This is a genomic window from Humibacillus sp. DSM 29435 (assembly GCF_001758225.1).
Taxonomy (GTDB): domain Bacteria; phylum Actinomycetota; class Actinomycetes; order Actinomycetales; family Dermatophilaceae; genus DSM-29435.
On sequence record NZ_MAST01000023.1, the window covers coordinates 1 to 115,343 of the forward strand.

The 115,343-nt window shown below is 69.3% G+C and carries 103 protein-coding genes, 1 tRNA gene and 1 riboswitch (1 of these 105 running past the window's edge); of the genes, 37 read left to right on the plus strand and 67 right to left on the minus strand.

The genetic code is table 11. The features are described from left to right. Positions 1–398 precede the first annotated feature (398 nt). The 6 genes from BA895_RS13890 (at position 399) to BA895_RS13915 (ending at position 8,751) form a co-directional block, all read left to right on the plus strand. Positions 399–1,235 (plus strand): hypothetical protein, encoded by an 837-nt coding sequence (locus tag BA895_RS13890; protein ID WP_254666472.1) that lies wholly within the window; start codon positions 399–401, stop codon positions 1,233–1,235. A gap of 800 nt (positions 1,236–2,035) precedes the next feature. Next, positions 2,036–4,648, plus strand: coding sequence for an ATP-dependent Clp protease ATP-binding subunit (locus BA895_RS13895; protein WP_070192503.1), 2,613 nt, complete (start codon positions 2,036–2,038; stop codon positions 4,646–4,648). Between the two features lie 180 nt (positions 4,649–4,828). Next, on the plus strand, positions 4,829–5,695 hold the full coding sequence (locus tag BA895_RS13900) for an ABC transporter ATP-binding protein (RefSeq protein WP_083283355.1): 867 nt from the start codon (positions 4,829–4,831) through the stop codon (positions 5,693–5,695). Next, positions 5,695–7,026 (plus strand): FtsX-like permease family protein, encoded by a 1,332-nt coding sequence (locus BA895_RS13905; protein WP_070192504.1) that lies wholly within the window; start codon positions 5,695–5,697, stop codon positions 7,024–7,026. The genes BA895_RS13900 and BA895_RS13905 overlap by 1 nt, the downstream gene beginning before the upstream one ends. A gap of 22 nt (positions 7,027–7,048) precedes the next feature. Then, a complete protein-coding gene (locus BA895_RS13910; protein WP_070192505.1) occupies positions 7,049–8,248 on the plus strand; it encodes an LCP family protein in 1,200 nt (399 codons plus the stop codon). Further along, entirely contained in the window at positions 8,245–8,751 is a 507-nt protein-coding gene (locus tag BA895_RS13915) for an amino-acid N-acetyltransferase (protein WP_070192506.1), read from the plus strand. The genes BA895_RS13910 and BA895_RS13915 overlap by 4 nt, the downstream gene beginning before the upstream one ends. A gap of 12 nt (positions 8,752–8,763) precedes the next feature. Here BA895_RS13915 and BA895_RS13920 read toward each other — a convergent pair whose 3' ends face one another. Further along, positions 8,764–9,651, minus strand: coding sequence for a LysR family transcriptional regulator (locus tag BA895_RS13920; protein WP_070192507.1), 888 nt, complete (start codon positions 9,649–9,651; stop codon positions 8,764–8,766). An 85-nt stretch (positions 9,652–9,736) separates the two neighbouring features. Here BA895_RS13920 and BA895_RS13925 point away from each other — a divergent pair, with 85 nt between their 5' ends. After that, positions 9,737–10,996, plus strand: coding sequence for an MFS transporter (locus BA895_RS13925; protein WP_070192508.1), 1,260 nt, complete (start codon positions 9,737–9,739; stop codon positions 10,994–10,996). Positions 10,997–10,998: 2 nt separating this feature from the next. Here the strand turns inward: BA895_RS13925 and BA895_RS13930 are convergent, their stop codons facing one another. Further along, positions 10,999–11,961: a GNAT family N-acetyltransferase gene (locus BA895_RS13930; protein WP_070192509.1), complete on the minus strand. Its 963-nt coding sequence runs from the start codon at positions 11,959–11,961 to the stop codon at positions 10,999–11,001. Between the two features lie 199 nt (positions 11,962–12,160). On the opposite strand from BA895_RS13930, the gene BA895_RS13935 reads away from it, so the two are divergent. After that, complete coding sequence (locus tag BA895_RS13935) at positions 12,161–13,138, plus strand: epimerase (protein WP_070192510.1); 978 nt, start codon at positions 12,161–12,163, stop codon at positions 13,136–13,138. A 401-nt stretch (positions 13,139–13,539) separates the two neighbouring features. Here BA895_RS13935 and BA895_RS13940 read toward each other — a convergent pair whose 3' ends face one another. The 5 genes from BA895_RS13940 to BA895_RS13960 form a co-directional block, all read right to left on the minus strand. Then, the gene (locus BA895_RS13940; protein WP_070192511.1) at positions 13,540–14,568 is read right to left on the minus strand and encodes a DUF5914 domain-containing protein; all 1,029 of its coding nucleotides are present in this window, start codon (positions 14,566–14,568) and stop codon (positions 13,540–13,542) included. Continuing rightward, the gene (locus tag BA895_RS13945) at positions 14,568–15,470 is read right to left on the minus strand and encodes a phytoene/squalene synthase family protein (protein ID WP_083283356.1); all 903 of its coding nucleotides are present in this window, start codon (positions 15,468–15,470) and stop codon (positions 14,568–14,570) included. Before BA895_RS13945 ends, BA895_RS13940 begins: the two co-directional genes overlap by 1 nt. Further along, entirely contained in the window at positions 15,467–17,014 is a 1,548-nt protein-coding gene (gene crtI / locus BA895_RS13950; protein ID WP_070192512.1) for a phytoene desaturase family protein, read from the minus strand. Before crtI ends, BA895_RS13945 begins: the two co-directional genes overlap by 4 nt. After that, the gene (locus tag BA895_RS13955; RefSeq protein ID WP_070192513.1) at positions 17,011–18,201 is read right to left on the minus strand and encodes a polyprenyl synthetase family protein; all 1,191 of its coding nucleotides are present in this window, start codon (positions 18,199–18,201) and stop codon (positions 17,011–17,013) included. Before BA895_RS13955 ends, crtI begins: the two co-directional genes overlap by 4 nt. A 109-nt stretch (positions 18,202–18,310) precedes the next feature. Continuing rightward, positions 18,311–18,625, minus strand: coding sequence for a hypothetical protein (locus BA895_RS13960; RefSeq protein WP_139142662.1), 315 nt, complete (start codon positions 18,623–18,625; stop codon positions 18,311–18,313). Positions 18,626–18,814: 189 nt separating this feature from the next. On the opposite strand from BA895_RS13960, the gene BA895_RS13965 reads away from it, so the two are divergent. Then, on the plus strand, positions 18,815–19,186 hold the full coding sequence (locus BA895_RS13965; protein ID WP_070192514.1) for a YciI family protein: 372 nt from the start codon (positions 18,815–18,817) through the stop codon (positions 19,184–19,186). Positions 19,187–19,546: 360 nt separating this feature from the next. Here the strand turns inward: BA895_RS13965 and BA895_RS13970 are convergent, their stop codons facing one another. The 10 genes from BA895_RS13970 to BA895_RS14015 all read right to left on the minus strand — a co-directional run bounded on the left by BA895_RS13970 (position 19,547) and on the right by BA895_RS14015 (position 34,637). Continuing rightward, on the minus strand, positions 19,547–20,776 hold the full coding sequence (locus BA895_RS13970) for an MFS transporter (RefSeq protein ID WP_083283381.1): 1,230 nt from the start codon (positions 20,774–20,776) through the stop codon (positions 19,547–19,549). A gap of 74 nt (positions 20,777–20,850) precedes the next feature. After that, positions 20,851–21,603 carry a respiratory nitrate reductase subunit gamma gene (gene narI / locus BA895_RS13975; RefSeq protein WP_070192516.1) on the minus strand — a complete coding sequence of 251 codons (753 nt, stop codon included), beginning with the start codon at positions 21,601–21,603 and terminating at the stop codon, positions 20,851–20,853. Next, positions 21,603–22,232: a nitrate reductase molybdenum cofactor assembly chaperone gene (narJ, locus tag BA895_RS13980; protein ID WP_070192661.1), complete on the minus strand. Its 630-nt coding sequence runs from the start codon at positions 22,230–22,232 to the stop codon at positions 21,603–21,605. Before narJ ends, narI begins: the two co-directional genes overlap by 1 nt. A gap of 65 nt (positions 22,233–22,297) precedes the next feature. Further along, positions 22,298–23,986 (minus strand): nitrate reductase subunit beta, encoded by a 1,689-nt coding sequence (gene narH / locus BA895_RS13985; protein ID WP_070192517.1) that lies wholly within the window; start codon positions 23,984–23,986, stop codon positions 22,298–22,300. Continuing rightward, complete coding sequence (locus tag BA895_RS13990; RefSeq protein WP_070192518.1) at positions 23,986–27,726, minus strand: nitrate reductase subunit alpha; 3,741 nt, start codon at positions 27,724–27,726, stop codon at positions 23,986–23,988. Before BA895_RS13990 ends, narH begins: the two co-directional genes overlap by 1 nt. Before the next feature lie 127 nt (positions 27,727–27,853). Further along, positions 27,854–28,804 carry a hydroxymethylglutaryl-CoA lyase gene (locus tag BA895_RS13995; protein ID WP_070192519.1) on the minus strand — a complete coding sequence of 317 codons (951 nt, stop codon included), beginning with the start codon at positions 28,802–28,804 and terminating at the stop codon, positions 27,854–27,856. Then, complete coding sequence (locus tag BA895_RS14000; protein ID WP_254666473.1) at positions 28,794–29,429, minus strand: isochorismatase family protein; 636 nt, start codon at positions 29,427–29,429, stop codon at positions 28,794–28,796. Before BA895_RS14000 ends, BA895_RS13995 begins: the two co-directional genes overlap by 11 nt. Further along, positions 29,426–31,297, minus strand: coding sequence for a hydantoinase B/oxoprolinase family protein (locus tag BA895_RS14005; RefSeq protein ID WP_070192520.1), 1,872 nt, complete (start codon positions 31,295–31,297; stop codon positions 29,426–29,428). The genes BA895_RS14000 and BA895_RS14005 overlap by 4 nt, the downstream gene beginning before the upstream one ends. 3 nt (positions 31,298–31,300) lie before the next feature. Continuing rightward, entirely contained in the window at positions 31,301–33,421 is a 2,121-nt protein-coding gene (locus BA895_RS14010; RefSeq protein ID WP_083283358.1) for a hydantoinase/oxoprolinase family protein, read from the minus strand. Between the two features lie 10 nt (positions 33,422–33,431). Further along, positions 33,432–34,637, minus strand: coding sequence for a CaiB/BaiF CoA-transferase family protein (locus tag BA895_RS14015; RefSeq protein ID WP_254666474.1), 1,206 nt, complete (start codon positions 34,635–34,637; stop codon positions 33,432–33,434). Between the two features lie 165 nt (positions 34,638–34,802). Here BA895_RS14015 and BA895_RS14020 point away from each other — a divergent pair, with 165 nt between their 5' ends. Then, entirely contained in the window at positions 34,803–35,561 is a 759-nt protein-coding gene (locus tag BA895_RS14020) for a GntR family transcriptional regulator (protein WP_083283359.1), read from the plus strand. 48 nt (positions 35,562–35,609) lie between these two features. Here BA895_RS14020 and BA895_RS14025 read toward each other — a convergent pair whose 3' ends face one another. From BA895_RS14025 to folE, 3 genes are read right to left on the minus strand one after another with little or no spacing between them, the layout of a single operon-like run. Continuing rightward, positions 35,610–36,503 (minus strand): patatin-like phospholipase family protein, encoded by an 894-nt coding sequence (locus tag BA895_RS14025; RefSeq protein ID WP_070192522.1) that lies wholly within the window; start codon positions 36,501–36,503, stop codon positions 35,610–35,612. Continuing rightward, positions 36,500–37,816 carry an NAD(P)/FAD-dependent oxidoreductase gene (locus BA895_RS14030; RefSeq protein ID WP_070192523.1) on the minus strand — a complete coding sequence of 439 codons (1,317 nt, stop codon included), beginning with the start codon at positions 37,814–37,816 and terminating at the stop codon, positions 36,500–36,502. The genes BA895_RS14025 and BA895_RS14030 overlap by 4 nt, the downstream gene beginning before the upstream one ends. Then, positions 37,816–38,469: a GTP cyclohydrolase I FolE gene (gene folE, locus BA895_RS14035; protein WP_083283384.1), complete on the minus strand. Its 654-nt coding sequence runs from the start codon at positions 38,467–38,469 to the stop codon at positions 37,816–37,818. The genes BA895_RS14030 and folE overlap by 1 nt, the downstream gene beginning before the upstream one ends. A 510-nt stretch (positions 38,470–38,979) precedes the next feature. Between folE and BA895_RS14040 the strand changes: the two genes are divergently transcribed. Then, positions 38,980–39,855, plus strand: a complete 876-nt coding sequence (locus tag BA895_RS14040) for an aldo/keto reductase (protein WP_217493906.1) — start codon at positions 38,980–38,982, stop codon at positions 39,853–39,855. A gap of 63 nt (positions 39,856–39,918) precedes the next feature. On the opposite strand, the gene BA895_RS14045 is transcribed toward BA895_RS14040, so the two are convergent. Continuing rightward, positions 39,919–40,428, minus strand: coding sequence for an ester cyclase (locus BA895_RS14045; RefSeq protein ID WP_070192525.1), 510 nt, complete (start codon positions 40,426–40,428; stop codon positions 39,919–39,921). Positions 40,429–40,613: 185 nt separating this feature from the next. Between BA895_RS14045 and BA895_RS14050 the strand changes: the two genes are divergently transcribed. The 6 genes from BA895_RS14050 (at position 40,614) to BA895_RS14075 (ending at position 48,235) form a co-directional block, all read left to right on the plus strand. After that, a complete protein-coding gene (locus tag BA895_RS14050; RefSeq protein WP_070192526.1) occupies positions 40,614–41,009 on the plus strand; it encodes a hypothetical protein in 396 nt (131 codons plus the stop codon). Beyond that, positions 41,006–42,241 (plus strand): acyl-CoA dehydrogenase family protein, encoded by a 1,236-nt coding sequence (locus BA895_RS14055; protein WP_217493907.1) that lies wholly within the window; start codon positions 41,006–41,008, stop codon positions 42,239–42,241. The genes BA895_RS14050 and BA895_RS14055 overlap by 4 nt, the downstream gene beginning before the upstream one ends. Positions 42,242–42,331: 90 nt before the next feature. Further along, positions 42,332–43,240, plus strand: coding sequence for a hypothetical protein (locus BA895_RS14060; protein ID WP_070192527.1), 909 nt, complete (start codon positions 42,332–42,334; stop codon positions 43,238–43,240). Positions 43,241–43,244: 4 nt separating this feature from the next. Continuing rightward, positions 43,245–44,951 (plus strand): substrate-binding domain-containing protein, encoded by a 1,707-nt coding sequence (locus tag BA895_RS14065; protein ID WP_139142664.1) that lies wholly within the window; start codon positions 43,245–43,247, stop codon positions 44,949–44,951. Between the two features lie 22 nt (positions 44,952–44,973). After that, the gene (locus BA895_RS14070) at positions 44,974–45,891 is read left to right on the plus strand and encodes a ThiF family adenylyltransferase (RefSeq protein WP_070192529.1); all 918 of its coding nucleotides are present in this window, start codon (positions 44,974–44,976) and stop codon (positions 45,889–45,891) included. Next, positions 45,884–48,235, plus strand: coding sequence for an MMPL family transporter (locus tag BA895_RS14075; RefSeq protein WP_070192530.1), 2,352 nt, complete (start codon positions 45,884–45,886; stop codon positions 48,233–48,235). Before BA895_RS14070 ends, BA895_RS14075 begins: the two co-directional genes overlap by 8 nt. Before the next feature lie 81 nt (positions 48,236–48,316). Here BA895_RS14075 and BA895_RS14080 read toward each other — a convergent pair whose 3' ends face one another. Then, positions 48,317–49,315, minus strand: a complete 999-nt coding sequence (locus BA895_RS14080) for a TDT family transporter (protein ID WP_070192531.1) — start codon at positions 49,313–49,315, stop codon at positions 48,317–48,319. Positions 49,316–49,368: 53 nt separating this feature from the next. Further along, the gene (locus tag BA895_RS14085) at positions 49,369–50,343 is read right to left on the minus strand and encodes an alpha/beta hydrolase (protein WP_070192532.1); all 975 of its coding nucleotides are present in this window, start codon (positions 50,341–50,343) and stop codon (positions 49,369–49,371) included. Positions 50,344–50,549: 206 nt separating this feature from the next. On the opposite strand from BA895_RS14085, the gene BA895_RS14090 reads away from it, so the two are divergent. After that, on the plus strand, positions 50,550–51,269 hold the full coding sequence (locus BA895_RS14090) for an alpha/beta fold hydrolase (RefSeq protein ID WP_070192666.1): 720 nt from the start codon (positions 50,550–50,552) through the stop codon (positions 51,267–51,269). Positions 51,270–51,404: 135 nt separating this feature from the next. After that, complete coding sequence (locus BA895_RS14095) at positions 51,405–53,267, plus strand: Na+/H+ antiporter NhaA (RefSeq protein WP_070192533.1); 1,863 nt, start codon at positions 51,405–51,407, stop codon at positions 53,265–53,267. A gap of 56 nt (positions 53,268–53,323) precedes the next feature. Here BA895_RS14095 and BA895_RS14100 read toward each other — a convergent pair whose 3' ends face one another. From BA895_RS14100 to BA895_RS14110, 3 genes are all read right to left on the minus strand, one after another. Continuing rightward, the gene (locus BA895_RS14100) at positions 53,324–55,507 is read right to left on the minus strand and encodes a GAF domain-containing sensor histidine kinase (RefSeq protein WP_070192534.1); all 2,184 of its coding nucleotides are present in this window, start codon (positions 55,505–55,507) and stop codon (positions 53,324–53,326) included. Positions 55,508–55,701: 194 nt separating this feature from the next. Then, complete coding sequence (locus BA895_RS14105; RefSeq protein ID WP_217493914.1) at positions 55,702–56,361, minus strand: response regulator transcription factor; 660 nt, start codon at positions 56,359–56,361, stop codon at positions 55,702–55,704. A 14-nt stretch (positions 56,362–56,375) separates the two neighbouring features. After that, the gene (locus BA895_RS14110; protein ID WP_070192536.1) at positions 56,376–56,747 is read right to left on the minus strand and encodes a response regulator; all 372 of its coding nucleotides are present in this window, start codon (positions 56,745–56,747) and stop codon (positions 56,376–56,378) included. Positions 56,748–56,886: 139 nt separating this feature from the next. On the opposite strand from BA895_RS14110, the gene BA895_RS14115 reads away from it, so the two are divergent. The 5 genes from BA895_RS14115 to ctaD are packed head-to-tail and all read left to right on the plus strand — an operon-like array spanning position 56,887 to position 62,395. Further along, positions 56,887–57,741, plus strand: coding sequence for an alpha/beta fold hydrolase (locus BA895_RS14115; protein WP_070192537.1), 855 nt, complete (start codon positions 56,887–56,889; stop codon positions 57,739–57,741). Continuing rightward, positions 57,738–59,030, plus strand: a complete 1,293-nt coding sequence (locus tag BA895_RS24200; protein WP_083283363.1) for an alpha/beta fold hydrolase — start codon at positions 57,738–57,740, stop codon at positions 59,028–59,030. The genes BA895_RS14115 and BA895_RS24200 overlap by 4 nt, the downstream gene beginning before the upstream one ends. Continuing rightward, a complete protein-coding gene (locus BA895_RS14125; RefSeq protein WP_070192538.1) occupies positions 59,027–59,671 on the plus strand; it encodes a pyridoxamine 5'-phosphate oxidase family protein in 645 nt (214 codons plus the stop codon). The genes BA895_RS24200 and BA895_RS14125 overlap by 4 nt, the downstream gene beginning before the upstream one ends. Beyond that, the gene (locus BA895_RS14130; protein ID WP_083283364.1) at positions 59,646–60,644 is read left to right on the plus strand and encodes an alpha/beta fold hydrolase; all 999 of its coding nucleotides are present in this window, start codon (positions 59,646–59,648) and stop codon (positions 60,642–60,644) included. The genes BA895_RS14125 and BA895_RS14130 overlap by 26 nt, the downstream gene beginning before the upstream one ends. A 2-nt stretch (positions 60,645–60,646) precedes the next feature. Further along, a complete protein-coding gene (gene ctaD / locus BA895_RS14135) occupies positions 60,647–62,395 on the plus strand; it encodes a cytochrome c oxidase subunit I (protein ID WP_083283365.1) in 1,749 nt (582 codons plus the stop codon). Positions 62,396–62,422: 27 nt separating this feature from the next. Here ctaD and BA895_RS14140 read toward each other — a convergent pair whose 3' ends face one another. Together BA895_RS14140 and BA895_RS14145 are read right to left on the minus strand one after the other, a co-directional pair. Further along, positions 62,423–66,064 (minus strand): GAF domain-containing protein, encoded by a 3,642-nt coding sequence (locus tag BA895_RS14140; RefSeq protein ID WP_070192539.1) that lies wholly within the window; start codon positions 66,062–66,064, stop codon positions 62,423–62,425. A gap of 309 nt (positions 66,065–66,373) precedes the next feature. Then, positions 66,374–67,882, minus strand: coding sequence for an amidohydrolase family protein (locus BA895_RS14145; RefSeq protein ID WP_083283386.1), 1,509 nt, complete (start codon positions 67,880–67,882; stop codon positions 66,374–66,376). Positions 67,883–68,038: 156 nt separating this feature from the next. On the opposite strand from BA895_RS14145, the gene BA895_RS24205 reads away from it, so the two are divergent. Beyond that, positions 68,039–68,449, plus strand: coding sequence for a PhzF family phenazine biosynthesis protein (locus BA895_RS24205; protein WP_070192541.1), 411 nt, complete (start codon positions 68,039–68,041; stop codon positions 68,447–68,449). On the opposite strand, the gene BA895_RS14155 is transcribed toward BA895_RS24205, so the two are convergent. The 9 genes from BA895_RS14155 to BA895_RS14195 all read right to left on the minus strand — a co-directional run bounded on the left by BA895_RS14155 (position 68,374) and on the right by BA895_RS14195 (position 76,129). Continuing rightward, entirely contained in the window at positions 68,374–68,970 is a 597-nt protein-coding gene (locus BA895_RS14155) for a maleylpyruvate isomerase family mycothiol-dependent enzyme (protein WP_070192542.1), read from the minus strand. The two genes, BA895_RS24205 and BA895_RS14155, sit on opposite strands and share 76 nt — an antisense overlap. Next, the gene (locus tag BA895_RS14160; protein ID WP_070192543.1) at positions 68,967–69,407 is read right to left on the minus strand and encodes an SRPBCC domain-containing protein; all 441 of its coding nucleotides are present in this window, start codon (positions 69,405–69,407) and stop codon (positions 68,967–68,969) included. Before BA895_RS14160 ends, BA895_RS14155 begins: the two co-directional genes overlap by 4 nt. Then, positions 69,404–69,751 carry a helix-turn-helix transcriptional regulator gene (locus BA895_RS14165; protein ID WP_070192544.1) on the minus strand — a complete coding sequence of 116 codons (348 nt, stop codon included), beginning with the start codon at positions 69,749–69,751 and terminating at the stop codon, positions 69,404–69,406. The genes BA895_RS14160 and BA895_RS14165 overlap by 4 nt, the downstream gene beginning before the upstream one ends. A gap of 122 nt (positions 69,752–69,873) precedes the next feature. After that, positions 69,874–71,106 carry an acetyl-CoA hydrolase/transferase family protein gene (locus BA895_RS14170; protein WP_070192545.1) on the minus strand — a complete coding sequence of 411 codons (1,233 nt, stop codon included), beginning with the start codon at positions 71,104–71,106 and terminating at the stop codon, positions 69,874–69,876. Between the two features lie 182 nt (positions 71,107–71,288). After that, a tRNA-Thr gene (locus BA895_RS14175) sits at positions 71,289–71,361 on the minus strand. A gap of 156 nt (positions 71,362–71,517) precedes the next feature. After that, on the minus strand, positions 71,518–72,285 hold the full coding sequence (locus BA895_RS24810; RefSeq protein WP_070192546.1) for a transglycosylase family protein: 768 nt from the start codon (positions 72,283–72,285) through the stop codon (positions 71,518–71,520). A gap of 7 nt (positions 72,286–72,292) precedes the next feature. After that, a riboswitch (cyclic di-AMP (ydaO/yuaA leader) is annotated at positions 72,293–72,479 on the minus strand. A 267-nt stretch (positions 72,480–72,746) separates the two neighbouring features. Beyond that, complete coding sequence (locus tag BA895_RS14185; protein ID WP_070192547.1) at positions 72,747–74,507, minus strand: serine/threonine-protein kinase; 1,761 nt, start codon at positions 74,505–74,507, stop codon at positions 72,747–72,749. A 127-nt stretch (positions 74,508–74,634) separates the two neighbouring features. Continuing rightward, positions 74,635–75,546: a hypothetical protein gene (locus BA895_RS14190; protein ID WP_139142666.1), complete on the minus strand. Its 912-nt coding sequence runs from the start codon at positions 75,544–75,546 to the stop codon at positions 74,635–74,637. A 151-nt stretch (positions 75,547–75,697) separates the two neighbouring features. Beyond that, positions 75,698–76,129, minus strand: coding sequence for a CBS domain-containing protein (locus BA895_RS14195; protein WP_070192549.1), 432 nt, complete (start codon positions 76,127–76,129; stop codon positions 75,698–75,700). A 178-nt stretch (positions 76,130–76,307) separates the two neighbouring features. Here BA895_RS14195 and BA895_RS14200 point away from each other — a divergent pair, with 178 nt between their 5' ends. Both BA895_RS14200 and otsB read left to right on the plus strand, forming a co-directional pair. After that, positions 76,308–77,759 (plus strand): trehalose-6-phosphate synthase, encoded by a 1,452-nt coding sequence (locus tag BA895_RS14200; RefSeq protein WP_070192550.1) that lies wholly within the window; start codon positions 76,308–76,310, stop codon positions 77,757–77,759. Next, on the plus strand, positions 77,756–78,577 hold the full coding sequence (gene otsB, locus BA895_RS14205; protein WP_070192551.1) for a trehalose-phosphatase: 822 nt from the start codon (positions 77,756–77,758) through the stop codon (positions 78,575–78,577). Before BA895_RS14200 ends, otsB begins: the two co-directional genes overlap by 4 nt. 66 nt (positions 78,578–78,643) lie before the next feature. Here otsB and BA895_RS14210 read toward each other — a convergent pair whose 3' ends face one another. The 5 genes from BA895_RS14210 to BA895_RS14230 form a co-directional block, all read right to left on the minus strand. Then, positions 78,644–79,663 (minus strand): LacI family DNA-binding transcriptional regulator, encoded by a 1,020-nt coding sequence (locus tag BA895_RS14210; protein WP_070192552.1) that lies wholly within the window; start codon positions 79,661–79,663, stop codon positions 78,644–78,646. 4 nt (positions 79,664–79,667) lie between these two features. Continuing rightward, complete coding sequence (locus tag BA895_RS14215) at positions 79,668–81,560, minus strand: glycoside hydrolase family 13 protein (RefSeq protein ID WP_070192553.1); 1,893 nt, start codon at positions 81,558–81,560, stop codon at positions 79,668–79,670. A 26-nt stretch (positions 81,561–81,586) separates the two neighbouring features. Next, a complete protein-coding gene (locus tag BA895_RS14220; protein ID WP_070192554.1) occupies positions 81,587–82,528 on the minus strand; it encodes a sugar ABC transporter permease in 942 nt (313 codons plus the stop codon). After that, positions 82,528–84,114, minus strand: a complete 1,587-nt coding sequence (locus BA895_RS14225) for an ABC transporter permease subunit (protein WP_070192555.1) — start codon at positions 84,112–84,114, stop codon at positions 82,528–82,530. The genes BA895_RS14220 and BA895_RS14225 overlap by 1 nt, the downstream gene beginning before the upstream one ends. Before the next feature lie 152 nt (positions 84,115–84,266). Beyond that, a complete protein-coding gene (locus tag BA895_RS14230) occupies positions 84,267–85,589 on the minus strand; it encodes a maltose ABC transporter substrate-binding protein (RefSeq protein ID WP_070192556.1) in 1,323 nt (440 codons plus the stop codon). Between the two features lie 342 nt (positions 85,590–85,931). Here BA895_RS14230 and BA895_RS14235 point away from each other — a divergent pair, with 342 nt between their 5' ends. The 3 genes from BA895_RS14235 (at position 85,932) to BA895_RS14245 (ending at position 89,058) form a co-directional block, all read left to right on the plus strand. After that, positions 85,932–87,035, plus strand: coding sequence for an ABC transporter ATP-binding protein (locus tag BA895_RS14235; RefSeq protein ID WP_070192557.1), 1,104 nt, complete (start codon positions 85,932–85,934; stop codon positions 87,033–87,035). Between the two features lie 113 nt (positions 87,036–87,148). Further along, the gene (locus tag BA895_RS14240; protein WP_070192558.1) at positions 87,149–87,817 is read left to right on the plus strand and encodes a Pr6Pr family membrane protein; all 669 of its coding nucleotides are present in this window, start codon (positions 87,149–87,151) and stop codon (positions 87,815–87,817) included. After that, positions 87,814–89,058 (plus strand): DUF4032 domain-containing protein, encoded by a 1,245-nt coding sequence (locus BA895_RS14245; protein WP_070192559.1) that lies wholly within the window; start codon positions 87,814–87,816, stop codon positions 89,056–89,058. Before BA895_RS14240 ends, BA895_RS14245 begins: the two co-directional genes overlap by 4 nt. Here the strand turns inward: BA895_RS14245 and BA895_RS14250 are convergent. The 4 genes from BA895_RS14250 to cysS all read right to left on the minus strand — a co-directional run bounded on the left by BA895_RS14250 (position 89,042) and on the right by cysS (position 93,124). Beyond that, a complete protein-coding gene (locus BA895_RS14250; protein ID WP_070192560.1) occupies positions 89,042–89,524 on the minus strand; it encodes a vitamin K epoxide reductase family protein in 483 nt (160 codons plus the stop codon). The two genes, BA895_RS14245 and BA895_RS14250, sit on opposite strands and share 17 nt — an antisense overlap. 7 nt (positions 89,525–89,531) lie before the next feature. Continuing rightward, the gene (locus BA895_RS14255) at positions 89,532–90,389 is read right to left on the minus strand and encodes a DUF929 family protein (RefSeq protein WP_070192561.1); all 858 of its coding nucleotides are present in this window, start codon (positions 90,387–90,389) and stop codon (positions 89,532–89,534) included. Positions 90,390–90,630: 241 nt separating this feature from the next. Further along, positions 90,631–91,614: a 23S rRNA (guanosine(2251)-2'-O)-methyltransferase RlmB gene (gene rlmB / locus BA895_RS14260; protein WP_070192562.1), complete on the minus strand. Its 984-nt coding sequence runs from the start codon at positions 91,612–91,614 to the stop codon at positions 90,631–90,633. Position 91,615: 1 nt separating this feature from the next. Continuing rightward, entirely contained in the window at positions 91,616–93,124 is a 1,509-nt protein-coding gene (gene cysS, locus BA895_RS14265) for a cysteine--tRNA ligase (RefSeq protein WP_070192563.1), read from the minus strand. Between the two features lie 61 nt (positions 93,125–93,185). Here cysS and BA895_RS14270 point away from each other — a divergent pair, with 61 nt between their 5' ends. Next, a complete protein-coding gene (locus tag BA895_RS14270) occupies positions 93,186–93,971 on the plus strand; it encodes a hypothetical protein (RefSeq protein WP_070192564.1) in 786 nt (261 codons plus the stop codon). Positions 93,972–94,053: 82 nt separating this feature from the next. Here BA895_RS14270 and BA895_RS14275 read toward each other — a convergent pair whose 3' ends face one another. From BA895_RS14275 to BA895_RS14300, 6 genes are all read right to left on the minus strand, one after another. Further along, positions 94,054–94,734, minus strand: a complete 681-nt coding sequence (locus BA895_RS14275) for an MBL fold metallo-hydrolase (protein WP_254666475.1) — start codon at positions 94,732–94,734, stop codon at positions 94,054–94,056. Continuing rightward, positions 94,731–95,813 carry an S-(hydroxymethyl)mycothiol dehydrogenase gene (locus BA895_RS14280; protein ID WP_070192565.1) on the minus strand — a complete coding sequence of 361 codons (1,083 nt, stop codon included), beginning with the start codon at positions 95,811–95,813 and terminating at the stop codon, positions 94,731–94,733. The genes BA895_RS14275 and BA895_RS14280 overlap by 4 nt, the downstream gene beginning before the upstream one ends. 111 nt (positions 95,814–95,924) lie before the next feature. Continuing rightward, complete coding sequence (ispF, locus tag BA895_RS14285; RefSeq protein ID WP_070192566.1) at positions 95,925–96,422, minus strand: 2-C-methyl-D-erythritol 2,4-cyclodiphosphate synthase; 498 nt, start codon at positions 96,420–96,422, stop codon at positions 95,925–95,927. After that, entirely contained in the window at positions 96,422–97,222 is an 801-nt protein-coding gene (locus BA895_RS14290; protein WP_254666476.1) for an SDR family oxidoreductase, read from the minus strand. The genes ispF and BA895_RS14290 overlap by 1 nt, the downstream gene beginning before the upstream one ends. Before the next feature lie 88 nt (positions 97,223–97,310). After that, the gene (gene ispD, locus BA895_RS14295; RefSeq protein ID WP_070192567.1) at positions 97,311–98,045 is read right to left on the minus strand and encodes a 2-C-methyl-D-erythritol 4-phosphate cytidylyltransferase; all 735 of its coding nucleotides are present in this window, start codon (positions 98,043–98,045) and stop codon (positions 97,311–97,313) included. Positions 98,046–98,068: 23 nt separating this feature from the next. Then, positions 98,069–98,551 (minus strand): CarD family transcriptional regulator, encoded by a 483-nt coding sequence (locus BA895_RS14300; RefSeq protein ID WP_070192568.1) that lies wholly within the window; start codon positions 98,549–98,551, stop codon positions 98,069–98,071. A 343-nt stretch (positions 98,552–98,894) separates the two neighbouring features. Here BA895_RS14300 and BA895_RS14305 point away from each other — a divergent pair, with 343 nt between their 5' ends. After that, a complete protein-coding gene (locus BA895_RS14305; protein ID WP_175442330.1) occupies positions 98,895–99,461 on the plus strand; it encodes a hypothetical protein in 567 nt (188 codons plus the stop codon). A 53-nt stretch (positions 99,462–99,514) separates the two neighbouring features. On the opposite strand, the gene BA895_RS14310 is transcribed toward BA895_RS14305, so the two are convergent. Both BA895_RS14310 and BA895_RS14315 read right to left on the minus strand, forming a co-directional pair. Beyond that, positions 99,515–100,198, minus strand: coding sequence for a response regulator transcription factor (locus BA895_RS14310; protein ID WP_070192569.1), 684 nt, complete (start codon positions 100,196–100,198; stop codon positions 99,515–99,517). Next, positions 100,195–101,430 (minus strand): cell wall metabolism sensor histidine kinase WalK, encoded by a 1,236-nt coding sequence (locus BA895_RS14315; RefSeq protein WP_083283368.1) that lies wholly within the window; start codon positions 101,428–101,430, stop codon positions 100,195–100,197. Before BA895_RS14315 ends, BA895_RS14310 begins: the two co-directional genes overlap by 4 nt. 220 nt (positions 101,431–101,650) lie before the next feature. Between BA895_RS14315 and phoU the strand changes: the two genes are divergently transcribed. After that, complete coding sequence (gene phoU / locus BA895_RS14320) at positions 101,651–102,358, plus strand: phosphate signaling complex protein PhoU (RefSeq protein WP_070192570.1); 708 nt, start codon at positions 101,651–101,653, stop codon at positions 102,356–102,358. An 80-nt stretch (positions 102,359–102,438) separates the two neighbouring features. On the opposite strand, the gene BA895_RS14325 is transcribed toward phoU, so the two are convergent. The 3 genes from BA895_RS14325 to mshA are packed head-to-tail and all read right to left on the minus strand — an operon-like array spanning position 102,439 to position 105,105. Continuing rightward, complete coding sequence (locus BA895_RS14325; protein WP_070192571.1) at positions 102,439–103,182, minus strand: phosphoglyceromutase; 744 nt, start codon at positions 103,180–103,182, stop codon at positions 102,439–102,441. A 22-nt stretch (positions 103,183–103,204) separates the two neighbouring features. Continuing rightward, on the minus strand, positions 103,205–103,765 hold the full coding sequence (locus tag BA895_RS14330) for a YbjN domain-containing protein (protein ID WP_070192572.1): 561 nt from the start codon (positions 103,763–103,765) through the stop codon (positions 103,205–103,207). A 38-nt stretch (positions 103,766–103,803) separates the two neighbouring features. Beyond that, on the minus strand, positions 103,804–105,105 hold the full coding sequence (gene mshA, locus BA895_RS14335) for a D-inositol-3-phosphate glycosyltransferase (RefSeq protein WP_070192573.1): 1,302 nt from the start codon (positions 105,103–105,105) through the stop codon (positions 103,804–103,806). 144 nt (positions 105,106–105,249) lie between these two features. On the opposite strand from mshA, the gene BA895_RS14340 reads away from it, so the two are divergent. Together BA895_RS14340 and BA895_RS14345 are read left to right on the plus strand one after the other, a co-directional pair. Further along, positions 105,250–106,041, plus strand: coding sequence for a class I SAM-dependent methyltransferase (locus BA895_RS14340; protein WP_070192574.1), 792 nt, complete (start codon positions 105,250–105,252; stop codon positions 106,039–106,041). 65 nt (positions 106,042–106,106) lie between these two features. Beyond that, positions 106,107–107,147 (plus strand): MEDS domain-containing protein, encoded by a 1,041-nt coding sequence (locus BA895_RS14345; protein WP_070192575.1) that lies wholly within the window; start codon positions 106,107–106,109, stop codon positions 107,145–107,147. Here BA895_RS14345 and BA895_RS14350 read toward each other — a convergent pair. From BA895_RS14350 to BA895_RS14390, 9 genes are all read right to left on the minus strand, one after another. Beyond that, a complete protein-coding gene (locus tag BA895_RS14350) occupies positions 107,135–107,632 on the minus strand; it encodes a phosphomannose isomerase type II C-terminal cupin domain (RefSeq protein ID WP_083283369.1) in 498 nt (165 codons plus the stop codon). The two genes, BA895_RS14345 and BA895_RS14350, sit on opposite strands and share 13 nt — an antisense overlap. A gap of 69 nt (positions 107,633–107,701) precedes the next feature. Beyond that, a complete protein-coding gene (locus BA895_RS14355; RefSeq protein WP_070192576.1) occupies positions 107,702–108,016 on the minus strand; it encodes a DUF2516 family protein in 315 nt (104 codons plus the stop codon). 30 nt (positions 108,017–108,046) lie between these two features. Further along, positions 108,047–108,472: a D-aminoacyl-tRNA deacylase gene (dtd, locus tag BA895_RS14360; RefSeq protein WP_070192577.1), complete on the minus strand. Its 426-nt coding sequence runs from the start codon at positions 108,470–108,472 to the stop codon at positions 108,047–108,049. Between the two features lie 13 nt (positions 108,473–108,485). Next, positions 108,486–109,475 (minus strand): asparaginase, encoded by a 990-nt coding sequence (locus tag BA895_RS14365; protein ID WP_070192578.1) that lies wholly within the window; start codon positions 109,473–109,475, stop codon positions 108,486–108,488. Positions 109,476–109,570: 95 nt separating this feature from the next. Beyond that, entirely contained in the window at positions 109,571–110,548 is a 978-nt protein-coding gene (locus BA895_RS14370) for a hypothetical protein (RefSeq protein ID WP_070192579.1), read from the minus strand. Position 110,549: 1 nt separating this feature from the next. Continuing rightward, the gene (locus BA895_RS14375; RefSeq protein ID WP_070192580.1) at positions 110,550–110,996 is read right to left on the minus strand and encodes a helix-turn-helix domain-containing protein; all 447 of its coding nucleotides are present in this window, start codon (positions 110,994–110,996) and stop codon (positions 110,550–110,552) included. Between the two features lie 172 nt (positions 110,997–111,168). Then, positions 111,169–112,023 carry a 3-keto-5-aminohexanoate cleavage protein gene (locus BA895_RS14380; protein ID WP_070192581.1) on the minus strand — a complete coding sequence of 285 codons (855 nt, stop codon included), beginning with the start codon at positions 112,021–112,023 and terminating at the stop codon, positions 111,169–111,171. A 169-nt stretch (positions 112,024–112,192) separates the two neighbouring features. Beyond that, positions 112,193–113,260, minus strand: coding sequence for a folate-binding protein YgfZ (locus BA895_RS14385; RefSeq protein ID WP_083283389.1), 1,068 nt, complete (start codon positions 113,258–113,260; stop codon positions 112,193–112,195). Positions 113,261–113,337: 77 nt separating this feature from the next. After that, positions 113,338–113,835, minus strand: a complete 498-nt coding sequence (locus BA895_RS14390; protein ID WP_070192582.1) for an FABP family protein — start codon at positions 113,833–113,835, stop codon at positions 113,338–113,340. A 23-nt stretch (positions 113,836–113,858) separates the two neighbouring features. On the opposite strand from BA895_RS14390, the gene BA895_RS14395 reads away from it, so the two are divergent. After that, positions 113,859–114,230 (plus strand): DsrE family protein, encoded by a 372-nt coding sequence (locus tag BA895_RS14395; RefSeq protein WP_070192583.1) that lies wholly within the window; start codon positions 113,859–113,861, stop codon positions 114,228–114,230. A gap of 170 nt (positions 114,231–114,400) precedes the next feature. On the opposite strand, the gene BA895_RS14400 is transcribed toward BA895_RS14395, so the two are convergent. Next, entirely contained in the window at positions 114,401–115,099 is a 699-nt protein-coding gene (locus BA895_RS14400) for a response regulator transcription factor (protein ID WP_070192584.1), read from the minus strand. 87 nt (positions 115,100–115,186) lie between these two features. Here BA895_RS14400 and BA895_RS14405 point away from each other — a divergent pair, with 87 nt between their 5' ends. Continuing rightward, positions 115,187–115,343, plus strand: partial view of a MoaD/ThiS family protein gene (locus tag BA895_RS14405; RefSeq protein WP_217493908.1) — the 5' portion only. Its footprint extends 107 nt past the window's final position; the window shows 157 of its 264 coding nt (coding positions 1–157); it begins with the start codon at positions 115,187–115,189; its stop codon lies off the right edge, out of view.

Below are 115,343 nucleotides of genomic sequence, written 5' to 3' on the forward strand. Positions count from 1 at the left end.
CCCGCCACGGTCCGATCCCCGCGGTCGGATGCCGTCCCAGCTACGACCAAGCCCGCCACGGTCCGATTCCCGCGGTCCCAAACGCACGGACCCCACCGGCATCCAGCCGCGGTCCGATTCCCGTGGTCGGATGCCGTCCCAGCGACGACCAAGCCCGCCACGGTCCGATCCCCGCGCTCCCAGGTTCACGAACCCCACCGGCATCCCGCCACGGTCTGATTCCTGCGGTCCGATTTCCGTCGTCGGATGCCGTGCCTGTGTATGACGTCCGCGCCATCAGCGTCTCGTCGGTCACCATTCACTGCATGTCGAACTCCGTCACCCCGAGTGAGCCATTCAACGCATGCGGCTCAACCGGCTCCGGGCTCACGTCGTGGGAACTGCGTAAGCACTATCGCATGCTGTTTCGAGGGGTCTACGTCAGCCGCGAGACGCCGATCACCGTTCACCTGCTCGGTCAGGCGGCGCTCCTCGCGGTCGAGGCGGGCAGCCACCTCTCACATCACACGGCCGCGCAGCTCTGGGGCGCGGTCGTGCCTGATGATCCTTCAGTGCACGTCAGCTCGCGACGATCCCGAGCCCAGCGACCAGGCATCGCGGCGCATCGCGTGAAGGCCGGCCAACACGTCGTCACCCGGCGAGGACTCCGCCTGACATCGCCGGGTCAGACCTTTCTCGACCTCGCACACCTGCTGAACCTGGTCGACCTCGTCGTGCTCGGAGACTCCCTGGTCAAGGCCAACCGACTGAGTCCGGCCGACCTCGTGACCCTTGCTGCCGATCACCGCGGGCCACACTCCAAGCTCGCCCGTCGCGCGGCTGGTCTCGTTCGCTCCGGAGTTGACTCGGCAATGGAGACCCGACTGCGTCTGCTGATGATCTTCGGCGGACTACCCGAGCCCGAGGTCGACCACCGCGTCCATGCCGCCGACGGCAGCCTGCTCTACCGCTTCGACCTCTGCTACCTCCCTTGGCGACTGTTGGTCGAGTACGACGGCCGGCACCACGCGGCCGACGATCAGTGGCACTCCGACATCGCCCGCGACGAGCAGTTCGACTCCTGGGGGCTGCGTAAGATCGTCGTGGTTGCGGGTGACATCTACCGCACACCTGCCAACACCCTGACGCGGATCCGACACGCCATGCGTGAGCAGGGGATGCCGGTACCTCCTTTGTCCAACGAGTGGCGGCGGCACTTTCCGAGCCGCTCAGACGACCTGGCCGAGCCCGCCTAAACCCCGCCACGGTCCGATCCCTGCGGTCGGACACCGTCCCGACGACGACCAAGCCCGCCACGGTCCGATCCCTGCGGTCGGACACCGTCCCGACGACGACCAAGCCCGCCACGGTCCGATCCCTGCGGTCGGACACCGTCCCGACGACGACCAAGCCCGCCACGGTCCGATCCCTGCGGTCGGACACCGTCCCGACGACGACCAAGCCCGCCACGGTCCGATTCCCGCGGTCCGAGGCGCACGAACCCCGCCGGCATCCAGCCACGGTCCGATTCCTGCGGTCGGATGCCGTCCCAGCTACGACCAAGCCCGCCACGGTCCGATTCCTGCGGTCGGATGCCGTCCCAGCGACGACCAAGCCCGCCACGGTCCGATTCCCGCGGTCGGACACCGTCCCAGCGACGACCAAGCCCGCCACGGCCCGATCCCTGCGGTTCCAGGCACACGCACCCCCGCCGGCATCCAGCCACGGTCCGATTCCCGCGGTCGGATACCGTCCCGACGACGACCAAGCCCGCCACGGTCCGATTTCCGCGGTTCCAACCGCACGAAGCCCACCGGCATCCAGCCACGGTCCGATTCCCGCGGTCCGATCCCAGCGGTCGGATGCCGGTCGGACGGGTATGGAGCGGTGGTTAAGCCGGTCTCGTTGTCCGCTTGTGGCGAACAACTCGGAGACTTGAGCCCGCTGCGCTCAGGATGGGAACAGGAAAGCCGCCGACGTCGTTGGTCGGGATGTGCTCGTCCACAGCGCGCACCGATAGAATCGAGATATCTGCTCGATCAGTCAGGAGAAGAGCATGTTCGAAAGATTCACCGACCGGGCCCGGAGGGTGGTTGTCCTCGCGCAGGAGGAAGCACGCCTGCTCAACCACAACTACATCGGTACCGAGCACATCCTCCTGGGTCTGATCCACGAAGGCGAAGGCGTCGCCGCGAAGGCCCTCGAGTCGCTCGACATCTCGCTCGAAGCGGTCCGGGCCCAGGTGCAGGAGATCATCGGCCAGGGCCAGCAGGCCCCGACCGGTCACATCCCCTTCACGCCCCGCGCGAAGAAGGTGCTCGAGTACTCGCTGCGCGAGGCGCTGCAGCTCGGCCACAGCTACATCGGCACCGAGCACATCCTGCTCGGCCTCATCCGCGAGGGTGAAGGCGTCGCCGCGCAGGTGCTCGTCAAGCTCGGCGCCGAGCTGAACAAGGTGCGCCAGCAGGTCATCCAGCTGCTCTCGGGCTACCAGGGCGGCCAGACCGGCGAGAAGGCCGGTGCCGGAGTCGGCGCGGCCCAGGGCGAGGGCACCCCCGCGGGGTCGCTCGTGCTCGACCAGTTCGGCCGCAACCTCACGCAGGCGGCCCGCGAGGGCAAGCTCGACCCGGTCATCGGGCGTGAGAAGGAGATCGAGCGCGTCATGCAGGTGCTGAGCCGACGCACCAAGAACAACCCGGTGCTGATCGGTGAGCCGGGTGTCGGCAAGACCGCCGTCGTCGAGGGCCTGGCCCAGGACATCGTCAAGGGCGAGGTGCCCGAGACCCTCAAGGACAAGCAGCTCTACACACTCGACCTCGGTTCGCTCGTGGCCGGCAGCCGCTACCGCGGTGACTTCGAGGAGCGCCTGAAGAAGGTGCTCAAGGAGATCCGCACCCGCGGCGACATCATCATCTTCATCGACGAGATCCACACGCTCGTCGGGGCCGGCGCGGCCGAGGGTGCCATCGACGCAGCGAGCATCCTCAAGCCGATGCTTGCCCGCGGTGAGCTGCAGACGATCGGCGCGACGACGCTCGACGAGTACCGCAAGCACATCGAGAAGGACTCCGCCCTTGAGCGGCGCTTCCAGCCGATCCAGGTGGCCGAGCCCACGCTGCCGCACACCATCGAGATCCTCAAGGGCCTGCGTGACCGCTACGAGGCCCACCACCGCGTCACCATCACGGATGCCGCTCTCGTGGCGGCCGCCAACATGGCCGACCGTTACGTCAACGACCGTTTCCTGCCCGACAAGGCGATCGACCTCATCGACGAGGCGGGCGCGCGACTGCGCATCCGCCGGATGACCGCTCCGCCAGACCTGCGCGAGTTCGACGAGAAGATCGCCGTGCTCGTTCGCGAGAAGGAGTCGGCCATCGACGGCCAGGACTTCGAGCGCGCGGCCCGGGCCCGTGACGACGAGAAGCGCCTGCTGCGCGAGAAGTCCGAGCGCGAGGCGCAGTGGAAGTCGGGCGACATGGACGTCGTGGCCGAGGTCGACGAAGAGCTCATCGCCGAGGTTCTGGCGGCCAGCACCGGCATCCCGGTGTTCAAGCTGACCGAGGAGGAGAGCAGCCGCCTGCTGCACATGGAAGACGAGCTGCACAAGCGGATCATCGGTATGGACGAGGCCGTCAAGGGGCTCAGCCAGGCGATCCGTCGCACCCGTGCCGGCCTGAAAGACCCCCGTCGTCCCGGCGGCTCGTTCATCTTCGCCGGTCCGACCGGCGTGGGTAAGACCGAGCTGGCCAAGACGCTCGCCGAGTTCCTCTTCGGCAGCGAGGACGCCCTGATCCAGCTCGACATGTCGGAGTACTCCGAGAAGCACACGGTGAGCCGGCTGTTCGGCTCTCCTCCCGGCTACGTCGGCTACGAAGAGGGCGGCCAGCTCACCGAGAAGGTGCGGCGCAAGCCGTTCTCGGTCGTGCTCTTCGACGAGGTCGAGAAGGCCCACCCGGAGATCTTCAACTCGCTGCTGCAGGTGCTCGAAGACGGTCGCCTCACCGACTCTCAGGGCCGCATGGTCGACTTCAAGAACACGGTCATCATCATGACGACCAACCTCGGCACCAGAGACATCTCCAAGACCTCGCTCGGCTTCTCGGCCGGGCCCGACACCCTCTCCGACTACGAGCGGATGAAGGCCAAGGTCATCGACGAGCTGAAGCAGCACTTCCGGCCCGAGTTCCTCAACCGCGTCGACGACACCATCGTGTTCCCGCACCTCAACCGGTCCGAGATCACGCAGATCGTCGACCTGGAGATCGCCAAGCTCGACAAGCGGCTCAAGGACAAGGACATGGGGATCGACCTCACGCCCGCGGCCAAGGACCTGCTCGCCCGGCGCGGCTACGACCCCGTGCTCGGTGCGCGTCCGCTGCGTCGCACCATCCAGCGCGAGATCGAGGACGCCCTGTCGGAGAAGATCCTCTACGCGGAGTTCGTCTCGGGGCAGTACATCAAGGTCGACACCGAGGGCGAGGGCAAGGCGGAGAAGTTCACCTTCTCCGACATGGCCCACCCCGACTCGGCGCACCGGCCGTCCGACGACCTCGCCGAGATCGTCGACGGTCCCGCCCTCGACGACGCGCTCAGCGTGAACGTGACGAGCGGACCAGTTGTGCCTGACGACCGCTTCCCCGACAGCGCCATGGGTGGCGAGCGCTGACACCGAGGTAGGCAGGCGGACCGACCCGAAGGGGGCCGAGGACATCGTCCTCGGCCCCCTTCGGCGTGTTCCTTCACCTCGGATGCCGCAGAACCGTCATCCCGGGGTCGTACGCCGGTCGCACAGGAGCAGACCGTGGCCGGACGCGGCGGCCGGGCGGCGGCCACGAGAGTGGACGCCATGAGCAACCACATCAGCCCTGACTGTTCCGACGCCCGGATGCCGCTGGGCGCGACCGGTGCCCAACGGCATCCGAGCGCGTCAGCGACATCCACGCCGCTCGACCTCTTTGCCCGCAGCCTGGTCATGCGCTACGGCCGGGATGCGGCTGCTCCCCCCGCGCTCGGGGGGGTCGACCTGCGAATCACCGCAGGCGAGACGGTGGCCGTGATGGGCCCGTCCGGCTCGGGCAAGACGACGCTGCTGCACGTGCTCGCGGGCATCGCGGCACCGACCTCCGGCCAGGTGCTGTGGAAGGGGCTGGACGTGGCCCGGATGTCCGATCGCGACCGAACCTCGTTGCGCCGACGAGACTTCGGGTTCGTGTTCCAGCAGGGGATGCTGCTGCCCGAGCTGCCTGCCGTCGAGAACGTCGCCCTGCCCCTCATGATCGACGGAGCCCGCCGCGGTGAGGCGATGAAGCGGGCGCGGGCGTTGTTCGCTCCGCTCGGTCTCTCGGGTCTGGAGAGCCGGCGCCCGGGTGAGCTGTCGGGCGGGCAGGCCCAGCGCGTAGCCATCGCGCGAGCCCTGGTGGCCCGCCCCGGGGTGGTGTTCGCCGACGAGCCGACTGGCGCCCTCGACCAGACCACAAGCGCCGAGGTGATGGGTCACCTCACGGCGCTGCCCCGCCACTCGGGAGCCTCGCTCGTGCTGGTGACCCACGACGAGAACGTTGCCGCATGGTGTTCTCGCACGATCAGTCTGCGCGACGGGCTGCTGACCAGCGACGTGCGCCGTGCACCCGTCACAGCATCGACTGCAACCGGCGCGACCGGCGCAACCGGCGCAACCGGCCCGGCGGCCACGACGTTCTCCGGGCGCTCCTGATGAGGGCCGCGCTGCAGCTGGCCTGGAGCCTCCGATCGGCGGGGGCCCGCGAGAACCGGGTGCCCGGCCTGCTCGCGGTGCTCGCGTTCGCGGTGGCCACGGCGGCCCTGCTCGTGTGTCTCGGCGGGCTCGGGGCCTTCGAGGCGCGGGGCGCCGTCACTGAGTCGGGCAGCCGCTACCTGTCGGCGTCCGACGCGGCCCAGCTCGCCGATCTCTACGTCACCCTCGCCTGGATCGCCACGACGTGCATGGTCGTGCCGATCCTCACCCTCGGAGGCGTGGCGGCCCGCCTCGCGATCGCGCGACGGGACCAGCGCCTCGCAGCTCTACGCCTGGCGGGTGCGACGTCGGGGCAGGTGACGGTGATGACCCTGGCCGAGGCCGCCTTGCAGGCGCTGGTCGGCGCCGCGGCGGGAGTCGTGCTCTATGCCGTCTCCCTTCCCCTGGTCGCGAGGCTCACGTTCCAGGAGCGGCCGTTCGGCATCGGCGAGCTGGTGGTGCCGGCGTGGAAGCTGGCCGCGGTGCTGGTCGGTGTCGTGCTCGTGGCCGTCGTGTCGGGCCTGTCGAGCCTGGCCCGTGTGGTGATCAGCCCGCTGGGGGTCGCTGCTCGCACGAGTCCCAAACGACTCAGCGTGCTGCGGGTCGGTGTGGCTGTCGTCGCGTGTGTCGCCTGGGTGCTGGTCATCACCCCGATGAAGGCGCCGGAACGCGGTCTGATCGTGGTGCTGCTCGGTGCCGTCATCCTCGCGGTCAACGCCGTGGGCCCGTTCTTCGTCATGCTCGTCGGCAAGGTCATCGCCCGGTTCGCGCCCACGGCCACCACCTTGCTGGCGGCGCGGCGCATCGTCGACGACCCGAGGAGCACGTGGCGCGCGGTCGGCGCGTTGGGCCTGGCCATCGTCGTGGTCGGGTTCACCAGCGTGGTCAGCGCGGCCTCTCACGATGCGCCGGGTGACACCCTGGGGACCGACCTCGGCACGGGGGCGATGGTCACCCTGGCTGTCATCACCATCGTCGGGGCCACCTCGACCGGGGTGGTGCAGGCCGCTCGGGTGCTCGACCAGCGCGAGCAGTACCGCTCCCTCTCCCTCGCGGGCACCAGCCTGCGCACGCTGCACCGGGCCCGCACCGTCGAGATCGCCCTGCCGCTCGCGGTCACCATGCTGGTCTCGGCCGGGTTCGTGCTGGCGCTCGTGCTGCCGTTTGCCAGCGCCCTGAACGGCGGTCTCGTCGTGCGGTTCGCGGTAGCGGTGGCGGCTGCCGGTGCACTGACGTTCGCCTCGGTGCTGTCGTCGCGGTCACTGGTGCGCCAGGCTGCGCTGGCCGGGTGAACCCGTCAACTACGGTGGCACGGTGATCTTCGACGACCAGCACCCACTCCCGGATGCCGTGCAGCTGCCAGTCCGTTCGAGGAGTCGCCCACGCCGGGCCGGGGCCGTCGCTGCCGTCGCTGCCGTCGCCGCCGTTGGCCTGCTGGCGAGCGCGTGTTCGAGTGGCGACCCCGCCGTGGTGGCAACCACGGGGTCGACGAGCAGCCGACCCACCGCCGACGGAGCCACGGGGCCATCGGCCTCGACGCCGGCGACTGCCGGTTCCGCCGTCTCCGGGGCGCCCGCTGCGCTGACCGCACTTGTGGCCAAGCGCTACGGCGGAACGGTCCCCACCAAGGCAAGCGCAAAGACCGGAACCTGGTTCGGCACCCCGGTGGCGGTCGTCACCGCCGGCGACGACGTCACCCTCGCAGTCGGCCCGACCTGGCGGGTCGTGGGCGGCTGGTGGCCCTCGCTCGGCCAGAAGACGCCCGAGCTGGGAAAGGCCGGTCCGCGGTTCGTGCTCGCCATCGGCTCTGACGCTCGGAAGGGCCAGTCACTCGAACGCTCCCGTGCCGACGTGCTGCAGGTCATCGGCACCGACGGCAAGGGCGGCGGCGGTGTCATGGGCATGGCCCGAGACCTGTGGGTTCCCCTCAGCACCGGCGGTCGGGGAAAGATCAACTCCGCCATGGTCTTCGGTGGCCCGAAGGCCCAGCTCGCAACGGTGAAGAAGGTGACGGGCCTGCCCCTCGAAGGCTACGTCGTCATGGGGTTCTCGGGTTTCACCACGGTCGTCGACGACCTCGGTGGCATCCCGATCGTCGTGCCTCAGACCGTCGATGCCTCGCACGCCGACCTCGTCATCAAGAAGGGCCCACAGACGCTCAGCGGCAAACAGGCGCTCGCTTACGCCCGGGAACGAAAGACGCTGCCCGACGGCGACTTCGGCCGGTCCCGACACCAGGGCGAGATCATCCTGGCCGCAGCGGTCAAGGCGAAGCTGGCTGGCCCACAAGCGATCCCGGCCGCCTTCACGAGCTTCTCGAAGGTAGGCAAGACCAGCCTCTCGGCCGAGCAGATGCTCACCTACGCCGCCGGGCTCTACACCCTCAACCCTCTGCAGGTCGGGCGCGACGTGGCCAAGGGCGGCTTCGGCACGGCGAGCGGACAGTCGATCGTCATACTGGGCACGGAGGCAAAGAAGCTATTCACCTCCTTCCGCGACGGCAACCTGTCGTGACCGGCCAGGCCCCCGTGATCCGTCGCGCGCGCACCGCCGATATTCGCGGCATCCGTGCTCTCGTGGCTCCGCTGGCCGAGCAGCGCGTGCTCGTGGCCAAGGAGGCCGTCACCTACTACGAGAACGTGCCTGACTTCGTCGTCGCCGAGCTCGACGGCCGGCTGGTGGGCTGCGGAGCGTTGCACGTCATGTGGGAGGACCTCGCCGAGATCCGCACTCTGGCCGTGGCCCCTGAAGCGTTGGGCAGCGGCCTCGGGGGGCGCATCCTCGAGACGCTCGTCGGTGAGGCTCGCGCACTGGGGGTGCAGCGGCTCTTCTGTCTGACCTTCGAGACGCGGTTCTTCGAGCGGCACGGCTTCAAGGAGATCGAAGGCCAGGCGGTGTCGGGCGAGGTCTACGCCGAGCTGCTGCGCTCGTACGACGAGGGGGTGGCCGAGTTCCTCGACCTCGAGCGGGTCAAACCCAACACCCTCGGCAACCACCGGATGCTGCGCACGCTCTGAGCGGGGCGACGACTACTCCGGCGGCGGCAGCCGATGGGCGAGCTCGTGCAGCAGGGCATCGACCGCAGGCGACCTGGCCTGGAGCCGGGCGATGACGCTGAGCTCCCAGACGAGCGGCTCGGCCAACGGCACCGCCGTGACTCCGGCGGCGTCAGCCACCGTCTGCACCGGCACGACCGCGACGCCGAGACCGGCCGCCACGTAAGCCGGCACCGTCGACAGGTCAGGCACCTCGATCGTCACCCGACGGCGCATCCCGGCCGCCCGTAGCCATTCGTCGGCCACCGTGCGGGTGCCGAAACCCGTTGGCATCTCGACGAAGTCGTCATCGAGGAGGTCGGCGAACGAGACGACGGCATCGTCGGCACGGGGATGTCCGTCGGGCAACACCGCCACGAACGGCTGACGTCGCAGCAGCTGGTGGTGAACGCCCACGAGGTCAGCCACGGCGAGTCCGCAGAAGGCGACGTCGACCCGGGAGCGCCGCACGTCGTCGACGAGACCGGTCGACCCACGCGGCGAGGTTCGCATCACCAGCTCGACGCCCGGGTGGTGCCGGTGAAAGCTGCCGAACACGATGGGCAGCTCGAGCGACTCGAGATTGGTCAACAGTCCGACACGCAGCCGGCCCCGCACCTGGCCGTCAGCGAGAGCACCGAGGTGGCGCATCTCAGCGACGGCTTCAAGGGCCGCCCGGGCGTGGGGCAGCAGCTCCCGCCCGGCCGGGGTGAGTGAGACCTGCCGCGTCGACCGCTCGAAGAGCCGGGCCCCGGTCTGGCGCTCGAGGGCCCGGATGCCGGCCGACACGGTCGACTGCACCGCCTGCACGCGGTCCGCGGCCCGGGTGAAGCTGAGCTCGTCGGCGACGGCCACGAAGAACTCGAGGTGCCTGGTGTCCATGACGACATTATCCATCGGAAAAACCGTTCAATCAGCCTGATTGTCTTCGTTGGACTTGTTGAATCCTGAAGTGCACCATGGAAGGATGCACAGTGCGACAGAGCCCGGCCGGCTGCGGCCGGCGGTGACGGCACCGACGCCCGCGGCCAGAACGCACGGTCGTGGGTTCTGGGTCGTGGTGGCCGTGTTCGCCGTGCTGATGGCCTTCACCACGCTGCCCACGCCGCTCTACCCGCTCTACCAGCAGCGCGACGGGTTCCCGACCTTCGTCATCACGCTCATCTTCGCGGCCTACGGCTTCGGGGTGATGGCGGGGCTGTACCTGACCGGGCACGTGAGCGACTACCTTGGTCGACGCAAGGTCATCATGGCTGCCGCGTCGATGGAGCTGGCGAGCGCCATCATGTTCACGCTGCTCGCCGACACGACCAGCCTGCTCATCGCCCGCTTCCTCTGCGGCGTCGGCATCGGCGCCCTGACCGCCACCGCCACGGCCCACCTCTCCGAGCTCCGCTCGGTGGCGCGCCCGCGTGAGGACGGAAGCTTCGCCTCGACAGCGGCCGGCGTGGTGAACACCGGTGGGCTTGCACTCGGCCCGCTCCTGGCCGGCTTGCTGACCCAATGGCTCCCCGCTCCCCTCACCGTGCCGTTCGCCGTTTGGGTGGTGCTGATCGTCATCGCCCTGGTCGCAATGCTGTTCGTCCCCGAGACGGTGCCCGAAGACACCGTTCGACCCCCCTACCGGCCCCAACAGGTTCACATCGACGACTCAGCACGGCCAGTCTTCGCCGCGACGGCCGTGGCAGCAGCATCCGCCTTCTCGGTGCTCGGCGTGTTCACCTCATTGACGGCCAGCTTCGTCGGCGGCACGCTTCACCACCACTCACGGCTGTTGAGCGGAGCCATCGTCTTCGGCGTGCTCGGGGCGTCGGCACTCTCGCAGGTGTTGCTCGGCAGCCGGTCGGTGGGGCTTCGGCTGCGCACCGGGATGGCTCTGATGGCAACCGGTCTCGTACTCGTAGCCACCGCCAGCCTGAGTCAGTCACTCGTCCTGTTCGTGGTGGCAGGCGTGCTGGCCGGAGCCGGCGTCGGGCTGGTGTTCAACGTGGCCCTCGCCACCGCGGCGCGCGTCAGCTCCTCCGAGCACCGCGGCGGCACCCTGGCCGGCATGTTCCTCGCCGCCTACGCGGGTATTACGGTGCCGGTCATCGCAGCCGGGCTGGCCCTGACCTGGTTCCCGGCCGTCGGTGTGCTCGCCACCTTCGCACTCGTCGTGCTCGTGGCGGTACTGGTGTCGACGGGCCGCATGATCGCCCTCGACGGCCCCGGCGCCTCTCACGACTGAGCTCAGCCGGGCACGAAGTCGATTCGCGTCTCCGTTCGAGGCCACCCGGCATTGGCGAAAGCCCGGACCATCGGCCGGTTCGTCGTGTCGGTGTCGGCGATGAGCACGGTCGCACCGGCGTCGACGAGCGCCTCTGTCGCCAGTCTCACGAGCTCCGCCGCGTAGTGGTGACCCCGGTGCTCGCGAGCCACCCCGACGAAGAGCACGAAGGCCCGACCACCCGGCATGGCCAGGAACGACACCATGCCCACGACACGGCCTGCGTCGTCGTGGGCCAGACGAATGCAGTCGACCGGATCCGCCTCCAGCAGGTAGTCGAGAGCCTCGGCGCAGGCGGCGTCGAACCCGGCGCGATCGACCGTGGCGGCATCGTGCACGTCGAGCGTGCCGGCCATGGCGGCGCGGTGTACCGCCGCAAGCCGGGGGTCGGCGGCATCCGTCAGCTGCTCGAGTCGTAGTAGCGGTCGAAAACCAGCGGGCCCGCCCCTGTGGTCGGCCGTCGGGAACTCGTAGTGGCACCGTTCGACGAAGACCCGCCACCCGGCATCCGTGAGGGCATCAGTCGACGGGGCCACCCTGGCGTCGTGCGCTCCCGCGTCGGGAGGAGCGAAGACCGACACCTCCTGGAACCCGTGGCCGCGCGCCTCCCCTAGCGCCCAGTGCACGAGCCGGGCAGCCTCGTACGGGTCCGGAGGAAGGCTCATGACGTCGATGCCGAAGGGAGCACCCTGCTGGGAGCCGATGCCGGCGAGACCGCCTGTGACCTCGCCCGCCACGTTGCGGGCCGCCCACACCCACTTGGGCCGTCGTCGCCCCGAGCCGAACGCGTCGTCGAGGTGTCGCCGGGTGCGCAGCCGACGCTGAGTCGGCGAATCGAGGGGCGGAGCGAGCCCCGCGACGATACGCACTGCCTCCTCGACCGAGGTCGGCTGGAACAGATCGTTGTCACTTTGTTGGTCTGCCATCGGCGCCGAACGTAGACCCCGATGGCACTCCGCCGCCACGCAATTTCCGCGGGACAGCCACGCGAGGGGACCTGCCTACGGTGGCCGGGTGCTGGCAGAGCGGGCCGTCAGAGCAGCTGACTGCCGGTTGGGCTCGGAGCCGGTGAGGTGCGGACGCGTCGCGGGACCAAGGGGGTGAGTCCGCGAATATGCTTCCGGCATGAGGGTGGTCATTCCCGGAGGAACGGGTCAGGTCGGAGGGCTGCTTCGCCGCGCGCTGCACGATCGCGGCGACGAGGTCACGGTGCTGAGCCGTCGCCCGGAGGACCTGGAGCACGGTATCCGACATGTCGTTTGGGACGGCCGGACGCTCGGCCCCTGGGCCACCGAGCTCGACGGCGCCGACGCTGTCATCAACCTGGCGGGGCGCACGGTGAGCTGCCGCTACACCGATGCGAACCTGCGCCAGATGATGGACTCCCGCGTCGAGTCGACGAGGTTGGTCGGTGCGGCGATCGCCCGGGCTGCGCAGCCCCCGAAGGTCTGGCTGCAGATGAGTACCGCGACGATCTACGCTGACTCGCGCAGCCGAGGTGACGACCGGCCACACGACGAGGCCGACGGTGTCATCGGCGGTGAGGAACCCGGCGTTCCGCTCTACTGGGAGTACAGCGTGCGCATCGCGCGCCGGTGGGAGGAGGCGCAGGCACAGGCCGAGGTGCCGAGCACGCGTCGGGTGGCGTTGCGCACCGCCATGGTCATGACGCCCGACCGTGGCGGAGTCTTCGACTACCTGTCGTGGCTGGCCCGGCTCGGCCTCGGAGGGCCCGTGGCCGGCGGTGAGCAGTACGTCTCGTGGATCCACGGCGACGACTTCGTCCGCACAGTGGAGCTACTGCTCGACCGCGACGACCTCGCCGGCGCCTTCATCGTCGCAGCACCCGATCCGGTACCGCAACGACAGCTGATGCGCTCCCTTCGAGCAGCGTGGGGTGGGCGCCCCGGCCTGCCCGCCACCCGGCTCATGGCGCAGGTCGGGGCGTTCGCCCTGCGCACCGACACCGAACTGCTGCTCAAGAGCCGTCGCGTCGTGCCCACCCGGCTGCTCGATGCAGGGCTCACCTTCCGGCATCCGACCTGGGATGCCGCTGCCCACGATCTCGTCGCCCGGTCACGGAGACTGCACAGTCAAAAGTGAGGGGTCACCCTCAACGAACTAGCCTGATACGCATGCCGTCTCAGCCGAGGGTCGTGCTGCATGCGCTCAGTGTCGAGGATGCCGGAATCATCAGGCTGGAGCGCCGCCCGCCGCCCGCCGCACTGCGAGGACAAGGTGGCGGTCGCGGTCGCAGGGCGCCGGCCGCCGGGTCCACCAGCGGTCGTCATCGGAAGCCCGCTCTGCCCCCTTGAGAGAGCTTTGATCAACCGGGCAGCCACACTCGCTGCCAGACGCGCGTTCGGCGCCTCCGCGTGGCTACGAGCAGACGGTGCGCGGTTGACACCTGCGACGCCGAACCGGTGCCAGACGCACAACCTGCTGTGCGGTTGGCACCCGAGAAGCCAGGCGGGTGCCAGACGCACAACCGGCCGGACGCCGGGTCAGGCGCCGTAGACCTCACCGCGGTCGCGCAGCAGCCAGCGCCGCTCGGCGTAGGCCATGTCGTCGACCCACAGCTGCCTCTGGGTCGCGGCGACCGCCGGGCGGATCAGCCCGGCCACGGCCCGGGCGACCTGGAAGCCCTTGCGGGGCGAGTGCGCGATCGTGGCCTCGGTCATCACCGTGACCGGCTTGCCCTGGTCGTCAGTGCCGAGGGCGGTGGCGTGGGTCTCGACGACGCTACCCGCGCCCTCACCGTCCATGATCGTCATGACGATGGTGCGCGCGTCGGGGCAGGTGAACTCGGCCCGCACCGGCACGCCCCAGCGCTTCGACACGCGGAAGGCGACGTCGACGGTCAGCACCTCGTCACTCGAAGCGGAGTCATCGACGGTGAGGTCGCTGAAGGCGTAGGGGTGGTACCAGGTGCCGTGCCAGGGGTCGAGGCGGTTGGCGATGATGTCCTGCGGCTCGCACCGGCCCCGCAAGGTGATGACGGTGGCGAACGACTGGTGCATCGGCGGGCGCGACGTGATCACCGGGAGGTCGCCGAGCGACTCCCCCTCGGTCGGCAGCCGCACCCAGAGCAGCACGCCGTCGTCGTGGGCCGGGAAGGTGAGCCAGTCGCGGCGCACCCCTTCGCTCAGGGCCAGCCCGTGCCAGCGGCAGTAGACCTGACCGTGCATGACCTCGCAGTCCTCCAGCAGCGCCCCCAGGTGCGGGCACGCACCTGGCCCGGCCTGAAGCACGCCGTTCTCGCCGCGCCACAGCACGACCTCGCGGCCCATGACGGTGCGCGTCACCGACCGCGTCAACCCGAGGTCAGGCGAGCCGCCGACGACGTGCCAACCGCCGGGGTCGCGACCCTGGGCGACCTCGAACGCCTTGCGAATACGGGCCGGACGGGCCTGCCGCCACGTGCCGGCCAGGTGGTCACGCGGCTCGGCCGGCATCCGCCGCAAGGGGTTGACGGGGCGCCCGGCCGGCCGTCCGATCGGGGCGGCGTCGGGCGTGGTGCGCAAGGTGGTCATCAGATCATCACTTTCGTGCGGGGTGGGCCGGCCACGAGGATGCGCGAGCTCACCGCGGCCTTGCGCCACGTGGGAACCCGAGCCCTCGTGCTGAACACGTCGAAGTCGTTCTCCTCGATGAGCTCGAGAATGCGGGCGTAGAGCGTGCGGGCGGTCGCGACGCAGCGGGCCGACGAGGTGGGCAGCAGCGCGATGCCGGCATCGGCGCGGTGGTAGAGCTCGCGGTTGCGCTCGAGCTGAAAGCGCATCAGCTCACGCCACTCGCGCGTCACGGTGCGCGCCCAGGGGTCGGCCCCGAAGCGGCGCAGGTCCTCCTGAGGCACGTAGACCCGCCCACGTTCGAGATCTTCGCCGATGTCGCGCAGGAAGTTGGTCAGCTGGAAGGCCAGGCCGAGCGCCTGCGCCGGTTCGAAGGCCGCCGACGACTTCGGTCGCAGCACCGGCAGCATCATCTCGCCGATGACGGCGGCCGAGCCGTCCATGTAGCCGAGCAGGTCGTCCCAGGTCTCGTAGGTGGTCTGGGTGAGGTCCTGGGCCATCGCGCCGAAGAAGCGCTCGAAGCACTCGTCGGGGATCTCGCACGAGCGCACGCTGTGACCGACGGCAGCAATGACGGGGTCGTCGGTGGGCTCACCCTGCGCCACTCGTCGGAACTGGTCGGCGAACTCGTGCAGCGCCGCCGTGGTGCGGGTGACGTGATCAGGCCCCGTGGCCCCGGGAGCGTCGACGATGTCATCGGCCAGCCGGCACAGCGCGTACACGGCGTAGACGTGGCGGCGTCGTTCGGGCGGCAGCAGCAGCGTGCCCCAGTAGTAGGTCGTGCCGTGCTCGCGGGTGATGCGGGCACAGCGCTTGTACCCTTCCTCGAGCTGGGCTGCCGACGCGGTCGAGATCGCTGTCACGAGCGCCCCGCCTTCGTCAGCCGACGGATGCCGCTGAGCTTGCTGCCGTTCGTACCGGCGGCGAGCGCCTTGCCCGTCGCGGGCAGGTACGAGCTGACCCGCTGGGCCGCCAGCTTGCCGCTGATCAGCACCATCGGCACCCCGACACCGGGCACCGTGCCCGAGCCGGCAAACACCAGGCCCGGCACGCGCTTCTCGACGTTGGCCGGGCGGAAGGGGCCGGTCTGCAAGAAGGTGTGGGCCAGCGCGAACGGCGTGCCCTCGTGCATCCCCATCTGCTGCCACTCCACCGGGGTCACGAACTCCTCGCTGACGACCTCGGTCGGGTAGCCGTTGCGCTCCAGGAAACCGTGCAGCCGCTCCTTCATCGGGCCCCGCTCCTTGGCCCAGTCGATCGAGCTCGACAGGTTGGGCACCGGCTCGAGCACGTACATCACCGAGTCACCGGAGGGGGCGAGCGTCGGGTCGGTCAGGGTCGGCACCGTGACGAGCCGCGACGGGTCGGGCATCAGCGTCTTGTCGTCGATGAGAGCCCGGAAGCTGCCGTTCCAGTCGTCGCCGAAGTGGATGTTGTGGTGGCTCGTGCCCGGCGCCGGCTGGCCCTTGGCCCCGACGTGCCACACGACAGCCGAGGGCGAGTAGCTGCCCGAGCGCACCAGCCGCGGGGCCTTGAGCTGCGGCAGCAGCTTGTCGTAGGCGGTGGGCAGGTCGAGGGTGCACACCACGGCATCCGCCCGGATCTGCTCACCATCCTCCAGCACCACCCCCGCCACAGCGCCCCGGCGGTCGAGCGCGAACCGGTCGACGGTGGCGTTGTACCGAACCTCAGCCCCCGCCTTGGCCACGGCCGCCGCCATCGCGGCGGGCACGGCATCCATGCCGCCCTCGGGGAACCAGACGCCCTCGATGGAGTCCATGTAGGTGATGACCGCGTAGAGCGCGAGCGCCTTCTCGGGCGACAGCCCGGCGTAGAGGGCCTGGAACGAGAAGAGCCGGTGCAGCCGCTCGTCCTCGAACCAGTCGCGGATGACCGGGCCGAGGCGCCGGAAGCCGCCGAGGCGAACCAGCTTCGCGGCGGCGCCGGGCGAGCCGAGCAGGTCGAGCGGCGAGTCGAAGTTCGCGTCGATGAAGTGCGGCATCTCGACGCGGTAGAGCTGGCGCAGCCAGGCGGCGAAGTCGACAAAGGCCGCAGCGTCGACGCTGCCGCAGGTGTCGGAGATCTCCTGCCGCATCGCCTCGACGCCGTGCCGCACCATGATCTGGCTGCCGTCGCTGTAGCAGGCCCGGTAGGCCGGGTCGAGCAGCCGCATCGGCAGCACGTCGCCGATCGAGGTGCCGATGGCGCGGAGGGCGTCGTTGACCAGGTCAGGCATCGTCATGACCGTGGGGCCGGTGTCGAAGGTGAACCCGTCCTGGTGCAGCCGCAGACCGCGGCCACCGGCCGTGTGGTGGCGCTCGACCACCGTCACCTCGTGGCCCTGTCCGATGAGATGGCAGGCAGCGGACAGGCCTGAGAGGCCCGCCCCGATAACAACGACGCTCATGAGTTTCTCCAGGCAGTGGCGTGGGCGAGGGCGGTGAGGTTCTCGACCCCGAGTGGGTGCAGGTCGGCCTCGTCGAGCTGGGCCAGGGCAGCATCCAGCTCGTGCGCGATGCGGCGCTCGACCTCCTCGCGCACCCCGGCCTCGACCATCAGCTGCTGCAGCACGGGCACGTCGTCGGGGGTGATCTGCGCCGACGCCCCGAGGTAGCGTTCGCTCACCTCGGGTGGTAGCAGCCGCCTGGCCTCCGCGAGCAGCACGGTCGCCTTCGAGGCCAGCAGGTCGTCGCCGACCGGTTTGCCGGTCGCGGCCGGGTCGCCCCAGACGCCGAGCATGTCGTCGCGCAGGGCGAAGGCCTCCCCCAGGTGCTCGCCGTAGTCGGTCAGCGCCGTGAGTGTGCAGGGGTCGGCGCCGGCCGCAAGGGCCCCGAGCAGCAACGGGCGCTGGATCGTGTAGGCACCCGACTTGAGCCGGGCGACGCGTCGGGCGTGGCCGATGTCGCGCCGACGGGCGGCCGCCGCCGTGACGTCGAGCAGCTGGCCGTGCACGAGCTCGCGCAGCATCTCGCGCCACAGGTGCTGCAGCGACGCAGGCGCCCCCGCGATGAGCACCGACGCCTCCGACAGGGCCAGGTCTCCGAGCAGAATGGCCACGCTGTCGCCGAAGAGCACCGAGTCGCCGAGGGCGCCCTGGTCGGCGTGGGCCTTGGCGGCGTCGACGTGCGGAGTCGGGCGACCGCGTCGCGAGTCGCCACGGTCCATCACGTCGTCGTGCACGAGCGCGAACAGGTGCAGCAGCTCGAGGGCAGCACCGGCGCGCACCATCTCGTCATGGCCACCACCGCGTGCGGGCCCGTGGGAGGCCACCCAGCCCCAGTGGCACATCAAAGGACGCAGCCGCTTGCCTCCGGCCGGGAGCAGCCAGCTGAGCAGCGTCGCCGGAAGCTCGTCGCTCAGCACGTCGACCGGCTCGGGGGCGCGGTCGAACCACCCGGCTGCAATATCTTCGCAGACGGATCGGAGCATCTCGTCGATTCCAGCCATCGTTCGCTCGGCGTCGACCCGAGGGTCGAGCGCCACGGCCACCTCACCGAGGTACCGACCCGCATCGGCACCCTGGAGGTGGTGTTCGCGAAGTTTCAGGCGTGCTCCCTGGTGCAGGGTTAGGTCTGTCTGTTCCTCCGGGCTCACGGTGCTCCTCTACGTGGCGGACCCCGCCGCTACTGATGTACCCATCTTGCCCCAGTTCTGCGCAAGTCTCACTCGAGGCACGCGCGGGCGCCTCGAGCCGCGGGTCGATTCAGGTGGAGCTGCGTCGTTCGCGGGCCGACCGCACGCCCGCCTTGACGAGAGCGACCGGCAGCAGGAGGGTCGCGATGGCTGTCACGAGCCACACGATGAGGGTGGCGAGCACCCACGTTCTGACCCCACCCGCGACCTTCAGCGAGGATCCAAGCAGGCTTGTCGCCAGCAGCGCCACGAACGTCGAGACGAGCCCCATTCCCCCGAGCAGCACCCGAGCGTGGCTGTCAGCCAGCTTCGTCAGGAACGGGGCCGCCACGCTCTGGACTGCCGCGTAGATGACGACGGTGAAGCGGAACCCACCGAAGGTCACGGAGAAGCCGTCGGCGTCGCTGACCGGTGTGCTGCGTGCGGAAAGTCGGGTTTCACCCGTGCGGGTGACGGGCCCTGGGCTCGCCCGGTTGAACCGGGACCGCTTGGATGTCGAGAACGAGAAGTTGGCATCGACGTCACCCCTGCACGGGCCGAACGGCCGCCCCATTCCAACCGGAGGAGCACCGCCATGAAGTACGTCATCCTCATCCACTCCAACCCGCAGCCGTGGGGTCACCCCACCGGTGACTTCCTGGCCGAGACCCGTGACCTGCCGCAAGCGCAGCGCGACGCCAACAACGCCGGTTTCGAGCAGCTGCTGACCGAGCTGTCCGAGCGTGGCGAGCTCGTCGGCGGTCAAGCGCTCGGCGACCCGTCCGAGGCTCGGCTCTACCGTTCGCAGTCGGGCCAGACAGTGGCGACCGACGGGCCCTACTCCGAGACCAAGGAGCACTTCGCGGGCTTCTTCATCGTCGACGTCGCGAGCCCCGAGCGCGCCCACGAGATCGTCGCGCAGTTCGTCGGTCCGGGCGAGACGATCGAGCTGCGGTCGCTCATGTGAGCTCTGGCCCCCTCCCCGCTCACACTTTTTGCGCGACGCGCGGCGCGACGCGCAAAAAAGGTCGGATTCACGACACCACCTGCGCGACGCGCGGCGCGACGCGCAAAAGAGGTCGGATTCACGACACCACCTGCGCGACGCGCGGCGCGACGCGCAAAAGAGGTCGGATTCACGACACCACCTGCGCGACGCGCGGCGCGACGCGCAAAAGAGGTCGGATTCACGACACCACCTGCGCGACGCGCGGCGCGACGCGCAAAAGAGGTCGGATTCACGACACCACCTGCGCGACGCGCGGCGCGACGCGCAAGCGGGGTGGTTGGGGCTCGTCGAGGTGGGGGTGGGGTGGCGGCGGTTTGGTCAGGCGGGGACCCGCTCGGCCCGGCCCGTCTTGATGCCGAGGTAGGTGAAGGCCAGCGCGGCCAGGGCCACGATCGACAACAGGGTCAGGCCCACGCCGTAGCCCGGCAGCAGGATCTCGTAGGTGGCGCCCATCACGAGCGGTGGGAAGTAGCCACCGAGGCCGCCGGCGGCACCGACGAGACCGGTCACGGTACCGACGCGCTCGGGCGGAGCCTGCCGTGCCACCCAGGCGAACACGCCGCCGGTGCCGAGGCCGAGGAAGAAGGCCAGCACCACGAAGGTGATACCGGCGGGGACCTCGAGCGGCGGTTCAAAGGCCACCGCGATCGCCAGCACCGCCGTTCCGAGCAGCGAGATGCCCATCACGGTGCGGGGCCCGATGCGGTCGGAGAGCACGCCCCCGAGGGGTCGGGCTACGACCGCTGCGATGGCGAAACCCGCCGTTCGGGTGCCCGCCGACGTGAGGTCGAAGGTGTAGACGTCCTTGAGGTAGGTCGGCAGGTAGGTCGAGAAGGCCACGAAGCCACCGAACGCCACGGCGTACAGCAGCGACATCTGCCAGGTCACCGGTAGCGCGATGGCGGCCTTCAGCTTGGGCATGACGGGGTCGGTGTTGGGCGACCATGTCGGCGAGTTGCGCATGGCCGTCCAGCAGAGAGCAGCCGTGGCGACCAGGGCCACGGCGATGATGACGTGGGTCATCGTGTAGCCGAACCAGCCGACGAACCGGGGCGTGAACGCCGATGACAGCGCGGTGCCACCCATTCCGGCCCCGAAGATGCCCGTCGCGAATCCGCGCCGGTTCGCCTGGTACCAGGAGTTCGCGAAGGGGATGCCGACCGCGAACGTGGTGCCGGCAATGCCGAGGAAGAACCCGACGAGGATCATCATCGGGAACGACTTCGCGTTGCCCGCGACGGCGAGCAGCAGCACGAACGGCACCGTGACCAAGGTGAGCAGGGGGAACATCAACCGGCCGCCGTAGCGGTCGGTCATGGCCCCGACCGGGATGCGGCCCACCGACCCGACGAGCACCGGGGTCGCGACGAGCAGCGCCTTCTGGGTGCCCCCGAGCGACATCTCCTCCGTGTAGCGCACGCCCAGCGGGCCGATCAGGTTCCAGGCCCAGAACGTGATCGCGAAAGCCCAGGTGGCCAGAGCCAGGTTCTTGCCCTGGCCGGTCAGGTCGGGGGCTACCGAACCCGGGGTGGCGGTCGATCGGCTCATCATGTCTCCTGCGCTGTGGGCGGGTCGTCGATGTGTCGGGCCGTGCAAGGGGATGAGACGGGCAGCAGGCGGGGTCAGCGTTGCCGGTCGCGGTCGGTGGTACCGACGCCGCTCCAGCCCGGCCGCCCCGACCGTGAACCCGAGGAGCCCTCACGGTCACGGCTGCGGTAGACGATGTACGGGCGGAACAGGTAGTGCAGCGGAGCGGTGAAGGCGTGCACCAGCCGCGTGAACGGCCACAGGGCGAACAGGCCCATGCCGACCAGCGCGTGGATGTGGAACTGGATCGGCGCCGCGGCCATCGAGGCCACGTCGGGGCTCAGCAGGAACACCGAGCGGAACCAGGGCGAGACGGTCTCGCGGTAGTTGTGCGCCTCGCTTCCGGCACCGACGCTGACGAGCGTCGTCCATAGCCCGAGCACGATGGCCGCGATGAGCAGTACGTACATGAGCTTGTCGTTCTTGGTGGTCGCCATGAACACCGGCCCGGTGGTGCGTCGGCGGTACACGAGGATGAGGATGCCGGCCAGCGTGCAGAGCCCGGCGATACCGCCGAAGAGCAGCGCGTTGAAGTGGTAGAGCCCCTCGCTGACTCCCACCGCCTCGGTCCATGACTCGGGGATGACGAGCCCGCCCACGTGTCCGAAGAAGACGAGCAGGATGCCGAAGTGGAAGAGCGGAGACCCGATGCGCAGCAGCCGCGACTCGTAGAGCTGCGAGGAGCGGGTGGTCCAGCCGAACTTGTCGTAGCGGTAGCGCCAGACCGTGCCGCCGACGAGGCTGGCGATGCACAGGTAGGGCAGCACGCCCCAGAGAAAGGCGTCCATCACTGACCTCCTGCTGCGGCGACCGGTTGCAGTGGCAGCAGCCGCGGGTCGTACGGGTCGAGGCCGACGGTCTCGGTGGGTGGCCCGCTCATGCCGACCATCACCATGACGGCTGCCCGATCGGCCGGTGACTCGCCCGGCAGGGTGGCACACACGGCCGTGACCACAGCGGCATACGGGCTCCTCGCCTCGTCGAGCGCGATGCGCAGCAGCTCGAGACTCGCCCGGTACTCCTGAAGCAGCGCCGCACCGGCGACCGGATCGGCGCAGGCCGCGAACTCCAGCACCATCGGGAGGTAGTCGGGCAGCTCGCCGTGGGTGTCGACGAGAAAGCCGCTGGCGCGGTAGGCCGACTTGAACCGGCCGAGCACCTCCCCGCGCCGACGGGTGTCGCCGTCGGTCCAGTAGGAAAGGTAGAGGGCGTGCTTGCGACTGAGGTCGAAGGTGTCGACGAAGCTGCGCTGCAGCTCGTCGAGCGGCCGCGAGGCGAGATGCTCCAGCAACGGCAGCATCATCCGCGCCGGGGCCGAGTCGTGTTGCTCTGCCAGGGCGCTCGTCATCGTCGGCAGCCGTTCGATGAGCCCGGTGTCGGGGTAGTCGAGGCACCACGAGGCGACCTGGTGCACCACGCGGTCATCCGAAGACCGACGGCGAGCCGAGTCGCGACCGGCTCGCGCGCCCCGACGAAGGTTGATCACGACCCTTGCCCCTTGCCGCTGGGGAAGAGCCCGGGCGGTGCGCCGTTGCCGTCCCAGTTGAGCAGGTTGACCCGCCCCTGCAGCTCGCCGCCGGAGTCGGTGGTCATTGCCGTGTCGGATGTCTGTCGTCGTTTCAGCGCGTTGAACGTCTCGACGGCCACCGGGGCCGGTTTGCCGCTCGCCTCGCCGAAGGGGCCCGACTCGTACATGCCCGGGCCCTCGTCGAAGTCGAGGGAGCAGCCGATCTCCTCCAGCTCGTGCGCCCGCTCGACGTGGGCGGTCGGGATGACGTAGCGGTCGGAGTACTTCGCGATCGCCATCAGCCGGTACATCTCGTAGAGCGTCTCCTCGCTCATCCCGACGGACTCGGGGATAGACGGGTCGCCATCGCGACCCAGCGAGACGTCGCGCATGTAGGCCCGCATCGCCGCCAGCTTCTGCAGCACGCCAGTGATGACGTCGGTGTCGCCGGCCGTGAACAGCTCGGCCAGGTAGTCGACCGGGATGCGCAGGGCGTCGATGGCGCCGAAGAGGGTCTCGCGGCTCTCCGCGTCGTGGCCCTGGTTCGCCAGCACGTCGACGATGGGCGAGAGCGGCGGCACGTACCAGACCATCGGCATCGTGCGGTACTCCGGGTGCAGTGGCAACGCCACGCGGTAGGTCTTGGCGAGAGCGTAGACCGGTGAGCGCCGGGCCGCGTCCATCCAGTCGTCGGGGATGCCGTTCGCCTTCGCCGCCGCCTTGACCTCCGGGTCGTTGGGGTCAAGCAGCAGGTCGAGCTGAGCCTCGTAGAGGTCCTGCTCGTCAGGGGTGGTGGCCGCCTCGGTGACCCGGTCGGCGTCGTAGAGGAACAGCCCGAGGTAGCGCAGCCGCCCGACGCAGGTCTCGGAGCAGACCGTCGGCAGGCCGACCTCGATGCGGGGGTAGCAGAAGGTGCACTTCTCGGCCTTGCCGCTCTTGTGGTTGAAGTAGATCTTCTTGTAGGGGCAGCCGGTGATGCACTGGCGCCAGCCCCGGCAGCGGTCCTGGTCGACGAGCACGATGCCGTCTTCCTCACGCTTGTAGATCGCACCCGAGGGGCACGACGCCACGCAGGAGGGGTTGAGGCAGTGCTCACAGATGCGTGGGAGGTAGAACATGAAGGTCTTCTCGAGCTCGAACTTGACCTTCTCCTCCGACTCGCGCCGCACCGAGTTGTTGAGCTTCTCCACGATCGGGTCGAGCTCGCCCATCTCGCTGGCCCCGCCGAGGTTGTCGTCCCAGTTGGCCGACCACGTGATCTTGGTGTTCTCGCCGGTGATGAGCGACTTGGGCCGGGCCACCGGGAAGTCGTCACCGAGCGGCGCGGTGATGAGGGTCTGGTAGTCGTAGGTCCACGGCTCGTAGTAGTCGGCGAGCTTGGGCATGACCGGGCTGGCGAAGATGCCGAACAGCTTCTGCACGCGGCCGCCGGCCTTGAGCTTGAGGTTTCCCCGCTTGCCGAGCTCCCAGCCGCCCTTCCAGGTCGCCTGGTCCTCGTAGCGTCGCGGGTAGCCCTGACCGGGCCGCGTCTCGACGTTGTTGAACCAGACGTACTCGGTGCCGGCCCGGTTCGTCCACGCCTGCTTGCAGGTCACCGAGCAGGTGTGGCACCCGATGCACTTGTCGAGGTTCATCACCATGCCCATCTGGGCCATGACTCGCATCAGTAGGTCACCTCCTGTGAGCGCTTGCGAACGGTCGAGATGATGTCGCGCTGGTTGCCGGTCGGCCCCAGGTAGTTGAAGGCGTACGACAGCTGCGCGTAGCCGCCGATGAGGTGGCTCGGCTTGACGAGCAGACGCGTCACGGAGTTGTGGATGCCACCACGCCGACCAGTGGCCTCCGACTTCGGCACGTCGATGGTGCGCTCCTGCGCGTGGTGCACGTAGACCACGCCCTCCGGCATCCGGGGGCTGACGATGGCTCGACCGACGAGCACGCCGTTGGCGTTGACGCACTCGACCCACTCGTTGTCGGCGACGTCGATGGCCGCGGCATCCTGTGGGCTCATCCAGACGCCCACTCCACCCCGGGAGAGGGAGAGCATGAGCAGGTTGTCCTGGTACTCCGAGTGGATCGACCACTTCGAGTGCGGCGTCAGGTAGCGCACGGTGATCTGCTTGCTGCCATCGGGGCCGAGCTTGGGCTCGCCGAACAGGCGGTGCATGTCAAGGGGCGGTCGGTAGATCGGCAGCCCCTCCCCCATGTCGAGCATCCAGTCGTGGTCGAGGTAGAAGTGCATGCGGCCGGTCAGGGTGTGGAACGGCTTGAGCCGCTCGATGTTGACCGTGAACGGTGAGTAACGCCGCCCCCCGGTCTCAGAGCCTGACCACTCGGGCGAGGTGATGACGGCCATCGGCGCCGCCTGGGTGTCGGCGAAAGTGATGTGCTTCTCCTCCGACCCTTCGGCGAGGTCGGCGAGCCGCTTGCCCACCCGCTTCTCGAGGGTCTCGAAGCCCTGCTTGGCCAGATGTCCGTTCGTGGTTCCCGAGTAGGTGAGGATCGCCTCGGCCATCTTCGAGTCGGTGTCGATGGCCGGTCTGCCGTCGGCCGCGCCCCCGAGCATGACCCCGTTCTTCTCCGAGAGCCGAGCGCTTTCGGCCTCGACGCGGTAGGTGACGTTCTTGACGGTGAACCCGAGGGTGTCGGCGAGCGGTCCGACGGCCGCAAGCTTCTCGGCAATGGCGGTGTAGTCGCGTTCGACGACCTGAAAGACGGGCATCGTCTTACCGGGCGTGCCCGGTTGCCCCGTGTCGCGCCAGTCGACGACCCGGCCACCCGGGTTGGCCGTCTCGCCGGGGGTGTCGTGCTGCATCGGCACGCTGACGAGGTCTTTGCGCACCCCGAGGTGCTTCTTGGCCATCGACGAGAACTTCTCGGCGAGCAGGTGGAACATCTCGAAGTCGCTCTTGGCCTCCCATGGGGGGTCGATGGCCGGGGTGAAGGCGTGCACGAAGGGGTGCATGTCGGTCGAGCTGAGGTCGTGCTTCTCGTACCAGGTCGCGGCTGGGAACACGACGTCGCTGAGCAGGGTGGTGGAGGTCATTCGGAAGTCGGCCGACATGAGCAGGTCGAGCTTGCCCTCGGGCGCCTCGTCGTGCCAGGCGACCTCGGACGGCCGGGGGGCGTTCGGGTTCTCGGTGCCCATGACGTTCGAGTGGGTGCCGAGCAGGTGCTTGAGGAAGTACTCGTTGCCCTTGGCCGAGCTGCCCATCAGGTTGCTGCGCCACAGCACGAGCGTGCGGGGCCAGTTCTCGGGGGCATCGACGTCGGCGATCGAAGGCGTCAGGGTGCCGTCGTGCAGGGCGTTCGCCACGTAGGCCGCCGGACTGGCGGCCTCCCCCGCCTCGACCGCAGCCGTGGCGTCTTCGGCAATCTGGAGCGGGTTGGCGCTGAACTGTGGGTAGAACGGCATCCAGCCCATCCGGGCGGACTGCGCGATGGTGTCGGCCGTGTGCTTGCCGGCCAGGTGCCCCTTCGCCAGTGGCGAGTTGAGGGAGTCGGCCGAGTAGCCGTCGTTGCGCCACTGGTCGGTGTGCATGTACCAGTAGGCCGTGCCGATCATCGTGCGCGGCGGCCGCTGCCAGTCGAGGGCGTTGGCGAGCGAGACCCAGCCCGTGATCGGGCGACACTTCTCCTGGCCCACGTAGTGCGCCCAGCCGCCGCCGTTGCGGCCCATGCAGCCGGTGAGCATGAGGAGGCTCAGGATGGCCCGATACGTGACGTCGCCGTGGAACCACTGGCAGATGCCGGCGCCCATGATGATCATCGAGCGCCCCTGCGACTCCTCGCTGTTCGTGGCGAACTCGCGGGCGATGCGGATGCACTGCTCGGCCGAGACCCCGGTGATCTCGGCCTGCCAGGCGGGCGTGTACGGGGTGCTGGGGTCGTCGTAGCCGCTCGCCCAGTCGCCCGGCAGCCCTTCTCGCCCGACGCCGTACTGCGCGAGCATGAGGTCGAACACGGTGGTGACGAGGTGACCGCCGATCTCACGCGCCGGCACCCCCCTGCTCAGCACCGAGCCCGTGCCGTCGGTCTCGACGAAGGCCGGCAGCAGCACCTCGACCGGGCGGGCCGGGTCGCCGGCGAGGGTCAGCGCAGGGGTCACCCCCTCGAGATCGAGGTTCCACTTACCCACTCCCGACTCGGCGTAGCGGAAGCCCATCGACCCGTTCGGGACGACCGGCTCGCCCGTGTTCTGGTCGAGCAGCACCGTCTTCCAAGCATTCTCGTCGGCGGCGTCTGCCCCCGGGAGGTCGGCGGCCATCAGGAACTTGCCGGGCACCATCGCCCCGGCGACGGCGTGCTCGCCCTCGGCCGGCTCAAGACGGATCAGGAAGGGCAGGTCGGTGAAGCTGCGGATGTAGTCGGTGAAGAACGGCACCTCGCGGTCGACGAAGAACTCCTTGAGCGTGACGTGGCCCATCGCCATCGCCAGCGCCGCGTCGGTACCCGCCTGGGCCGGCATCCACTCGTCGGCGAACTTCGTGTTGTCGGCGTAGTCGGGGCTGACCGAGACGACCTTGGTTCCGCGGTAGCGCACCTCGGTCATCCAGTGCGCGTCGGGGGTTCGGGTGACGGGGACGTTGGAGCCCCACATCATCAGGTAGGTCGAGTCCCACCAGTCGCCCGACTCGGGCACGTCAGTCTGGTCACCGAACACCTGCGGGCTGGCGACGGGAAGGTCGGCGTACCAGTCGTAGAAGGAGGTCATCACTCCGCCGATGAGCTGGATGAACCGCGTTCCGACGCAGTGCGACACGATCGACATGGCCGGGATGGGCGAGAAGCCGGAGACCCGGTCGGGGCCGTACGTCTTGATCGTGTGCACGTGTGCGGCCGCGGCGATCTCGACGGCCTCGCCCCACGACGCCCGCACCAGCCCGCCCTTGCCGCGGGCCTGCTGGTAACGGCGGCGGCGTTCGGGGTCGGCGGTGATCTCGGCCCACGCGAGCACGGGGTCACCGAGCCGGGCCTTCGCCTCGCGGTACATCTCGAGCAGTACCCCGCGCACGTAGGGGTAGCGCACCCGCGTCGGCGAGTAGGTGTACCAGGAGAAGGCGGCCCCGCGCGGACAGCCGCGCGGCTCGTACTCCGGGCTGTTCGGGCCCACCGAGGGGTAGTCGGTCTGCTGGGTCTCCCAGGTGATGATGCCGTCCTTGACGTACACCTTCCACGAGCACGACCCGGTGCAGTTGACCCCGTGGGTCGAGCGGACAACCTTGTCGTGGCTCCAGCGGTCACGGTAGAAGATGTCGCCCGCGCGCCCACCTTCACGGAACACCGCTCTGCCGTCGGAGGTTTCGTCCCACTTGGTGAAGAATCGACCGGCCTTGAGCAACGCGCTCGACGCCGCACCGTCGATCTCCGCGGGCGCCTTGCTCTCGCGCCTCGTGTCAGACATTGCGGCGCCGAGACGAAGCGAACCAGACCGACACCAGCGTCACGGGGAGCATGACCCTGAGACTGCCACCTGGCGTAGTAGATGGCTAGTCAGGAGCACCTCACCGCGCGTCGTGTCGGGTAGGGCTCTACTGTGTGGTTGTCACTGCCGGAAAGGCGCCCGATCTCAGAAGGGCACCCGGCAGCCGCTTGCCCAACCGCTCCTCGAGCCAGGCCACGGTCTCGATCGTCGCCGAGAGGTCGACGCCGGTGCTGACTCCGGTTCGCTCGAAGACGTACAGCAGGTCTTCGGTCGCGACGTTGCCCGTGGCGTTCGGCGCGAAGGGACACCCCCCGGCCCCCCCGATGCTCGCGTCGAGCGTCGTCACCCCGGCTGCGATCGCGGCCACCGCGTTGGCCACACCGGTGTGCCGGGTGTCGTGCAGGTGCACCCGCAACGGCAGGTCGGAGCCACCCACCGCACGGGCCATCGCGAACCGGTCGGTCAGGTCTGCCGGCACCGCCACCCCGATGGTGTCGGCGAGCGCCAGCTCGTCGGGGCCGGCGTCGACCACTCGAGCCACGACCTCGCGCAGGCGCGCCGGCGGCACCTCCCCCTCGAACGGGCAGCCGAAGGCCGCCGCCACGGTCACGGTGGTGAAAACACCTGCTGCCCGGGCCTCGCGGACGATGTCAGCCGCGACGAGACAGCCCTGCTCGGTCGTCGTGCCCTGGTTGCGCATGCTGAAGGTGTCGCTCGCCACGACGACGACATCGACCTCGTCGACCCCGGCGGCGAGGGCCCGCAGAAGGCCACGCCGGTTGAGCACCAGACCGGCATAACGGATGCCGTCGGGTCGCGGCAGCGCCGCCATCAACGCGTCGGCGTCGGCCATCTGGGGCACCCGCGCCGGGTTGACGAAGCTGGTCACCTCAATGCGTCGGTGCCCGGCCCGGACCGCTCGCGCGACCAGCTCGAGCTTGTGCTCGGTCGAGAGCACCGTGGCCTCGTTCTGCAGACCGTCGCGCGGCGACATCTCGACGAGCTCGACGACAGCGGCCACCCCTGTGGGGTGGCTGCTGGTCGCCTCACTCGGCATGACGCTCCTCGAGGTAGTCGATCGCGTCGGCCTCGTCGACGACCTCCGCGTACTTGGCCTCGAGGTCGCGCAGGCTGGCCTGGTGAGCGGCCTCGTTCCGGTCGCCCACCGACTGCCGCACGACGAGGGGCACGAAGCCGTGCTGCACGGCATCCACCGCGCTCGCCCGGATGCACCCCGACGTGCTGACGCCGACGATGATGAGGGTGTCGACGTTCTGGCGCCGCAGGGTCTGCGCCAGCCCCGTGTCGAAGAACGCGCTTGCGTACTGCTTGGTGATGACCATCTCGCCGACGACCGGGGCCGTCTCGGGCACGATCTCGCTCGGAGGCCCGCCCCCGAAGAGCAGGCGGAGCGCGCCGACCTTGCGCACGAAGTGGCCACCGTCGGACCCGTCCGGGGCGTACTCGACGCGGGTGTGCACCACCGGCACGCCACAGTCGCGGGCAGCCGCGATCACCCGAGCGGCGGAGCGGACCGGGCCCATCGAGCCGATGTAGAAGGGGCTCGACGGGTCGGTGTAGGCCCGCATCAGGTCGACCGACAGCACGGCCGGGTGCCGCCCGGGCACCAGGTGGCCGCCGAAGGAGTCGGGCTCGGCGGTCACCTCGCGGTCAGCGTTCACAGCGGGATCGGAGCCCGGGGCGCCGGTAGCCCGGTCTCCTCCAGGGCCCGTTCGAGGATCGTGGCCAGGGGCGGGCCCATGTTGAACGTGGGCAGCGGGTCAGGTCGGCCCTGCGCCATGGTGGCTCGCAACGCGGCCGTCTCTGCCTCGTCGACCTGGCCCCGGTCGTCGCAGACGACGCCGTAACGGCGGCCACCGTCGGCCGTGACGAGGCCGCGGCGCACCTCGAGCCCCACGAGCTGCGGGTCACGAGCGAGGGGGTCACCCCAGCCGCCCCCGCCCCAGGTGACGAAGTGGAGCAGGTCACCGATCGCGACGGGAACGTCGATCACCTTGCTGCCGAGCACCTCGCTGGAGCCGTCGGCCCGTTCGAGCCACTTGCGGCTGCGCGCACCCGGCTCACCACCGTTGACGCCCCACGGGTAGGTGAGCCACCGGTCGTCGTGGATGGCGATGGTGCCGCCCTCAAGGAAGCGGTAGGCCACGTCGACGGCGTTGCCGCCGCGGTGCAGACCAGAACCGCCGGTGTCGGCGACGGTCTCCCAGCGCTCGATGCGCAACGGGTAGTACGACTCGAGGTACTCGCACGGGATGTTGACGAACGAGGGCCACAGGGAGTGCCCGTCGGGCCCGTCTCCGATCGGCCGACCGGGGATGCCGCCGAAGCCGATCGAGTAGAGCTGGAACCACTCACCCTTGCGGTCTCCGGTGGAGTAGTTGCCCGAGTACATGAAGTGCGGCGACGAGGAGAAGCCGGCGGCGTTGAGCAGGTCGGGGTTGGTCTGCCCGAGCAGGCCGCCGAAGAGGTCGAAGACCCGGCCGATGCCGTGGTTGCGGGCGTTGAGAGCGGCCGGATAGGTCGGCTTCCAGAACGACTTCTCCGGGATGATCACGTCGACGAGCGGGTAGAAGCCGTCGTTCCAGAGAATCTGCGGGTCGGCCACCGTGATCATGTAGATGCCGAAGAACATCCGTACGAGGTTCTCGTTGATGTAGTAGTTGATCGGGCCCTGCGCCTGCGGGCTCGAACCGGTGAAGTCGAGAACGACCTTGTCACCGTGCCGGGTCAGGCTCAGCTTGAGCTCGTAGGGCCCGAAGCCGAGGCCGTCGTCGTCGATGTAGTCGGTGAACGAGATCGTCTCGCCCTCCTTGAAGACCAGGGCGAGGAGGGTCTTCATGGCGCGGTAGTTGCGCTCGAGCAGGGCGTCGAGGGCCGAGTTGTAGGTGTCGACGCCGAACCGGGCGCAGGCCTCCTGGATGCGCCGGGATGCCGTGCGGCAGGCCGCCACGATGCCGTTGAGGTCGGCCCGGTTCCAGTCGGGCTTGCGCACCTGGTTGAGGATGATGCGCAGGGCGTCGTCGTCGAGCACGCCCTTCTTGTAGAGGCGGAAGGGCGGGATGATGACGCCCTCCTCGAAGATCGTGCGGGCGTCGGTGGGCATCGACGCCGGCGTCTTGCCACCGACGTCGGACATGTGCCCGAACATCGACGACCAGCCGACGATCCGGCCCTCGACGTAGATCGGCATGACGACGAGCCAGTCGTTGGCGTGGCTGATGGCAGCGCCGCAGGAGTAGGGGTCAGACGTGAGCAGCACGTCACCCTCCTGGATGTCGCCGTGGAAGTTGTCGAGGAAGTCAGGGATCGACAGGCCGAACTGGCCGACCATCATCTTTCCCTCGGCATTGGCGATGAGGGGGAACTCGTCGTGCTGCTCGCGGATGCCGGGCGAGAGTGCCGTGCGGAAGAGCACCTCGTCCATCTCGTAGCGGGCGTTGCGCAGCCCGTTCTCGATGAGGTCGAGGGTCACGAGGTCGACGTCGACGGAGCGGAACGGTTCGTCGGAGGTCTGGATCAGTCGGGCCATGGCTCAGTTCTCCGTGTTCTCTGGGTGCTCAACACTGTCGGTGTTCTGGGGGGTCTGACCGGTCGGTGGGACGGGGCGGATCAGCAGGGCCCCGCTGCGGTGCACGGTGGCTGCGTGGCCCGGCAGCACCAGCGTCGTGGAGTCCATCTCGGTGACGATGGCCGGCCCCTCGATGATGTTGCCCGCCTGAAGCCGGTCGCGGTCGTAGACAGCGGCCTCGACCTCGGCGCCCTCGACCCAGATCGGGCTGCGCAGACGCAGAGCCGCGCTGGGGTCGGCGCTGCCCTCCTGCCGAACGGGCGCGCTGAGGTCGGGTCGGGGTCCGCTGACGGTGGCGCGCACGGTGACGAGCTCGTGCTCGTTCTCGAGCACGAACGAGAAGAGCCGCTCATGCTCGACGTCGAACGACGCCTGCAGGGCGGTCAGACCGGCACCCGCACCGTTGAACGTCTCGATGTCGATGACGACGGGGATCTCGAACCCCTGGCCGTGGTAGCGCAGGTCAGCAGCGTAGGTCAGCACGTGCTGCTCCTCGGGAACTCCCTGGGCGGTCAGTGTGGCCTGTGCCTCTCCGGCGAGCTCGTCGAGGATGGCTCGCAGGCTGTCGTCGGTCATCTCGGTGAAGCGGCGCACCAGGGTGCGGACCGACTCGTCACGCAGGTTCGTCGTGGCGTCGCCATAAGCGCAGAGCACCCCAGGGGCGGGCGGGATGATGACCGGCCAGGAGCCCATCAGCCGGCCGAGGGCGTTGGCGTGCAACGGGCCGGCGCCACCGAAGGCGACGAGCGCGAAGTCGCGCGGGTCGTAACCCTGCTGCACAGAGACCAGCCGTAGGGCCCCGTACATGTTCTCGTTGACGATGTCGATGATGCCCGCGGCCGCGGCCTCGACCGAGGGGAGGCTGGTCGCGTCGGCGATGGTGGCGACGGCCTTCGTGGCCGCCTCGCGGTCGAGCGAGATCTCGCCACCGGCGAGCTCGCTGGGCAGGTAGCCCAGCACGACGTTGGCGTCGGTGACCGTGGGCTGCTCGCCTCCGGCCGCGTAGGCCGCCGGGCCGGGAGCCGCTCCCGCCGACTGAGGTCCGACGCGCAGCGCCCCGGTCAGCGGTGGAACGTGGGCGATCGACCCGCCGCCCGCACCGACGGTGCGCACGTCGACGGAGGTGGCCCGGACCGTGAGGTCGCCGACCTTGGTCTCTCGACCGACTCGCGGCGTGAAGTTCTGCACGAGCGCCACGTCGGTCGAGGTGCCACCCATGTCGAAGGTGATGAAGTCGGGGAAGCCGGCCTGCTCAGCAACCCAGGTGGCGCCGGCCACTCCTCCGGCGGGGCCGGAGAGCAACAGGTTGACGGGGTTGTCGGCGGCGAACCGCGCCGAGACGAGACCCCCGTCGCTGCGCAGGATCGACAGGCTGCCGATGATGCCGGCCTCGCTCAGCTGTGACTCGAGGTTGGCGACGTAGCGGGCCACCCTGGGCTGCACGGCAGCGTTGGCCACCGTCGTGAGGGTGCGTTCGTACTCGCGCAGCTCGGGCAGCACGGACGAGGAGATCGAGACCGACAGCCCGGGGAGCACCTCGGCGGCGATCTCGGCGACGCGTCGTTCGTGGTCGGGGTTGGCGAACGAGTTGATCAGGCTGATGCTGAGCGCCTCCACCTGCTGCTCGCGCAGCACGGCCAGCTGCGCGCGAACGTCATCCTCGTCGAGGGGGGTGACGACCTCACCGGTGCTGCCGATGCGGCCGATCACCTCGACGGTGTCCTCGAGGGCGGCGAGCGGCTCGGGCTTGGGCCAGATGATCCACCCGGCCAGCCCTCCCGGAACGAACGAGCGGGCGATCTGGAGCACCTGCCGGAAGCCTTTGGTGGTCACCAGACCGACGCGGGCCCCCTTGCCCTCAAGGATCGCGTTGGTGGCCACGGTCGTGCCGTGCAGCACCTCGCTGATCTCGGCCACGGTGACTCCGGCGGCGGCGCAGGCCCGCTCGATGCCGCGCAGCACGCCGATCGACTGGTCGTCAGGGGTGGATGCCGTTTTCGCGAGATGGGTCTCGCCCGTGTCTTCGTTGATCAACAGGATGTCCGTGAACGTACCGCCCACGTCGACCCCCAGCCGGTAGCTCATGGTGCGCTCCTCAGATCACGCCGGCCGAGTGCAGCGACGCGATGTCGTCGGCGCTCAGACCCAGCAGGTGGTGGTAGATCTCTTCGTTGTGCTCGCCGAGCTCGGGCCCGACGCGACGCACCGCTCCCGGTGACTCCGAGAGCTTGGGAACCACGTTGTGCATGGCGAACTCCCCCAGCTCGGGGTGGGTGAGCCGCACGATCGCCTCACGGGCCGCGAAGTGCGGGTCGGCGAACATGTCGCGCGCCCGGAAGATGCGCCCGGCCGGTACCCCACCGCCGTGCAGTCGCTCGAGCAGCTGGTCGGCGGGGACCGTCGAGCTCCACCGGGCGATGCGCCCGTCGAGCTCTTCCATCGACTCGCCGCGAGCGCTGTGCGTGGCGTAGCGGGGGTCGTCGGCGAGCTCGGGCTCGCCCATCACCTCGGCGAGCCGGCGGAAGACCGTGTCCTGGTTGGCGGCGATGAGCACCATCTCGCCGTCGGCAGTCGGGTAGACGTTGCTCGGCGAGACGTTGGGCAGGGTGGTTCCGGTGCGTTCACGCTGGTAGCCGGCAACCTGGTACTCCGGCAGCAGCGACTCCATCATCGCGAGCACGGCTTCGTAGATCGCCGAGTCGACGACCTGCCCACGACCGGTACGGGTGCGGTGGTGCAGGGCGACGAGGGTGCCCAGGCAGGCGAAGGTGGCGGCCAGGGAGTCACCCAGGGAGATGCCGGCACGGGCCGGAGGTCGGTCGGGATCGCCGGTCACGTAACGGATTCCGCCCATCGCTTCACCGATCGAGCCATACCCGGCGCGAGCGGCGTACGGGCCGGTCTGGCCGAACCCGGTGACGCGGGTGATGATGAGCCGCGGGTTGATCTTCCACAGCTCGTCGGGCGAGAGGCCCCACCGCTCGAGGGTTCCGGGGCGAAAGTTCTCGAGCAGCACGTCGGCGTCGGCCACGAGGCGTCGCACGAGCTCTTGGGCCCGGGGGTCGCGCAGGTTTGCGGTCACCGACTTCTTGTTGCGGGCCACCACCGGCCACCAGAGCGACTTGCCGTACGGCTTCTCGCGGCCCCATTCGCGCATCGGGTCGCCGCGACCGGGGTCTTCGATCTTGATGACCTCCGCCCCGAAGTCACCGAGCAGCTGGCCGCAGAAGGGACCGGCCAACAGCTGGCCGATCTCGATCACGCGAAGGTCATCGAGTGGAAGGCTGCCCGGTTCGGTCACGCCTGGCCTCATTTCGTATACATTGCGGCCCGAGAAGGGCAACTGCCTACGCTGGCTGTCGCTCAAAAAGTAGGTGACCGGCGCACGCTGGTCAAGAGTTGTCTCGCGATTGCATACAGTTAGTGCTTCCTGGTGTCTGACTCGGCCTGATACGTTCGGCCCATCATGAACAGCAACTCCACCGGGCCGACGGCGGGCGCCTCCGAGGTCCTCGCCGCCACGACTGATCCGTTCACGACGACTGACGCGTCGGCCTCGGGACGGGCCGCCGAACGGGCCTACACCGCCATCCGGCAGCAGATCCTCGCCGGGGAGCGCGGCGGCGGGGAATGGCTGCGCGAGGGTGAGCTGGGCACGGCCCTGGGCGTCAGCCGCACGCCGGTGCGCGAGGCCCTGCGCCGGCTGGCAGCTGAGGGACTGGTCAGCCACGAGCGCAACCGCGGCGTTCGGGTGCAGAACTGGAGCGCCCACGACCTCGAGGAGATCTTCAGCCTCCGCACCGTTCTCGAGCCGTGGGGCACCGCGCTCGCCGCCGAACGCGGGGTCGCCGACACCGATCTGCTCGACGAGCTCGCGCACCGGATGGACCGCGCCGCGAGTGGGCCAGTGCCTGACGTCGAGCGAATCGCCCCTCTCAACAACCAGTTCCACCGCCACATCCTCGAAGCGTCCGGCAACGCCCGGCTCGTCACTCTCGTCGCGTCTGTCGTCGACGTGCCTCTCGTCTCACGCACGTTCTCGAGGTACGGCCCAGAGTCGTTGCGCCGCAGCGTCGCCCACCATCACGAGATCGTGAACGCCCTCAAAGCGCACGACCCTATCTGGGCCGAGTCGGTCATGCGGTCGCACGTGAGATCGGCCTGGGCCGCGCTGAGAACAAACGATGGCGATGGCGCGGCGGAGGCGACGTCAGCTGACGGCTGACGGCTGACGGCTCACCGGCATCCGCACCCGTGGGTGCTTGGCCGTCGTTCAGACCTCGAGACCACGATCTCGCGGGGGTGTCCCGGCGTCGGCGTGATCGTGGAGGGAGAGGAACCGGGCGGGTCGGGGAAGGTCGGGTCCGCCCTCGTCGAGCCAGCGACTGCTGGCTTGCCGGGCGCGCCCGATCAGCTCGTCGGCGTGGCTGAAGTCGGCAGCCGACACGGTGACCGGACACAACGGTGGCAGCACGTGGATCATGGCCCCCGGCAGGGGGTTCTCCAGGTCGGCGATGAGTCGCTGCTGAACCAGAAAGCTGATGGAGTGAACCGCGACCCCGAGCGCTGAACGTGGGGCTTCGACGAGGGCGCAGGGCACCCCGGCCGGCAGCACATAGACCTCGGTGGCACCGAGGTGCACGGCGTGGTGCACCCCCGACGGGGCGGACAGAGCCCCGTCGATGAGCCAGCGACCCCTTCGCCACACGGGTGGGAAGACTCCGGGTATCGCCGCGCTGGCCCGGACCGCCTCGCTCGGGCTGCCCGACGAGATCAGCGCCGCTTGCCCGCTGAGCAGGTCGGTGGCGAGCGCATGCACGGGAATGGTTGCGTCGCAGAGGTCGTCGATCTCACAGTTGTTGCGAACGAGCTCTCCGAGGCGCTCGCTGGTGCTCACGGCCGGGGCCCGGCCCGCCAGCCCGCGCAGCACCCGAGCGGGCCGGACCGGGAAGATGTCGCGGCGACGAAGCTGCGTCCAGATGCGGCTCAGCCCCGCCAGGGAGTCGGCCGACATGCCGTGCTGGGCCACCCAGACGGCGTTGACCGCCCCGGCCGAGGTGCCGACGAGCAGGTCGGGCGCGATGCCCTGCTGGGCGAGGGCCTGGAGCATGCCGACCTGGACGGCGCCCAGACTGCCCCCTCCGGAAAGCACGAACGCGGTGGTCATGAGGCCGGGTCGGGCGTGAGGTCGGGCGCGGGCTCGGGCGCGGGCTCGGGCGCGGGCTCGAGCCGGTTCCCCACGACGCCCTTCTGCCCCTTGGTGATGATCGGCTCTCGCGGGTCGGCGAGCACGCGGGGATCGACGGGGGCCCGGCTCGCGACGAGCATTGATACGTCGTCGATGGTGTCCCAGACGTTCACGTGCATCCCGGCGAGCACCCTCCCCTCGCCCACCCAGAAGGCCATGAAGGCCTGGTCAGCGGGGTCGCCGCGCAGCACGACCTGGGTGCTGGTTCCGCGGGGAACGTGGCCCGCGTACTCGAGGCCCGCGTCGTACTGGTCGGAGAAGAAGTACGGCACCACGTCGTAGTCGACGTGCTCACCGAGCATGGAGCGCCCAGCCGCGAAGCCGCCCGCATGGGCGTTGGCCCAGTGGTCGACCCGAAGGTGCTGCTGCAGAGTCGGGTTGAACCAGTTGGCGACGTCGCCGGCGGCGAACACGTCGGGAGCCGAGGTGCGCAGCGACCCGTCACAGAGGATGCCGTTGTCGACCTCGATGCCGGCGCCCTCAGCCAGCTGCGTGTTGGGAGTGATGCCGACCCCGACGAGCACGGTTGCGGCCGTAAGGTGTTCTCCGGCGGTGGTGACGACGCCGGCGACGTCCCCGTTCTCGTTGCCGAGCAGACGGTCGACGCCGGTGCCCAACCGGAAGCTCACCCCGTGTGCGGTGTGCAGGTCGCGGAAGTACGCGCCGACCTGGGCGCCGACGACGGCATGAAGGGGCGTCGGCTGCGGTTCGACCACGGTCACCTCACAACCGAGACCTCGGGCGGCGGCGGCCACCTCGAGCCCGATCCACCCGGCGCCGATGACCACAACGGGGCCCGCGGCCCTGAGGCGGTCGCGCAGGGTCGTCGCCTGGTTCATGGTGCGGAGACAGAGCACGTTGCCCAGGTCGGCGCCGGGCACGGCGAGTCGCCGTGGCGATGAACCCGTGGCGATCAGAAGGCGGTCGTAGGACAGCTCGCCACGATCGCTCAGGGTCAGCGTGTGGGCCTTCGTCTCGAGACGGGTCGCGCGCACCCCCAGGCGGAGATCGACCTCCCGCTCCGAGTACCACTCCACCGGATGCAGCACGGCCGTCTCGGGGCCGGCGGCACCGGCCAGGACCGCCTTGGACAGGGGCGGACGGTCGTACGGCAGCGTCGGCTCGCTACCGACCAGGATCAGTGGGCCCTGGTGGCCGCCGTCGCGAATGGCCTCGACGGCCCGCGCCGCAGCAAGCCCGCCGCCGACGATCACGAAAGTCTCGGCGCTCATCACGACCTCCTGACCAGGTCGAAGAACTCCTGTCGCGTTCGCGGATCCTCGCGCATCAGCCCGTGCAGGGCCGAGGTCAGCGTGAGGGTGCCGGAGGCTTGGACGCCGCGCATCGACATGCACAGATGTTCAGCCTCGATGACGACGCCGACACCCTGCGGCTCGAGGTGCTCCTGAAGCCAGTTGGCCACCTGCTGGGTGAGCCGTTCCTGAACCTGGAGGTCGCGGGCGAACATCTCCACCACCCTGGCCAGCTTCGACAACCCGAGGATGCGGTCGGCGGGCAGATAGGCGACGTGGGCTACCCCGTTGAAGGGCAGCAGATGGTGGGCACACAGCGAGTGAACCGGGATGTCACGCACGAGCACGAGGCCGTCGTAACCGTCGTCGTTGGAGAAGGTGGTCAGCTCGAACGGTCGAGGACTGAGCAGCTCGACGTACGCTGCCGCGATGCGACGGGGGGTGTCGGCCAGGTGGGGGCTGTTCGTGTCACGGCCCAGCGCCCGGAGCAGGTCGGTCGCGGCCTGCACGACGCCGGCCTCGTCCACCCCGGCGCTGTCGCGGACCACGTGCAGCCCGGCGACCGGCCCCTCGCGCTCGGCCGGGCCGTGACCGGGGTCGTAATGAAGGCCCGCGGGCGAGGGGGTGGTCATGACCTGCACTTTCTAAAAGAACGCATGACTGATGTTAGAACGCTCCGTCTGTATCGTCAACAGGAACCGACTTTAGACTTCTGGGGTTGTCGATATTCGACGCGTTCAGGCCGCAGGCCTTCCCACGCCAAGGTCGTGGCTGTCGCATGCTCTCGGCGGCCCCCACCGATGTTCAGGCCATTCGTGCGCACCGCTGGGCAGGCGCCGTGGTTGCGCAGGCGAAGTGGTTGCGCAGGGGCCGTGGCTGGGTGCCCGGACGGCGGCGGCCCACGGCGCCCACAGGTCACACCGCATCGCGCGACCCTGCTGGAGGTCGTGCCGCCTGGCCGGAGCGGGCCGGTGGGGCGTGCGGGTGCAGGCGTCAGCGTTCTGTCGGTGACCGACCGCGACCCACCGTTCAGACTGCGCTGAGTCGTCATCCTGGGCGCGCGCGCGTACCTGCTCCCGAGCGGCTGCAGGATGCCGCTGGCTGCGAGCTGCGTTCACGCGCCGGATCCTAGGATGGAGCACGTGCAGACCCGGAGACTAGGACCGTTCATGGTGTCGGCGGTGGGCCTCGGGGCGATGCCGTTCTCGATGGGCGACCGAGTCAGCCCCGACCGAGAGCAGGCGATCGCGACCGTGCACGCCGCCCTCGACGCCGGCGTGACCTACATCGACACCGCCGACATCTACGCGCCCAGCTGGGACACCATGGGCCACAACGAGGAGGTGGTGGCCGAGGCACTGTCATCACGCAGTGACACCAGCGAGGTCATCGTCGGCACGAAAGGTGGCATCACCCGAGGGCCGGGCGAGAGCTGGGGTCGCGACGGCTCCCCCGACTACCTGCGCCGCGCGGTTGAGGCGTCCCTGCGAGCACTACGGCGGGAGGTCATCGACCTGTACCAGTGGCACCGCCCAGACCGGTCACGCGTGTACGGCCAGGTGATCGAGACGTTCAAGGCGCTCCAGGACGAGGGCAAGATCCGGGCCATCGGCATCTCGAACGCCAACATCGAGGAGATCGACGTCGCCATCGAGGTGCTCGGCGAAGGTGGACTCGCATCGGTTCAGAACGAGTTCTCGCCGCGTTTCCGGTCGAGCCGCTCCGAACTCGAGCACTGCGGCCGGCACGGAGTCGCCTTCCTGCCCTGGAGCCCCCTCGGCGGAACCGGCGGCGGCAGCAAGGAGGTCGGCCAGGCCTACCCCGTGTTCCAGGAGATCGGCGAACAGCACGGAGTGAGCCCGCAGCAGGTCGTGATCGCCTGGGAGCTGTCTCTCGGTGACCACGTCATCCCCATTCCCGGCGCGAGCCGACCGGCATCCATCACCGACTCCGCCAAGGCCGTGCACCTGAGGCTCACCGACGACGAGCTCACCCGGATCGAGGGCCAGTTCCGCTGAGCAGACGGGCGCGCGGCCACCGCCGCACCAGAGCCTGAAGCCCAGAGCCTGAAGCCCAGAGCCTCAGTGCACCGCGCTGCCTCGGCGGCGCCACCATCCGAGGACCCCCATGACCGCCCGGCCGGCGGGCTTGGCCACGGCTGCCGTGTCGGGCAGGTAGCCCATCTGCTGCATGGTGCTGGCGGCGTCGAAGTAGAAGTGGTCCTCCTTGAGCCGGCCGTTTCGCATCTCGACCATGCTCATGGCTCGGATCTCCAGGCGACGGCCGCTCGCCGGGAGGCCGAACATCGACCCGAGGTGCGTGCCCCGGATGACGTACTCCTCTGCGACGTACCTGCCCCTGGGCACCCGCAGGGTGACCTCGAGCTCGAGATCGGGAAGGGCCCGGAAGAGGCTCTCCAGAAAGGCGCGCACGGCAACCTTGCCGTCGTAGACCTCACCCATGGCGATGTTCCGCCAGACGATGTCGTCCTCGTACCGCTCGAGCATCGCCGCGATGTCGCCGCGGTTCCAGTGCGGCAAGACGCTGCTGAAGGCGTCGACGTTGGCCTGCTCGTGGGCGAGCAAGGCCACCGATGGCCCCCATTCAGGCTCAACGGAGAGCGAGGGCGCGGTTGCTGTCGTGGTGGTTGTCATACCTGGTTCAGAGCGCGACCAAGGTGGGGTGATACCGGATTTTACGGAGGTATCACCACCGCCGGGCACCTCTCTGACCCCCGACCAGGCCACAACCCGACACAGCGAAGCGAGAGTCAACCGTGGGCGTTTTCACCAGCAAGCAACAGGCCACCTCGGTGTTCACCACCTTGTTCGGCATCCTGCTCGACGACGAACGGTTCGCCAGCACCGTGCGCAAGGAGAACCTCTCCGTCCAGTTCTTCCACTCCGACCCAGACCTGACCGTCTACGTCAGCGCAGACGGGGTGTGGATCGACGAAACGCCATCGGCACCAGTCATCTCGATCAAGATGTCCTGCGACAACGCCGATGCGCTCTGGTCCGGACGACTCCTCATGCCGATCGCCCTGGCCACCCGCAAGATCCGGATCAAGGGCAGCGTCGCCAAGGTCATCGAGTTCGTCCCGCTGCTGCAACCCGCCTTCGACCGGTATCCGTCCATCGCCGCCCAGGCCGGCGTCGGGGCGGGGGCATGATGCACATGGCCCAGCTCGCCGCGCCGAGCGCCACAGACGCCCCCACCCTCACCACCCTTCCCGCCGAGACGCTCGCCCTGCGAGACACCGTCCGCGCCTGGGCCAACGAGCGGCTGGCTCCGCACGTCCGTCGGCTCGACGAGGACGACGCGGCGGCCTTCGACTGGGACCTCGTGCGAGAGGGCCACAACCTCGGCCTGACCCGGCTCGTCGTGCCCAAGCAGTTCGGTGGGCTCGGACAGGGCGAGTTCGGAGTCGCGGTCGCCCTCGAGGAGCTGGCCGCCATCGATGCCGGCTTCGCGCTCATCTTCGGTGCCACCATGCTCGGTCAGGCGCCGGTACTTCTCTCTGGAGACCCGCGCCTCCAGGCGAGGTTCCTGCCGCTCTTCTGCGGCGACGAACCCGTGCTCGCCTGCAACGCGATCACCGAGGACCAGGCCGGCTGCGACCTGCTCATCCCCGAGAACGCCCAGTTCGCGCAGGGCGTCATGCGCGCCCGCCGCGAGGGAGACCACTACGTGCTCGACGGGTCGAAGAAGTTCATCACCAACGGCAAGGTCGCGACGTACGCCACGGTGTTCGCCAACATGGAGGGACACCCCGGCGCTACCGGCCTGACGTGCTTCGTCGTCATGCTGGACCGGCCGGGGGTCACCCTCGGAGACGTCGCAGACAAGATGAGCTACCGCTCCTGCCTCGGCACCGAGATGCACTTCGACCACGTCATCGTGCCGGAGGAGAACGTCGTCGGCGGCGAGGGCGGCGGCGTCTACATCAACGTCCAGCAGATGAACATGGCCCGGGCCGCGGTCGCCGCGATCTCTACCGGCGTCGCCCGGGGAGCCCTCGAACAAGCCATCGAGTGGGCGGGGAAAAGGGTCCAGGGCGGGATGCCCCTGCGCAAGCACCAGTTCACGGCCCGAAAGCTTGCCGAGATGTCGGCCAAGGTCGATGCCGCGCGGATGCTCTACCTCAGGGCGGCGCACCTCGCGGACAACGAGATCCCCGCCCCCGCCTACGAGCCGGCCGTGGCCAAGCTGTTCGCCGACAGGATCGCCATCGAGGTCGCCACGGAGGCCATGGGCTTGATGGGAGCGCGCGGCTACCTGCGCGACCACGGCATGGAGAAGCGGCTACGCGACGCCCTCGGGGCCCGGATCTACGAAGGCACCCCCGAGGTGCTCGCCCTCGCTGTGACCGAGGCCATCTACGACGACGACGACGACTTCTGATCGCCTGCGCCGACCACGCCTGTCCACCGACGGCTCGACCACCACCCCCCACCCACAACCCACCGACAACTCACAGACAAAGGACCCGCCATGTGCCACGACGCTTCCGGCGAACGCGGAGCGCGGTATGCCGCCGACGTCGTCTCGCTGCATCGCAACCTCAGCTTCAGCGCCCTGCTCAGCCAGGTCGACCCGCGCCACCTCATCCACGTGGCCGAGCGCGGCGACGGCCTGCTCACCGTGGCCCTGCAGACCCAGCACCTGCCGCACCGCTACCTCGTGGGGCTGCAAGGCTTCCGGCTGGCCCAGTACCTCCAGCTCGGCTGGATCTGCGAGGACGTCATGTACTCCTCAGCCATCTTCTGCGAGCCGGTCGACGCGGTGCACCCCCAGGACGTGCACGTCATGACGATGTCCGGCTCCGGGGCGATCCTGGGCTACCTGGCGCTCGCCGGACCGGCTGAGGGTGATCCCGCCGACCTGCTCGATCCCGACCGCGGCCGCTTCCCCGTCGAGCAGGCTCACAACATCAACCTCTTCGACCACGTCGCCGGCCAGCCCGGGGTGCGCACCGACCAGGTACGTGAGCTCAAGCGATTCGTCCACGCTCGCACCGTGTCCGACCGCACCCAACGACTACGGATCACCCTCGAGCTGCTCTTCGGGATGGGACAGGTGCTGGCCCGCATCACCCCCGCCGTCCGGACTCTCGTCGGAGACGTCGAGGAGAACGTCGCCCTGCGTCACCTGCTGCTCGCCGGCCTCGACGTCAAGCTCATCGAAGGCACGACGCCGCGCCTGACCGAGCAGGATCTGCTCCGCCACGCCTACGTGCAGCGTTCCAGCGTCAAGCCCTTCGTCGCGCACCTGCCCAGCGAGGAGGAGGTCCAGCAGCGGATCTCCATGCTCGAGTCCACCCTCGACTCGCCAGACCTCTTCGACGCAACGGGCAGAATGTCGAGGTCGCAGCGCGGCATCCTGACCCGAGTGTCCGGATGACGTGATGAGCTCCTCCCGACACGCACATCGCACCCCGCCGCGGTTCGGTGTCGCCACCCCCAGGGTCCTTGCCGCGGCCGCGAGCCTCGCCCTGCTGGTGCTGCTCGGCGCCACACTCACCCGCATCGCCTTCGGGAGCAACGAGACGACTGCGAGCTGCGGCCAGCAGCTGCCGCAGCTACGCGTCGCTGCCGCCCCCGCCATCGCCCCGGTGGTCGCCGCCCTCGGGCACGATCTGCTCGGCGGTTCCGCGGCGCCCGACTGCTTCGATGTCGCCGTCCGGTCGGTCGACGCGCGGGCCGAGATCCAGTCCCTCGCAGACGGCGCGACGCGACCGCCCGATGTGTGGATCCCCGACTCGACGCTCTGGATCGACCGCGCCGGCGTCGAGCGGGTGGCCAAGGCGACCAACGCGGCCTCCGTCGCCAGCAGCCCTCTCGTCATCGCCGTGCCGAGCCGAGAGGCCGATCGACTGCGTGGCACAGGTATGACAGAGACCATGCCCCGTCCCACCGTGGCCGACCTCGCCGTAGCCACCGCCCAGGGCGACCCCTTCACCATCGAGCTGTCCGACCAGAAACTGTCACCGACCCGAGTCGGCACCATTCTGGCCCTGACCGAGGCGACCCGAGGAACGCCCGACGCGCGCGCCTCACTCACCGCCCTGCTCCGCAGCGCCCGCGTCACCACAGACCCGACCACCACACGGCTGACGTCTCTTTCACCGACCGCTAGCGTCGGGGTACCGGCATCTGAGCATGACGTCTGGGCCGCCCGCCACGACAGCTCCTCAGCGCGACCGGTCGCGATCTACACCGGCGGGGGGGGCTTCGACTTCCCGTATGCCGTGCTGACCACCGACCCGGCCACCACCCAGCGGGCCCAACGACTGTTCGACCTTCTCACCAGCGCCCCGGGACAGAGCCGGTTGAAGGCCTCCGGCCTCCGAGACGTCAACGGGGTCGGAGGGCCCGCGCTCGCCGCCGACCGGGGCGTCGATGGCACAACGAAGATCACCCCGGCCCCCCTGAGCCCACCGTCACTGGCCCAGGCCGAGAAGGTGCTCGCGACCTCCACCCAAGACGCTCGACTGCTCGCCGTCATGGACATCTCCGGCTCGATGGCCTGGGGCGTGGGCGGCCGCGACACGGCTGGACCCTCACGTCTGGCCATCGCCACCCGGGCCGCGGCCACCGGCCTGGGGCTCTACCCCCCCAGCACCGAGGTGGGCTTCTGGGTCTTCTCCAAGGACATCGCCGGCAGCCGCGACTACCGCGAGGTCGCACCCGTGACCCGGCTCGACGCACCTGGCTTCCGCTCCGCACTCACGAGCGCACTGACGCAGGCCGCACCCACGCCGGGTGGGGACACCGCGCTCTACGCGACGACCCTCGCCGCCGTGCGACAGATGGGCACACACTGGCAACCCGGACGCGTCAACGCCGTGGTGCTCCTCTCGGACGGCAAGAACACCGACACCGACGGACCGACGCTCAGCCACGTCGTCTCCGCACTGGAGGCACAGGGCCGCTCGTCCACCCCTGTCCCTGTCATCACCATCGCCTTCGGCCCGCAGGGCGACGCGGTCTCACTCGCCGCCATCAGCAAAGCCTCCGGAGGCGCGACCTACCGGGCCAGCACGGCCGACCAGGTGCGACAGATCTTTCTCGACGCGGTCGGTCAGCGGGCCTGCCGTCCCAACTGCACCTGAGCACACCGAAAGGACCAGCTCGATGACCGTCACCCAGAGCCAGACCGAGAGCGCCACCGGCGCTCAGCAGTTCTACGCCCAGCTCACCGAGCGCAACCAGGGCTTCGTCTCCGAGCGGGCGCAGCGGCGGCTCTCCGAGGCCGTGGTCCTCGTCGCCGGTTGCGGTTCGACCGGCGGCGCGGCCGTCGAGCCACTGGTGCGGATCGGGGTGCAGCACTTCCTGTTGGCCGACGTGGGTCGCTACGAGCTCAACAACCTCAACCGGCAGAACGCCTATCTGGCCGAGCTCGGCGAACACAAGGCGGTCGTCTGCGCTCGCCGGATCGACCAGGTCAACCCGTCGGCGACCACCGAGATCCATGAGCAGGGGGTCACCACCGACAACGTCAACGACCTGGTGTCGCGGTGCGACATCGTCATCGACGGCGTCGACGTCACCGAGCCATCAGGGTGGCGAGCAAAGTTCGCGCTGCACGAGGCGGCGGCGAGTCAGGGCAGGCCCGTTGTGTCCGGCTACGACATGGCGGGCACCCAGTACGTCCGGTTCTACGACTACTCACCGGGCGACGCGCCCTTCGACGGCGCCGTGCACCCCGACGACGTGGCGGGCGGAACGATCACGTGGGACCTGCTGAGGCGGGTCGTGCCCATGCGCTTCGTCCCCATCGAGATGATCGACCTGGCCCGGGCTCGGGTCCGCGACGGCGACGACGGCCTCTCTCAGGTCGTCTACGCATCCCTGGCCTTCGGTGCCATCTCGTCACGGATCGTCCTGGCCCTCATGGAGGGCCAGGCGGTCCGCAGACACACCGTGGTCAACGTCGACTCGGCGGTTCGCCCCCCCTGGGCCAACCTGCTGGTCGCGGCCCGCAAGCCGCTGGCCGCGGTGCTGGCCCTGCGCGACCTGGCAGGGCTGCGGCGAGCGGCACGCCGTGGTTGACCGGTTCGTACGGGGCCTCGGCCGCTGGCGCTGGGCCATCACCGGGGCCTGGGTCGTCGCACTGGTCGTCGCGGGCGTGGTCAGCGTGCCGCTCCCGAGTCTCTTGAGCGGCGGCGGCTGGTCGGTCGACGGCTCCGACAGTGCGACCGTTCAGGCCGACCTCGCACACGGCTTCGTGGGCCGGGGTACCAGCGATGTGATGGTCGTCGTCGTCGACCACTGGTACACCAGCGACCAGCCCGGGTTCGCCAAACGAGTGGGCCGCGTCATGAACGACGTCGGCCACGACCGGGGCCTCTCGGTGCGCGACCAGGTCGGTTTCTCGACGACGACCGGGCCCCTGCAGCAACGCTTCGTCGGCAAGGACGGACGTACCGCGATCGACCAGCTGGGCCTCGACCTCGAGGACGGCACGGCCCGGCGGGTGCTGCCCCAGATGCAGTCCGAGGTCTCGAGTCGCTTCGCCGGCCAGGGCCTCGACGTGACCCTGGTCGGCACGGCCGCCTTCTGGGGAGCGGTCAACACCCTCAGCGAGGAGGGCCTCGTCCATGCCGAGATGCTGACCTTCCCGCTGATTCTGGTCGTCCTTGTCGGCCTCTTCGGCGGCCTGGTGGCGGCCTTGGTCTCGCTGGCCGTCGGTGCCACGGCGATCCTGGCGAGCTTCGCCGTGCTCACGGTGCTGGCCGGGCATCTGGAGCTCTCGCTCTTCGTGCAGAACACCGCCACGATGCTCGGCCTCGGCGTGGGAATCGACTACTCCCTGTTCGTCATCGCCCGGTTCAAGGAGGAGCTCGGACGCGGGAGCACGGTCGATGATGCACTCGCCACGACCCTGCGCACGTCAGGCGAGACCGTCCTGTTCTCCGGGATCACCATCCTGGCCGCGATGAGCACCCTGTTCCTCGTTCCGCTCGGGGTGGTCTTCTCGATCGCTCTCGGTGCGGTGGTCGTCGTCGCGTTCTCGGTGCTTGCCTCGCTGCTCCTGCTGCCGGTGCTCCTGCGGCTGCTCGGGCACCGGATCTCCGCGGGGCGCGTCCCCCTTCTCGGCGCCGGCGCCAGGCGAGGTGCCCACCGCGAACCTCCCATCCGGGGGGCCCATCGTCCCCCCCACCTGACCCGCTGGGAACGGGTCGCGCACCGGGTGATGGCTCGGCCCCTCGTGTTCCTCGGGCTCGGGCTCATCCTGCTGCTGACTCTCGCTGCCCCGGCTCGGTCGTTGACGACGTTCACCCCGGACGCCCAGATCGTGCCTCAGAGCTCGCCGGTGCGGGTGGGCTTCGACCGCGTGCAGGATCAGTTCGGCACGGGAACGACCGCTCCGATCCAGGTACTGGTGACGGCTCCGCGCCCGATCACCACGCGAGCGGATGCCGCTGCGCTGGTTCAGCTCGAGCGACGCCTGGCGGCGCTGCCGTCCGTCGCCCGAGTCGAGTCCGCCCTGCCCGTACTCGCGCTCGCCTCCCCCGTGGCACCGTTCGGCGCGTTGCAGGCCGGCGCCCGCGAGGCCCTGCCCAGCGGCATCCGCGGCCTGGTGGGGCACTACGTCTCATCGGACGCGACGAAGATGATCTTCGACGTGGTGCCGACGGGGCACGCCGCCGATGCGCAGACCAGCGACCTGCTGGGCAGGGTGCATCTCGTGGTGGACGAGTCGTCGATCCCGGGCGCTCGGATCCTGGTGGGCGGCGAGACCGCTCAGGGGATCGAGAGCAACGCGGTGATCTCGGACCGGCTTCCGGTCGTCGTCGGCGTAATGCTGGTCGTGATCTACCTACTGCTGCTCGTGACCTTCCGCTCGATCTTGTTGCCGCTCAAGGCGATCCTGATGAACCTCGTCTCTGTGGCGGCCACGTTCGGCGTTCTCGTCATCGTCTTCCAGCACGGGGTGGGCTCGAGCCTGCTCGGCGCCGAGGGCAGCGGCCATATCCAGAACTTCGTGCCCATCCTGCTGCTCACGCTCCTGTTCAGCCTGAGCACCGACTACGAGGTGTTTCTGTTGAACCGGGTGCGGGAGGAGTTCGTGAAGACCGGTGACAACACCCGCAGCGTCGCGGTCGGCATGTCGAGCACGGCTCCCCTGATCTCTGGGGCTGCACTGCTGATGGTGGTCGTCTTCGGCTCCTTCGCCCTCGCCGGCATCCTGCCGATCAAGCAGCTCGGGTTCGGCATGGCGGTGGCCATTGCCATCGACGCGACGATCGTGCGGCTCGTGCTCGTTCCGGCCACCATGCGGCTCATGGGCGTCTGGAACTGGTGGATGCCGGGACGGCCCCGGCCCGGGGTCATCGCCCGACACCTGGGTCGGGTTGCCGACCCTGCTGGCGGGATCGCTGAAAGAGGCTGAGCAGCAACAACGGAAGGGCAGCAACCTGGCGGTACGGCAGCAGGGTGGTGCCGGAGGTGGCGGTGACCCCCCGTCGCGCGTCTAGGAGGTGTTGGTGCTTCGCCCGCCAAGGGCCGGTTCGGATGCCGCGGCCGCAGCGGGAAGCAGCCGACCCCGTCGTGCGGCCACCACCGTTCGCGCAGCGATGCCCCCGACCAGCCCCGTGATGGCGGCCAGAACGAGATAGCTGCTGGCGCGGTCACCCACGAAGCGGGTCGAGGCGATCCAGAACAGGGCCGCTCCGGCGACCGCCGTCCACGAGAACGTGAACGCCCACGTTCCGAGGGAGAACGAGAGCCGGATGTAGCGCGGCAGCAACGGCAGCTGGGCCGTGACCATCAGCAGGCCGTATCCGGCCAGAACCGCGGCGAAGAAGTCGACGCGACCGCCGTTGGCGAAGAAGTGGGCGAGGCTGGCCACGGCCGCCGGGGCCACCTCGATGGCCATCGTGGGGGCCAGAGCGTCGGGCAACGGGGGCCGAAAGATCAACCGCGCCAGGATCATCGAACCCATGATCGCCCAGCAGACCAGACCCAGGCCCAGCATGACCTGGGCGAACCGCGGCTGCCCGACCTCGGCCAGACCGGCGGAGGCGACGAGACCTCCGGCCACGGTGGGCAGGAAGTAGCCGGGGTGGAGTCGGCTGAAGTCGGTTCCGCCGCGCATCCAGAACCCGGTGAACCACCCACCGAGCACCAACACGAGCACCGCGAAGACGTCGACGACCACGGCCCCAACGACCGGTGCGTACGGCTCGATCCCGTCGGCAGCCAGCAGGATGGGCGTGATGACCGCCAGCGACGCGAACGGCCCGGCCGTCATGTCGCTCAGGTCGCGCGACCAGGCCCCCGGAGTCGCCACCGCGTACCGCAGGTAGACCACGCAGGATCCGGCCCACACCACCGTCGCGATGGCGGCCAGCACGTCACTGACCCAGTGCGGCGTCAGGTCGAGATTGGCCGCGATCCGCCAGGACGTGGCGAGGCCGGCCAGGCCGAAGCCCATCCCGAACACGTTGAGCGGGATGCGGCGTCGTGACATGGGTCCTCCTGACGGTTCCGGTCGGTGGTCGGCCCCCCGAGCGGGGATGGTCGTCAGTCGGTACCAAGGGCCTGTCGCAGAACAGCGATGGCCTGGGAGATGGCAGCGCGGGTGGCGTGGGTGTCGCGCAGCGGGTTCAGCATCATGAAGTCGTGAATGATGCCGTCGTAGCGGACCGTCGTGACGTCGACACCGGCGGCGCGCAGGTGCGCGGCGTAGCCTTCACCTTCGTCGCGCAGCACGTCGGCCTCGTCGACGAGCAGGAAGGCGGGCGGCAGGCCCGTCAGCTGCTCCGGGGTGGCTCGGTACGGGGAGGCAGTGATCTCGCTGCGCCGGGCGGCATCCGGCAGGTAGGCATCCCAGAACCAGGCCATCCCCTTCGCGGCCAGGTAATGGCCAGTGGCGAACTGCTGGTACGAGTCGGTGCCCATCCCCGCGTCGGTGACCGGGTAGTACATCGACTGGTGCACGAAGCTCACGTCACCGCGTTCCTTCGCCATCAACGCAAGGGCCGCGGTCATGTTGCCGCCGACCGAGTCACCAGCCACCGCAAGCCTACTCGGGTCGATACCGTGTGCTGCGCCTTCGGATCGAAGCCACTGCGCCACCGCATAGCCCTGCTCGATCGCTACCGGGTAGTGCGCCTCGGGCGACCGCGTGTACTCGACGAAGACGATAGCCGCGCGGGCGCCAACGGACAGCTCGCGGACCAGTCGGTCGTGCGTTGCGGCATTGCCCAGGATCCAGCCCCCGCCGTGCATGTACAGAACGGCCGGCAGAGCATCCGTGACACCGACCGGTCTGACGATCCGTACCGGCACGTCACCGACGTCGGCGTGGACGGTGACCCATTCGTCGTCGACGTCGACCATCTCGACCGGTTCGGCCTGAATGTCGTCGAGAACCTTTCGGGCCTGCGCGACCGGGAGTTCGTAGAGCAGCGGGGGTTGGGCGGTCGCGTCGACGACGCTCTGCGCAGCAGCCTCGAGCACAACGGATCTCACCGTCGTGGTGGTCGTGGTTGACATGGTGGTCCTTCTTCCAGATCGGTGCGATGCGTTGTCGTTCTGGCAACGTCGCACATCCAGGCGGGCCGATCCCATCCGGTTGTCCGGAAATGCCTGTCTGGCTGGCCGTGTCGTTCGGCGAGCCCGATGCTGGCACCGTCGTTCTCAAGGCCACGTTCAGCGGTCGGCCGGACCGCCATGGCCGGGGTTCCACGAGAGGAGACCTGATGAAGTCGACCGTCATTCTGGTTCACGGAGCGTTTGCCGACTCGTCCAGCTGGGACGGCGTCATCGCGCCGCTGACCCGGTTGGGCCACACCGTGGTCGCGTTCGCCAACCCGCTACGGGGGGTGGCCACCGATGCGGCCCTGCTCACCGACCTGGTGTCCAGCGTCGATGGGCCGATCGTGCTGGTCGGTCATTCGTACGGCGGGGCGGTGACCACGAACGTCGACGCCTCCGGTGCAGACGTGGTCGGTCTGGTGTACGTGGCCGGGTTTGCGTTGTCGCCGGGCGAGAGCTGTGGTGACGCCTCGGCTCTGACGCCCGGGTCGACCTTGGGTGACACCCTCGCGCCGGTGCCACTCGCGGGCGGCGGATCGGACCTTTACATCACCCAGGAGAAGTACCACCACCAGTTCGCCGCCGACCTGAGCCCCGAGCTGGCTGCGACCATGGCCGTGACCCAACGACCCGTGACCCAGGCTGCGCTCTTCGAGCCATCAGGGGACCACCCGCTCTGGCGGGACGTGCCGAGCTGGTTCGTCTTCGGCGAACTGGACCGCAACATCCCCGCCGCGGCGCACCACCTGATGGCCGACCGGGCGGGGGCACGTCGCACCCTCGAGGTGCCGGGCGCCTCCCACGTCGTCGGCATCTCACACCCCGACCAGACGGTCGAGCTCATCCTGCAGGCCGTCGGGGCCAACGTGGGATCCACAACCTGACCCCGGCGGACACCATGTCTGCACCTGATGGCGGGGATCGAGAACTACCTCGGCTTTCCGTGAGGGGGCGGTGGTGATCTCCTCGGTCCACGCGCACCTGGGCGAGCCGAGACCGGCGCTGACCCCACCCCGATCGTGAGCGGTCAGCCGCGGTCGGGAACGACGCCGTGGTCGGGCTCGCAACGCACCCCTCTTCGGGTGTTCGTGCAGACCGAGACCGGGAGCAGCGTGCTGCTGCTGCTCGCGGCCCTCGTGGCGATCGGTTGGGTGGCGATCGACCCGAGCTCGTACCAGGCGTTGTGGCAGACGCCCCTCGGGGTGCGGTTGGGGGCCTTCGAGCTGGGCCAGGATCTTCGTGGGTGGGTCAACAACGGCTTGATGACCTTCTTCTTCCTGGTCATCGGCCTCGAGGCCCGCCGCGCCTTCGACGTCGGCGACCTGCGCGAGCGGCGCCGGGTGCTGCTGCCCGTGCTGGCCGGGACCGGGGGGATGCTCGCCTCGGTCGGTATCTACCTGGCCCTCAACGCCGGAAGCCCGGCCGCGAGCGGTTGGGGCGTCGCGTTGTCCACCGACACCGCCTTCGCCCTGGCGCTGCTGGCGGTGGCGCGGGCCCGCCCGCTGCAGCCGCTCCGGGCGTTCCTGGTGACCGTGGTCGTGGTCGATGACCTCGTCTCGCTGCTCGTCATCGCAGCGGTCTACAGCGGCCCGGTGAGCATCGGCCCCCTGGTGGCCGGGGTCGGCGTGTTCGGGCTGATCTGTCTGACGGTCTGGCTGCAGGTGCGGGTCGGCGTCTGGTATCTGCTCGCCGGTGTCGTGGCCTGGGCGTGCCTGTTCGTGTCCGGGCTGGACCCGCTCATCGTCGGGCTCGCCCTGGGGCTGTTGTCGTACGCCCTGCCGGTCAGCACGGACGCGCTCGAGGGTGCCACGACCCGGATGAGGTCGTTCCGCGAGCAGCCGACCTCCGAGCTGGCTCGGGACGCCCACCGCAGCCTGTCGTTGGCGGTCACCCCGAACGAGCGGCTGCAGCTGGTGTTCCATCCGTGGTCGAGCTACGTCATCGTGCCCCTGTTCGCGCTCGCGAACGCCGGCATCCCCATCAACGGGCACAGTCTCGGCCAGGCCCTACGCTCGCCCATCGCGGTCGGGATCACGCTCGCGTACGTGGTCGGGAAACCGCTCGGCATCCTGGGCGCATCGTGGCTGACCCGTACGCTCAGCGGGCGTCGACTCGAGCCGCCGGTCGGCTGGGCCGCTGTGCTGGGCGGCGGCACCAGCGCCGGCGTCGGTTTCACCGTGTCGCTGCTGATCGCGACCCTGGCCTTCGAGGGCGAGCAGCAGACCGACGCGAAGATCGGCATCCTCGCCTCGGCGGCGATCTCGGCGGTCATGACCGTGCTCGTCTTCCGTGGGATCGCAACGCTGCCCGCTCGGCTACGTGCTCGGGCCGTCTTCGGCAGCCTGCCTCCGCTGACCGATCTCACCGAACCGGTCGACCCCGAGCACGACCACATCCGAGGAGACGCTGACGCGCCCGTGACCCTGCTCGAGTACGGAGACCTGGAATGCCCGTACTGCGGGCAGGCCGAGCCAGCGGTCCGCGAGGTACTGGCCAGCAACACCGACATCCGCTACGTCTGGCGCCACCTACCGCTGCGCGACGTGCACCCCCACGCCGAGCTCGCCGCCGAGGCGAGCGAGGCCGCCGCGAACCAGGACCGGTTCTGGGAGATGCACGACCGGCTGCTGGCCCACCAGGACGACCTCGAGCCCAAAGGCCTGATCGGCCACGCCGACGCTCTCGGGCTCGACGTCGAACAGTTTCGCCAAGATCTGCGCCGGCACACCGCCGCCGCCCGGATCGCGGCCGACGTCGAGGGCGCCGCCGAGAGCGGGGTGCGGGGAACCCCGACCTTCTTCATCAACGGTCGTCGCCACCACGGGGTGTACGACCTGGAGGCGCTGCTGGCCGGCATCCGAGAGGCCCGGGAACGAGAGTGAGTCGACAGGCTGCCGCGGCCGGCTGCGGCGACGAACGAGCCGCACTCTCCCTCGGTTCAACCGTCCCGGTGTGGCGCGATCACCGTGTCGAAACACCGGTCGTTCGCGTCTATGACGGGTATCCGCGCCTGAAGGTGGGTGCCGCGACCCGGTGGGCTCGAGATCGTGAGCACGCCGTCACTGGCCTGCACCCGGTCCTGGAGGCCGGTCAGCCCGGTACCGGCGTCGGCGTCGGCACCGCCCGCACCGTCGTCGACGACGTTGATGACGAGCACGTCATCGCACAGGGCGACGTCGACGCGGGCACGCCCCGCCCGCGCGTGCTTCACGACGTTGGTCAACGCCTCGGCGACCACGAAGTAAGCCGTTGTCTCGACCTTCGTAGAGAGACGCGGCGCCTCGACCCGAATGCTGACCGGCAGGGCCAGATCGTCGGCCAACGACACCACACCCCGCCTGAGGCCACCCAAGGTCAAGGACGCAGGCAGGATGCCGTGCACCAGGTCACGCAGCTCCTGGCTGGCCCGCTCCGCGTTCCGCAGCGCCTCCGTCAAGAGACGTTCTGCCTGACCGTCGCCGGCCGTCATGGCTTCGCGGGCCAGCTTGAGGTTGATGATGGTGTGCACCAGCTGTTGCTGGGCCCCGTCGTGGACGTCGCGTTGCACGCGTCGACGAGTCTCGTCGGCGGTGGTGAGCACTCGCCGTCGGGAGGCCAGCAGCGCGTTCTTGTTCTGGGCTGCAGCAATGGCCGCCGCCGAGAGCTCCGCGAACTGCATGAGGCGGCTCTCGGTGCGCGGTGGGATCGGCGAGCCCGACGTGGTGGTCGACAGCGTGCCCCACACCGAGCCCTCCACGATCACGGGCACCGTCACCGCCCCGACGATTCCGAGACCGGCCGCAACGGCCGCGAGGGACGTCGCGGCGAAGTCATCGACGCGATGCGGTTTTCCGGTCTGCCTGACGATGCCGGTGCCGGTGTCGTCGGTCAGCGGCACCCGCAGTCCTACGGGGGCAGGACTATTGCACGCCGCGATCACCATGGCCTCACCCTCGCCGCCGTACCGCATCAGGGCCGCCGCCATTCCCCCCATCAGCTTCGAAGCCTCGCGCGCCGTTGCCTCGAGAACCTGCTCCAGCGGAGCGCCACGGGCTACGAGCTCCGCGACGATACGCAACGCTGTCTGCTCCTCCGCGACCTCACGCAGCTCGGCCCGGGACTCGGCGGCCGAGATCCCGGTTCCCGCCAGCTCGGCGAAGCTGACCAGGTGCTCCTCCGTGCCGCCCGGCAGTGGTCGGTCGTTACCGACCACGACGAGGACACCCCAGAGGTGCCCACGGATGAAGATCGGCACGGCGACCGTTGCGCTGAACCCACGGCCCGCCACGACCTCCGCCCAACCACCCGCAACCCCGGACAGGTCATCGACCCGCGCCGGACGCCCGGTTCGCCAGACCTGCGGAATGGCGCCCCCACCCTCTACGGAGGCGCGCATCCCGACCGCGATCCCCTCCGGGGCACCGGCCAGGGAGACGATGCTCGAGTACCCGTCCCTCCCGAACCGGAGCAAAGACGTGAACTCGACGCCGGCCAGGCGCGCGGCCTGGTCGCTGACCGCCTGCATGACCGCTTCGACCGGCGCCTCCCGGGCAGCCAGCTCGGCCACTCGACGCAACGCCGCCTGCTCGGCCGCGAGAGCCTGAGCCCGAGCGCGAGCCTCCGCGTTCACCAACGCGGCCGCGACCAGCGCGGCGAACTGCTCGAGCCGGCGTTCGGTGTCGGGAAGCAGTCGATGCTCGAGAGAGGTGCAACCGAGAACGCCCCACACCTGGGTCCCGACGATGATCGGCACACCGACGCTCAACCGGATGCCGCGCTCGTTTCTCGCCTGGGTCAAGGCAGTCTCACTCTGGTGGTCGTCTGAGCGGGCCGGACACCGGGTGCGGCGGATCGCGGCGACCAGCCCCAGGTCGGCAGGCAACGTCAGGCGAGTGCCGACCGCAGAACCGCTCCGGCCCACCCCCACCACGGTGGCGCACATCTCGCCGTCGACGCGCAGCAGGGTGGTGCACTCTCCCACCAGATCGGCGGCCTCAGCGGCGACCGAGCCGAGGAGAACCTCCTGAGACACCCCTTGGGCCATCAAGTCGACCACCCGCCGCAGCGCCGCCTGTTCCCGGGCCATGGCTTCGAGCTCGTCGCTGGCCTGCGCGCCGGCGATGGCCGTCACGGCGATGCCCACGACCCGGCACGAACGTGGTGCCGCATCGGGCGGGAGTGACTGACCGTGCCTGCGTTCGCGGAGACGAGAAAGCCCTGCCCGTCCTTATCGAAACAGCCCACCCTGGCGGGGAGTACATCCAGAACGGCGGATGCCGCCTGGGCCTGCGCCACGAGCCCCTGTGACATCAACGCCGCGCCATCAGTTCTGAGCCATCAGCGCAAGGCGTCGCGCTGGCGCACGTACGCGAGAACGGCATGCACGCGGCGATGCTCACTGCTCTCGGACTCGAGGCCGAGCTTACGAAAGATGGCCGTGATGTGCTTCTCCACCGAGGCTCCACTGATGAACAGCCGCTGGGCGATCCCCGGGTTGGACTTGCCCTCGGCCATGACGGCCAGCACCGCCCTCTCTCGCTCAGTGAGAGCCGCGAGAAGGTCCCCCGGGCGGTGTCTTCCCAGCATTCGAGCGACGACTTCCGGGTCGAGCACGCTGCCTCCGGCGGCGACCCGCCCGACGGCATCCACAAAGCTCCCCACGTCACCGATCCGCTCCTTGAGCAGGTAACCGACGCCCTCGGGCCGGTCACCGATCAGGTCAAGAGCCAGTGCTGGCTCGCAGTACTGAGACAGCACCAGCACCCCGCTCTGCGGCAGCCGGCGACGAATCTGTAGAGCCGCAAGCAACCCATCGTCCTCGCCTCTGGGCGGCATCCGCACGTCGATGATCGCCACGTCAGGTCGTTCCACCAGAGCTCGACGTAGCAGGTCCTCAGCATCGCCTGACTGCGCCACGACCTCGTGTCCGGCCTCCGCCAGAATTCGCGCGACCCCCTCGCGAAGCAGAACATCGTCCTCGCCGATGGCCACCCGCAAGGCGGCCCCGGCGCTCATCCGCGATCCCGCGAGTCGAGCAGGCTGCGCAAGGTGTCCTCGGAGAGGTCCTCCTTGGCGACGAACCCCAGAGCGCCGGCCCGGTGCGCGGCCGTGACATGGGCTGGGCTGCTGTCTGAGGAGACCACTACAACCTCTGGGGGCCGCGACATCGCCAGGAGCATTCCGGCGAGGGCGAACCCATCGCCGTCGGGCAGCCTGACGTCGACGATGGCCACGTCCGGATGGGTCGCAGCCGCGAGCCTGAGGGCCTGCCCGACCCCCTCCGCCTCACCGGTGACGCGGTGGCCCCACCCCGTCAGCACGCGGGCCGCCAGCGCGCGAAAGCCTGGGTCGTCATCAACGATGAGAATCCTCCGACCGGACACACTCTCATGCTCGCACCCACCTTCGGGTTCCGAAGGTAGGGAGAACCCGAAAGCATCTTCTGGCGGGCGGTCTGGTCCGTCACCGGCTCGGCGCGCACGCTTCAAAGCGTACGCCGCCAATCGAAGCCGGAGGAAGACCATGGGCACCATCAACGTCGGCGCGGAGAACACCGCACCCATCGACCTGTACTACGAGGACAACGGCGCCGGCTCCCCCGTCGTGCTGCTGCACGGCTGGCCGCTGGACAGCCGCTCCTGGGAGCCACAGCTGCCTGCGCTCGTGCAGGCGGGATACCGCGTCGTGACCTACGACCGTCGCGGGTTCGGCCGATCCAGCCGGCCGAGCTCCGGCTACGACTTCGACACCCTGGCCGCCGACCTGAGCGCCGTGATCGAGCACCTGGACCTGCACGACGTCACCCTTGTCGGCTTCTCCTTGGGCACCGGCGAGCTGGCCCGCTACATCGGCCGGCACGGCACCGACCGGGTTCGCTCCTGCGTCATGATCGAGAGCCTGGCCCCGAGCTTCGCCCAGTCGCCGCAGAACCCGCAGGGCGCCGACCAGGCTGCCGTCGCCGGGGTGCAGCAGGCCATCCTCAGCGACCGGTACGCCTGGTTGACCGGGCTGCTGGGCGACTTCCTCAACCTCGAGCAGTACCTCGGCAAAAGGGTCAGTGAGGAGACGGTTCGAGCGATGTGGCAAGCCGGAGCAGACGCCTCACCGCTGGCCACCTGGGCCTGCCCTGAGGGCTGGCTCGACGACTTCAGCGCCGACATCGCCCGGATCGACGTGCCCACCCTGGTGCTGCACGGCACCGCCGACCGCATCCTGTCGATCGAGGGTCAGGGACGCCGCCTGCACGCCGCTCTTCCGCAGGCCCGTTACGTCGAGGTCGACGGCGGGCCCCACGTCATGTGTGTCACCCACGCCGATGAGGTCAACCGGGAGCTGCTCGGCTTCCTCGGCGATGTGTCTGAGGGAAAGCGCTCGTGAGCGCGGGACCATCCACGTCGCCGGCACCCGACGCGCTCACGGCCCGGCTGAAGCGCACCGAAGTGCAGCGCGAGGAGTCCTCCATCCCGGGCCGGCTCATCGTTCAGGTGCTCACCGAGATTCCCGTCGGGGTTGCGTCCGGGTGGCACACCCACCCGGGCGAGGAGGTCGGCTACATCCTCGCCGGCACCGTCGAGATGGCGATCAGGGGTCGTTCTACGATCGTCCTCCACGCGGGAGACGGCTTCCTCATCCCGCCGTCCACGCCACACAACGCCACCGACCTCGGCCCCGGCACCGGCCAGATGCTGTCGGTCTACCTGGTCGACCCCGGTCAACCTCTCGCCTCGCTCACCGGGGGGCTGACCGTGAGACAGCTCCTCCGCGCGCAGACGCCGGTACTCGACATCGCCTACTACGACGAAGGCCCCGCGGACGGTGAGCCGGTCGTGCTGCTGCACGGGTATCCCTACGACGTGAACAGCTTTGTCGATGTCGTGCCGCTGCTCGTCCGCGACGGGTTCCGGGTCATCGTGCCGTACCTGCGCGGTCACGGCCCCACGCGGTTTCTCGACGCCAACACCTGCCGGTCCGGCGAGCAGGCGGCTCTGGGTAAGGACGTCGTCGACCTGCTCGACGCCTTGGGTCTGCCCCGCGCCACGCTGGCAGGGTACGACTGGGGAGCCCGGGCGGCGTGCGTCGTCGCAGCCCTGTGGCCGCAGCGGTGTACGGCCCTGGTCAGCGTCAACGGCTACCTCATCCAGAACATCGCAGTGGCGGCCACCCCACTGCGGCCTGACCTCGAGGCCGGCTTCTGGTACTTCTTCTACTTTCTCACGGCCCGCGGCGAGGCGGGGTTGCGCGCCAACCGCCGCGAGATCGCCCACGTCATCTGGGTCCGTAACTCGCCGGCCTGGTCCTTCAGCGAGACCGTGTTCGACACGGTGGCGGAGGCGTTCGACAACCCCGACTACGTCGACGTCGTGCTGCACTCCTACCGGCATCGTCTCGGCTACGCCGAGGGTGACGAGACCTACGCCGACATCGAAGCGGCGCTGGCCGGTCAGCCGACCATCTCCGTGCCGACCGTCACCCTCGACGGCGAGGCCGACGGGAACTTCCCTGCCACCGATGGCTCCTCGGCCGCCGCCCGCTTCACCGGTCCTCGAACACACCACACCGTTCCGGCGGCCGGCCACAACCTGCCTGCCGAAGCACCAGCGGCCTTCGCCGCGGCTGTGCTCGAGGCCACCGGCCTGAAGGTGGTGGGCGCGGGGGCCGCGCCATGAGCGGTGCGTACGGGGACGTCGCCTTCACGCGGGACGTTCGAGCGGCCCAGACGCACTACGGGCGAAGTGCCGCACTGGCCCGGCTGGGCATGGGTGAGCGGTTCGCCAGCGCGGTGGACGAGCCGGAGCAGGCCCTTTCCAGCCTTGAGGCGGCGTTCATTCGCGATCGCGACGGCTTCTACCTCGCGACCGTGTCCAGCACCGGCTGGCCCTACGTTCAGTTTCGCGGCGGCCCACCCGGCTTCGTCCAGGTGACCGACGAGCACACCCTGCGCTGGGCGGACTTTCGCGGCAACTGCCAGCTGGTCAGCACCGGCAACCTGTCCGGCTCGAACAAGGTGTCGTTGTTCTTCATGGACTACCCCCGTCAGGCCCGGCTCAAGGTGTATGGCCATGCCGTCGTGCTCGATGCCCGCGAGGCCAGAGACCAGGTCGAAGAGGTGGCCGTGCCGGGCTACCGGGGCATCGTGGAACGGGTCGTCACCGTTCGCGTCGTGGCCTACGACTGGAACTGCCCGAGCCACATCACCCCGCGCTACACGATTCCCGAGCTCCAAGGCGTTCTTGGTCCTCGAGGGAACAGCAACACCCACAACCCAACCGAGGGAGAAGATCATGAGAAGCAAGAGACGCGACGATGACCGCCAAGGCGACCAGGAGCCATCCGGCACGCCCAGGCGTTCGATGCTTGCAGCCGGCGCCGGTATCGCCGTGGGCGCGGCCACCTTGGGCGCGGCCGGTTCGGCGTCCGCCGCCAGCCCGAACACGGTCGAGACGCTCACTGCGGCTCGGTCGCACGAACCCGGAACCCGGATCCCGGTCGCACCCGGCGTCTCGGTCAACATCTCGGACCAGGATGGTGGCCGACGGGGCACCGTCGTCTTCGTTCCTGGTTGGCCGCTGTCCTCCGCGACGTTCGAGTACACCTACCAGTTCCTCGCCGACCACGGCTACCGCGCCATCGGCATCGACCAACGCGGCTTCGGCCTCTCCGATGCCCCCTACGGGCCGTATGACTACAACGTGTGGGCCCGCGACATCCTGACCGTCCTGCAGAGCCTCTCGCTACGCAACGTCACCCTCGTCGGTCACTCCATGGGCGCCGCCGTCGCCCTGCGACACGCAGCCCGGTTCGGCAGCCGCATCAGCAAGCTGGTGCTGGCAGAGATACCCGCCCCACGCTTCGTCTACGGGTCGAAGTCGGCAGACCTGACGGCCGCGATCAACGGCCTGATCGCCGGCTACGCCACCGACCGGGCGGCGACGGTCCGGTCGTTCAGCGGCAACTTCTTCGCCACCCACACCGACATCACCACCGACCCGTTCCTCCAGTTCTTCGAACGCCAGTGCCTCGACCAGGCATCGCTGCCCGCCAGCCGCGCCGGGTTGATCGCCCTCCGCGACACCGACCTCACCTCCGACCTCGCCAAGGTCTCGGTCAAGACCCTCGTCTTCCACGCCATCAACGACAAGATCGTGCCGCTCGACCACGGGCAAGCCGTCGCCGACGGCATCCGTCGGGCCAGGCTCGTCACCTTCGCCACGGCCGGACACGCCGTCTACGTCGACGAACCCGAGAAGTTCAACCGGGAACTGCTCGACTTCATCCGCTAGTCATGACCACGGAGCTACGCGACGGCCGAATCGGCGCGTCGGCCGGCCGTCCGGCGCCGAAAAGGCCTGTGCGTGCGCGGGTTCTGCCCGGGCTGACGGTGGTGCGCTGGCTCACCACCACCGATCACAAGGTGATCGGCAACCTCTACTTCATCACCTCGTTCGGGTGGTTCCTGCTCGGCGGCATCCTGGCCCTGCTGATCCGGGGCGAGCTGGCCGCTCCGGGTCTGCAGATCGTCGACAACCCCGAGCAGTACAACCAGCTCTTCACGATGCACGGCACGATCATGCTGCTGCTCTTCGCGACGCCCCTCTTCGCGGGGTTCGCGAACGCGATCATGCCACTGCAGATCGGCGCCCCCGACGTCGCCTTCCCGCGCCTCAACATGTTCGCGTACTGGCTCTACCTCTTCGGCGGCATCATCGCCGCCGCCGGCTTTCTCACACCGGCCGGGGCCGCGTCGTTCGGCTGGACCGCCTACGCCCCGCTCTCGGACGTCAGCTACAGCCCCGGCCTCGGCGGCGACCTGTGGGTGTTCGGGCTGGCTCTGAGCGGGTTCGGCACCATCCTCGGCTCAGTCAACTTCATCACGACGATTCTGTGCCTGCGCGCCCCGGGCATGACGATGTTCCGGATGCCGATCTTCACCTGGAACGTGCTGGTGACCTCGCTGCTCGTGCTGATCGCCTTCCCCGTGCTCGCCGCTGCTCTCCTCGCCCTCGGAGCCGACCGCCGCTTCGGCGCGCACATCTTCGACCCCGACAACGGCGGCGCCATGCTCTGGCAGCACCTGTTCTGGTTCTTCGGCCACCCGGAGGTCTACATCATCGCGCTGCCGTTCTTCGGCATCGTGACCGAGGTCATCCCGGTCTTCTCCCGCAAACCTGTCTTCGGCTACCAGACCATGGTGTTCGCCACGATCAGCATCGCCGGACTCTCGACCGCCGTCTGGGCCCACCACATGTACGCCACCGGGCAGGTGCTGCTGCCCTTCTTCGCCGTCATGTCGATGCTCATCGCCATCCCGACCGGCACGAAGTTCTTCAACTGGATCGGCACCATGTGGAAGGGCCAGGTCACCTTCGAGACCCCCATGCTCTGGGCCTTCGGCTTCCTGGTCACCTTCCTCTTCGGCGGCCTCACAGGCGTCATCCTCGCCAGCCCCGCCCTCGACTTTCACCTCACCGACAGCTACTTCATCGTCGCGCACTTCCACTACACCGTCTTCGGCACCGTCGTGTTCGCAATGTTCTCGGGCTTCTACTTCTGGTGGCCCAAGCTGACGGGGCGGATGCTCGACGAGAGGCTCGGCAAGATCCACTTCTGGCTGCTCTTCATCGGCTTCCACACCACCTTTCTGGTCCAGCACTGGCTCGGCATCGAAGGCATGGCCCGTCGCTACCCCGACTACCTTCCAGCAGAGGGCTTCCAGCTGTTCAACCTCGTCTCGACGGCGGGCGCCGGACTGCTCGGCGTCTCGACCCTCCCGTTCCTCTACAACGTCTGGACGACCTGGCGCCACGCCCCACTCGTCCACACGCATGACCCCTGGGGCCACGGCGGGTCGCTCGAATGGGCCACCACGTGCCCACCCCCACGGCACAACTTCAGCTCGCTACCCCGCATCCGCTCCGAACGGCCGGCGTTCGACCTGCACCACCCTCAAGCCGCGTCGCACCCAGGCCCACCGCCCGACGCAGCCACGTTGGCCGAGGTCACGCCGGCCGGAGTCAGGCCAGACCACAGCTGACGACAACTGGGCGGGTTCGCCCCCGTGTCAGCTTCGCTCCCCAGACGACGCGGCGTCTTCCAGCGGAAGGGTTGCGTGCAACGTCGTTCCCACTCCTCGGGGACTGGTGATGGTGAGCTGACCTCCGCCGGCCTCGACGCGGTCGAGCAGCCCGATCAGACCCGTGCCGCCCACGAGGGCTGCACCACCGCATCCGTCATCGCTGACGACGACCGTCACGACGTCGCCGTTCAGCGTCACGTCGACGTCGGCATGGGTGGCGTGGGCGTGCTTCAGCACGTTGTTCAGGGCCTCGGCGATGATGAAGTAGGAAGTGGTCTCGGTCTTGACCGGAAGGCGTTGCGCGGCCACCCGAACGTCCACCGGCAGAGCCAGATCGGCCGCGAGCGACTCCACCCCGGCGCGAAGGCCGCCGAGGATCAGAGCCGCGGGAAGGATGCCGTGAACGATCTCTCGGAGGTCGTGGCTGGCTCGGACAGCATGGGCCAACGCTTCCTCGACGAGGGGCACGGCGGCGTCAGCCTCGTCAAGGACGTCTCGGGCCAGGTTGAGGCTGATGATGGTGTGGACGAGTCGCTGCTGTGCGGTGTCGTGCACGTCGCGTTGCAGCTGTCGGCGAGTCTCATCCGCCGTCGCCACCACGCGGGCCCGGGAGGCGCGGAGGTTGGCCTTGTTCTCCGCGTTGGCGATCGCGGCCGCCGCCAGGTCGGCAAACTGCGTCAGTCGCTCGAGTGACTCCTTCGAAGCGGACGTTTCGGGTCTGTCGGTCGCCAAGGCACCCCAGACGCGTCCCTCCACGATGACGGGCACGACGATTCCGGTGCCGATCCCCAAACGGTCGGTCAGCTCGGTGCGTGCACTGTTGTCGGCGCTGATGGTCGTGGGGCGGCCAGTGCGCAGCACGATCTCCAAGCCACCGGAGGCGCGGCCGCGCAACCCGACGACAGCCGGACTGCCTGACGCGGCGACGACAACGGCGTCCTGGCCGGGTCCGTAGCGCAGCAGCGCGGCAGTGACGTCACCGAGCAGTCGCGAGGCTTCCGTGGCCACAGCGACGAAGACGCTCTCCAGCGCCTCACCGCGGGCGACCAGCTCAGCGACTCGGCGAAAGGCCGAATGCTCGTCGACCAGTACCTGCCGGTCACGTCGGGCCCGCACCGCCGAGACCGCGGTGCCAGCAAGCTCTGCGAACCTCGTCAGCTGATCCTCGATGCCTTGGGGCAGCGGGTCACCGACGGCGACCAGCACTCCCCAGGGTTTGGTGCGGACAAGTACCGGGACGGCCACGATGGTGCTGAAGCCGACCCGGTGCGCGACCTGTTGCCACCCGCTGCCCGCAGTGACCGGACCCTCCACGCGAGCCGGCCGGCCGGTACGCCAGACTCTCTGAACCGGACCGTCACCGCCATCGGTATCGCGCATCCCAACCACGATCCCGTCGGGTGCACCAACAACGGCAACGATCACGCTCGAACCGCTCGGATCGAAGCGCAGCAGGTTGACGAACCTCACCCCGGTCAGCCGTGAGGTCTCGGCGACAACCGCTTCGAGCACCTCATCGCCCAAGGTCTCCTGTGCCGCAAGCTCGGCAATGCGTCGGAGCGCCGCTTGCTCGTCGGCCACGCGTTGCAGGTCTGCACCGGCTTCGCTGTTGGCGACAGCGGCTGCAACGAGCTCGGCGAACATGTTCAGCCGGTACTCGGTTCCGGCCGGCAGCGGAGCGGAGCCCGAGGTGGCGGTCAGCATGCCCCACACCGCGCCGCCGACCTTGATCGGCGCCGCGACGGCAGCACCCAGACCGAAGCGAACGGCGAGATCGGCGTCGCGCTGCACCGTGTAGTCATCGACCCGCACCGTGCAGCCGCGGCGCCGCACGCGGTCCGGAAGGGTCCTGGGTTTGAACCGGATTCTCGCGCCCAGCGGGGCCGGCCCCCCGTGAACGGCGACGACGACGAGCTCATCGCCCCCGAGGAACCGTGACAAGGTCATCGGCTGACCGTTGAGCAGGTCGGCCGCCTCCGCCGCCACGGCGTCGAAGATCTCCTGCTGAGGAACGGCCCGGGCGACCAGCTCCGCGACCTTTCGCAAGGCCGTCTGCTCGTGAGCGAGCTGCCGGATCTCCTGCTGCGCTTGGCTGTTGGCCAGAGCGCCGGTGACGAGCTCGGCGAACTGCTCGAGACGCTGGCGGTCGCCAGCCAGCTCGGCGCGCTCCGCGCCGAGAGCAGCCAAGGCACCCCACAAGCGGTCGTTGACGATGATCGGCAGGCTCGTCGTGTTGATGCCGTACGCCTTCTGGAAGATCCGGGTCACGATCGCGGAGAGATCAGGCCGTGGCGTCGACCACGGCCCGGACAGCGCACGGCGCAAGACGCGGTGGTCCTCGACGGTAGTGCTGATCTCGAGGTCGAGATCGATGGGGGCGTCATGACGCGCAACGACGGTGAAGGTCGGGTCGGCGTCGAGGCGGGCGAGCACCACGCCGCGTTCAGTGAGAGCCGATGCCCCTGTCGCGACCGCAGCCAGGAGCTCAGGCTGGGAGACGCCGTGGGCGACCAGCTCGGCAACGCGACGAAGGCCCATCTGAAGCTCGACCAGCGACGTGAGCTCAGCCCGCGCGCGGGCGTTGGTGATCGCGGTCGCGGCCAGCCGGGCGAAGGACTCGAGGCGCGCTTGGGTCGCCGCCCGTAGCGTCAGATGGTCGGCGAGCACGGTGATGGCGCCCCAGACCCGACCGGCCGCGATGATCGGGGCACCGATCCCGCTGGTCAGGCCGAGCTCACGTGCGGTGGCGGCGTTCCGGCCGGGAACGTCGTCGTAGCTGTCGAAGAGGAAGGAGTGCCCGGTGGCCCAGACGCGCTGCGCCACACCGTCGCCGTCACGGGCCAGACGCATTCCCACGTGCATGACGTGGCGAACCGCGTCGGCGCCCTGCATGGACACGATGACCGCCTGGCCGTCCGCTTCGTAGCGCAGCAACGTCGTGAAGTGCCCCCCACACAGCTGATGCGCTTCCATCGTGACTGCGTCGAACACCTCTGACGACCCAGAGTCCGCAGCAACCAGCTCGGCGATCCGTCGTAGGGCCGACTGCTCGGCGGCCATCGCCTGCAGCTGGACACGACTCTCGGCATTGGCCAACGCGAGGGCGACCAATGCGTTGACCTCCGACATCAGGGATGCTGCCTCGTCAGAGAACGGCTCAGGCCCTTCGAACGCCGCGACGCTGGCCCCCCATGTCTGCGCCCCCAGAACGATCGGCACCACAACGCCCGACCGGATGCCGAGATCGCGGCCTGCGCCCACGCCCTGTCGAGCGCCGCTGAGGGCTCCTGGGAGTACGCCTGGGAGTGCGTCTGAGCCGAACCACGAAGGCCGGGCGGTATCGCGGAGAGTGCGCAACCGGTCGTCGATCGGCTGGGACTGCCCGACAGTGGCCATCGGGTCCCCGTCGCTCCATCCCGCCAGTGGGGTGACCGTGTCACCCACCTCGAACCGCAGCAGTGAAGTGAGGTCGGCGTTCACCAGCTTCGCCACCGCAACGGGAACCGCCGCGAACAGCTGTTGGAGCGGAACCGCCCGCGCCACCAGCGTGGAGAGCTCGCGCAGGGCAGCGTGCTCGCGCGAGGTCCGCGCCGAACTGGCGCGGGACGAGATCTGCCCACTACCCATCAGACTCCGTACCTAGCAAGGTCGCCTCGGCCAGTAAGCCCCAAAATACCCGCTGAGACGATCCCGCGTCACTCTCAGGTAAGCGTGGTCTCCCAGACCCGACCGGCAGTCCAGAGCTGGCGCACTGTCCGCAGAGGGCGAGCCCGCCGTTGTTCGGACATCTCGGGCAGGAGCAGATCTCTTACACCGGTGGCGACGTGGTCGTCGAAACCGCAGTCGGCAAGAAGCAGGACAGACGAGGGGACGTGCGGGTGGGCCGACTCTCGTCCGGGCCGTCAACGTGCCCATCTGGGCATCTCGCGGGTTCGGTTACTGGGCGAACCAGCCTTCTGCCCTCAGCTGGTCCCAGATCCGTTGAACGACAGCGCCGCCCCGCCGTGCCACCTTGTTCTGGTCTGCCACCAGAAGGGCAGAGTCGAACAACTGCCATCTTCCGTCAGTCATCACGTTGCGAACAAAGGTGCCGTTCGCGTAGAGAAGGTTGACCAAGGGCTGGGGCGGCAGGGCCCCGGATCCGACGAGGAAGCCGCTGACGTCGATGGAGACCAGGTCGGCCTTGGCGTCGGCCCGGATGCGACCGAGATCCGGTCGGTGCAAGCCGTCGGCCGCGACCCGGGTGGCGCCGAGGACGGCATCGAGGGGCTGCGGTGACCGGCTCGGAACGGAGCCCGCTGCGCCGATGGCGCCGTGTCGTGCCTGACCCTTGAGCACCGCGAGCTTGATGTTCTCGACGTAGTCGTTGGAGTGGGTGTCGATGCCGATGTTGACCCGCACTCCTGCCGCGAGCATCTCGGGGTAGGGCTGGAGCGAGCCGCTGGCCCCTCCCGCTGAGGGGCAGGTCGCGTAGGTGTAGTCGCGCTGGGCCAACAGTGGCGGATCGAGGGCCAGATCGGCACCGGACATGTGGGCACCGAAGACGGGCACGTCGAAGAGGCCGAGCGAGTCGGCCCACGCCACCGGTCGGCTGCCCCACCGCCGCTGAACGGTCGCAGCCTCGCCGGCGCCCTGCGCCAGGTGCAGGTGGATGCCGTTCCCCAACTGCTTCGCAGCAGCGAGTACCGCGGCCAGGGTTTCGGGCGTGTGCGTGTCGGTGGCGTGTGGCGCCATCATGGGCCGGATGCGGTCATCGAAGGAGTGGTTCCAGCGCATCCCGAACTGTCGGTTCGCCTCGATCTCGGCCAGGGTCTCGGGAATGGAGGCCTCGAACACGGGCTCGTTCACGACGGGCCAGAAAGAGAAGAGTCGAGGCACCCCCGGCACCATGCCGGCCGGATAGCCGCGAACACCCCACGGGCCGGCCACCCGAACGTACGACCGCGCCTGTCGCAGGCTGAGTGACTGCTCGACCTGGGTGGTGCAGCCCGAGCGGATCAGCTCTGCGAGGTTGTACGCCGTCAAGGCGTCCATGTCCTTGTCGTTGAGCTGTTCGGCCAGCTCGAGCGGGCGCACGTAGCTGCGCGTTCCTTCGAACGTGCCTCGGGTGCAGGATCCGCCCGCGACGTGGGTGTGGCCACTGATGAAGCCCGGCAGCACGAGCTGGTCCTTCAGCTGCACCCGTCGGGCGCCGCCGCGGATCCGCCCTTCGCGAACCTCGACGATCCGATCCCGCACCACGTGGATGGACACGTCACGTTTGAGAGCGGGCCCACCTGGCTCCTCGACGAGTGCCCACCCGGCTTCGATGATCACTTCTCGCCCGTGAGGGGCGTGGGTTGCTGACGCCGAGGCTGCAGCAGCGGCGGGCGCGGCCACTCCGGCCGTGAGGCCGGCGGCGCCGACACCAGCAATCAACGAACGACGGGACAGGGACTCAGCCATGAGGTCTCCGAGCTTCACGAGCGACGGACTGCAGGTTGTATGCACTCAAGCGGACCTGTCCGATGGTTGTCAAGAGCCTGAGACTGCATCCCGCATATTTGACTTTCCCTGGCCACGGCAATGGAGGAATGTGTATACAACTTTGGCCCACTCGACGTGTCTGGGCGTAAGGTCGGCGCCAGCTGCAGTGACGACGTCCGCAAGGTCCGCGCCCCCGGCCCGGACCTCTGGCGGGCTCGCGACCCCTTCCCGTGGGGCGGGGTCGTGGAGGACCCTGCGACCGGCGCGGCCGCCGCCGCCTTCGCCGGTTACCTGCGTTCTCGCGGGCGCGCCTCTACCGGAGACACGTTCGTGGTGGAGCAGTGGGTCGAGATGGGCCGACCCAGCCACATCGAGGTCGAGCTGCTCGAGCGGGCCGCTCTCGTCAGCGGGCACGCCGTGCGGATCTGCGTCGACTCCTCCAGAGACCTGTGCCGGCTCGTCGCGCTGGGTCAGTGGCGGGGCAGGGTCTCACCGGTGGGCAGCATCCGGCCGCTCAGGAGCGCCACCAGAGAGCCGCTGTCGTGACGAACCGGCCGGCCGGTACCCCAGCTCCAGTCGGTGTCGGCGGCCTCGAGCCGGATGCCGGTCAGGTCGATCCCGAATACGGCGCCGCCTGCGGCAGTGAGCTGCTCGAGCACGACCTTCACCGCGTCGGCCGGCGCGACTACAGGCCGACCCAGTGCGACCGTCACGTCCAGGGAGTGGATGACTGCATGGCTCAGCGCACCACTGGCGCCACCGCCGGGCGGTTGCCACGTGTGCAGGGTCGGGGAACGGAGGTGATCGAGCAGATCGGCCTCGGGCAGCCGGGCGTCACGCGCAGCGACGGTGTCGGAAAAGAGCGTGAAGTCGCCACCGGCCGCCGCCATCTCGGCCCCGAACTGCGCTGGGGTCAACCGCGTCGGCATCGTCACATGCGCGACCACGTGGCGCACCAGCCAGTTCTCGCACAGCGACAGGGCGTCCCATGGGCCGACGGCCGTGGTGGTGAGCAGGTCGGCGAGGCCGTTGTAGGTGGGCGCCACCCACGACTGAAGGTCAGTCACGTTCGGTCTACCTCTTCGAGGTGAGCAAGGTGTTGCTCGAGCCGGTCCAGGGAGGTGAGGAAGCCTGCGCGCGCCTCGGGCACGAGCATCGTCTCGGGCACGTTCCGCTGCCGGATGACCACGGCGGTGCCGTCGTCGCCGAGGTCGGTGAGGGTGCTGGTGGTGTGCATCCCGGTCGCCGGCTCGAGCCAGGCGAGCCGTTCGGGCGCGACCACCTCCGTGAAGGTGGCGACCATCCGGTAGCTGCCGTGCTCGCCGACCATCAAGGTCTCGAACCGGCCACCAGGGTGCAGCTCGACGACGATGCCCTCGATGGGGGTGTCCATACCGGCCGGGCCCCAGAACTGCGCCAGCTCGGCGGGCTCGGTCAGACACCGCCACACCCGCTCGCGCGGAGCGCGCAGAACCCGACGGTAGACCAGCTCGTTGTCGTTCACTGGTCCTCCCCCGTCTGTGTGTCGGACAGGTGCGTCTCCAACCGGTCCATGCGCTGCGACCACGTGCGCCGGCTCTGCTCGATCCAGGTGAGCGCGGCCTCCAGCGCCGCGGGTTCGAGGCGACAGGGCCGGGTCTGCCTCAGCCGCCCCTGGCTGATGAGGCCCGACCGTTCGAGCACCCGAATGTGCTGCGAAACGCCCTGCATGCTCATCGCATAAGGCTCCGCCAGCTCTTTGACCGTCGCCTCCCCCGCGCTCAGTCGGGCCACGATGTCTCGCCTGGTCGGGTCGCTCAGGGCCGTGAAGAGAGCATCCAGCCGACGGTCGTCGATAGTGTCTTGCATGCTGTTACTAAAGCACTCACTTGATCAAGCGTCAACTGGATAAGCGCCTGGGCCGGTTGGTCGGTTCTCTGCGAAAATGACGCCCCGTCGGCGGATGCCCTTGCCCGGTCCGCGACGAACGGTCAGCCGAGGCCCAGGCTGGTCGCGGCCTCGTGAAGCTGCTGCCGGGCATCGGGGTGGGCGATCCTGTCGATGATGAGCCGTGCCTGGGCGCGTTGGCTCCGGCCGAAGACGTGGGCACACCCGTGCTCAGTGACCAGCGCCGAGTGCTGAAACGAGGTCACCGGCCCCGTGAGCGCCGCGACGATGGTGGACGAGTCGCTCTTGGCGTGCCAGGACGGCAACGCGATCACCGCCTGCCCGTTCCTGGAGTGCAACGCCCCTACCGTGAAGTCGCTCTGCCCCCCGAACCCCGAGTAGATCTGCCCGGAGACGTGGTTGGCGTTGGCCTGCGCGAACAGGTCGACCTGGAGGGCGCTGTTGATCGAGGTCATCGACGGCTGACGGGCGATCATTCCCGGGTCGTTGGTGGTCTCGGTGCGCATCATGCGGATCCGGGGATTGTGATCCACCCACCCGTACAGCTCGGGTGAACCGAACAGAAACGTGGCCACGATCGGGCGGGCGCGGTCCATCGCCCCTTGCCGCTCGAGGGCGAGGATTCCGTCGCTGATCATCTCCGACCACACGGCCAAGCCCTTCCGCCCGGTGAGGGCGCCGAGGGTCGCATCGGGAATCGTCCCGATGCCCAGCTGCAGGGTGCACCCGTCGTCGACGAGCCTGGCGACCTGAGCACCGATGGCAGCGGCGACAGGGCTGGCGCTGCTCGGAAGCGGGGACGGCAGCGGCTCGTCGACCTCGATCGCCACGTCGATCAGGTCGGTGTCGATCTCGCTGTCTCCGAAGCAGTACGGCATGCGAGGGTTCAGCTGGGCGACGACCAGACCACCTCTGGCGCGGGTCTGTTCAATGGCGGCGACAAGGATGTTGACCTCGATACCGAGAGAGACCTTGCCCGAGCTGACGGTCGAGGTGTGCAGCAAGACCACGTCGGGTGGGCGGGAACGCGCGAAGAGCCGCGGAACGAGGGACAAGCGCATGGGGAGGTAGTCGAGTCGGCTTCCTCCCCCGCGCATGCCGCGGCCGACGAACGGGGTCTCATAGATCACACCCTCCCGGTCTGGAAGCGACAGCTGGGCGTTGAGCATGAACAAGCGGTAGCGCTCGGTGGCGGTGTCGAACAGCGAGACCAGGCGTTGCGGTGTCGCGAAGTTCCCGCTGACGACGACTCGCGGTTCCGGTTTCCCCAGCCGCTCGAACTCCAGGGCCAGCTGACGTTCGGAGACGATACGCATGCGCGCCTTCCCTGCCTTGCGAGGTGCGGCACCACAGCCGGCTCTGTCAGCCTCCACTCTCGGGCAGTCCCAGACAAGCCGTCAGAGGCGAAGGTCCCGCCAGGCACAGCGGGCGAGAAACATCCAGCGGGTGCTCACGTGCCAGCCGAAGTGCCTGTGGAACGTCACAGATGGCGATCCAGAGCTGGCGAGGGGACTCGAACCCCTAACCGCCTGTTTACAAGACAGGTGCGCTACCAATTGCGCCACGCCAGCAGGCTCAACAGGTGATCGGATGCCGTCCTGCTGGGTCGGCGCCAGCGTAACGGAGCCCAGCGGCATCCTGAAAATGCGACCGGGCCGGATCGAGGAGCTTGTTGCTCGCCGATCCGGCCCGGTCATGTCCCGCGATGCGGGTTACCTCAGACGTGCTCAGGGCAGCTGGATGACCTGGCCGACGAAGATGAGGTTGGGGTTGTTGATGACTGAGCGGTTGGCGGCGTAGATGGCCTGCCACCCACCCTTCACGTTGTAGCTCGCGGCGAGCTTCGAGAGGGTGTTGCCGCTGCGGATGGTGATCTTGGCACCGTGAGCGGTCGAGGAGTAGCTCTTCGACGCGGTCGACTTACGGGCCGTCTGGGGAGCGCTGTACGACTTCTTGGTGGTGACCTTCTTGGGGGCCGTGTAGGCCCTCTTGGTGGTGACCTTCTTCGGCGCAGTGTAGCTCTTCTTCGTGTTCGGCGCCGTGTAGCTCTTCTTCGTGCTGACCGCGCTCCGGTTGGTGGAGCGCGAGGTGGACGAAGACGCCGAGGAGGCGCCACCGTTCGACGACGTGAGGCCCGCCTTGCGCGAGCACACCGGCCAGGCGCCGGGGCCCTGACCCTTCAGGGTGCGCTGGGCGACGGCGATCTGAGCCGACTTGCTGGCGAGGTCGGCGCGCGAGGCGTACTGCCCACCGCCGTAGGCCAGCCACGTGCTCTTGGTGAACTGCAGTCCACCGTAGAAGCCGTTGCCGGTGTTGATCGACCAGTTGCCGCCGGACTCGCAGGCCGCGACGCCGTCCCAGACGCTCGCCGCGCTGGCGGGGGCTGCCATCGTGAGACCACCGGCGATGGTGGCGACGCCGGCGATGCCGACTCCGGCGATGCGCTGCTTGACCGAGGTCTTCTTCGCGGACGCGTGCTTGGAGAGGTAGTTCATAGGGGTTGTTTCCTTCCTGACGCGCGCCTGCGAGGTTAGCTGTCGGGTTAGGGCGGTCAGGTGCCCTGTCGCTCTCGCGACTTCACCCCCGTCCGGCAGCGGGAACGAAGATCGCTCCTTGGCCGGCTCAACTGGGTCCCCCGTCCTCGCCCGATCCCGCCGCCCGACTGTGGCCGGTTCGGCGAGAAGACGTCCCTGGCTGGCGAGGTTCGGCGCGTCAGGGACCGGTTTTTGATGGGTGTCCATGTGAAGTTGTGGCCGCGGCGAAACGCTCGCGCACGCGGTTCGGCGACCTCTACAACCGCTCGGATCGTGACCCGAGCGGCCTCTGTCGGGGCCGCCAAGAGTTCACGGTACGGGAAGAACAGGGAATGACACAAGCCCGACCGAGACCGGTTCGTGACCTGTCTGAGACCTGTGCTTTACCAATGTGGCAGCGCCCGGAGCGGACCTTCAGTGCGTCAGGGGCCGAGCGGGTTACCCGTGAAAGGCGCCCACAGCAGCGGTGCCCCGTGACTCAACGAGACCGCGGCGACAGCGACCGCGAAGACGACCGCAACCGCGGTGGTCACCTTCGTGGCCAGCCCTTCCGGAACGAGTCGCCTTGCCATGGAACGAGACCCACGTCGCAGGGACGCCCCACCCGGACCCCACCAGAGCATCGTCAACCCGATCGCTCCACCGATCACCAAGGTGATGGGGTCACCGGGATCGAGCTGTGCGCCCCGGGCGCCGGCCAGCAGCAGCGCCGATGCGAAGATGCCCGCGAGCGTCACCGCGAGGGGCAGGAGCAGGCTCACCACGGTCGCGACCACGCCCAGGAGCAGGTGCCACGGGCTGAGACCGATGGCCCACGGAAGATCGCTACGACGCCGGCCATGGTCGTAGCGGCGCAGCACCAGCCCCGTGACCGAGCGGTCGGTGGCGCGAGCGATCGCCGACCACACCCCCAGCACGATGGCCGCGATTGCGGGCCAGGCCGAGAAGGCGGCGAGCCACCCGGCCGCCACCGCAGCCAGGAGGCCGGTTCGCATGGCCATCCCGATACGAGGGTCGCCCTCGCGCTCGACCAGGTCGGCATCGTCCTCGCCGCCGCCGGCCTCCCACGCGTCGTCGCCGAACCACCGCGGTTCGCCAACGACCGAAGGGGGCGGCGCTGCCGTCGGCCCAGGCGGTGCCCAGCGCTCGGGCTTGGCCTCGGCGGCGCCCGCAGGGGTGCGGGGCAGCACGTTGGTGTCACGCTCGAGCAGCACCTGGGTCGAGCCGACCGGGGGCGGCACCGGTTCTTCGTCGCCTCCCCCGTCCCATGGGCCACCGCTGGGCGTGGGCACGGTCGCGGCCTCCCCCGCCGCGAACCGCTCCAGGGCGTCGATGACCTCATCGGCGTGGGGGCGCTGTGACGGGCGGGGTGAGAGCGATGCCCGCAGCAGCGGAGCCAGCCGCGGGTCGACCCCCTCAAGGTCCACCTCGCCGGCGCGAACCCGGCTGAGCACGGCATCCATCCGTCCCCGACCGAACGGCGGCCGCCCTGACGCGGCGTAGGTGATCGTTGCCGCCCAACCCCACCAGTCGGTGGCGTCGGTGATCGCCGCGCCCTCCACGAGCTCAGGAGAGAGGTAGCCCGGGGTGCCCATGACCAGCCCACCGACCGTGTGCCGCACGTCGTCCTGCAGGTGGGCGATCCCGAAGTCGATGAGCACGGGCTCGCCGTCTTCGAGCAGCACGTTGCCGGGTTTGACGTCTCGGTGCACCACCCCACAGGCGTGGATGGCGCGGATCGCCTCCGCCGTGCCGCGCGCCAGCCGCAGCAGCGCTTCGGGCCCGAAGGCGCCGTGCTCGTCGACGGCCTCGTCAAGGGCCTGGCCGTGCACGTAGCGGGTGACGATGTAGGGCCGCGGCCCCATGACGTCGGCGTCGATGACGCTGGCCACCCGGTCGTCGCAGATGCGAGACAGCGTCTCGACCTCCCGGCCGAGGCGGGTCCGGGCGTCGGAGTCGTGGGCCACGTGGGCGCGCAGCACCTTGATGGCCACGGCCCGCCCGCGAGTGTCGAGCGCCAGGTGCACCACACCCATGCCGCCCTCCCCGATCTCCTCGAGGAGGCGGTAGGGGCCGAGCCGCTCAGGGGGAGCGCCGCCCGACTCCGGCCGGCCTTCCGGGTCGTTCCGAGGCGCCCCTGACGATGGGTTGGGCACCCATTCGGTCCGGTCGTGCGCTGCCATGCCCCTACGGTAAGCGACCCGAGCCCCGGCTCAGCTCAACCGGCCTGCCGTCTGCGCTGCCTTGACGTCGGCACGACGTCCGAAGGCGACGCACACAGGCTTGGACGACGCATCGGGGGCGACGGGCTCAGGCCCAACCCAGTCGCGCCGCCGTCGCGACGGCTGCCTCGATCCGTCTCTCGATCAGGGGCACCCGTTCGATCTCGGCCCACACGAACCGCTCGACCAGCCAACCCCGGCGACGCAGGGCGTCCTCCCGGCGCTTCTCGGCGAAGAGGACGTCCGCGCCCCGCTCCCCGCCGTACTTGACCTTGCCGTCGAACTCCACGAGCACTCTCGTGCCATCGATCCTGAAATCGGCGTACCGCGTGCCGAGGTCGGTGACCACCATGAACTGTGGGGTCACGGCCCAGCCCAGAGCCCGCAGGCGGTGGCCGAGCACGCTCTCTCCCGGCGACTCGATGCGGGTGTCCGCTCCGGCCAGCACCGCTCGGACCGGACCGATGCCGTGCCGCCCGGAAAGCAGGTTGACGGCATCCTCGATCTCTGGGGAGGTGACGCTCCGTCGATGGAGTGCGGCATCGGCGGCCACGAGAGCTGTGAGCGGGTCTGCCTCCAGGCCCGACTGCACGATGCCCACCGCGATCGGAACGCGATCGGCTGCCCCGTCCATCGGCAGAGACGGGTGCACCTTGACCCCCGGTCGGTTGCGTGACGATCCCGGGCCGGTACGGGTCAGATGCACGGTGGCCAGGTCGGCGCGGTAGAGCGGCAGCCCGTGGAACACGAGGCTGGAGTGGTGGCTCACGCGGGCGCGGCCACCGAGCCTCAGGTAGGCCGCCGTCGCCGCCAGCCGGTGCCGGTCGCGCTCGTCACCGGGTGGACCCACCGCGTACCAGCCGCGAACGAGCGGATGGGCCCGGCCGGAACGCACCAGTCGACCGACGGCGTCGGAGTCGAGGCCGGCAGCGGCGGCCCACGCCGACGAGAAGACCCCATGTCGGGCGAACGCGACGGGTGTGAGGTCGGCAGCGGGCACGAAGTCCATGCTCTGGCCCGCCCAAGGGCGCGGATGCCGTTGTCCACAGGCGCCGAGAAGGTGCAGACACGTCGTCGTGGCCTTGCCGCGCCGTCTGCAGGCGGCGCAGCCACGTCAAGCCGACGCGACTTCGCCGGGAGACTGCGTGGGGTCAGCTGGAGATGTAGTCGCGCAGCTGGTCGCGCTCGGACTGCAGCTCGTTCAGCCGGAACTTGACGATGTCACCGATGCTCACGATCGCCGCGAGCTTGCCGTCGGCGTCGACGATCGGCACGTGACGCACCCGAAGCTCGGTCATGGTGGCGGCCAGGTCGGCGATCTCGTCGGCGGCCGAGCCCGTGGTCACCTCGCTCGTCATGATGCTCGAGACCGGCGCCGAGAGGATGTCGGTGCCCTTGAGGTGCAGGTGTCGCACGATGTCACGCTCGCTGACGATCCCGTCGACCGACGACCCGTCGACGCTGACCACCACAGCTCCGATGCGATGCTCGTCGAGCAGGGCCAGCAGACCGGTCACCGTCTCATCGGGCTTGACGGTCACGACCCCGCCACCCTTGGAACGCACGACGTCAGAAATCTTCACGGCGACCTCCTGGACTGCTTGGCGTGTGAGCTGGCTCCAACCTAGAGCGAGACCCGCCGTGGCGCCAGAGCGCGGTCGTTACAGTGAGACGAACGGTCCACGGATTTGCCGGATCCACCGATCCACCGATCCACCGCCTCGCCTCGCCTCGCCTCGCCTCGCACCAGGAGCTGATCACGTGCCCCCCGCACGGCAGACCTACGACCTCGTCATCGCGGCGAACCGCCTGCCCGTCGACCAGGTCACCGCCCCCGACGGTCAGGTCGAGTGGCGGCGCAGTCCGGGCGGTCTGGTCACCGCCATGGAGTCGGTGATGCAGGGCAGAGCCGGAGCCTGGGTCGGTTGGGCCGGCGAACCCGGCGAGCCCCCCGAGCCCTTCGACGAGGGCGGGATCCACCTGCACCCCCTCGGGCTGTCGGCGGCCGACGTGCGTGACTACTACGAGGGTTTCTCCAACGACACGCTCTGGCCGATCTACCACGACGTCATCGTGCCGGCGACCTTCCATCGCGAGTGGTGGACGAGCTACCAGTCGGTGAACGCACGGTTCGCCGAGGCCATCGCCGAGGTGGCGGCCGAGAAGGCGACGGTCTGGGTGCACGACTACCAGTTGCAGCTCGTGCCGGCCCTGCTGCGCCGGTTGCGACCCGACGTACGCATCGGCTGGTTCAACCACATCCCCTTCCCTCCGGTCGAGCTCTTCGCCCAGCTGCCCTGGCGGGGCCAGCTGCTCGAGGGTCTTCTCGGAGCCGACTTCCTCGGCTTCCAGCGTCAGGCCGACGCGCGCAACTTCGTCAGGGCCTGCCGCCAGCTGCTCCAGGCCCAGACCCGCGGTGACCTCGTGCAGGTCGACGGCACCGACCGTCAGGTGCGCGCCTCCGCCATCCCGATCTCGGTCGACTTCAAGGGGCTCGAGGCTTTGTCGAAGCAGCCGGAGGTGATCGAGCGGGCCCGTGCGATCCGGGCCAGCCTCGGCGATCCGCGGGTGCTCATGCTGGGTGTCGACCGGCTCGACTACACCAAGGGCATCCGGCACCGGCTCAAGGCCTACGAGGAGCTGCTCGTCGAACGCCGGATCGGCCCGCCCGAGGTCACGCTCGTGCAGGTGGCCACGCCGAGCCGTGAGCGCGTCGCTGCCTATCGCAACCTGCGCAGCGAGATCGAGCAGACCGTGGGGCGCATCAACGGAGAGCTGAGCCAGATCGGCTCGCCGGCCGTGCACTACCTGCACCACTCCTACCCGCGCGAAGAGATGGCCGCCCTCTTCCTGGCCGCCGACGTCATGCTCGTGACGCCCCTGCGCGACGGCATGAACCTGGTGGCCAAGGAGTACGTGACCTGCCGCCATGACCTCGGTGGGGCGCTGGTGCTCAGCGAGTTCACCGGCGCCTGGCACGAGCTGCACCAGGCGTTCGCGTGCAACCCGCACGACATCGAAGGCCTCAAGCAGGCCATCCTGCGGGCCATCAACACCCCGACCAAAGACAAGCAACGCATCATGCGGGCGCTGCGCCGCCGGGTCTCTGAACACGACGTGCAGCGCTGGGCGGCCCGCTACCTGGCGGCGCTCGCCGCGGCGCCCGAACAGGCTCTGCCCGAACAGGCCTTGCCCCAGGAGGCTCGCCAGTGACCCGCCCGCCCCGCCCGACCACCCGGCTCGACCTCGAGCAGGCCCTCGAGCACGCCTCCCGCGCGACGACGCTGCTCGTCGCCACCGACTTCGACGGCGTGCTCGCCCCCTTCCACACCGACCCGATGCAGGTCCGGGCCAGCCCGGGAACCATGGAGTCGCTGCGCTCCCTCGTGCACCTGCCCGGCATCCACGTGGCGGTCATCTCCGGGCGTGATCTCGCCACCCTGCGACAGCTGAGCGAGGTGGCGGTCGACGAGCCGATCGTGCTCATCGGCAGCCATGGTGCCGAGTCGTCCAGTGAGCAGGTGCGTTCCGCGATGGAAGGGGCCGCCGTCACCCCTGACGACGAGGCGCGGCTGCATCAGCTACGCCGCGACATCACTGCTCTCATCGAGACCCACCACCCGGCGGCGGCCATCGAGAACAAGGCCGCGGCGGTCGTGGTGCACGTGCGCGGTCTCGAGCGCGAGCTGGGTGACGCTGCCGTCGCCGACGCTCGTCGACTGGCGCTCGAGCACCCGGGCGTCAAGGTGCTCAAGGGCAAGTCGGTGCTCGAGCTCTCGGTGTCGCACGCCGACAAGGGGTCGGCCGTGACCGCCTACGGTCGCGCCGTCGGCGCCACGGCCCGCATCTACTTCGGCGACGACGTGACCGACGAAGACGCCTTCATGCGGATGACCCGACCCGAGGACATCACGGTGAAGGTCGGCACCGGCTCGACCGCCGCCCGGTACCGCCTCGACGACGAGGCCGCCGTGGCCCGGTGCCTGCAGCGCCTCGAGCATCTCTGCACCACCCTCCGCGTCACGAGCTGAGCCACGACGCTGGATGCCGCTGGGCCGGCCACGCCCGGCGGCATCCGACAGCGGCATCCGGCACTGTCAGTGGCGACGCGCGCCCGTGGAGCCGCGCACGACCAGCTCGGGGCGAAACACGTACTCCGCTCGGGGCGAGGGCTGCCCGGCGATCTCGTCGAGCAGCGCCCGCACGGCGGCCAGACTCATCGCCTCGACGCTCTGTCGAACGGTCGTGAGCGGCGGGTCGGTGAACGCGATCAGGGTCGAGTCGTCGTAGCCGACCACCGAGAAGTCACGCGGCACGTTGAGGCCGCGCTTGCGGGCCTCCCGGATGGCGCCGAGAGCCATCAGGTCGGAACCGCACACCACAGCGGTCGCCCCCCGGTCGAGCAGGCGACCGGCCGCCGACGCACCGCCCTCGACCGAGAACATCGACCGCTCGATGAGGTCGTCGACGTCGACCCGGCCGGTCAGCTGCTGCATCGAGTGCCGGAAGCCGGTGATCTTGCGGATGACCGGCACGTAGCGGTCTGGCCCGACCGCCAGCCCGATCTCGCGGTGGCCAAGACTCACCAGGTGCTCGAGGGCGAGCCCCATCGAGGCGACGTCGTCGTTGGAGATGAAGGGTGCGTCGACGCCCTCGATGTAGCCGTTCACGAGCACCAGCGGGAGCCCCCGCTCGCGAAGGTCGACGTAGCGCTTGGCGTCGGTGTTGGTGTTGGCGTGCATTCCCGAGATGAAGATGATGCCCGACACGCCTCGGTCGAGCAGCATCTGCACGTACTCGTCCTCGTGCACCCCCCCGGCCACCTGGGTGCAGAGCACCGGCGTGTAGCCGTTCTGGGCCAGGGAGCCCTCGATCATCTGCGCGAAGGCCGGGAAGATCGGGTTGGTGAGCTCAGGTGTGATGAGGCCCACGAGGCCGGCACTCTTGGGCCGCAACCGGCTCGGGCGGTCGTAGCCGAGCACGTCGAGGGCCGTGAGCACCGACAGACGCGTCGCCTCGGCCACCCCTGGCTTGCTGTTGAGCACCCGCGACACGGTGGCCTCGGAGACGCCGGCGTGGGCCCCGATGTCGCGCAGACGCGCCTTCGCCACCTTCATGAGATCACCGCTTGGGATGGCTGGCGCCATCGTCGCGCGGAATCCATGTCCATGCTCTTACCCCCGGGCCTGTCGCCGTCAGTCTGACAACACCATCGGCCACCTCGAGCGGGAGTCCGTATGCCGGTCGGCCGCCCTCGATGCCCGCGAGATGACGAACGTCGATCGACAACGGCTCGTGCGCTGCCCGCGACACGTGCACGAGCGCGTTCTCGGTGACCGTCTCACGCAGGAACACGATCGAGTCGCCGTCGGCGTGCACCCAGCGCAGTCCGCCCGTGCGCAAGGCCGAGGACGACCGGCGCGCCGCGATCAATCCGCGGTAGACCTCGAGAATTCTGCTGTCCCAGTCGGATTCGTTCCAAGGCATGGGCCGGCGGCCGTCTTCGCCGAACCGTCCCTCCATCCCGATCTCGTCACCGTAGGTCAGCATCGGCATCGACGGCAGCGTGAACAACAACCCGGCGGCAACGTCGACGCCCCGGCCGTCGCCGCCGACGAGGGTGCGCACGCGGGTCACATCGTGCGAGCCGACGAGGTTGAAGGAGTGCACCAACGACTGCCACGCGATGCGCGAGGTGAAGTCGCGCATCGTCTCGACAACGTCTGCGGCATCGAGCAGCGGCAACGGCACCGGGGCGCCGAGAAAGCTGGGGTCGCTCTCGGCATCGCGCAGCCAGGTCCAGACCGGCTTGCAGAAGCCGGCGTAGTTCATCACCCCGTGCCAGCCGTCGCCCGGTAGGTCGACCGTGTAGTCGTGCACGTGCTCGCCGACGAGCAGCGCCTCGGGCGCCCATCTCGCCATCGAGTCGCGCATCTGGCGGGCGACCTCATGGTTGAGGTCGGTACCGCGCCAGCGGCCGGTCATGTTGGCCACATCGACGCGCCAGCCGTCGAGCCCACCCGAGTCAGACGAGTCGGCCACCCAGTGGCGCACCACGCCGGTCGGGTGCTCGAAGAGCTTCGTGCGCAGCTGCTCGCTGCGGTGGTTGAGCTTCGGCAGCGAGCTCACCCCCAGCCAGCCGACGTAGTCGCCGTCCTCCCAGATGTAGTAGTCCCGCTCGGGGGCGCTCTCACCTCCCGGGCCGCTGGCGCTCAGGAACCACTCGTGCGCATCTCCGGTGTGGTTCGTCGTGAAGTCACCCAGCACCTTCATGCCCCGCTGGTGGGCGGCACGGGTCAGCCGTCGCAGCGCGTCAGCACCACCGAGCACGGGGTCGACCGCCTCGAAGGATGCCGCGTCGTAGCGGTGGTTCGACCGGGCCGGAAAGAAGGGGGTGAGGTAGACCACGTCGACGCCGAGCCGCTCGAGGTGGTCGAGATGCTCGGTGACGCCGTCGAGGTCGCCTCCGTAGAGCTGCTTCGCGATGCGGCCCGGCCGGGTGTCGACCTCGTCGGCCCAGTCGGCCGGCAGCGCCCAGTCGGGTGGCTCGCGCTGGTCGGCCCCTGCCGAACGCGCGAACCGGTCGGGGAAGACCTGGTAGACGACGGCGCCCTCGGCCCACGCGGGCGGGGGCGCGTCGTGGGCGAGCAGGCGAAAGTCGCTCGCATCAGGCACGTCTCGACCGTGCACCCCGGTGCCGTTCAGCCAGGCGTACTGCCGAGGGCCCCCCGAGAGCAGGAAGCGGTAGGTGGTGACCGGGTTGTGACAGGTGAGCGAGGCCCCCCACCAGGCGTCGACGTCGGTGGTGAGCACGAGCTTCGCGGCGACGAACTCCTGCTCACCGTCGGGGCTGGTACGCACGTGAACGGCATCCACGTCATTCTCGAGCGGCACGCGCAGGAGCAGCTCGACAACGTCACCGAGCCGGGGTCGCTGGTTGGAGACGTAGCGCTCCGACCCGTCATGGTGCGGTTGCGTGAGCCACGTGTCACGCGGGGTCGGCGCGGCGGTCACCGGCGCTCACCGGTGCCCATGAGCGCTCACTTCACCGAACCGGTGGTCAGGCCTCCGACGATCTGCTTCTGCACCGACAGGTAGAGCGCCACGACGGGAATCGAGCAGAGCAGCGCCCCGGCGGCGAACTGACCGAACAGCCGGTTCTTCTCGTTGCCGATGCTCATGCTGTAGAGCCCGACGCCGACGGTCTGCGAGCTGACGTCCTGCAGAAAGATCGAGGCGAGCAGAAACTCGCTGAACAGGCCGATGAACGAGATCATGAAGGTCGTGACGAGGATCGGCATGGTCAGACGCAGGATCATCGTGAAGAAGATCCGGGCGTGTGAAGCGCCGTCGACCTTGGCCGCCTCGTCGAGCTCTCGCGGCACCGTGTCGAAGTAGCCCTTGAGGAGCCAGACGTTCGCCCCCATGGCGCCGCCGAGATAGACCAGGCCGAGGCCGAGCACGGTGTTGAGCCCGAGGGCCGGAATGATGTCACCGATCTTGGCGAACATCAGGTAGAGCGCCACGAAGGTGAGCAGGGCCGGAAACATCTGCAGCAACAGCAGGCTGAGCAGCCCACCTCGGCGACCCTTGAACCGCATCCGCGAGAAGGCGTACGCCGCGCAGGCTCCGATGAAGACCTGGCCGAAGGCTCCGATGAAGGCCACCAACAGCGAGTTCTTGAACCAGGTGGTGAACGGTCGCGCCGGGTCGTTGAAGAGGGTGTCGAAGTTGCTCATCGAGAAGCTCTTCGGGATGAGCTCGGCCGAGTTCAGCGTGCCGGACGGGTTGAAGGCAGCCGAGATGAGGAACACGATCGGGAACAGGGCCCAGATCAGCGCCACGACGGCGAGACCGTGCCGCCACCAGACCGACCTGCCGAGGCCTCGAGGGCCTTGGGCCGTGGTCGCGGTGCCGTGGGCGGTCTTCGCCCTGATCGTGGTGGCCGCCGGCGCGGCGAGCGAAGCGGGTTCGGTGGACATCAGTTGACCTCCTCGAGAGAAGCGGTGCGACGGAAGCCGGCGTAGCTCATGATCGCGACGATGAAGAAGATGATGATCGAGACGGCAGCCGCGAGCCCGTAGTCGGGCGAGGTGCCGCTGAAGGCGAGCCGGAAGGCGTAGGTGATGAGCAGGTCGGTGTTGCCGATGCTCGTGTTGTCGGAGTCGAACGGCCCACCGCCCGTCAGCAGGTAGACCAGGCTGAAGTTGTTGAAGTTGAAGGCGAAGGAGGCGATGAGCAACGGCCCGACCGCGACGAGCAGCAGCGGCATGATGATCGACCGCAGCGTGCGGGCCGGGCCGGCACCGTCGATCTTGGCGGCCTCCCGCACATCAGACGGGATCGACTGCAGGGCCCCGGTGGTGATGAGGAACATGTACGGGAAGCCGAGCCACAGGTTGGCGATGAGAATGGCGGCCTTGGCCGCCCACGGGTTGCCGAGCCAGTCGACGTCGAGATGCGTCAGGCTGTTGACCAGGCCGTAGTCCTGGTTGAACATCGAAGCCCACAGCAGCGAGGTGACGAATCCCGGTATGGCGTAGGGCAACACGAGCAGGGCCCGGTAGTAGCTCTTGCCCTTGAGTCGCTCGTCGTTGAACAGCAGCGCCAGCAGCATGCCGAGGATGAACGTGGTGATCACCGAGAGCGCCGCGAACGCGATGTTCCAGGCGAAGATCTTCAGGAACCCGCTCCGGATCGACGAGTCGGTCAGGATGGTCTGGAAGTTCTTGAACCCGACGTTCTCGACCCACTTCTGGGGGAAGGCCTGGCCCTTGCCGTCCTGGGGCACGAACCGGGCGTCCTTGACGACGTACACCTGGCCGGTCGCGGTGTTCTTCAGCGTGTCACTGGCCTCGTCGTAGGTCACGGTGGCGCGGCCCTCGAAGGCCTCACTGAGCCCGACCGCCTTGATGCCGCTGCCGTCGGTGCTCGGCACGGCGAAGGTCGCCAGGTCTTTGCGTGCGTTAATCTGGCGAGCGTTGAGCACGGTGAACCCGGGGGCCTTGGTGATCTTGCCCGAGTCGGTCTTGACCACACCGTCGGCCGGCAGGTCGGACAGACCCTTCTCGTCGCCGACCTTCAGGGCACCGTCGGGGCTGGTGAGCAGGAAGAAGAGGTTGCCGGTGGCAACGTCGGAACCCTCCTTCACCGCGATGCTGAGCTTGTACCGGGGTGCGCCCGCCACCTCCCGCACGGAGTTGCGCTCGATGGCCGTGATGGTCTCTGCCTTGGTGATCGTCTGGCCGTTGGTGAAGGCCGTGCTCACGGTCATGATGATCGGCCACACCTGCAGGCCGAGCAGCAGGATGAGACCGGGGAGCAGGTACTTCATCGGGATGCTGCGTCGGGTCGAGTAGACGACGAGCACCGCCATGACCACGATCGCGAGGATGACGATGTAGAGCCCGTAGCCCTCGTCGGCCAGCCGCGTGGCGAGGTAGAACGCGACCACGACGACCAGGGCGAGCGCAGCCCACTTGACGATGACGGCCCACAGCGGGGGCTTCGGGCTGTGGTAGGTGGGCGGGCTCGCCGGTGCCGGCGGCGTCTTGGTGGCCAAAGACATGGGAGACCTCTATCCTGAGCAGGGAGCGAGAGCGCGAGGGCAGGTCGGGGCGCGCCTGCTGTGCAGGATTGCGACCTCAGTGGCGCATCGCCATCCGGGTGGTCGGCACCGCAGAGCGCCGACCACCCGGATGGGTCAAACTCAAGGGCTGGTCAGCCCTTGTTGATGTTGGCGACGATTTCCTTCTGAGCCGACGCGAAGCGCGCCTGGGCTCCGGCCTTGCCGGCGATGACGTCGGCCGACGCCTGGCCGAGCGGGCCCCAGACCGAGTTCATGGCCGGGATGTTCGGCATCGGCTTGCTGTCCTTGCCGGCCTCGAAGAACGCCTTGACGTCGGGGTTTGACGCCGCGACCTCGTCGTAGGCGGCGGTGAGGGCCGGCGGGCGGCCGAGGGCCTTGAACAGCTCGAGCTGAACGTCCTTCTTGGTGAGGTAGTTCGTCACGAACTCCTGCGCGATGGCGGCGTTCTTGGCCTTGGCGCTGACGTAGAACAGCTGCACGCCGAGGAACGGCTGCATCTGGCCGCCACCGTCAAGGGTGGGCAGGTCGCTGATGGCGTACTTGATGTTCGCCTTCTTGGCGTTCGTCGTGGCCCAGGGGCCGGTGAAGAAGTACGGCGCCTTGCCGGCGTCGAAGAGGCCCTCGGCGTTGTCGTCACCGACGTTCGTCGAGAGCACGCCCTCCTTGCCCAGCTTGGCCAGCACCTCGGCGCCCTGCACAGAGCCCTTGCTGTCGACGATGACCTTCTTGGGGTCGAACCCGCCGTCTGCGGACGCTCCGAAGATGCCGCCACCGAAGGCGCTCATGTAGGGGTAGGTGTAGTAGGCGTTACCCACCTTGCCGACCTGCTGCAGCAGCACGTTGGTGACCTTGGGGTTCTTCGCCTTGATCGCCTTGCCCGACGCGACCAGCTCGTCCATGGTCTTGGGGGCGTCGGGGGCGAGGGCGGTGTTGCGCATCAGCGCGATGTTCTCGACCGCGTAGGGCACGCCATAGTTCTGGCCGTTGAACTTGGCCGCGTTGATCGACTGCCTGCTGAACTGTGATGCCGTGTCGGCCGAGAGCTGGATCGGGGCGACCGTGTTCTCCTGAACGAGCTCACCGAGCCAGTCGTGGGCGCCGACCACGATGTCGGGGCCCTTGCCCACCTTCGTGGCGTCCTTGAACTGCTGGCGGGTGTTGACGGCGATCTGCACCGAGGTGGTGATGCCCTGCTCCTGCCCGAAGGCGTCGGCGATCTTCTTCACCGTCGGAGCCCGGTCGGCGTCGGTCCAGATGACGAGGTCGACGTTCGCGTCGCGCACGGGCGCGTCGGTCGTCGATGACGGCTTGGGGGCCGCCGCGCTGGTGCTGGTGTCGTTGGCCGCTGGGGCCGCCGTACCGGGGGTGGACGGGGTTGACGACCCGCCGCAGGCGCTGAGGGCCAGGGCGGCAACGCCCGAGATGGCCATCGCGCCGATGACACGCTTGTGCATGGATTCTCCTTCGAAGCCAGGTGGCACACGCCGCCACCGGTGGCGTGAGGTTAGCAAGAAGGTCCCTGCAAGATCCACCCTTCTTGCAGCAATTTTTTGCAACGATCTGATCTCGACCCCTCCATGACGGCGGAGAGAGACCGCCGCCACGTGGTCGAACCACGCCCTCGGTGCGTCTTGGTTCGGCGTCGAGAACCGCAGCGCCACGCGGTCGTCAGTCGACCGGGGGTAGCGGTGACGACACTGTTGAGACATGATGGGCCTGCCGCCCGACCGGGCGAGCATGCCCTTTACAACGGATCGTCCGGCACGTTCCTGCCGGTGAAGGAAGGCAATGGCGCCATGGCAACAGTAACGTTCGACAACGCGACCCGGCAGTACCCGGGCAACCCCGTTCCCTCGGTAGACAAGCTCAACATCGAGATCGAAGACGGCGAGTTCCTCGTTTTCGTCGGCCCCTCCGGATGTGGCAAGTCCACCTCACTGCGCATGCTGGCCGGCCTCGAAGAGGTCAACGCCGGCCGCATCCTCATCGGTGACCGCGACGTGACCAACCTCTCCCCCAAAGACCGCGACGTCGCGATGGTCTTCCAGAACTACGCGCTCTATCCGCACATGACGGTCGCCGACAACATGGGCTTCGCGCTCAAGATCGCCGGCGTCGACAAGGGCGAGATCCGCAAGCGCGTCGAAGAGGCCGCGAAGATCCTCGACCTCTCGCCCTACCTCGACCGCAAGCCCAAGGCGCTCTCCGGTGGCCAGCGCCAGCGCGTTGCCATGGGCCGCGCCATCGTGCGCTCACCCCAGGTGTTCCTGATGGACGAGCCGCTGTCGAACCTCGACGCCAAGCTGCGCGTGCAGACGCGCACGCAGATCGCGTCGCTGCAGCGCCGTCTCGGTGTCACCACCGTCTACGTCACCCACGACCAGGTCGAGGCCATGACCATGGGTGACCGGGTCGCCGTGCTCAAGGACGGCATCCTGATGCAGTGCGACAGCCCGCGCCGCATGTACGACCACCCGCAGAACGTCTTCGTCGCCGGCTTCATCGGCTCGCCGGCCATGAACCTCATGGAGGCTTCGGTCACCGACGGCGGTGTCAACCTCGGCGGTCACACCGTTCCCGTCGAGCGTGACGCCCTCAAGAGTGCCGGCAAGAACGTGACCCTCGGAGTGCGCCCCGAGGACCTTGAGCTCTCTGACGACGGCAGCGGCATCCCGGTGACGGTCGACGTCGTCGAAGAGCTCGGCGCCGACGCCTACATCTACGGCTCCACCGAGCAGAAGCTGCTCGCCTCCACGGGCGAGACCGGCGGCCCGGTCCCGTTCATCGCCCGCGTCGACGGTCGTCGCCCCCCGGAGAAGGGCACGGTCATCCACCTCAAGCCCAAGAGTGGTCACGTGCACGTCTTCAACGCCGATTCGGGCGAACGCATCGGCGACTGACGACCCAGCACCGCAACGAGAGGGCAGTTCGCGCCCGTGACCCGCAAGCCACGCTTTCGGAGAACGGCGCGCGAGCTGCCCTTTTGGGGTCCACACGCCCTAGGCTCACCCCCGTGACAAAATCGGGCCTCGGTCGCTACTGGCACATCGCGACCCTCACGGTGGCCGTCGTCGCGCTGGTTCTGCAGCTGGCACTGATCGTCTCCGGTCAGAACGTGCTCGAGGGGGCGGCCAAACCCGTCTCCGACCTCGAACGAGTGCGCCGCTTCTTCTGCTACTTCACCATCCAGTCGAACTTCCTGGTGGCCGTGGCGATGGGGTTCATCGTGGCCCGACGTACCGCCGGGCAGGTCTTCCGCGTCATCCGGCTCGCCTCGCTCGTCGGCATCACCGTCACCGGCATCGTCGCGTTCGTCGCACTGCCACCCTCACCTTCGTACTCGGCGCTCAACCTGCTGTGCGACCGACTGCTGCACATCGTCGTGCCGGCGCTCACCTTCGTCGGGTGGCTGGCCTTCGGCCCGCGGGGCAAGGTGCGCCGCGAAGACCTGCTCCCCTCCCTCATCTGGCCCGTGCTCTGGCTCGTCGCCACCCTCGCCCTCGGTCCGTTCGTCGGCTGGTACCCGTACCCGTTCATCAACGTCGACCAGATCGGCTACGGCCGCACGCTGGTCAACTGCGCGCTCATCGCGGTGCTGTTCTTCGCGTTGGCCGCCGCCGCACGGTGGGCCGACCGGCGCCTGCCCACGCGCGTCCCCGATCGTGACACGATCTCCTCGTGACACTCGAGATCACCACCGCCCGGCCCGACCCCGCCCTGCTCGACCTCCCGTGGTCGACGCCGCTGGAGGACTGGCCGGAGGATACCCTCGCCGCCCTGCCCCGTGGCATCTCGCGTCACGTCGTGCGGTTCGTCAAGCTGGGCCCCCGGGTGCTGGCCGTCAAGGAGATCAAGGCCGACATCGCCGACCGCGAGTACGCGATGCTGCGCAACCTACGCCGCCTCGGAGTGCCGTCGGTCGAGCCGTTCGGTGTGGTGCACGGCCGCACCGATGCGTTTGGCGAGCCGCTCGACGCGTGTCTGATCACCCGGCACCTGCAGTTCTCGTTGCCCTACCGCGCCCTCTACAGCCAGAACCTCCGGCCCGGCACCGCCGTTCGCCTCATGGACGCTCTGGCGCTGTTGCTCGTGCGGCTGCATCTCGATGGCTTCTGGTGGGGCGACGTCTCGTTGTCGAACACGCTCTTCCGTCGTGACGCCGGCGCCTTCGCGGCCTACCTCGTCGACGCCGAGACCGGAGAGCTGCACCCGAAGCTGTCGCGCGGACAACGCGAGCACGACCTCGACATCGCCCAGGTCAACATCGCCGGAGAGCTGATGGACCTCGATGCCGGTGGTTTCCTCGAAGAGAGCGCCGACCCCTTCGACGTGGCGGCATCCATCATCGAGCGCTACCACTCCCTCTGGGACGAGCTGACCGCCACCGAGCAGTTCGAGGCGGGCGACCGCTGGCGGGTCGAGGAGCGCATCCGCCGGCTCAACGGCCTCGGCTTTGACGTCGACGAGCTGTCGATCACCACCGACATCGGGGGCACCGAGATGGTGATCACCCCGAAGGTCGTGGATGCCGGGCACCACTCCCGCCGCCTCCTGCGCCTCACCGGGCTCGACGTCGGCGAGAACCAGGCACGGCGTCTGCTCAACGACCTCGACGCCTACGCCGCCGCCACCGACCGTCAGGGTGAAGACGAGGAGATCCTCGCCCACGACTGGCTCGCGAAGGTCTACGAACCGGTGGTTCGTGCCGTGCCGCGCGACCTGACCGGCCGTCTCGAACCGGCCGAGGTCTTCCACGAGGTGCTCGAGCACCGCTGGTACATGAGCGAGCGAGCCGGCCACGACGTCATGGTGGGCGACGCCCTCGCCGACTATCTCTCGGCCGTGCTCCCCTCCAAACCGGAGGAGAAGGCGGTGCTCGGCGTCGACACCCAGGAGATGCCGGTGATCAGCGGCCCGCTCTGACGCCCGGCCGGGCTCGGTCGTGCGCCGGGCCCGACAGGATCTGGCCGAAGAGCACCGTGATCCACAGCAGGAACGTCAGCACGTGAACTCCGGTGCACCAGAGGCAGATCGCGTGGATGCGGTAGAGCTCGGCCCACACCAGGTAGAGCGCCATACCGAGGCCGATCGTCAGCCACGCCAGCCGAACCGGGTCGAGCCACCCCTCGCCGCGACGCCACACCGCCGGTAGACACAGCACCAGTGAGACCGCGAAGAAGACGAGGCCGAGCGGCGCGACCGGCACGCCCATGAAGGTGCTCCAGGCGCTCGAGGTCACCTTGGCGCAGTCGACGACTCCGCCGATGCTGCAGGCGAGCGTCGCGTTGTCGGTGAGGTGCTCGTAGGTGAGGTACGCCGACACGAGCAGCCCCGCGACGTTGAACGTCAGCGTCGTCGGCGCCAGCCAGCCCGGGCGTTCACGCACCATCAGCCGGTCACTTCTTCAGCAGCGCGGAGGCCGCCAGCACACCGGCGGAGGTGCACACGTTGGTGGGCTTCCCGCCGTTCTGGTCGCAGAGCTGGGCGGTCATGACGTTGGCGGCCGGCAGCACGCTCTTGCCGAGCTCAGAGCTCGGGTCGAGGATGCCGGTGATGATCTGTTCGTAGGTCTTGCCCTCGAAGGCCTGACCCTTGACGGTCGCCCCCGAGGTGGCGTGGGTGCCGCCCCAGCTGATCCACGGGATGCTGCCCTGGGTGTTGTACTTCTGGAACAGCGCGGCGTTCTCACCCTCGAGTGTCTGCAGGGGCTTGCCGTCGCGGTCCTGGGTCTCGACCGAGGTGAAGGCGACGGTGTCGCTGGTGTACTTCGCCTTGAGGAACGAGAAGGTCGGGGTGTCGGGCAGAGTGTCGGCCGAGCTGCTCGTCGTCTCGGTGATGCCTTCGAACGACCCGAACCGCGACAGGGCAGCGATGAGCGCCCAGCGCTCGATGGCGCAGAACGGGCAGAACTCCGCTCCGACGTAGAGCACGCGCGGCTTGCCGTCGACCTTGATCTCGCTGGCTCCGGCAAGCTTGACCGGCACCTGCTCGGCGGTCGGTGCGGCGGCCGCGTCGAAGGTCGCGGCCGGGATGGTGGTCAGCTTCGACAGGGCAGCGGCGCCGGCGTTTCCGCCGGCGGCGGGCGCGGGCGCCGGCCGGTTCGCGATGACCGAGCCGACCGCGACCGCGATGATGATCACCACCACGGCGACGACCGCAGCGATCACCTGTTTGCGCTGTCGGTCCTTGCGCACCGCCTCGGCCCGCATCTGTGCTGCGCGCTCGGTCGCTGCCGCTCTGCTGCTCTTCGCCACCGGGTTCGTCCTCGATCTGTCAGTTCTGGATGCCGCGCGGCTGGCGCCACGTGACACGTGCCGACGCCACGGTAGACCGCATCAACGAGTCGTGGCGACGCTTGAACAACCTGTGGCCGGTCCGCAGAGTTCCCGAGGGTCGCTGAAACGGTCCGGCACACTTCTCGCACAGGATGACCGAAATCCGCCGAAAGGCCAAAACCGGCCGCCGTTCGATCGTCGGAGGCCGGCCCCGGTGAGCTCAGCGACGACGCTGACGGGCGATCTCGTAGAGGGTCACACTGGTCGCGATGCCGGCGTTGAGCGACTCGACCGCCGAAACCATCGGGATCGACACGATCTGGTCGCAGGTCTCGCGGACCAGCCGAGAGAGTCCCTTGCCCTCCGAACCGGTCACGATGACGAGCGGCTCGGCGGCGAGCGTCAGGTCGGGCAGCTCGACATCGCCCTCCATGTCGAGCCCGAGGATGAAGAACCCGGCCTTCTTGTACTCCTCTAGCGCCCTGGTGAGGTTGCTCGCCTTGGCGACGCGCACGCGGGCCGCGGCGCCTGCGGAGCTCTTCCACGCCGAGGCGGTCAGGCCCGCCGACCGACGCTCGGGCACCACGACCCCGTGGCCGCCGAACGCAGCCACCGAACGGATGATGGCCCCGAGGTTGCGCGGGTCGGTGATGCCGTCGAGGGCCACGACGAGCGGGATGCCGGGAAGCTCGGGGTCGATCAGGTCGCTGGGGTGCGCGTACTCGTAGGGCGGCACCTGCAGGGCGAGCCCCTGGTGCACAGCGCCGTCGGTGAGCCGGTCGAGCTCGCCGCGGGGGGTCTCGAGAATGGCCAGACCTCGACCGGTGGCGATCTTGAGCGCCTCACGCACCCGGTCGTCGGTGTCGATGCGGTTCGCGATGTACATCGTCGACACCGGGATGTCGGCCCGCAGTGCCTCGAGCACCGAGTTGCGCCCCGCGACCATCTCACTGCTCGCCTTGTTCTTGCGGCCCGACCGGGCCGGCCCGCCCTGGCCACGAGAAGGGGCGCCGTAACCGGAGGAGGCCCCAGATCGCTTGGCGGCCGTGCGGGCCTGCTTGTGGGCGGAGTGGTACTCGCGGTCGGCGGCCTTGGGGGTCGGTCCGCGCCCTTCGAGGCCACGCTTGCGCTGCCCGCCCGAGCCGACGGTGGCACCCTTGCCGCCCTTGCGTACGGCCCCGCGCCGCTGGGAGTTGCCTGGCATGTCAGTCCTTCGAGTTGGGAGAGGAGGTGTCGGTCGAGCTCCGTCGAGCCAGCGCCCAGCGGGCACCCGACGGTGTGTCGGTGATCTCGATGCCCACTGCGGCGAGCTGGTCGCGGATGGCATCGGCGCGGTCGAAGTCACGCTCCTGCCGGGCAGCCTGGCGCGCGTCGAGCTGGCCCCGCACCAGGGCGTCGAGCGCCTCTTGCGCGGCCATGGCTCCCGCGTCACCCTCGTGGTGCCAGTGCTCGGCCAGGGGGTTCACCCCCAGCACGTCGGTCATGGCCACCACCGCGGCGGCCGCATCCAGGGCGGCTTCGTCGTCGCCGTCATCGAGCGCGATGTTGCCGGCTCGCACGGTGTCGTGGATGACCGCGAGGGCACCCGAGACGCCGAGGTCGTCGTTCATCGAGGCGACGAACTCGGCCGGGAACGGTGGCGCCAAAGCCGGCCCACCGGCATCCAGGCCGTGGGTGTCTGACCCGGCACCTGCGAACCTCGCGATCTCACCCCGGCGGGAGGCTCGCTCGAGAAAGCCCTCGATGCGCTCGACGGCGCTGGCCGCCTCTTCCAGAGAGCCCTCGTGGTACTCGATCATCGAGCGGTAGTGGGCTGCCGTCAGGTAGTAGCGCAAGGCGATCGGGCGGGTGGTCTTGAGCAGCTCACGCACGGCCAGCGCGTTGCCGAGCGACTTGCCCATCTTCTCGCCCTTGACCGTCACCCACGCGTTGTGCAGCCAGTACCGTGCGAACCCGAGACCCGCGGCCCGCGACTGGGCCTGCTCGTTCTCGTGGTGCGGGAAGCGCAGGTCGATGCCACCGCCGTGGATGTCGAACTCGTCGCCGAGCCAACGGCGCGCCATCGCCGAGCACTCGAGGTGCCACCCGGGCCGGCCCGGGCCGAACGGGGTCGGCCACGACGCACTCTCGGGCTCGGCGGGCTTCCGGCCCTTCCAGAGCGCGAAGTCACGCGGGTCGCGCTTGCCTCTCGGGTCGGCGTCGTCGGCGTTCGCCATGTCGTCGATCGACTGGTTGCTGAGCGAGCCGTAGTCGGGCCACGACCGCACGTCGAAATAGACGTCGCCGCTGCCGTCGGGCGCCGCGTAGGCGTGGCCCTTCTCGATCAGCGTCTCCATGAGCGCCACCATGTCGGGCACGTGCCGGGTGGCGCGCGGCTCGTAGGTGGCCGGCAGCACTCCGAGCGCGTCGAGCGCGGCTGCGGTGTGCCGCTCGTTGCGGTAGGTGAGGGCGAACCAGGGCTCCCCCGCCTCGGCGGCCTTGCGCAGCACCTTGTCGTCGATGTCGGTGACGTTGCGCACGAGGGTGACCTCGAAGCCGTGGCCCACCTCGAGCCAGCGGCGCAGCACGTCGAACGCCACGGCAAAACGAATGTGCCCGATGTGCGGCTCGCCCTGCGTCGTGAGGCCGCAGATGTAGATGCCGACCCGGCCCGGCTCACGAGGCGTGAAGTCCCGCTGTTCGCGGGCGGAGGTGTCGAACAGTTGCAGAGTCACCCGCCCGAGTCTATCGGCGCAGGAGACGGCCCCCCGCCACAGCGCCCGCTACGCTCGCCGCATGCCCAGCCAGCCCGAGGCCGCCCGGGGAGAGCCGCGTCTGACGAGCTACCAGCGTCTTGACGGCCACGAGGTGCGTGCCGTCATCGTCTACCTGGGTGAACGCATCGACCGTTACCTCCCACGTCACCCCGGCCTGCGGTCGGTGACCCGAGAGCTGGGCGAGGTGGTCGATGACCTCCTCGACCGCGCCAACCGGGCCAGTCGCGCCCGGGCGGCGCTCACCTGGCTCTCGCGAACTCTGATCGCCGTGATCCTGGTGGTCGTCGTGGTGGCCACGGGCAGCGCCGTGCGCGACGGCGTGGCAGAAGCCGGGGCGCTGCGCGCCTTCGAATGGCTCCCCGTCGTCGAGAGCGGCATCAACGACCTGGTGTTCGCCGGGATCGCGATCTGGTTCCTGCTCTCCCTCGCCGACCGGGTGGTGCGCAGGTCGCTCATCGGCTACCTGCACCGCCTCCGGTCGATGGCCCACATCATCGACATGCACCAGATGAGCAAGGATCCGGCGGTGCTGCTGCCCGCCGCGTTTCCGGTCGCTCCCGTGGGCGACGACGTGGTGAGCCCCCGCACCATGTCGGTGCGCGACTACGCCCTCTACCTCGACTACTGCAGCGAGCTGCTCTCGCTCACCGCCAAGGGCGCGGCCCTGTGCGCCGAGGAGTCGACCGACGCCCTCGTGCTCGACACCGTGAGCGAGATCGAGTCGATGACGACGGGCATGAGTCGCAAGATCTGGCAGAAGATCAGCCTGCTGCACGACAAGGCGCCGGGGTCGCTTCGCGGCTGACCACGCCGTACGAAAGTGGCCACTCGACCGGGTGTTCCAGTCGAGTGGCCACTTTCGTACGCACTGTGCGGCAGACGGGCGGTCAGTGGCCTCGGCGGATCCACTCCTCGACGTCGGGCTTCTCGGCCCCGATCGTCGTCGAGTGGCCATGGCCGGTCAGCACCGTGGTCTCGGGGTCGAGCACCAACAGCTTCTCGCGGATGGAGACCACGATCGTGTCGAAGTCGGAGTAGGAACGACCGGTCGCCCCCGGGCCTCCCTTGAACAGGGTGTCGCCACTGAAGACCGTGAGCAGGTCGCGGGCGTGGAAGCAGCACGAACCGGGTGAGTGACCCGGCGTGTGCAGCACGAACAGCTCGACGTCGCCCACCTGCACGACCTGGCCGTCGGCGAGGTCGAGGGTAGGCAGCAGGCCCTCGTGGGTCTGGTCCCACAGCACCCGGTCGTCAGGGTGCAGAGCCACCTTCGCCTCCGGATGAGCCTCGAGCAGCTCCGGCACGACGGTGACGTGGTCGTCGTGGGCGTGACTGAGCAGGATGTGGGTCAGCCGTCGGTCACCGATCGCGGCCAGGATCGGACCGGCGACGTGGGGCGCGTCGACGACCACGCACGAGGTGTCGTCGCCGATGACCCAGACGTTGTTCTCGACCTCCCACGTGCCGCCGTCGAGGCTGAAGGTGCCGTCGGTCGTGGTGTGCTCGATGCGCACACCGCCGGGCGAGGTCTCTCCCACCTGCGCGATGGATGCCGCCTGGTCGCTCACAGCTCCACCACCGAACGCAGCACGTTGCCGCCGTGCATCTTCGCGAACGCCGCCTCGACGTCACCGAGGCCGATGCGCTCGGTGACGAACGCGTCGAGGTCGAACCGGCCCTGCTTGTACAGCTCGACGAGCATGGGGAAGTCGCGGCTCGGCAGGCAGTCGCCGTACCAGCTCGACTTCAGGGCGCCGCCACGGCCGAAGATCTCGATGAGCGGCAGAGTCACCTCCAGCTCGGGGGTCGGCACTCCGACGAGCACCACCGTGCCGGCCAGGTCGCGGGCGTAGAAGGCCTGCTCGTAGGTCTCGGGCCGGCCGACCGCCTCGATGACCACGTCGGCGCCGAACCCACCGGTCAGCTCGCGCACCGCCTCCACCGGGTCGACGGCCTTGCTGTTGACCGTGTGGGTGGCCCCGAAGCGCTTGGCCTGCTCGAGCTTCTCGTCGCTGATGTCGACCGCGATGATGGTGGTGGCGCCGGCCACCTGCGCTCCGGCGATGGCGGCGTTGCCGACTCCGCCGCATCCGATCACCGCGACCGAGTCGCCTCGAGTCACGTTGCCCGTGTTGACGGCCGCCCCGAAGCCGGCCATGACGCCGCAGCCCAGGAGGCCGACAGCGCCCGCATCGGCCTGCGCCACCTTGGTGCACTGCCCCGCGGCGACGAGGGTCTTCTCGATGAACGCGCCGATCCCGAGCGCCGGGCTCAGCTCGGTGCCGTCGGTCAGCGTCATCTTCTGCTTGGCGTTGTGCGTGTCGAAGCAGTACCACGGCTTGCCCTTGAGGCAGGCCCGACACTGACCGCACACCGCTCGCCAGTTGAGGATGACGAAGTCACCCACGGCCACCTCGGTCACGCCCGCACCGATGGCCTCGACGACCCCGGCCGCCTCGTGACCGAGCAGGAAGGGGAACTCGTCGTTGATGCCACCCTCGCGGTAGTGCAGGTCGGTGTGGCACACGCCGCAGGCGTCGATCTTGACCACCGCCTCGCCGGGGCCGGGGTCGGGCACCACGACGTCGACCACCTCGACGTCGGCTCCCTTGCTGCGGGCGATGACTCCCTTGACGGTCTGCGACATGACGGCTCCTTCGAGTGCGTTGGTGCGTTGGTGCGGTGGGGCCAGCCGGCGCGCTGCCCACCCCGATCCTGCCTCACCGCCGCGCGCGCGGGTCAGCCGGTCCGCGTGCTGTCAGAGAAGGCGGGCGACCACGAGCGCGGTCGCCACGGCGGCGATGCCCTCGCCGCGTCCCGTGAGGCCCAGGCCGTCGGTCGTGGTGCCGCTGACCGACACGGGCGCGCCCACGGCATCCGAGAGCACCCGCTCGGCTTCGGCGCGGCGGGTGCCGATCTTGGGCCGGTTGCCGATGACCTGCACGGCGATGTTGCCGATCTCGAACCCGGCCTCGCGCACCAGCCGCGCCGCCTCGGTGAGCAGCACGGCTCCGGAGGCTCCCGCGAGCTCGGGGCGGTCAGTGCCGAAGTGCGCGCCCAGGTCGCCAATGCCGGATGCCGTGAAGATCGCGTCGCACGCCGCGTGGGCTGCGACGTCGGCGTCGGAGTGGCCGTCGAGGCCGCCCTCCCCCGGCCAGTGCAGGCCGGCCACCCACAGCTCGCGGGGCGATGCCTCGTCGGCGTACGCGTGCACGTCGACCCCGACGCCGACCCGCGGTAGGGAGGCTGGAGGCATCAGGCCTCCTTCCAGTCGATCGGCCCCCGGTGCAGCTTCCAGGGCGCGGCCTGAGCCACCGGCTTGATGACCATGGTGTCGATGTTGACGTGCTGGGGCAGGCCGACGACGAACCCGACACACTCGGCGACGTCGTCGGCCACCAGCGGCCGGTCGACGCCCGCGTAGACCCGATCGGCGCCGGCCTGGTCGCCACCGAGCCGGGTCAGGGCGAACTCCTCGGTGTGCACCATGCCGGGGCGGATGTCGATGACCCGGATGTTCTCACCGTTGAGCTCGAGCCGGAGCGTCTCGGTGACGACCGAGGTGCCGTGCTTGGCGGCGACGTAGCCACCGCCCCCCTCATAGACCCGTTCACCGGCGATCGAGCTGATGTCGACGATGGTGGCGCGAGCCGAGCGCCGCAACAGCGGCAGCGCCGCCTGAACGACCCGCACCGACCCGAGCACGTTGGTCGCGTACATCTGCTGCCACTGCTCGAGGTCGCCGTCTTCGACCCGGGTCACCCCCAGCGCGCCCCCGGCGTTGTTGACCAGCACGTCGAGCCGGTCGAGCCCGGCCGCGCCCGCCTCCACAGAGCCAGCATCGGTGACGTCCATGACGACCGCTCGAGCCACGCCGTCTGCGCTTGCCACGTCGGCCACCACCGCGTCGAGCTTGTCGCGGCGCCGACCGGCCACCACCACCTCGAACCCGTCGCGGGCCAGCCGCCGCGCGATCGCCGCACCGATGCCGGTGCCTCCGCCGGTGATCAGGGCGATGGGTCGTAGCTCGTCGGGGTCAGTCAGGCTCTCAGTCACGCTGCCGACAATAGGCGCTTGCACCTTCGCTGTGATCCGCGGTCAGGGTGACCGTGGAACACATGACCGGGGTGAACGGCAGCGCCGGTCAGGGCGTGAGCAGGCGGGTGGCCGCGTCGAGGTCGGCGCGCGTGGTGATTTTGAGCGACAGCGGGTCTCCGTCGACGACGAGAACCGGCTCACCCAGGCGTTCGACCAGAGCCGCGTCGTCGGTGGCGGTGCCGCCGAGCGCGTGGGCTCGCTCGAGCACGTCGCGACGGAAGCCCTGCGGAGTCTGGATGGTGCGCAGCGCGGCACGGGCGGGGGTGGCCACGACCCGCCCAGCGGCATCCACCTGCTTGATCGTGTCGACGACGAGCATGCCGGGCACCACTGCCGGGGCCCCGGAGCGCACCGCCGCGACGACGCGCTCGAAGACCACCACGGGGGTCAGGCACCGCGCCGCGTCGTGCACGAGCACGATGTCGACCTCGGCGGGCAGCGCGGCCAGGCCGGCCGCGACGGAGTCACTGCGCTCTGCCCCGCCGGTCACCACGGTCGGCGCGACCCGGGTCGGCGGCATCGGATCACCGGACAGGGTGGCCGCGTACCGCGAAACGGCGTCGCGGCAGGCGGTCTCGGTCTCGGGTCGGTGGCCGGCCGGCGCCACGACGACCACCGCCATGAGGCCGGGGCACGCAAGAACCCCCCGCAGGGCGTGCCCAAGGATGGGCTGCCCGGCGAGGGGAACCAGGGCCTTGGGCAGAACTGCCCCCAGACGCGAACCGGAGCCGGCCGCGACGACGATGACGCCGACGCGACCGGCTCCAGCCGATCTGTTCACAGTGCTACCGGATGCCGCTTCGCTCAGGACGCGAGGACCTCGTCGAGGATGGTCTCAGCCTTCTCCTCGTCGGTCTTCTCGGCGAGCGCGAGCTCGGAGACGAGGATCTGTCGCGCCTTGGCCAGCATCCGCTTCTCGCCGGCGGACAGGCCGCGGTCCTGGTCGCGGCGCCACAGGTCGCGCACGACCTCGGCCACCTTGATGACGTCGCCCGAGGCGAGCTTCTCGAGGTTCGCCTTGTACCGACGCGACCAGTTGGTCGGCTCCTCGGTGTGGGGCGCCCGCAGCACCTCGAAGACCTTGTTCAGGCCCTCCTTGCCCACGACGTCGCGGACACCCACGAGGTCGCAGTTCTCGGCGGGGACTTCGATCGTCAGGTCACCCTGAGCGACCTTCAACTTCAGGTAGAGCTTGTCCTCTCCCTTGATCGTTCGTGTTCTGATCTCTTCGATGAGTGCAGCCCCGTGGTGGGGATACACGACCGTCTCGCCGACCTTGAAAACCATGTGCTGTTTTCCCCTTTCGCGACCTCTAGATTACCACGTCCCGGGGGTGATCTTGACCCGGCGTCTCGATGTCTGCGCAGGTCAGAGCCCTGATGCCGGTCATTTGGGGGTGGTCTGGAGTCTTGACAGAACGGCCCCGAACATGCATCGAGGCCAGGCTTCGAACGCCCTGGGACGCGGGCCGGGGAGGTTCCGGCCGGGCCCCGGGCCCGCTCCCGTTCACCGGCCGGCCGACGGGCCTGCACCAGTCCTCAACCTGTTCTGCACCTGTCCCCCACCTGACAGCCGGCTGCCCGGCCGGGTCATCGGGAGGTTCTGGCGGGGCGCCGCTAGGCTGTCGCTCGTGAACCGCCATCTGCTCGCCTCGTCCCGCGCAGGCCGCGTCGCGGCTGCCTCCCTCTCCGGTCTGGCCGTCGCCGGCCTGACCGCCGGTTGCATGGTGTTCTCGCCGGTGCAGACCACGGTGGCGTACGACCCCGCCGACGGCAACGCCACCAACATCGGGGCGGTAGCGCTGCGAGACCTCTCGCTCGTCGGTGGCGCCGGCCAGGCCGTGATCTCCGGGTCAGCCATCAACGAGGGCGACGCGCGGGTCACCGTTCAGGTCGCCCAGCAGGCGAGCGACGGCTCCGTGGCGGGCGGGTCCGAGGTCGAGCTGGCCCCGCGCGAGCAGGTTGACCTCTCGACGCGCAACCTCGTGCTGTCAAACGTCGCCGCCAAGCCCGGAGCGGTCGCGACCCTACGCGTCACCGCCACTCCCGGCGGCACAACCATCATCACCGTTCCGGTGCTGGCCGCTAACCGTTACCTCTCGACCGTGACCCCGACCGCAGTGCCCACGACCCCCGCACCGGCGACCCCCACGGTCACAGCTCCCGCACCCGCGGCCCCCACGACCCCGGCCGGCTGACGCTCGTCAGGTAACCGCCTGCGCCAGGCTGGAAGGTCAGTCAGTCTCGAACGTCAGCTGGTCTCGAACTTGTAGCCCAGACCGCGCACGGTCACGATGTGCACGGGGTTCGCGGGGTCAGGCTCGACCTTGGCCCGGAGCCGCTTGACGTGCACGTCGAGGGTCTTGGTGTCGCCGACATAGTCGCTGCCCCACACCCGGTCGATCAGCTGCATCCGGGTCAACACTCGACCGGAGTTGCGCAGCAGCATTTCGAGCAGCTCGAACTCCTTGAGCGGCAACGGTGTTGACCGTCCGTCGACGGTGACGGTGTGTCGCTCTACGTCCATCCGCACCGGGCCGGCCTCGAGGGTGGCCGGCATCAGCTCCTCGGGCTCTGCGAGCCGTCGCAGCACGGCCTTCACGCGGGCGAGCAGCTCTCGGCTCGAGTAGGGCTTGGTGACGTAGTCGTCGGCACCGATCTCGAGGCCGACGACCTTGTCGATCTCGCTGTCCTTGGCGGTCAGCATGATGACCGGCACCGACGAGCGCTGGCGCAGCCCACGACACACGTCGACCCCCGACAGGCCGGGCAACATCAGGTCGAGGAGCACGAGGTCGGCGCCCGAGGCGTCGAACTCGGCGAGGCCGGCCGGGCCGGTCTCGGCGACCACCACGTCATAGCCCTCCTTGCGCAGCAGGTACGAGAGCGGGTCGGAGAACGAGATCTCGTCCTCCACGATCAGGATGCGGCTCAACGGTGGCCTCTCACGGGGGTCAGGGGACGTTCCGGAGGCTCGATCGACTCCGGGGGCATGGCGACGGGCGCGGAAGCGCCCGTGGGCGGCAAGGCGGGCACGTGGCTGCGGGCCACGGTCGGCAGCGAGATGGTGAAGGTCGAGCCACGGCCGACCTCCGACCAGACCGACACCTGGCCGCCGTGGTTGTCGACGACGTGCTTGACGATCGCCAGCCCCAGACCCGTGCCTCCGGTCGCCCGGGAGCGGGCGGTGTCGACGCGGTAGAACCGCTCGAAGATGCGCTCCTGCTCCTCGACGGCGATGCCGGCGCCCTGGTCGGTCACGGAGATGGCGATGAGGTGCTCGGCCGGCCTTCGCACCGACACACCTACTCGGGCCCCGTTCTCGGAGTGGGCGATCGCGTTGCCCACGAGATTGCGGACGGCCGTCGTGACCAGCTCGGCCTCCCCCCACACCTCGCAACCGGCATCGGCGTGCAGAACCAGCTCGATGTCGTGCTCCTCCGCGATCAGGCGACACCGTTCGACGGCGTCGGCCGCACAGGCCCCTACGTCGACGATCTCCGGGTTGCTCACGACGTCGGTGCCCTGCAGGCGCGAGAGCTCCACGATCTCCTTGACCAGATGCGTCAGGCGGGTCGACTCCACGCCGATGCGGGTGGCGAACCTGGCCACCGCCTCGGGGTCGTCCTGGGCGGCCCGCACCGCCTCGGCCAGCAGCGAGATACCGCCCACCGGCGTCTTCAGCTCGTGGCTGACGTTGGCCAGGAAGTCACGGCGCACCTGCTCGACCCGGTGGGCCTGGGAGCGGTCCTCGACGAGCAGCAGCACATGGTCGGCGCCGAGCGGGGCCACCCGGGCGGAGACCACCAGTCGCCCCTCCCCGAGGCCGTTCTGCAGCACGAACTCGGACTCGCGGATCAGCCCGTCGCGGCGCACCTCGCGCGCGAGCCCCAGCATCTCGGCGTGCACGAGCTCCTGCCCCCGCACCAACCCATGGGCCACCGCCGCCGGCGAGTTGTTCACGACCCGGTCGGAGGCATCGACGAGGATGCCGCTCGAGCGGAGCACCGACAGCACCTCGCCCACGCCGGGCGGAAGGCTCGGCGTCGGAGCAGACACCACCTCGCTGCGGGTGGCCCGGTCGGACAGACGGATGGCGGCCATGGCCACACCGCCCAGGGCCAGCCCGGCGATGCCGCCGAGCGTCGCCGCGGTCGTTGGGTCCACGACACTCAGGGTACGCACTGGTGAGCGGGCCGAGCGTCACGTAGCGGCCACGGGAGCGTCAGTTGCGCACGGCATCACCTGAGTGTTCACCTGAGGTCCGCCACCCATTCACGCGAGGCTGCCAATCTCGGCGTGCCGCCCCGGTGCGATCCACGCCCGGAACCAGTGCGGCACCACCCGAGCACCTGCCCACCAGTGCAGGGCAGCAGACAGGAAACCGATGCGCGACCAATTCCACGAGGATCTCGACACCATCACCGACCAGCTCGTCGAGCTCACCCGGCTCGCCGGTTCGGCCATCTCCCGCGCGACGACCGCCCTGCTCGACGCCGATGTCCACCTCGCCGAGTCGGTCATCGAGGCCGACCGTCAGCTCGACGAGATCCGCATCGAGCTCGACGAACGGTCGATCGACCTGCTGGCCCGCCAGCAGCCGGTCGCGACCGACCTGCGCATCGTCGTGACGGCGATGCACATGAGCTCAGACCTCGAGCGCATGGGCGACCTCGCCCGCCACGTGGCCAAGGTCGCCCGGCTGCGCACCCCGAAGTCGGCGGTGCCGCCGCAGCTGCGCTCCCACATCCTGCAGATGGGGCAGGTCGCCGAGGCCATCGTCGCGCGGTGCGGGTCGATCATCGCGAGCAAGGACGTCGTCGCCGCGCTGGCCCTCGACCAGGACGACGACGCCATGGACGAGCTGCACCGTCAGCTCTTCTCGGCGCTGCTCGACGAGAACACCTCGTGGTCACGCAGCGAGCTGCTCGACCTCACGCTCATCGGTCGCTACTACGAACGCTTCGCCGACCACGCCGTCTCCGTGGCTCGACGCGTCGTCTACCTCGTCACCGGCGAGTACGACGGCGCCGTCGACCACGAGGACGAGGAGGACCGGGCCGACGAGGCCACGCTGGAGAGCCGCGCCGGCTGATCTCATACCGAGACGTTGCCGCCCGGTCGAGTGGCCACTTCCGTACGGGTCCACCCCGTACGGAAGTGGCCACTCGAGGTTCAGCGGCCCTGGTTGGCCACGGCCTCGGCCGCCGCCCTGGCCGCCTCGGGGTCGAGGTAGCGCCCACCGGCCGTGACCGGCTTGAAGCTGTCGTCGAGCTCGTAGACCAGCGGCATGCCCGTGGGAATGTTGAGCCCGGAGATCTCGTCGTCGGAGATGCCGTCGAGCGTCTTGACCATGGCCCGCAGCGAGTTGCCATGGGCGACGACCAGCACCGTGAGCCCGTCGGCGAGATCGGTCTGGATCTCGTTCTCCCAGTAGGGCAGCAGCCGCTTGACGACGTCCTTGAGACACTCGGTCAACGGCATCGCCTCGCCGAGCCCGGCGTAGCGCGGGTCGTCGGTCTGCGCGAACTCGCTCGCCGGGTCGATGGGCGGCGGCGGCGTGTCGTACGACCGGCGCCACTCCATGAACTTGGCCTCGCCGAACTCTGCGAGGGTCTGCTTCTTGTCCTTGCCCTGCAGCGCGCCGTAGTGGCGCTCGTTGAGCCGCCAGTCACGCTTGACCGGTATCCAGTGACGGTCGGCGGCATCGAGCGAGAGGTTCGCGGTGGTGATCGCCCGACGCTGCACCGAGGTGTGCACGATGTCGGGCAGGATGCCGGCCTCCTTCAGCTGCTGCCCGGCGCGCACCGCCTCGGCACGGCCCTTCTCGGTGAGGTCGACATCGACCCAGCCGGTGAAGAGGTTCTTGGCGTTCCATTCACTTTCGCCATGACGGACGAGAACGAGCGTGTAGGTCATGCCGCCACCCTAGCCAGACCGGTCACGACCGCGCATCGTCGTCTGCAGCGAGCAGATGCCGGAAGGCGTCGAGGTTGTGCGTCGACTCTCCCCGCGACACCCGCCAGGCCCACTCCTTACGCATCGAGCCGAGGAAGCCGAGAGCCAACAGCTCGTTGAACGCCTCGTCGCAGGCCGCCAGCACCACCCCGAATAGCTGGTCGAGGTAGTCCGCCTCGAGGGCCGGCGTGGGCACCTCGCCGCGCACGTAGACATCACCGTCGGAGTCGATGGCGTAGGCGAGGCCGGGCAGCCGCAGGTTCTTGCGCAGCAGGGTGCGGTAGAAGACCTCGTGGTTCTCGTCGGGGTTGCGGATGACGAAGGCGCTCACACTCGTCGTGCGGTCGCGCACGAGCAGCGACAGCACCGTCTTCAGCTTCTTCTCGCCCGGAAGGGCGACGACGTACTCGCCGGGCCGGGCCCCGAGCTCGTAGCCCAGCCCAACGGCATCCACATAGTCGATGAGCCTTGACGCCGCTTGAGCGGCATCGCCCTGGCGTCGGCTCTCCCCGGTTGGCACGTCAGCGTGCTCGTCGGCGGTCATCGCTCCATCCTCGCACCCGCCCCCCGCCCCCCGCCGGGCTAGGGGGTGACGGCGGTGGGCACTCCGGCCAGCCGCAGACTGGCGTCGATCGACGACTCGGCGTGGTTGCCGATGGCCTCGCGGTAGACCTCGAGCAGCCGGTCGGTGGTGGCGCCCCAGCCGAACGTGCTCGCGTGCAGCACCGCTCGTCGGGCCAGGGTCTCTCGGCGCCCCGGGTCGTCGACGAGCGTGCCGATGGCCTGCGCCCAGTGGGCCGGGTCGTGGCCCTTGACCAGCACGCCGGCGTCGCCAACCGCCGTCGGCAGGCCACCGACGTCGGCCGCAACGACCGGGGTGCCGCAGGCCTGCGCCTCGATGGCCACGAGACCGAACGACTCGCTGTGGCTGGGCACGACCACGAGGTCGGCCGCGCGGTACCAGTCGGCGAGCACCTGCCGCTCGACCGGTCGCACGAACCGCACGAGATCGGCGATACCGAGCTCACGCGCCAGCTCCTCGAGCCCGGTCGGGCGAGCCAGACCAGACCCGCTGGGGCCGCCGACGACGGCCACCGTGAGCGCGGCGCGGCGCCGTGGGTCACGTCTGACGAGCTCGTGAGCCGCGCGCAGCAGCAGGTCGGGCGCCTTGAGCGGCTGGATGCGCCCCACGAAGAGCAGCAGCACGTCGTCGGCACCCACCCCGACTGCTCGCCGGGCGGTCGACCGGTCACCGGGCCGGAACGTCGAGAGGTCGACCCCCGGTGGCACGACCGACACCTTCTCGGGTGGCGCGTCGTACAGCTCGACGAGCTCACGCGCCTCGCCCTCGGTGTTCGCGATCAGCCGGTCGGCGGCATCGACCACCTGGGCCTCGCCGATCTCGCGACCGAGCGGCTCGGGATCGTCTCCGCTCGCCAGGTGCCGGTTCTTGACGCGGGCCATCGTGTGCATCGTGTGCACGAGCGCCACGCGCCACCGGTCGGCGGCCAGCCAGCCGACCTGCCCCGACAGCCAGTAGTGCGAGTGCACGAGGTCGTAGTGGTTCTCGGGAACCGACAGCCCGGCCTGCATGATCCCGGCCGAGAAGGCGCACAGCTGACCGGGAAGGTCGTGCTTCGACAGTCCCTCATACGGTCCGGCCGTCACGTGACGCACCCGCACCCCCGGGGCCAGCTCACCCTCGAGCGGGGTGTCACCGTTCGTGCGGCGGGTGAAGATGTCGACCTCGGTGCCCCGCTTGGCCAGCTCCTTGGCGGTCTCGGCCACGTAGACGTTGAGGCCACCGGCGTCACCGGTGCCCGGCTGCTCGAGCGGCGAGGTGTGCACACTGATCATCGCCACCCGTCGCGGATCGGCGGTCATCGGCACCCTTTCGTCACCCAGCACATGCTTGCAGCATCTCAACCCACCCGCAGCCGGGACGATTCCCGTCGTCGTACCGGATGCCGTCAGAGCCGGGTCGTCGGAACGGATGCCGTTCGCGAACCGCTGCCGTAGGCTCACGGCGTGGCTCGCGCACGTCCGGTCGGCACGATCACCCGAGGCACGACGGGACCGAACCGGCTCCGGCGTTGCGACCGCTGGATCGCCGGCCCCCAGGGCTGGCGGTTGCGGCGCAGCGAGGCACCGCCGGTCGTGGTCGACCTCGGCTACGGGGCCAGCCCGGTCACCGCGCTCGAGCTGCACACCCGGTTGCTTCGCGTCCGAGCCGACGTGCAGGTGGTGGGGATCGAGATCGACCCCGTTCGCGTTACGGCCGCCAAACCGTTGGAGCGCGAAGGCCTCAGCTTCAGGCGCGGGGGTTTCGAGGTGCCGCTCGAGAAGGAACAACGCGCCACGGTCGTTCGTGCTTTCAACGTGCTGCGCCAGTACCCCGAGCACGAGGTCGACGCGGCGTGGTCGCGGGTGCGCGAGCGCCTCACCCCCGATGGCCTGCTCGTGGACGGTACGTGTGACGAGATCGGCCGCCGAGCGGCCTGGGTGGCCGTCGACCGTCACGGACCGGTCAGCCTCACCCTCTCGCTGCGCCTCGGCGGCCTCGAACGCCCGTCAGATGTGGCCGAACGCCTACCCAAGTCGCTCATCCACCGCAACGTGGCCGGTGAGCGGGTTTACGACTACCTGCGCGACCTCGACCGCACGTGGGCGCGTCGCGCGCCGGCTTCGTCATGGGGCGCTCGGCAGCGCTTCCTCGAGGTCGCCAGCGAGCTGAGCGAGCGCTGGCCCCTCCTCGACGGACCGAGCCGATGGCGCCTCGGTGAGCTGACGGTGGCGTGGGAGGCCGTCGAACCCCGGTAGGGGCTCCCGGCCAAAGCCACGGCCGATCACCCCGAGGGCGCCTTCCCGAGGCGTACCATCGCACCATGTCGCACAGCGGCATGGCCGTCGATACGCACGGCCATGGGGTGATCGTGTTCCACCAGGCCTCCGAGTGGGTCGGCGCCGTCGTGCCCTGGCTCGCCGACGGCATCCGCTCAGGTCTGCGAGTCGTCGTCGTCGTCACTGCCTCGCACGACTCCCTTCTGCGTCAGGGCCTGACCGACATCGGCGTCGACATCGCTGCCGCCGAGGCCTCCGGCCGCTACCAGTACCTCGACGTTCAGGCCGCTGCCTCGGCGTTCGTCGACGACAACGTGTTCGACGAGGCGGCCTTCCGGGCGGTGGTGCGCGGCATCCTGGACGGTCCGGAGCCGGCCACCCCGACCGGCGGCGCCGGCGCCGCAGTGTCCGCCGGCATCCGGATGGTCGGCGAGGTGTCGGCCCTGATGGTGTCACGGGGCGGGGAACGGGTCGCCCTCGACATCGAGGCCCTGTGCCAGGAGATGACGACTACCCAGCCGGTCAGCCTGAGGTGTGTGTACGCCGCCGACGTGCTGCGTCCTGCCGACCTGGGGCTGGTGCGTCAGGTCTTCGACCTGCACACAGAGGTGTCAGTGACGCCCGACGCCGCCGTGGTGGCGCCGGTGTCGGAAGATTTCGTCGTCGCGCGCGACGTGGAGCATCGCGTCGAGCTCTTTCACGGTGCGCCGCAGTCCATCGCCGAGGTGCGCCGGTTCGTCACCGACACCCTCGACCGGGAACACCCGCTCGCAGTGGTGCTCGACTGCTCCCTGATCGCCTCCGAGATGGCCACCAACGCCTACGTGCACGCCGGCGGCTCGCCGTTCCGCGTAGGGGTCCAGCTTGTGCCTGGTCGCGTTCGCATCACGGTCGAAGACACCTCGGTCACGCCCCCCTCGATGCCGCAGCCTCTGGAGCACGACGAGGGCGGTCGAGGAGTGGCCATCATCGACGCGTTGTCAGACAGCTGGGGCGCTGACGCCCTGCCGAGCGGCAAGGTGGTCTGGGCCGAGGTGCTGACTTCCCCAGGGTCTTCAGCCGCCTCGAAAGCTCAGCGGGCGTAGTCGTCGGAGAGTCGCTCGATGTCGGTCTCGTCGAAGAAGCCGAAGGCGACCTCGAGCAACCGACCGGGCTGCTCGCCGGAGTTGCCCATACGGTGGGTCGACCCTCGGGGCACCCAGATCGTCTCGCCCGGCTGAGCCTGCCAGACACGGTCGTCGACGGTGATGTCGATGGGCACGTCGAGCACCTGCCACATCTCACCTCGGTGGTCGTGCTTCTGCAGCGAGAGCCGGTGGCCCGGCTGGACCGTGATGATCTTGACGGTGACCTGCTCGTTCGAGACGAACTGCTGGAACTCACCCCAGGGCCGCTCCGCCACGAAGATGTCGGCCGTGGGGTTGCGCAGACCGAGGTCGTACTCGACCGCGCGGTGACGCGGAGGAACCTCGCTCGGATGGTCGTGATCGTGGTCAAGCGCGTCGTCATGGCCGCCGTCGGCGGTCTCGAGCAGCTGCGCGAGAGCACCGTCGTGGTGCTGGTCAGTCATGAGAGATCCCCTTGGTCGTGAGTTGCCAAGTGTGCCCTACCGGACCCTCTGCTCCACGCAAGCGCGCGCTCACCAGCCGCTGTCGGAGCGCTTTCCGAGGCCGCGCACCTGCCGCAGAGCGGGGCGCACATCGGCCAGGTAGACCGCCGCCGCCACGAAACCGAGGAGCCCGAAGAGGTTGAGGGGGTTCTGCACCGTGACGATCCCGAGCAGCAGGCCGACGCCGGTGAGGATCAGCCAGAAGGTGCGCGTTCGCTTGCTGGCCGCCAGGTAGGCGCCCTCGGGGTGGCGCAGGGCGTCGACGAAGGCGAACAGCTCACAGGCGAGGGCGGCCACGCCGAGAGCCGTGAGCACAAGGCCCTGGAAGCCGTAGAAGAGCTGCATGTCCTCAGGATAACCCGTGGTGCGGCCGGCTCAGGCGTCGACGACGAGAGTCACGGGGCCGTCGTTCGTCGAGGTCACGGCCATCATGGCGCCGAACCGGCCGGTCGCCACCTCGATCCCCCGATGCCGCAGTGCAGAGACGAGATCCGCGATGAGCGGCTCGGCCACCGGGCCCGGCGCTGCCGCACTCCACGACGGTCGCCGACCCTTCTGCGTGTCACCGAGCAGGGTGAACTGGCTCACGACGAGCACCGGCGCACCCAGGTCGCTCACACTCTTCTCGTCACGCAGGATCCGCAGCTCGGTGATCTTTCGAGCCATCCGTTCCACCTGAGCGGCGCCGTCGTCGTGGGCCACCCCGACCAGGGCCAAGAGCCCCGGCCGGGTGATCTCCCCGACGACGACGCCGTCGACCTCGACCCGGGCCCAGGTCACTCGTTGCAGCACCGCTCTCACGCCGGGCGCCGGCTCACACGCCGACGGCGACGACCGAGCCGACCGGCTCACCGTGGCCCAGCACCGGGTGGTTCTCCAGTGCGGCCAGCGCGGCCGGCCCGCTCACTCCGATGCGCCGCAGCACCGCGGCGAGCAGCACCGGCGCTGCCCTGGTCGAGCCGTCGACGATCTTGACGGCGACTCCGCGCCCGTCGGGGAGACCCATCGCGTACACGGCCTCCGCACCGTCTTTGGCGATGGCGCCCTCGACCCCGCGGATGAGGGCGGTGACATCGCGACGGGTGCCGCCGACGAACTCCGGATGGCGCCGCATGGCGGAGGCGACCTTGGCCTCGGGACCGGTGACCGCAGCGGCCAGCCGACCGAAGGCACGGGCCAGACCGGCAAGGGGCACGGCGTGGATCGGGGCGCCGCATCCGTCGACCGAGATCGCGGTCGGCGCGGCGCCGGTGAGGTCGGTGACCGTTTCGATGACGCCCACCTGCAGCGGGTGGTCGACGTTGCGGTAGCCGGCCAGGTCCCAGTCGTTGGCGACGCAGGTCGCGAGCATCGAGGCGTGCTTGCCCGAGCAGTTCTGGGCGATGGCCTGTTTGGGGAGCCCGCCGGCGATCCAGGCGATCCGGGCCGTCTCGTCGTAGGGAAAATCGGGTGTGTTCTGCAGATCGGTCTCGCTCAGGCCCGCGCCGGAAAGGATCTCGCGCGCGGCCGTGACGTGGAAGTCCTCACCCGAGTGGCTCGCGCACGCGAGGGCCAGAAGGGCACCGTTCGTGGCGAGACCGTGCCGCACCATGGCGAGCGCCTGAAGGGGCTTGCTCGACGACCGAGGGAAGACGGGGCCCGAGGAGTCACCGATCTCGAGCAGCACGGCGCCGTCAGGGCCGGTGACGACCGCACTCCCGCGGTGCACCGACTCGACGAACCCGCCTCGCACGACGTGCGCCACGATCGGGGCGTCCGTCAGGGTGGCGGAGAGCGCTGGGCTGGGCAGGGAGAGGTCGGACACGCCCCGCAGTATGCCGCAGCACGGCCTGCCGACCTGGCTCAGGGCCGACACCTGGTGTGGTGTCGGCCCTGAGCCGGTGGTGGTACTGGCTGGGGTCAGCTGGCCGAGGTGGCCTTCTTGGCCGTCTTCTTGGCCGGGGTCACGGCCTTCTTGGTCGTGGTCGCGGCCTTCTTCGCCGGCGCGGTGGCCGTGGTGGTCGCCTTCTTGGCGGTGGCCCGGGCCCGCTTGACGGGAGCCTTCTCGGAGGCCGGCGTGTCGGTCGACTTCGCTGCCGAGGTGCGCGCCGCGACCTTACGGGTCGTGGTCGCCTCGGTCTGGTTCGCCTTGCGGGTGGCGGCCGCCTTCTGGCCGGCGGTCTTGCGCAGGGCGTCGCGGTGCACGGCGGTGCGCTTGGCCGGCACGGGCGCCGAGGCCGCGTCGACGGCGTCGGCCGACTTCTCGACCTGGGCGCCGATCTGGTCTGCGTCGTCAGACACCGTTTCGGCGATGTTCTTGACGATCTTCTCGCCCTCGCCCACGGCGGTCTTGACCACGCGACGGCCACGCTTGACGGCAGCGGTCGACTTCTCGTCGAGGTCGTACGCGGCGCGCTCGCCCTGACCGCGAAGGTCGGTCACGACCTTCGCACCGCGGGCAGCGGCGGCGTCGTACTGGTCCTTGGCGTTCGCTGCCGCGACGAGGCCCTGGTTCAGCACCTGGGCGGGAACCTCCTGGGCCTGCTCGACAAAGCGGTCGGCGTACTTTGCCGCGATCTTCTGCAGCTCGGTGGTCTTGGCCTGCACCTCGGCGATGCGCTTGCGCAGGTCCTTCTGCAGGTCGTCGGCTTCCTTCTTGGCGCCCTTGCGCAGGTCGGTGGTGCGGGCCTGCGACCCAGCGGCTTCGAGCTGCTCGCCGGCGTGCTTCAGGGTGTCGACGGCGATGTTCGCCGCGCCGACGATCGCGTAGAACGGCGTCGGGTCGACCTTGACCTCGGGCAGCTTGCCGTCGAGCTGGTCGCGCACCTCGGCGACGGTGGCCTCGGCCTGCTTCTGTGCGGTCTTGATGGCCTTGCTGAGCTTCTGGTTGAGAGCCATGTCAGGTCTCCTTCTGCGTCTTCACGCTCTTCGTCGGGCGCGTGGCCCGGCTGGTGGTGGTTCTGGTCTGTGGTTTGTTCTCTGTGGTGGCGGCGCCACTCGCCACGAACGACTGGTAGATGTCGACGAGCACTGCGCGCTGGCGGTCGGTGAGCACCGGGTCGCCGGCGATGGCGCTGAGCACGTCACGCCCCGCGCTGGGCTCGTGGTCGGCGACCCGCTCGTCGAGGATGCCGGCCCGCACGTAGAGCGACTCGGCCGAGACCTGCAGCCCCTTGGCGATCTGTTGCAGGATCTCGGCGCTCGGCCGCTTCAGGCCTCGCTCGATCTGCGACAGATAGGGGTTGGAGACCCCTGCCACGTCGGCCAGCTGACGAAGCGACATCTGGGCGTTCTCGCGCTGCTCGCGCAGGTACGACCCGAGGTCGGGAATCGGAAGCTTGCTCACGACTCCAGTATGCTTGCCAGAGCAAGCAGAATGCAAACTGGGGACAGCGTGACCTCCCCCACACTCCCCCGCGAACGACTCGTTCGAGGTCGAACGCGTTGGTGCACAGACTCGTTCGCCCACCAACCCGTCGTTCGAGGCCGGATGCCGCTCAGCCGGGGAGCGCCCGGCTTCAGCGGGTGCGGCGGTCCTTGACGGCCAGCAGCGCCCGGGCGTCGGTCGTCGACATCGGCGGTCGCTGCATCAGGGTCGCGAGATGCGCTGCGCGAGAGACCAGCTCGTGGTTGTGTCGCACCGGTTGACCCTTGGCGAACATGAGGTTGTCTTCCATGCCGACGCGCAGATGCCCGCCCGCCGCCAGCGCAGCCGCCGCGATCGGCAGGGGCGCTCGACCGATGCCGGTGGCCGACCAGCTCGTCACCTCCGCAGGAAGCAGGGCGAGCGCGGCATACAGCGCCTGCGGGCTACCGGGCATGGCCCCGGGCACGCCGGTGACGAAGTCGACGTGCACCTTTCCGCCGAACGGGAGCCCGCACTCGTCGATGAGCCGTCGCACCGCGTGCACATGTCCGAGCTCGAAGAGCTCGAACTCCGGCCCCACCTCCCGCTGCGGGGCCCGCCGGTACAGCTCGACCATGAAAACCCAGGGGTTGAGGAACACCCCGTCGCCGAAGTTGGTCGTGCCGCAGGTCAACGAACACGAGTCGGGGTCGGCGTCGAGCACGGTCAGCCGCTGCTCGAGCGGATCGGTCACGGCGCCACCCGTCGAGAGCTGCACGATGAGGTCGGTCGCCTCACGCACCCCGGCCACCGCCTCACGCAGCAGGCCGGCATCCAGGGTGGGCTGGGCGTGACGGTCGCGAACGTGGATGTGGATGAGGGCGGCGCCGGCCGCCTCGCACGCCACAGCCGTCTCGACCAGCTCGTCCGGTGTCGTCGGCAGCGCCGGGCAGTCCGCCTTCGCGGTCTCGGCGCCGGTCGGCGCGACGGTGATCAGGGTGCTCGCGACGGTGGCTGCAGGGCTCATGGCGCACATCCTGCCAGCGGTGCCGCGCGCAGCACCCCAACACCCGACTCAGATCCAGGTCGAACGACGGGTTCGTGAGCGAGCGCCGTGGTGTACCGGCGCGTTCGACCTCGAACGAGTCGTTCGCGGGTGGAAGGCCGGGGGGGAAGCGGGGGGAAGGGGGGGTTACTCAGGGGGCGACGATGACGGTCTGCGCGGCGCTCAGGTCGTCGATCAGCAGCTCCAGGCCCGGGTCGGTGTTGCGTTTGATGAGCGCCAGGGCGATGGGCCCGTCGACGTGGTGACGGCCCACCGAGGTCACGTGCCCGATCGTCTTCTCACCGGACAGCACGGCCGAACCTGCGGCGGGAAGGATATGGCCCGACCCGTCGAGGTGCAGGAACACCAGCCGACGAGGTGGGCGACCGAGGTTGTGCACCCGGGCCACCGTCTCCTGGCCGCGGTAGCAGCCCTTGTGCAGGTGCACGGCCGTGCGCAGCCAGTCGACCTCGTGCACGATCGTGCGATGGTCGGTCTCGCGGCCGAGCCGCGGGCGCCAGGCAGCGATCCGCAACGCCTCGGCGGCCCAGAGGCCCGCCAGTGGCCGGTCACCCGCGGCCGCCAGGAGGTCGGGGCGCGGCACGATGACCTCACGCCACCGGCGCTCGGTTCCGGGGTGGTCGTCGACCGGGCCGTAGGCGGCCGTGTCTCCGACCAGATCGGGCCAGGGGTCGCGCCAGGCCAGCGGCTCGCCGTCGACCGACTCGGACCCGTGCGGCTCGCCCAGCACGGCCCAGTCGTCGGTCACGTCGGTGACCTCGACACGCAGCATGAACCGCATCCGGTCGAGCCAGGCGATCAGGGCCGCGCCGGCACCGGGCTCCGTCGTGATCCACGTCGTCTCGCCGTCGTCGACCAGGTGCAGCGAGTGCTCGACATGCCCCTTCGGCGAGAGGATCAACGCCTCGCGAGACTCACGCGGAGCCAGCCCGAGCAGGGCCTGAGTGGTCAGGGAGTGCAACCAGGTGAGCCGGTCGGGCCCGGTGACCGTGATCACCTCGCGGTGCGAGAGGTCGACGACGCCGAGCCCCTCCTCGAGCACCCGCTGCTCACGCATGGGGTCGCCGTAGTGCAGGGCCACGACCGACTCGAGCCCGTCACCCGCCACGGCGCCGTCGTGACGGAGCAGTGGGCTGCGCGGCACGCGGGGCGTGACGACCTCGCTGGTGGTCGGGTCGTCAGTAACGGGGGCTGGCACGGCATCACTCACTGTTTCGCTCACTCTCGTGCAACGGCCCCGACGGAGTCGTCATTCCTACCGCCTGCGCAGGCATCTCAGCCGACCCGGGTCAGCCGGGCCGAGAGGTGGCTCTGCAGCTCTTGGCCGACGGCCGCCATGTCCATGGCCCAGTACAGCTGTGAGTCGACGAGGCCGTACATGCGCGTGGCGGCGTTGTACTCCTTGGCGCCGGGCGAGCGCAGCACCCCGTCGGTCTTCAGCTGGATGCGGGCCGGCTCGATCTTGCCGTAGTAGAGCTCGAGGATGCCGGTCGGGTGCACGAGCAGCAGCTCAACCTCGCCGTTCTCGAGCGGACGCCAGAAGCCCGACTCGACCGCCGCGTTGCGCACCTTCTCGCCGGTCGACGCGTCGAGGATCCAGGCTCGGCTCTCCCACTTGAGAAAGCCGCGACCGTCGTGGGTGACCTCGATCTCCTGACCGAACTGCTTCTCCTCGATCGTGGGGTAGCCGACGACCCCGACCCCCTCCCAGCGGCCGATGAGCCAGGCGAGCGGGCGCAGCGGCTCGGGGATGTCGACATCGAGGGAGAACATGCCGCAGATCGTAGCCTGAGCCCATGGACACTCCCGCTCGCTCGCTCGTCGTCAAGCTCACCTGCGGTACCGAGGCGCCCGAGCGGCTGTCGCAGGCGTTCACCGTCGCGGCCACCGCAGTGGCCAGTGGGGTGTCGGTATCGCTCTGGTTGACCGGTGAGGCCGCGTGGCTTGCGACGCCCGGCCGAGCTGAGACGTTCGAGCTGCCGGATGCCGCCGCGCTGACCGAGCTGCGCGACGCCGTGCTCGAGGGTGGCCGGCTGACCGTGTGCACCCAGTGCGCTGCGCGACGAGGGCTGACTGGCGGCGACCTCATCGACGGGGCTCAGATCCGGGGGTCGGCGGCCTTCGTGGAGGAGGTCATGGCGCCCGGCGCCCAAGCGCTCGTCTACTAGGCGCGGTCGCACGGATGCCGCCGGCCGAGGTTCGTCTGACATCGTGCGCCTGACACCTCTGGCACGGGGGAAGTGCCGGACGCACACGCTGTCGAGCGTCTGACACCTCCCTCGCTTCAGCAGTGCCAGACGCGCGACACCCCGCCTCTGACCAGCCAGTGATCTGCGCGTCAGACGGGCGAGGTGGTCGCCGGCTGCGGTCGGCCCGGCACCAGCCGGTAGCCGACGTTGCGCACGGTGCCGATGAGCGCCTCGTGGTCGGGCCCGAGCTTGGCGCGGAGCCGACGCACGTGCACGTCGACGGTTCGGGTGCCCCCGTAGTAGTCGTAGCCCCAGACCTCCTGCAGCAGCTGGGCGCGGGTGAACACGCGTCCGGGATGCTGGGCGAGGTACTTGATGAGCTCGAACTCCTTGTAGGTCAGGTCGAGGGGCGTGCCGCGCAGCCGGGCCGAGTAGCTGGCCTCGTCGATGACCAGCTCGCCCGAGGTGATCGGCAGGTCGAGGTCGGCGTCGGCGTCCTGGTCTCTGGTGATGGCCAGGCGCAGTCGGGCGTCGACCTCGGCCGGCCCCGCTGAGTCGAGCAGCACGTCGTCGAGACCCCATTCAGCGGTCAGCCCGGCCAGCCCACCCTCGGTGAGCACGGCCAGCAACGGCGTGCGGATGCCGGTCGTTCGCAGCACCCGGCACAGGGATCGAGCGCTGGCGAGCTCTCGACGGGCATCGACGAGCACGACATCGCAGTCGGGTGCGTCGATCAGAGCCGTGGCCTCGGCAGGGAGGATGCGCACTGTGTGCGTGAGCAGCCCGAGCGCAGGCAGAACCTCGGCGCTCGGCGCGAGCGCGTTGGTCAGCAGCAGCAGTCGGGCCATCTCCTGCAGGATAGGGGAGACTGGTCGCGCGCGACGGACGCGCCCGGGATGAGACGTAGCCGTGAGAAGCGGCGATGAGATGCGGCGATGAGACGGAGTCTGATGAGCGAGGTCGGCGAGATCACCGTTCGGTACTGGGCGGCTGCCCGAGCCGCAACGGGGGTCGACGCCGAGCAGGTGCGGGGCACGACGGTGGGCGCCGTGGTCGATGCAGCCGTGGCCCGCCACCCAGACCTGTCGAGGG

Bases quoted from the DNA above. Each gene is read 5' to 3' on its own strand.
- BA895_RS13890 (WP_254666472.1), top strand. From the start codon at position 399: ATGCTGTTTCGAGGGGTCTACGTCAGCCGCGAGACGCCGATCACCGTT.
- BA895_RS13895 (WP_070192503.1), top strand. From the start codon at position 2,036: ATGTTCGAAAGATTCACCGACCGGGCCCGGAGGGTGGTTGTCCTCGCG.
- BA895_RS13900 (WP_083283355.1), top strand. From the start codon at position 4,829: ATGAGCAACCACATCAGCCCTGACTGTTCCGACGCCCGGATGCCGCTG.
- BA895_RS13905 (WP_070192504.1), top strand. From the start codon at position 5,695: ATGAGGGCCGCGCTGCAGCTGGCCTGGAGCCTCCGATCGGCGGGGGCC.
- BA895_RS13920 (WP_070192507.1), bottom strand. From the start codon at position 9,651: ATGGACACCAGGCACCTCGAGTTCTTCGTGGCCGTCGCCGACGAGCTC.
- BA895_RS13925 (WP_070192508.1), top strand. From the start codon at position 9,737: ATGCACAGTGCGACAGAGCCCGGCCGGCTGCGGCCGGCGGTGACGGCA.
- BA895_RS13930 (WP_070192509.1), bottom strand. From the start codon at position 11,961: ATGGCAGACCAACAAAGTGACAACGATCTGTTCCAGCCGACCTCGGTC.
- BA895_RS13935 (WP_070192510.1), top strand. From the start codon at position 12,161: ATGAGGGTGGTCATTCCCGGAGGAACGGGTCAGGTCGGAGGGCTGCTT.
- BA895_RS13940 (WP_070192511.1), bottom strand. From the start codon at position 14,568: ATGACCACCTTGCGCACCACGCCCGACGCCGCCCCGATCGGACGGCCG.
- crtI (WP_070192512.1), bottom strand. From the start codon at position 17,014: ATGAGCGTCGTTGTTATCGGGGCGGGCCTCTCAGGCCTGTCCGCTGCC.
- BA895_RS13965 (WP_070192514.1), top strand. From the start codon at position 18,815: ATGAAGTACGTCATCCTCATCCACTCCAACCCGCAGCCGTGGGGTCAC.
- BA895_RS13970 (WP_083283381.1), bottom strand. From the start codon at position 20,776: ATGAGCCGATCGACCGCCACCCCGGGTTCGGTAGCCCCCGACCTGACC.
- narI (WP_070192516.1), bottom strand. From the start codon at position 21,603: ATGGACGCCTTTCTCTGGGGCGTGCTGCCCTACCTGTGCATCGCCAGC.
- narH (WP_070192517.1), bottom strand. From the start codon at position 23,986: ATGCGAGTCATGGCCCAGATGGGCATGGTGATGAACCTCGACAAGTGC.
- BA895_RS13990 (WP_070192518.1), bottom strand. From the start codon at position 27,726: ATGTCTGACACGAGGCGCGAGAGCAAGGCGCCCGCGGAGATCGACGGT.
- BA895_RS13995 (WP_070192519.1), bottom strand. From the start codon at position 28,804: ATGCCGAGTGAGGCGACCAGCAGCCACCCCACAGGGGTGGCCGCTGTC.
- BA895_RS14005 (WP_070192520.1), bottom strand. From the start codon at position 31,297: ATGGCCCGACTGATCCAGACCTCCGACGAACCGTTCCGCTCCGTCGAC.
- BA895_RS14010 (WP_083283358.1), bottom strand. From the start codon at position 33,421: ATGAGCTACCGGCTGGGGGTCGACGTGGGCGGTACGTTCACGGACATC.
- BA895_RS14020 (WP_083283359.1), top strand. From the start codon at position 34,803: ATGAACAGCAACTCCACCGGGCCGACGGCGGGCGCCTCCGAGGTCCTC.
- BA895_RS14025 (WP_070192522.1), bottom strand. From the start codon at position 36,503: ATGACCACCGCGTTCGTGCTTTCCGGAGGGGGCAGTCTGGGCGCCGTC.
- BA895_RS14030 (WP_070192523.1), bottom strand. From the start codon at position 37,816: ATGAGCGCCGAGACTTTCGTGATCGTCGGCGGCGGGCTTGCTGCGGCG.
- folE (WP_083283384.1), bottom strand. From the start codon at position 38,469: ATGACCACCCCCTCGCCCGCGGGCCTTCATTACGACCCCGGTCACGGC.
- BA895_RS14055 (WP_217493907.1), top strand. From the start codon at position 41,006: ATGATGCACATGGCCCAGCTCGCCGCGCCGAGCGCCACAGACGCCCCC.
- BA895_RS14060 (WP_070192527.1), top strand. From the start codon at position 42,332: ATGTGCCACGACGCTTCCGGCGAACGCGGAGCGCGGTATGCCGCCGAC.
- BA895_RS14065 (WP_139142664.1), top strand. From the start codon at position 43,245: ATGAGCTCCTCCCGACACGCACATCGCACCCCGCCGCGGTTCGGTGTC.
- BA895_RS14070 (WP_070192529.1), top strand. From the start codon at position 44,974: ATGACCGTCACCCAGAGCCAGACCGAGAGCGCCACCGGCGCTCAGCAG.
- BA895_RS14080 (WP_070192531.1), bottom strand. From the start codon at position 49,315: ATGTCACGACGCCGCATCCCGCTCAACGTGTTCGGGATGGGCTTCGGC.
- BA895_RS14085 (WP_070192532.1), bottom strand. From the start codon at position 50,343: ATGTCAACCACGACCACCACGACGGTGAGATCCGTTGTGCTCGAGGCT.
- BA895_RS14090 (WP_070192666.1), top strand. From the start codon at position 50,550: ATGAAGTCGACCGTCATTCTGGTTCACGGAGCGTTTGCCGACTCGTCC.
- BA895_RS14115 (WP_070192537.1), top strand. From the start codon at position 56,887: ATGGGCACCATCAACGTCGGCGCGGAGAACACCGCACCCATCGACCTG.
- BA895_RS14125 (WP_070192538.1), top strand. From the start codon at position 59,027: ATGAGCGGTGCGTACGGGGACGTCGCCTTCACGCGGGACGTTCGAGCG.
- BA895_RS14130 (WP_083283364.1), top strand. From the start codon at position 59,646: ATGAGAAGCAAGAGACGCGACGATGACCGCCAAGGCGACCAGGAGCCA.
- ctaD (WP_083283365.1), top strand. From the start codon at position 60,647: ATGACCACGGAGCTACGCGACGGCCGAATCGGCGCGTCGGCCGGCCGT.
- BA895_RS14140 (WP_070192539.1), bottom strand. From the start codon at position 66,064: ATGGGTAGTGGGCAGATCTCGTCCCGCGCCAGTTCGGCGCGGACCTCG.
- BA895_RS14145 (WP_083283386.1), bottom strand. From the start codon at position 67,882: ATGGCTGAGTCCCTGTCCCGTCGTTCGTTGATTGCTGGTGTCGGCGCC.
- BA895_RS14165 (WP_070192544.1), bottom strand. From the start codon at position 69,751: ATGCAAGACACTATCGACGACCGTCGGCTGGATGCTCTCTTCACGGCC.
- BA895_RS14170 (WP_070192545.1), bottom strand. From the start codon at position 71,106: ATGCGTATCGTCTCCGAACGTCAGCTGGCCCTGGAGTTCGAGCGGCTG.
- BA895_RS24810 (WP_070192546.1), bottom strand. From the start codon at position 72,285: ATGAACTACCTCTCCAAGCACGCGTCCGCGAAGAAGACCTCGGTCAAG.
- BA895_RS14185 (WP_070192547.1), bottom strand. From the start codon at position 74,507: ATGGCAGCGCACGACCGGACCGAATGGGTGCCCAACCCATCGTCAGGG.
- BA895_RS14210 (WP_070192552.1), bottom strand. From the start codon at position 79,663: ATGAAGGTGGCGAAGGCGCGTCTGCGCGACATCGGGGCCCACGCCGGC.
- BA895_RS14220 (WP_070192554.1), bottom strand. From the start codon at position 82,528: ATGTCCACCGAACCCGCTTCGCTCGCCGCGCCGGCGGCCACCACGATC.
- BA895_RS14225 (WP_070192555.1), bottom strand. From the start codon at position 84,114: ATGTCTTTGGCCACCAAGACGCCGCCGGCACCGGCGAGCCCGCCCACC.
- BA895_RS14230 (WP_070192556.1), bottom strand. From the start codon at position 85,589: ATGCACAAGCGTGTCATCGGCGCGATGGCCATCTCGGGCGTTGCCGCC.
- BA895_RS14235 (WP_070192557.1), top strand. From the start codon at position 85,932: ATGGCAACAGTAACGTTCGACAACGCGACCCGGCAGTACCCGGGCAAC.
- BA895_RS14250 (WP_070192560.1), bottom strand. From the start codon at position 89,524: ATGGTGCGTGAACGCCCGGGCTGGCTGGCGCCGACGACGCTGACGTTC.
- rlmB (WP_070192562.1), bottom strand. From the start codon at position 91,614: ATGCCAGGCAACTCCCAGCGGCGCGGGGCCGTACGCAAGGGCGGCAAG.
- BA895_RS14270 (WP_070192564.1), top strand. From the start codon at position 93,186: ATGCCCAGCCAGCCCGAGGCCGCCCGGGGAGAGCCGCGTCTGACGAGC.
- BA895_RS14280 (WP_070192565.1), bottom strand. From the start codon at position 95,813: ATGTCGCAGACCGTCAAGGGAGTCATCGCCCGCAGCAAGGGAGCCGAC.
- ispF (WP_070192566.1), bottom strand. From the start codon at position 96,422: ATGCCTCCAGCCTCCCTACCGCGGGTCGGCGTCGGGGTCGACGTGCAC.
- BA895_RS14300 (WP_070192568.1), bottom strand. From the start codon at position 98,551: ATGGTTTTCAAGGTCGGCGAGACGGTCGTGTATCCCCACCACGGGGCT.
- phoU (WP_070192570.1), top strand. From the start codon at position 101,651: ATGCGCGACCAATTCCACGAGGATCTCGACACCATCACCGACCAGCTC.
- BA895_RS14325 (WP_070192571.1), bottom strand. From the start codon at position 103,182: ATGACCTACACGCTCGTTCTCGTCCGTCATGGCGAAAGTGAATGGAAC.
- BA895_RS14330 (WP_070192572.1), bottom strand. From the start codon at position 103,765: ATGACCGCCGACGAGCACGCTGACGTGCCAACCGGGGAGAGCCGACGC.
- mshA (WP_070192573.1), bottom strand. From the start codon at position 105,105: ATGACCGCCGATCCGCGACGGGTGGCGATGATCAGTGTGCACACCTCG.
- BA895_RS14345 (WP_070192575.1), top strand. From the start codon at position 106,107: ATGTCGCACAGCGGCATGGCCGTCGATACGCACGGCCATGGGGTGATC.
- BA895_RS14350 (WP_083283369.1), bottom strand. From the start codon at position 107,632: ATGACTGACCAGCACCACGACGGTGCTCTCGCGCAGCTGCTCGAGACC.
- BA895_RS14355 (WP_070192576.1), bottom strand. From the start codon at position 108,016: ATGCAGCTCTTCTACGGCTTCCAGGGCCTTGTGCTCACGGCTCTCGGC.
- BA895_RS14370 (WP_070192579.1), bottom strand. From the start codon at position 110,548: ATGGCTCTCAACCAGAAGCTCAGCAAGGCCATCAAGACCGCACAGAAG.
- BA895_RS14380 (WP_070192581.1), bottom strand. From the start codon at position 112,023: ATGAGCCCTGCAGCCACCGTCGCGAGCACCCTGATCACCGTCGCGCCG.
- BA895_RS14390 (WP_070192582.1), bottom strand. From the start codon at position 113,835: ATGTTCTCCCTCGATGTCGACATCCCCGAGCCGCTGCGCCCGCTCGCC.
- BA895_RS14395 (WP_070192583.1), top strand. From the start codon at position 113,859: ATGGACACTCCCGCTCGCTCGCTCGTCGTCAAGCTCACCTGCGGTACC.
- BA895_RS14400 (WP_070192584.1), bottom strand. From the start codon at position 115,099: ATGGCCCGACTGCTGCTGCTGACCAACGCGCTCGCGCCGAGCGCCGAG.